The 103,921-nt window shown below is 67.0% G+C and carries 106 protein-coding genes, 2 tRNA genes and 2 pseudogenes; 40 read left to right on the top strand and 70 right to left on the bottom strand.

What is annotated here, in order from left to right:
• Positions 1-683: DsbA family protein (locus tag EYZ64_RS11835; RefSeq protein WP_135459959.1), on the bottom strand; the 683-nt coding region annotated here is incomplete at its 3' end.
• 27 nt (positions 684-710) lie between these two features.
• On the bottom strand, positions 711-1,847 hold the full coding sequence (locus EYZ64_RS11830; RefSeq protein ID WP_167857794.1) for an alpha/beta hydrolase: 1,137 nt from the start codon (positions 1,845-1,847) through the stop codon (positions 711-713).
• A gap of 13 nt (positions 1,848-1,860) precedes the next feature.
• Between EYZ64_RS11830 and EYZ64_RS11825 the strand changes: the two genes are divergently transcribed.
• The 4 genes from EYZ64_RS11825 (at position 1,861) to EYZ64_RS11810 (ending at position 4,678) form a co-directional block, all read left to right on the top strand.
• Entirely contained in the window at positions 1,861-2,688 is an 828-nt protein-coding gene (locus EYZ64_RS11825; protein WP_135459957.1) for an aldo/keto reductase, read from the top strand.
• Between the two features lie 5 nt (positions 2,689-2,693).
• The gene (locus EYZ64_RS11820) at positions 2,694-3,536 is read left to right on the top strand and encodes an aldo/keto reductase (RefSeq protein WP_135453599.1); all 843 of its coding nucleotides are present in this window, start codon (positions 2,694-2,696) and stop codon (positions 3,534-3,536) included.
• Positions 3,537-3,707: 171 nt separating this feature from the next.
• Complete coding sequence (locus EYZ64_RS11815; protein ID WP_135453598.1) at positions 3,708-4,322, top strand: TetR/AcrR family transcriptional regulator; 615 nt, start codon at positions 3,708-3,710, stop codon at positions 4,320-4,322.
• The gene (locus EYZ64_RS11810) at positions 4,319-4,678 is read left to right on the top strand and encodes a DoxX family protein (RefSeq protein WP_135453597.1); all 360 of its coding nucleotides are present in this window, start codon (positions 4,319-4,321) and stop codon (positions 4,676-4,678) included. The genes EYZ64_RS11815 and EYZ64_RS11810 overlap by 4 nt, the downstream gene beginning before the upstream one ends.
• A gap of 20 nt (positions 4,679-4,698) precedes the next feature.
• On the opposite strand, the gene EYZ64_RS11805 is transcribed toward EYZ64_RS11810, so the two are convergent.
• Genes EYZ64_RS11805 through EYZ64_RS11795 form a run of 3 tightly spaced genes read right to left on the bottom strand, consistent with a single transcriptional unit; the run spans position 4,699 to position 9,292 of the window.
• A complete protein-coding gene (locus EYZ64_RS11805) occupies positions 4,699-5,406 on the bottom strand; it encodes an HNH endonuclease family protein (protein WP_135453596.1) in 708 nt (235 codons plus the stop codon).
• Positions 5,403-7,652 (bottom strand): ATP-dependent DNA helicase RecG, encoded by a 2,250-nt coding sequence (gene recG / locus EYZ64_RS11800; protein ID WP_135453595.1) that lies wholly within the window; start codon positions 7,650-7,652, stop codon positions 5,403-5,405. The genes EYZ64_RS11805 and recG overlap by 4 nt, the downstream gene beginning before the upstream one ends.
• Positions 7,652-9,292 (bottom strand): DAK2 domain-containing protein, encoded by a 1,641-nt coding sequence (locus EYZ64_RS11795; RefSeq protein ID WP_135453594.1) that lies wholly within the window; start codon positions 9,290-9,292, stop codon positions 7,652-7,654. Before EYZ64_RS11795 ends, recG begins: the two co-directional genes overlap by 1 nt.
• Positions 9,293-9,554: 262 nt before the next feature.
• On the opposite strand from EYZ64_RS11795, the gene rpmB reads away from it, so the two are divergent.
• Positions 9,555-9,749 (top strand): 50S ribosomal protein L28, encoded by a 195-nt coding sequence (gene rpmB / locus EYZ64_RS11790; RefSeq protein WP_135453593.1) that lies wholly within the window; start codon positions 9,555-9,557, stop codon positions 9,747-9,749.
• A gap of 320 nt (positions 9,750-10,069) precedes the next feature.
• Here rpmB and EYZ64_RS11785 read toward each other — a convergent pair.
• Together EYZ64_RS11785 and EYZ64_RS11780 are read right to left on the bottom strand one after the other, a co-directional pair.
• Positions 10,070-10,774 (bottom strand): annotated as a pseudogene (locus EYZ64_RS11785) (uracil-DNA glycosylase); the annotation flags it as partial.
• 51 nt (positions 10,775-10,825) lie between these two features.
• Complete coding sequence (locus EYZ64_RS11780; RefSeq protein WP_135453592.1) at positions 10,826-11,818, bottom strand: thiamine-phosphate kinase; 993 nt, start codon at positions 11,816-11,818, stop codon at positions 10,826-10,828.
• A gap of 106 nt (positions 11,819-11,924) precedes the next feature.
• Here EYZ64_RS11780 and EYZ64_RS11775 point away from each other — a divergent pair, with 106 nt between their 5' ends.
• Together EYZ64_RS11775 and EYZ64_RS11770 are read left to right on the top strand one after the other, a co-directional pair.
• A complete protein-coding gene (locus tag EYZ64_RS11775; RefSeq protein WP_135453591.1) occupies positions 11,925-12,167 on the top strand; it encodes an Lrp/AsnC ligand binding domain-containing protein in 243 nt (80 codons plus the stop codon).
• Between the two features lie 10 nt (positions 12,168-12,177).
• Positions 12,178-12,756, top strand: a complete 579-nt coding sequence (locus EYZ64_RS11770; protein ID WP_135453590.1) for a DUF3515 domain-containing protein — start codon at positions 12,178-12,180, stop codon at positions 12,754-12,756.
• A 28-nt stretch (positions 12,757-12,784) separates the two neighbouring features.
• Here EYZ64_RS11770 and EYZ64_RS11765 read toward each other — a convergent pair whose 3' ends face one another.
• The 3 genes from EYZ64_RS11765 to EYZ64_RS11755 all read right to left on the bottom strand — a co-directional run bounded on the left by EYZ64_RS11765 (position 12,785) and on the right by EYZ64_RS11755 (position 16,085).
• Positions 12,785-13,906, bottom strand: coding sequence for a D-alanine--D-alanine ligase family protein (locus EYZ64_RS11765; RefSeq protein ID WP_135453589.1), 1,122 nt, complete (start codon positions 13,904-13,906; stop codon positions 12,785-12,787).
• 62 nt (positions 13,907-13,968) lie between these two features.
• Entirely contained in the window at positions 13,969-15,075 is a 1,107-nt protein-coding gene (locus EYZ64_RS11760) for a cystathionine gamma-lyase (protein WP_135453588.1), read from the bottom strand.
• A gap of 29 nt (positions 15,076-15,104) precedes the next feature.
• Positions 15,105-16,085 (bottom strand): NAD(P)H-dependent glycerol-3-phosphate dehydrogenase, encoded by a 981-nt coding sequence (locus tag EYZ64_RS11755; RefSeq protein WP_135459956.1) that lies wholly within the window; start codon positions 16,083-16,085, stop codon positions 15,105-15,107.
• Positions 16,086-16,167: 82 nt separating this feature from the next.
• Here EYZ64_RS11755 and cofC point away from each other — a divergent pair, with 82 nt between their 5' ends.
• The 3 genes from cofC to mutT1 are packed head-to-tail and all read left to right on the top strand — an operon-like array spanning position 16,168 to position 20,047.
• Entirely contained in the window at positions 16,168-16,836 is a 669-nt protein-coding gene (cofC, locus tag EYZ64_RS11750) for a 2-phospho-L-lactate guanylyltransferase (protein ID WP_135453587.1), read from the top strand.
• 22 nt (positions 16,837-16,858) lie between these two features.
• Positions 16,859-19,066, top strand: a complete 2,208-nt coding sequence (locus EYZ64_RS11745; protein ID WP_135453586.1) for an RNA degradosome polyphosphate kinase — start codon at positions 16,859-16,861, stop codon at positions 19,064-19,066.
• 42 nt (positions 19,067-19,108) lie between these two features.
• Positions 19,109-20,047, top strand: coding sequence for an 8-oxo-(d)GTP phosphatase MutT1 (gene mutT1, locus EYZ64_RS11740; protein ID WP_135453585.1), 939 nt, complete (start codon positions 19,109-19,111; stop codon positions 20,045-20,047).
• 62 nt (positions 20,048-20,109) lie between these two features.
• Here mutT1 and EYZ64_RS11735 read toward each other — a convergent pair whose 3' ends face one another.
• The 3 genes from EYZ64_RS11735 to leuC all read right to left on the bottom strand — a co-directional run bounded on the left by EYZ64_RS11735 (position 20,110) and on the right by leuC (position 23,072).
• Positions 20,110-20,787: an HU family DNA-binding protein gene (locus EYZ64_RS11735; protein ID WP_135453584.1), complete on the bottom strand. Its 678-nt coding sequence runs from the start codon at positions 20,785-20,787 to the stop codon at positions 20,110-20,112.
• Positions 20,788-21,002: 215 nt separating this feature from the next.
• Entirely contained in the window at positions 21,003-21,596 is a 594-nt protein-coding gene (gene leuD, locus EYZ64_RS11730) for a 3-isopropylmalate dehydratase small subunit (protein WP_135453583.1), read from the bottom strand.
• A 21-nt stretch (positions 21,597-21,617) separates the two neighbouring features.
• Positions 21,618-23,072, bottom strand: coding sequence for a 3-isopropylmalate dehydratase large subunit (leuC, locus tag EYZ64_RS11725; protein ID WP_135453582.1), 1,455 nt, complete (start codon positions 23,070-23,072; stop codon positions 21,618-21,620).
• A gap of 118 nt (positions 23,073-23,190) precedes the next feature.
• On the opposite strand from leuC, the gene EYZ64_RS11720 reads away from it, so the two are divergent.
• Positions 23,191-23,892 carry an IclR family transcriptional regulator gene (locus tag EYZ64_RS11720; protein WP_135453581.1) on the top strand — a complete coding sequence of 234 codons (702 nt, stop codon included), beginning with the start codon at positions 23,191-23,193 and terminating at the stop codon, positions 23,890-23,892.
• A gap of 191 nt (positions 23,893-24,083) precedes the next feature.
• On the opposite strand, the gene EYZ64_RS11715 is transcribed toward EYZ64_RS11720, so the two are convergent.
• From EYZ64_RS11715 to EYZ64_RS11695, 5 genes are all read right to left on the bottom strand, one after another.
• A tRNA-Glu gene (locus EYZ64_RS11715) sits at positions 24,084-24,156 on the bottom strand.
• A 68-nt stretch (positions 24,157-24,224) separates the two neighbouring features.
• Positions 24,225-24,299: transfer RNA gene (locus tag EYZ64_RS11710), tRNA-Gln, on the bottom strand.
• A gap of 141 nt (positions 24,300-24,440) precedes the next feature.
• Positions 24,441-25,907 carry a glutamate--tRNA ligase gene (gene gltX / locus EYZ64_RS11705; protein WP_135453580.1) on the bottom strand — a complete coding sequence of 489 codons (1,467 nt, stop codon included), beginning with the start codon at positions 25,905-25,907 and terminating at the stop codon, positions 24,441-24,443.
• Between the two features lie 9 nt (positions 25,908-25,916).
• Positions 25,917-26,693 (bottom strand): fumarylacetoacetate hydrolase family protein, encoded by a 777-nt coding sequence (locus EYZ64_RS11700; protein WP_135453579.1) that lies wholly within the window; start codon positions 26,691-26,693, stop codon positions 25,917-25,919.
• Between the two features lie 60 nt (positions 26,694-26,753).
• Complete coding sequence (locus tag EYZ64_RS11695) at positions 26,754-27,899, bottom strand: alpha/beta hydrolase family protein (protein ID WP_135453578.1); 1,146 nt, start codon at positions 27,897-27,899, stop codon at positions 26,754-26,756.
• A gap of 119 nt (positions 27,900-28,018) precedes the next feature.
• Here EYZ64_RS11695 and EYZ64_RS11690 point away from each other — a divergent pair, with 119 nt between their 5' ends.
• Positions 28,019-29,212: an MFS transporter gene (locus EYZ64_RS11690; protein ID WP_167857793.1), complete on the top strand. Its 1,194-nt coding sequence runs from the start codon at positions 28,019-28,021 to the stop codon at positions 29,210-29,212.
• Between the two features lie 70 nt (positions 29,213-29,282).
• On the opposite strand, the gene EYZ64_RS11685 is transcribed toward EYZ64_RS11690, so the two are convergent.
• Complete coding sequence (locus tag EYZ64_RS11685; RefSeq protein WP_135453576.1) at positions 29,283-30,017, bottom strand: lytic murein transglycosylase; 735 nt, start codon at positions 30,015-30,017, stop codon at positions 29,283-29,285.
• Positions 30,018-30,020: 3 nt separating this feature from the next.
• Positions 30,021-31,019, bottom strand: a complete 999-nt coding sequence (locus tag EYZ64_RS11680; protein WP_135453575.1) for a VWA domain-containing protein — start codon at positions 31,017-31,019, stop codon at positions 30,021-30,023.
• A 180-nt stretch (positions 31,020-31,199) separates the two neighbouring features.
• On the opposite strand from EYZ64_RS11680, the gene EYZ64_RS11675 reads away from it, so the two are divergent.
• Positions 31,200-32,159 carry a VWA domain-containing protein gene (locus EYZ64_RS11675; protein ID WP_135453574.1) on the top strand — a complete coding sequence of 320 codons (960 nt, stop codon included), beginning with the start codon at positions 31,200-31,202 and terminating at the stop codon, positions 32,157-32,159.
• An 84-nt stretch (positions 32,160-32,243) separates the two neighbouring features.
• Here the strand turns inward: EYZ64_RS11675 and EYZ64_RS11670 are convergent, their stop codons facing one another.
• Positions 32,244-33,254, bottom strand: a complete 1,011-nt coding sequence (locus tag EYZ64_RS11670; RefSeq protein WP_135453573.1) for a 3-isopropylmalate dehydrogenase — start codon at positions 33,252-33,254, stop codon at positions 32,244-32,246.
• Positions 33,251-34,837: a phosphoglycerate dehydrogenase gene (gene serA / locus EYZ64_RS11665; protein WP_135453572.1), complete on the bottom strand. Its 1,587-nt coding sequence runs from the start codon at positions 34,835-34,837 to the stop codon at positions 33,251-33,253. The genes EYZ64_RS11670 and serA overlap by 4 nt, the downstream gene beginning before the upstream one ends.
• Positions 34,838-34,897: 60 nt before the next feature.
• Between serA and EYZ64_RS11660 the strand changes: the two genes are divergently transcribed.
• From EYZ64_RS11660 to EYZ64_RS11650, 3 genes are read left to right on the top strand one after another with little or no spacing between them, the layout of a single operon-like run.
• Positions 34,898-36,328, top strand: coding sequence for a phytoene desaturase family protein (locus EYZ64_RS11660; RefSeq protein WP_135453571.1), 1,431 nt, complete (start codon positions 34,898-34,900; stop codon positions 36,326-36,328).
• On the top strand, positions 36,325-36,936 hold the full coding sequence (wrbA, locus tag EYZ64_RS11655) for an NAD(P)H:quinone oxidoreductase (protein WP_135453570.1): 612 nt from the start codon (positions 36,325-36,327) through the stop codon (positions 36,934-36,936). Before EYZ64_RS11660 ends, wrbA begins: the two co-directional genes overlap by 4 nt.
• Before the next feature lie 48 nt (positions 36,937-36,984).
• Positions 36,985-37,323 carry a hypothetical protein gene (locus tag EYZ64_RS11650; RefSeq protein WP_135453569.1) on the top strand — a complete coding sequence of 113 codons (339 nt, stop codon included), beginning with the start codon at positions 36,985-36,987 and terminating at the stop codon, positions 37,321-37,323.
• A 71-nt stretch (positions 37,324-37,394) separates the two neighbouring features.
• Here the strand turns inward: EYZ64_RS11650 and ilvC are convergent, their stop codons facing one another.
• From ilvC to EYZ64_RS11635, 3 genes are all read right to left on the bottom strand, one after another.
• Complete coding sequence (ilvC, locus tag EYZ64_RS11645) at positions 37,395-38,396, bottom strand: ketol-acid reductoisomerase (protein ID WP_210115643.1); 1,002 nt, start codon at positions 38,394-38,396, stop codon at positions 37,395-37,397.
• A gap of 67 nt (positions 38,397-38,463) precedes the next feature.
• On the bottom strand, positions 38,464-38,976 hold the full coding sequence (gene ilvN / locus EYZ64_RS11640; protein WP_135453568.1) for an acetolactate synthase small subunit: 513 nt from the start codon (positions 38,974-38,976) through the stop codon (positions 38,464-38,466).
• Complete coding sequence (locus tag EYZ64_RS11635) at positions 38,976-40,838, bottom strand: acetolactate synthase large subunit (RefSeq protein ID WP_135453567.1); 1,863 nt, start codon at positions 40,836-40,838, stop codon at positions 38,976-38,978. The genes ilvN and EYZ64_RS11635 overlap by 1 nt, the downstream gene beginning before the upstream one ends.
• Before the next feature lie 356 nt (positions 40,839-41,194).
• Between EYZ64_RS11635 and EYZ64_RS11630 the strand changes: the two genes are divergently transcribed.
• Entirely contained in the window at positions 41,195-41,536 is a 342-nt protein-coding gene (locus EYZ64_RS11630; protein WP_135459955.1) for a PH domain-containing protein, read from the top strand.
• Positions 41,537-41,549: 13 nt separating this feature from the next.
• Here the strand turns inward: EYZ64_RS11630 and EYZ64_RS11625 are convergent, their stop codons facing one another.
• The gene (locus EYZ64_RS11625) at positions 41,550-42,392 is read right to left on the bottom strand and encodes a DoxX family protein (protein WP_135453566.1); all 843 of its coding nucleotides are present in this window, start codon (positions 42,390-42,392) and stop codon (positions 41,550-41,552) included.
• 136 nt (positions 42,393-42,528) lie between these two features.
• Between EYZ64_RS11625 and EYZ64_RS11620 the strand changes: the two genes are divergently transcribed.
• Together EYZ64_RS11620 and EYZ64_RS11615 are read left to right on the top strand one after the other, a co-directional pair.
• On the top strand, positions 42,529-43,650 hold the full coding sequence (locus tag EYZ64_RS11620; protein WP_167857790.1) for a PQQ-dependent sugar dehydrogenase: 1,122 nt from the start codon (positions 42,529-42,531) through the stop codon (positions 43,648-43,650).
• Positions 43,651-43,751: 101 nt separating this feature from the next.
• The gene (locus EYZ64_RS11615) at positions 43,752-44,411 is read left to right on the top strand and encodes a TetR/AcrR family transcriptional regulator (protein WP_167857789.1); all 660 of its coding nucleotides are present in this window, start codon (positions 43,752-43,754) and stop codon (positions 44,409-44,411) included.
• 7 nt (positions 44,412-44,418) lie between these two features.
• Here the strand turns inward: EYZ64_RS11615 and gatB are convergent, their stop codons facing one another.
• Both gatB and EYZ64_RS11605 read right to left on the bottom strand, forming a co-directional pair.
• The gene (gatB, locus tag EYZ64_RS11610) at positions 44,419-45,930 is read right to left on the bottom strand and encodes an Asp-tRNA(Asn)/Glu-tRNA(Gln) amidotransferase subunit GatB (protein ID WP_135453564.1); all 1,512 of its coding nucleotides are present in this window, start codon (positions 45,928-45,930) and stop codon (positions 44,419-44,421) included.
• A gap of 26 nt (positions 45,931-45,956) precedes the next feature.
• On the bottom strand, positions 45,957-46,430 hold the full coding sequence (locus EYZ64_RS11605; protein ID WP_286174795.1) for a MarR family winged helix-turn-helix transcriptional regulator: 474 nt from the start codon (positions 46,428-46,430) through the stop codon (positions 45,957-45,959).
• A 76-nt stretch (positions 46,431-46,506) separates the two neighbouring features.
• Between EYZ64_RS11605 and EYZ64_RS11600 the strand changes: the two genes are divergently transcribed.
• Positions 46,507-47,199 carry an NAD(P)-dependent oxidoreductase gene (locus EYZ64_RS11600; protein ID WP_135453562.1) on the top strand — a complete coding sequence of 231 codons (693 nt, stop codon included), beginning with the start codon at positions 46,507-46,509 and terminating at the stop codon, positions 47,197-47,199.
• Between the two features lie 9 nt (positions 47,200-47,208).
• On the opposite strand, the gene EYZ64_RS11595 is transcribed toward EYZ64_RS11600, so the two are convergent.
• From EYZ64_RS11595 to gatC, 3 genes are read right to left on the bottom strand one after another with little or no spacing between them, the layout of a single operon-like run.
• Positions 47,209-48,240, bottom strand: coding sequence for an ATP-dependent 6-phosphofructokinase (locus tag EYZ64_RS11595; protein WP_135453561.1), 1,032 nt, complete (start codon positions 48,238-48,240; stop codon positions 47,209-47,211).
• Between the two features lie 49 nt (positions 48,241-48,289).
• Positions 48,290-49,771 (bottom strand): Asp-tRNA(Asn)/Glu-tRNA(Gln) amidotransferase subunit GatA, encoded by a 1,482-nt coding sequence (gene gatA / locus EYZ64_RS11590; protein WP_135453560.1) that lies wholly within the window; start codon positions 49,769-49,771, stop codon positions 48,290-48,292.
• Between the two features lie 5 nt (positions 49,772-49,776).
• Positions 49,777-50,076 (bottom strand): Asp-tRNA(Asn)/Glu-tRNA(Gln) amidotransferase subunit GatC, encoded by a 300-nt coding sequence (gene gatC / locus EYZ64_RS11585; protein WP_044517434.1) that lies wholly within the window; start codon positions 50,074-50,076, stop codon positions 49,777-49,779.
• Between the two features lie 103 nt (positions 50,077-50,179).
• Between gatC and EYZ64_RS11580 the strand changes: the two genes are divergently transcribed.
• A complete protein-coding gene (locus EYZ64_RS11580; protein ID WP_135453559.1) occupies positions 50,180-50,839 on the top strand; it encodes an ACT domain-containing protein in 660 nt (219 codons plus the stop codon).
• A 12-nt stretch (positions 50,840-50,851) separates the two neighbouring features.
• Here the strand turns inward: EYZ64_RS11580 and ligA are convergent, their stop codons facing one another.
• Both ligA and EYZ64_RS11570 read right to left on the bottom strand, forming a co-directional pair.
• Positions 50,852-52,945: an NAD-dependent DNA ligase LigA gene (gene ligA / locus EYZ64_RS11575; RefSeq protein WP_135453558.1), complete on the bottom strand. Its 2,094-nt coding sequence runs from the start codon at positions 52,943-52,945 to the stop codon at positions 50,852-50,854.
• Between the two features lie 34 nt (positions 52,946-52,979).
• Positions 52,980-54,401, bottom strand: a complete 1,422-nt coding sequence (locus EYZ64_RS11570) for a multicopper oxidase family protein (RefSeq protein ID WP_135453557.1) — start codon at positions 54,399-54,401, stop codon at positions 52,980-52,982.
• A gap of 103 nt (positions 54,402-54,504) precedes the next feature.
• Between EYZ64_RS11570 and EYZ64_RS11565 the strand changes: the two genes are divergently transcribed.
• Both EYZ64_RS11565 and EYZ64_RS11560 read left to right on the top strand, forming a co-directional pair.
• A complete protein-coding gene (locus EYZ64_RS11565) occupies positions 54,505-54,906 on the top strand; it encodes an MmcQ/YjbR family DNA-binding protein (protein WP_135453556.1) in 402 nt (133 codons plus the stop codon).
• A gap of 11 nt (positions 54,907-54,917) precedes the next feature.
• Positions 54,918-56,492, top strand: coding sequence for a 4-coumarate--CoA ligase family protein (locus EYZ64_RS11560; protein WP_135453555.1), 1,575 nt, complete (start codon positions 54,918-54,920; stop codon positions 56,490-56,492).
• On the opposite strand, the gene EYZ64_RS11555 is transcribed toward EYZ64_RS11560, so the two are convergent.
• From EYZ64_RS11555 to EYZ64_RS11500, 12 genes are all read right to left on the bottom strand, one after another.
• Positions 56,489-56,812 carry an ArsR/SmtB family transcription factor gene (locus EYZ64_RS11555; protein WP_135453554.1) on the bottom strand — a complete coding sequence of 108 codons (324 nt, stop codon included), beginning with the start codon at positions 56,810-56,812 and terminating at the stop codon, positions 56,489-56,491. The genes EYZ64_RS11560 and EYZ64_RS11555 overlap by 4 nt on opposite strands.
• Positions 56,809-57,303, bottom strand: a complete 495-nt coding sequence (locus tag EYZ64_RS11550) for an SRPBCC family protein (RefSeq protein ID WP_135453553.1) — start codon at positions 57,301-57,303, stop codon at positions 56,809-56,811. Before EYZ64_RS11550 ends, EYZ64_RS11555 begins: the two co-directional genes overlap by 4 nt.
• A 69-nt stretch (positions 57,304-57,372) precedes the next feature.
• Positions 57,373-58,383 (bottom strand): uroporphyrinogen decarboxylase/cobalamine-independent methonine synthase family protein, encoded by a 1,011-nt coding sequence (locus tag EYZ64_RS11545; protein ID WP_135453552.1) that lies wholly within the window; start codon positions 58,381-58,383, stop codon positions 57,373-57,375.
• 10 nt (positions 58,384-58,393) lie between these two features.
• Positions 58,394-59,464 (bottom strand): tRNA 2-thiouridine(34) synthase MnmA, encoded by a 1,071-nt coding sequence (mnmA, locus tag EYZ64_RS11540; RefSeq protein WP_135453551.1) that lies wholly within the window; start codon positions 59,462-59,464, stop codon positions 58,394-58,396.
• Positions 59,461-60,687 carry a cysteine desulfurase family protein gene (locus EYZ64_RS11535; protein WP_167857788.1) on the bottom strand — a complete coding sequence of 409 codons (1,227 nt, stop codon included), beginning with the start codon at positions 60,685-60,687 and terminating at the stop codon, positions 59,461-59,463. The genes mnmA and EYZ64_RS11535 overlap by 4 nt, the downstream gene beginning before the upstream one ends.
• Positions 60,688-60,734: 47 nt before the next feature.
• Positions 60,735-61,577 (bottom strand): lysophospholipid acyltransferase family protein, encoded by an 843-nt coding sequence (locus tag EYZ64_RS11530; RefSeq protein ID WP_135453550.1) that lies wholly within the window; start codon positions 61,575-61,577, stop codon positions 60,735-60,737.
• On the bottom strand, positions 61,574-62,422 hold the full coding sequence (locus EYZ64_RS11525) for a GNAT family N-acetyltransferase (RefSeq protein ID WP_135453549.1): 849 nt from the start codon (positions 62,420-62,422) through the stop codon (positions 61,574-61,576). The genes EYZ64_RS11530 and EYZ64_RS11525 overlap by 4 nt, the downstream gene beginning before the upstream one ends.
• 87 nt (positions 62,423-62,509) lie before the next feature.
• Positions 62,510-63,169 (bottom strand): nitroreductase, encoded by a 660-nt coding sequence (locus tag EYZ64_RS11520; protein ID WP_135453548.1) that lies wholly within the window; start codon positions 63,167-63,169, stop codon positions 62,510-62,512.
• A complete protein-coding gene (locus EYZ64_RS11515) occupies positions 63,169-63,579 on the bottom strand; it encodes a cupin domain-containing protein (RefSeq protein WP_044517420.1) in 411 nt (136 codons plus the stop codon). Before EYZ64_RS11515 ends, EYZ64_RS11520 begins: the two co-directional genes overlap by 1 nt.
• Position 63,580: 1 nt before the next feature.
• Positions 63,581-64,324: an SDR family oxidoreductase gene (locus tag EYZ64_RS11510; protein WP_135453547.1), complete on the bottom strand. Its 744-nt coding sequence runs from the start codon at positions 64,322-64,324 to the stop codon at positions 63,581-63,583.
• A 250-nt stretch (positions 64,325-64,574) separates the two neighbouring features.
• Positions 64,575-65,531: an electron transfer flavoprotein subunit alpha/FixB family protein gene (locus EYZ64_RS11505; protein ID WP_135453546.1), complete on the bottom strand. Its 957-nt coding sequence runs from the start codon at positions 65,529-65,531 to the stop codon at positions 64,575-64,577.
• Between the two features lie 33 nt (positions 65,532-65,564).
• Entirely contained in the window at positions 65,565-66,356 is a 792-nt protein-coding gene (locus EYZ64_RS11500) for an electron transfer flavoprotein subunit beta/FixA family protein (RefSeq protein WP_044517415.1), read from the bottom strand.
• A gap of 217 nt (positions 66,357-66,573) precedes the next feature.
• Between EYZ64_RS11500 and EYZ64_RS11495 the strand changes: the two genes are divergently transcribed.
• The 6 genes from EYZ64_RS11495 to EYZ64_RS11475 all read left to right on the top strand — a co-directional run bounded on the left by EYZ64_RS11495 (position 66,574) and on the right by EYZ64_RS11475 (position 71,309).
• Positions 66,574-67,347, top strand: a complete 774-nt coding sequence (locus EYZ64_RS11495; protein WP_135453545.1) for a class I SAM-dependent methyltransferase — start codon at positions 66,574-66,576, stop codon at positions 67,345-67,347.
• Positions 67,344-68,930: a 1,4-alpha-glucan branching protein domain-containing protein gene (locus tag EYZ64_RS11490; protein WP_135453544.1), complete on the top strand. Its 1,587-nt coding sequence runs from the start codon at positions 67,344-67,346 to the stop codon at positions 68,928-68,930. Before EYZ64_RS11495 ends, EYZ64_RS11490 begins: the two co-directional genes overlap by 4 nt.
• 85 nt (positions 68,931-69,015) lie before the next feature.
• Positions 69,016-70,257, top strand: a complete 1,242-nt coding sequence (locus EYZ64_RS11485) for a glycosyltransferase family 4 protein (RefSeq protein ID WP_135453543.1) — start codon at positions 69,016-69,018, stop codon at positions 70,255-70,257.
• Between the two features lie 40 nt (positions 70,258-70,297).
• Positions 70,298-70,426, top strand: coding sequence for a hypothetical protein (locus tag EYZ64_RS32410; RefSeq protein ID WP_286174791.1), 129 nt, complete (start codon positions 70,298-70,300; stop codon positions 70,424-70,426).
• On the top strand, positions 70,423-70,641 hold the full coding sequence (locus EYZ64_RS32405) for a hypothetical protein (protein ID WP_286174789.1): 219 nt from the start codon (positions 70,423-70,425) through the stop codon (positions 70,639-70,641). The genes EYZ64_RS32410 and EYZ64_RS32405 overlap by 4 nt, the downstream gene beginning before the upstream one ends.
• A gap of 71 nt (positions 70,642-70,712) precedes the next feature.
• A complete protein-coding gene (locus tag EYZ64_RS11475) occupies positions 70,713-71,309 on the top strand; it encodes a hypothetical protein (RefSeq protein ID WP_135459952.1) in 597 nt (198 codons plus the stop codon).
• A 9-nt stretch (positions 71,310-71,318) separates the two neighbouring features.
• Here EYZ64_RS11475 and EYZ64_RS11470 read toward each other — a convergent pair whose 3' ends face one another.
• Entirely contained in the window at positions 71,319-72,062 is a 744-nt protein-coding gene (locus EYZ64_RS11470; protein ID WP_135453542.1) for an acyltransferase, read from the bottom strand.
• Positions 72,063-72,179: 117 nt separating this feature from the next.
• On the opposite strand from EYZ64_RS11470, the gene EYZ64_RS11465 reads away from it, so the two are divergent.
• A complete protein-coding gene (locus tag EYZ64_RS11465) occupies positions 72,180-73,463 on the top strand; it encodes an outer membrane protein assembly factor BamB family protein (RefSeq protein WP_135459951.1) in 1,284 nt (427 codons plus the stop codon).
• A gap of 26 nt (positions 73,464-73,489) precedes the next feature.
• On the opposite strand, the gene EYZ64_RS11460 is transcribed toward EYZ64_RS11465, so the two are convergent.
• The 8 genes from EYZ64_RS11460 to EYZ64_RS32020 all read right to left on the bottom strand — a co-directional run bounded on the left by EYZ64_RS11460 (position 73,490) and on the right by EYZ64_RS32020 (position 79,698).
• Positions 73,490-74,179: an esterase gene (locus EYZ64_RS11460; protein ID WP_135453541.1), complete on the bottom strand. Its 690-nt coding sequence runs from the start codon at positions 74,177-74,179 to the stop codon at positions 73,490-73,492.
• A 75-nt stretch (positions 74,180-74,254) separates the two neighbouring features.
• Entirely contained in the window at positions 74,255-75,427 is a 1,173-nt protein-coding gene (locus tag EYZ64_RS11455; protein WP_450068687.1) for a THUMP-like domain-containing protein, read from the bottom strand.
• On the bottom strand, positions 75,427-76,383 hold the full coding sequence (locus tag EYZ64_RS11450) for a class I SAM-dependent methyltransferase (protein WP_135459949.1): 957 nt from the start codon (positions 76,381-76,383) through the stop codon (positions 75,427-75,429). Before EYZ64_RS11450 ends, EYZ64_RS11455 begins: the two co-directional genes overlap by 1 nt.
• A 91-nt stretch (positions 76,384-76,474) precedes the next feature.
• Positions 76,475-77,155: an enoyl-CoA hydratase gene (locus EYZ64_RS11445; protein ID WP_450069241.1), complete on the bottom strand. Its 681-nt coding sequence runs from the start codon at positions 77,153-77,155 to the stop codon at positions 76,475-76,477.
• Positions 77,143-78,042 (bottom strand): NUDIX hydrolase, encoded by a 900-nt coding sequence (locus EYZ64_RS11440; RefSeq protein ID WP_167857787.1) that lies wholly within the window; start codon positions 78,040-78,042, stop codon positions 77,143-77,145. Before EYZ64_RS11440 ends, EYZ64_RS11445 begins: the two co-directional genes overlap by 13 nt.
• Positions 78,039-78,908 (bottom strand): ABC transporter ATP-binding protein, encoded by an 870-nt coding sequence (locus EYZ64_RS11435; RefSeq protein WP_502702956.1) that lies wholly within the window; start codon positions 78,906-78,908, stop codon positions 78,039-78,041. The genes EYZ64_RS11440 and EYZ64_RS11435 overlap by 4 nt, the downstream gene beginning before the upstream one ends.
• Complete coding sequence (gene yczE, locus EYZ64_RS11430; RefSeq protein WP_135453539.1) at positions 78,839-79,555, bottom strand: membrane protein YczE; 717 nt, start codon at positions 79,553-79,555, stop codon at positions 78,839-78,841. The genes EYZ64_RS11435 and yczE overlap by 70 nt, the downstream gene beginning before the upstream one ends.
• Positions 79,552-79,698, bottom strand: coding sequence for a hypothetical protein (locus tag EYZ64_RS32020; protein ID WP_167857786.1), 147 nt, complete (start codon positions 79,696-79,698; stop codon positions 79,552-79,554). Before EYZ64_RS32020 ends, yczE begins: the two co-directional genes overlap by 4 nt.
• 64 nt (positions 79,699-79,762) lie before the next feature.
• Here EYZ64_RS32020 and yczR point away from each other — a divergent pair, with 64 nt between their 5' ends.
• Complete coding sequence (gene yczR / locus EYZ64_RS11425; RefSeq protein WP_135453538.1) at positions 79,763-81,202, top strand: MocR-like transcription factor YczR; 1,440 nt, start codon at positions 79,763-79,765, stop codon at positions 81,200-81,202.
• A gap of 7 nt (positions 81,203-81,209) precedes the next feature.
• Here the strand turns inward: yczR and EYZ64_RS11420 are convergent, their stop codons facing one another.
• From EYZ64_RS11420 to ctaD, 3 genes are read right to left on the bottom strand one after another with little or no spacing between them, the layout of a single operon-like run.
• Positions 81,210-81,518 carry a hypothetical protein gene (locus EYZ64_RS11420; RefSeq protein WP_036439478.1) on the bottom strand — a complete coding sequence of 103 codons (309 nt, stop codon included), beginning with the start codon at positions 81,516-81,518 and terminating at the stop codon, positions 81,210-81,212.
• Between the two features lie 46 nt (positions 81,519-81,564).
• On the bottom strand, positions 81,565-82,809 hold the full coding sequence (serB, locus tag EYZ64_RS11415; protein WP_135453537.1) for a phosphoserine phosphatase SerB: 1,245 nt from the start codon (positions 82,807-82,809) through the stop codon (positions 81,565-81,567).
• 42 nt (positions 82,810-82,851) lie between these two features.
• Entirely contained in the window at positions 82,852-84,579 is a 1,728-nt protein-coding gene (ctaD, locus tag EYZ64_RS11410; RefSeq protein WP_135453536.1) for an aa3-type cytochrome oxidase subunit I, read from the bottom strand.
• 176 nt (positions 84,580-84,755) lie between these two features.
• Between ctaD and EYZ64_RS11405 the strand changes: the two genes are divergently transcribed.
• Entirely contained in the window at positions 84,756-85,829 is a 1,074-nt protein-coding gene (locus tag EYZ64_RS11405; RefSeq protein ID WP_135453535.1) for an iron-siderophore ABC transporter substrate-binding protein, read from the top strand.
• Here EYZ64_RS11405 and EYZ64_RS11400 read toward each other — a convergent pair.
• Genes EYZ64_RS11400 through EYZ64_RS11365 form a run of 8 tightly spaced genes read right to left on the bottom strand, consistent with a single transcriptional unit; the run spans position 85,822 to position 94,420 of the window.
• Positions 85,822-86,853 (bottom strand): isopenicillin N synthase family dioxygenase, encoded by a 1,032-nt coding sequence (locus tag EYZ64_RS11400; protein ID WP_135459947.1) that lies wholly within the window; start codon positions 86,851-86,853, stop codon positions 85,822-85,824. The two genes, EYZ64_RS11405 and EYZ64_RS11400, sit on opposite strands and share 8 nt — an antisense overlap.
• A gap of 26 nt (positions 86,854-86,879) precedes the next feature.
• Positions 86,880-87,413 carry a hypothetical protein gene (locus tag EYZ64_RS11395; protein ID WP_135453534.1) on the bottom strand — a complete coding sequence of 178 codons (534 nt, stop codon included), beginning with the start codon at positions 87,411-87,413 and terminating at the stop codon, positions 86,880-86,882.
• Complete coding sequence (locus tag EYZ64_RS11390) at positions 87,410-88,267, bottom strand: N-acyl homoserine lactonase family protein (protein ID WP_135453533.1); 858 nt, start codon at positions 88,265-88,267, stop codon at positions 87,410-87,412. Before EYZ64_RS11390 ends, EYZ64_RS11395 begins: the two co-directional genes overlap by 4 nt.
• Positions 88,267-89,847: an ABC transporter substrate-binding protein gene (locus EYZ64_RS11385; RefSeq protein WP_135453532.1), complete on the bottom strand. Its 1,581-nt coding sequence runs from the start codon at positions 89,845-89,847 to the stop codon at positions 88,267-88,269. The genes EYZ64_RS11390 and EYZ64_RS11385 overlap by 1 nt, the downstream gene beginning before the upstream one ends.
• Entirely contained in the window at positions 89,844-90,479 is a 636-nt protein-coding gene (locus tag EYZ64_RS11380; RefSeq protein ID WP_135453531.1) for a cysteine hydrolase family protein, read from the bottom strand. The genes EYZ64_RS11385 and EYZ64_RS11380 overlap by 4 nt, the downstream gene beginning before the upstream one ends.
• A complete protein-coding gene (locus EYZ64_RS11375) occupies positions 90,480-91,484 on the bottom strand; it encodes an ABC transporter permease (RefSeq protein WP_135453530.1) in 1,005 nt (334 codons plus the stop codon).
• A 15-nt stretch (positions 91,485-91,499) separates the two neighbouring features.
• Positions 91,500-92,369 carry an ABC transporter permease gene (locus tag EYZ64_RS11370; RefSeq protein WP_135453529.1) on the bottom strand — a complete coding sequence of 290 codons (870 nt, stop codon included), beginning with the start codon at positions 92,367-92,369 and terminating at the stop codon, positions 91,500-91,502.
• Positions 92,369-94,420, bottom strand: coding sequence for a dipeptide ABC transporter ATP-binding protein (locus tag EYZ64_RS11365; RefSeq protein WP_286174782.1), 2,052 nt, complete (start codon positions 94,418-94,420; stop codon positions 92,369-92,371). The genes EYZ64_RS11370 and EYZ64_RS11365 overlap by 1 nt, the downstream gene beginning before the upstream one ends.
• Positions 94,421-94,643: 223 nt before the next feature.
• Here EYZ64_RS11365 and EYZ64_RS11360 point away from each other — a divergent pair, with 223 nt between their 5' ends.
• The 3 genes from EYZ64_RS11360 to EYZ64_RS11350 all read left to right on the top strand — a co-directional run bounded on the left by EYZ64_RS11360 (position 94,644) and on the right by EYZ64_RS11350 (position 96,817).
• Entirely contained in the window at positions 94,644-95,321 is a 678-nt protein-coding gene (locus EYZ64_RS11360; RefSeq protein WP_135453528.1) for a TetR/AcrR family transcriptional regulator, read from the top strand.
• 10 nt (positions 95,322-95,331) lie between these two features.
• A complete protein-coding gene (locus tag EYZ64_RS11355; RefSeq protein WP_135453527.1) occupies positions 95,332-95,607 on the top strand; it encodes a YciI family protein in 276 nt (91 codons plus the stop codon).
• 160 nt (positions 95,608-95,767) lie between these two features.
• The gene (locus tag EYZ64_RS11350; protein ID WP_135453526.1) at positions 95,768-96,817 is read left to right on the top strand and encodes an NAD(P)-dependent alcohol dehydrogenase; all 1,050 of its coding nucleotides are present in this window, start codon (positions 95,768-95,770) and stop codon (positions 96,815-96,817) included.
• On the opposite strand, the gene EYZ64_RS11345 is transcribed toward EYZ64_RS11350, so the two are convergent.
• Complete coding sequence (locus EYZ64_RS11345) at positions 96,814-97,173, bottom strand: DUF3349 domain-containing protein (RefSeq protein WP_135453525.1); 360 nt, start codon at positions 97,171-97,173, stop codon at positions 96,814-96,816. The two genes, EYZ64_RS11350 and EYZ64_RS11345, sit on opposite strands and share 4 nt — an antisense overlap.
• A gap of 145 nt (positions 97,174-97,318) precedes the next feature.
• On the opposite strand from EYZ64_RS11345, the gene EYZ64_RS11340 reads away from it, so the two are divergent.
• Complete coding sequence (locus EYZ64_RS11340) at positions 97,319-98,770, top strand: LLM class flavin-dependent oxidoreductase (protein WP_135453524.1); 1,452 nt, start codon at positions 97,319-97,321, stop codon at positions 98,768-98,770.
• 1 nt (position 98,771) lies between these two features.
• Here EYZ64_RS11340 and EYZ64_RS11335 read toward each other — a convergent pair whose 3' ends face one another.
• Together EYZ64_RS11335 and EYZ64_RS11330 are read right to left on the bottom strand one after the other, a co-directional pair.
• Positions 98,772-100,151, bottom strand: coding sequence for an alpha/beta hydrolase (locus EYZ64_RS11335; protein WP_135453523.1), 1,380 nt, complete (start codon positions 100,149-100,151; stop codon positions 98,772-98,774).
• A gap of 251 nt (positions 100,152-100,402) precedes the next feature.
• Positions 100,403-100,615, bottom strand: coding sequence for a hemophore-related protein (locus EYZ64_RS11330; protein ID WP_353653676.1), 213 nt, complete (start codon positions 100,613-100,615; stop codon positions 100,403-100,405).
• Between EYZ64_RS11330 and EYZ64_RS32400 the strand changes: the two genes are divergently transcribed.
• From EYZ64_RS32400 to EYZ64_RS11320, 3 genes are all read left to right on the top strand, one after another.
• Complete coding sequence (locus EYZ64_RS32400; RefSeq protein WP_286175363.1) at positions 100,614-100,865, top strand: hypothetical protein; 252 nt, start codon at positions 100,614-100,616, stop codon at positions 100,863-100,865. The two genes, EYZ64_RS11330 and EYZ64_RS32400, sit on opposite strands and share 2 nt — an antisense overlap.
• A 60-nt stretch (positions 100,866-100,925) precedes the next feature.
• Entirely contained in the window at positions 100,926-101,177 is a 252-nt protein-coding gene (locus EYZ64_RS11325; RefSeq protein ID WP_135453521.1) for a hypothetical protein, read from the top strand.
• Positions 101,178-101,442: 265 nt separating this feature from the next.
• Positions 101,443-102,579, top strand: a complete 1,137-nt coding sequence (locus tag EYZ64_RS11320) for a transporter substrate-binding domain-containing protein (protein ID WP_286174781.1) — start codon at positions 101,443-101,445, stop codon at positions 102,577-102,579.
• A 12-nt stretch (positions 102,580-102,591) separates the two neighbouring features.
• On the opposite strand, the gene EYZ64_RS32395 is transcribed toward EYZ64_RS11320, so the two are convergent.
• The gene (locus tag EYZ64_RS32395) at positions 102,592-102,924 is read right to left on the bottom strand and encodes a hypothetical protein (RefSeq protein ID WP_286174780.1); all 333 of its coding nucleotides are present in this window, start codon (positions 102,922-102,924) and stop codon (positions 102,592-102,594) included.
• A 63-nt stretch (positions 102,925-102,987) separates the two neighbouring features.
• Positions 102,988-103,083: pseudogene (locus tag EYZ64_RS32655) on the bottom strand (DUF2510 domain-containing protein); the annotation flags it as partial.
• A 294-nt stretch (positions 103,084-103,377) separates the two neighbouring features.
• On the opposite strand from EYZ64_RS32655, the gene EYZ64_RS11310 reads away from it, so the two are divergent.
• Positions 103,378-103,920, top strand: coding sequence for a hypothetical protein (locus EYZ64_RS11310; protein ID WP_135453520.1), 543 nt, complete (start codon positions 103,378-103,380; stop codon positions 103,918-103,920).
• The last annotated feature ends 1 nt before the right edge of the window (position 103,921 follow it).

Raw genomic sequence — 103,921 nt, 5'->3', positions numbered from 1 at the left:
AGCGCGTCAGGAGTGGTCGGGCTGTATTCCTCGCCGTTGAACCGCATGGTCGGCGTGGAATTGATTCCGGTGGCCGCGGCCATGCCCTGCACCATCTCCACGTAGCGGCTCTTGGTGATGCAGTCGGGCACCTCACCGGCAGCGCCGGCCTGGCGGGCGAGTTCGATGATCCGGGCGTTGTCCGGGTAGACACCGCCGCCCTCCGCAGGCTGGATTCCAGGCGTGAAGAGCGCCGAGTGGAAACGCCGGAACGCCTCGACGGACTCGTCGGCGACGCAGTAGCCAGCGCCGCCGGCCCGCGACGAGTAGCCGTTGCCCATCTTGTCCAGGATCGCCACCATGTGGTAGTCGACGGCCACCGCGCCGGCGTCGATCAGCTTGTTGATCGTCGGGCCGAACTGCTGTTCCAGATGACCGCACGCCGGGCACAGGAAATCCTCGTACATGCTCAGCGTCACCTTGGGCTCAGTGGTGCCCTCTTTGGTGATGACACTGGGCGCAGCGACGTGCACCGCCCTGGCCTCCCCGGAGGCCGGCCGCTTGTGGCCCGTCGTCACGATGTAGAGCACCAGGCCGACGGCGAACAGCACGACAACGGCTGTCAGCCCGATCTGAACGAACAGGTTGCGCTTGCGGTCAGCCGCCTTGAGGTCGTACTTCGCGGTCTTCTTCGGTTTGGCCACGTCGACAAGCGTACCGGCGTCGACAGGTCAACTTTCGGCGTGGCTGAGATGTGCGCGCAGCGCAGAGATCATTGCGCCCGTGGCGGCGGCGCTGCCGCCTCCCAGCGGGAAGAAGTTGGCGAACGCGTGGATCAGCGACCGCTCTTCCCGGAGGTCCACGACCACCCCGGCGTCGCGCATCGCCCCGGCATATCGGTTGCCCTCGTCCCGCAACGGATCGAACCCGGCAGTGACCACCAGCGCGGGCGGCAGGCCGGAGAGATCTTCACTGAGCAACGGTGACACCAGCGGATCCTCGGCCGATACCTCGGCGCCGTCGAGGTAGTGCCCGGCAAACCAGTCCATGTCACGCTTCCCCAGGAAATAGCCGTCGGAGAACAGCGTCTTGGATCGCGTCTCGCTCGACCAGTCGGTGACCGGGTAGAGCAGCAGCTGGAGCGCAGGTAGCGGCAGTTCGGAGTCGCGGGCCTGTTGGGCCACGACGGTGGCCAGGTTGCCGCCCGCGCTGTCTCCCCCGACGACGATGCGCGTGGCCCCCAGGCCGGCGGCGTGGTCGAGTGCCCAGCGGTAGGCCGCGTAGGCGTCGTCGACTGCGGCCGGCGCCTTGTGCTCGGGCGCGAGCCGATAGTCGACGGAGATCACCTGGATTCCGCCGTCCCGGCAGATCAGCCGGCACAGGCTGTCATGGGTGTCGAGGTCACCGATCACGAAGCCGCCGCCGTGGAAGTACAGCAGCAGCGCCGAGATCGCCGGGGACCCGGTGCCGTCGGGGACGTACCGTCGCGCCGGGATCGGCCCGGCCGGCCCGGGAATCGAAATGTCGGTGACATCCGCTCGGATCCGGGCCTTCATCATGGCCGCCGTGGCTCGCAGCGCGGCCCGCGAGACGGCGACACCGGACTCCGGACTGTAATCGGCGACCAGGCCCCCGACTCCGGCCGCGTGTTCTGCCGCCAAGGTGAATTGCAGGGTGGTGTCCAGGGTGTTGCCGTCGACGGTCACCGAACGCCCGCCGAGCAGCAGCCGCTTGGTCCGATCCGAAATCCTGGGAATCGCGGCCAAGGTCAACCCGGTCGCCCGCTCAAGCAGCACGTGTTTGACCGTGTCCCGGCGATGACCGTCAGGTCCGCCTCCGGCTTGTCCGCCTGGCAGACTTTCAGTCATGGCTGCTCCCTCTGTGAGTCCTCGTGTCACGCTCAACGACGGTAATTCGATACCGCAGGTCGGGTTGGGGGTTTGGCAGACCCCTGCCGAGGAGACCGAACGCGCGGTGACCGCAGCCCTGCAGGCCGGGTATCGGCACATCGATACTGCCGCCGCCTACCGCAACGAGGCCGAGACCGGCCGCGGCCTGCTCAACTCCGGGGTCCCCCGCGAAGACGTGTTCCTGGTGACCAAACTGTGGAACAGCGACCAGGGATATGACTCCACCCTGGCTGCGTTCGACGCGAGCCTGGACCGGCTCGGCGTCGACTACCTCGACCTCTACCTCATCCATTGGCCGGTACCGGCCAACAACGCCTACGTCGACACGTTCAAGGCCTTCGCACACCTCCACGATCAGGGCCGGGTCCGCTCGATCGGGGTGAGCAACTTCGCGCCCGAACACCTCACTGTGCTCATCGACGTCACCGGCATCGTGCCTGCGGTCAATCAGATCGAATTGCACCCGCTGTTTCCGCAACGCGAGCTTCGTGAAGTGCACGCCAGATTGGGCATCGCCACCGAGGCATGGAGCCCGCTGGGGCAGGGTTCGCTGCTCACGGATCCGGTGATCACCGGCATCGCCGGACGGCACGGTAAAACCCCCGCACAGGTACTGATTAGGTGGCATATCCATCTGGGTAATATCGTCATCCCCAAGTCGGTGAACCCCGAGCGCATTGTCAGTAATTTCGACGTGTTCGATTTCGATCTGGACGAAACGGACATGGCGGCCATCGCCACGTTGGAGACGGACACCCGCCTGGGACCCGATCCCCGAACCTTCAACTTCACAGGATAGGTGACATGACCTCCTCGGACGGGGCTGCGATTCCCACCGTCACGCTCAACGACGACCGTACGATCCCCGTCGTCGGTCTCGGCGTCGGCGGCCTCTCGGATTCCGAGGCAGAGCGTGTCGTGTCCGCGGCGCTGGAGGCGGGCCACCGGTTGATCGACACGGCGGCGGCCTACGGAAACGAGGCCGGCGTCGGGCGCGCCATCGCGGCATCGGGCATTCCGCGCGAGGAGATCTCGGTCACCACCAAGCTGGCCATCACCGATCAGGGTTTCCAGTCGTCCCAGAACGCCGGGCGGGCCAGCCTGGAGCGGCTGGGCCTGGACTACGTGGACCTCTACCTGATCCATTGGCCCGGCAACGACATCGGCAAGTACGTCGACAGCTGGGGTGGGCTGATGGCACTCAAGCAGGAGGGGCTGGCCCGCTCCACCGGCGTGTCCAACTTCAGCCCCGAGAACCTCTCGACGATCGTGGACCTGACCTTCGTCGCACCCGCGGTCAACCAGATCGAGCTGCACCCCTTGCTCAACCAGAGCGCCTGGCGGGCGGCCAATGCCCAGTACAACGTCACGACCGCGGCCTACAGCCCGCTCGGCGTCGGCAATCTGCTCGACAACCCGGTTGTCACGGCCATCGCCGAGGCACACGGCAGGACCCCGGCACAGGTGCTGATCCGCTGGAGCATCCAGCTGGGCAACATCGTGATCTCCCGGTCGACCAACCCGGAGCGGATCGCGTCCAACCTTGAGGTGTTCGGCTTCGAGCTGACCGCCGAGCAGATGGACAGCCTCAACGGCCTCGACGACGGCACCCGGTTCCGGCCGGACCCGGCGACGTTCACGGGCTAGCCACGTTCGCGGGTAACTCCCCGCGCGAGCAGACGAGAAACCCCCTTTTCCATTGGAAGAGGGGGTTTCTCGTCCGTTCGCGATGGTCGTCGGCACATCTGCAATCGTGCCTGCACCGGTGTATGTCTCCGAGCCCTTGACGTTCGTGCGCGCACACTCCATTATTTGAACATGTTCACTGAACATGTTCAGTCACGCGCCGCCGCCAAGGACGAGACCAGGCGCAAGGTCCTGGTGGCCGCCGAACGGCTGTTTCGCAGACAGGGTTTCGTTGACACGACCATCCGCCAGATCGCTGCGGAGGCGGGCGTCAGCACGGGCACGGTGATGGGCGTCGGCGATAAGGACGGCCTGCTGATCAAGGTGTTCGACGACTGGATCGCCGCAGTGCATGCACACCGACCGGGAGGCGAACGGCAAGAGCCGTTGACCCCCGAAGGCGCGGCCGACGCGGTGATCGATCTGCTCATGCCGTTCTTGCGGTATTTCGCCAAAGATCCGGCCCTGTCCAGGCAGTACTCGTCGATCGTCGTTCGCGGCACCCACGAATCAGCGATCTTCGGCGACCTCGCCGTCGCATTGGTCACCGAATTTCAGGCAGTGCTCGCACGAGCCGCCCTCTGCGATGCCGCCGCCGCGCGCGCAGCCCGAGTCGTCTACTTCGCGTATCTGGGCATCGTCATGACCGGTGGCAATTACGTGTCCGGCGGCGCATCGGTGCCCGACCAACTGCGCGATGCGGTCCGCTCCGTGATCGAGCATCCACAACAAGGAGATGATTTGTGACTGGCGTTCCGCACTACTGGTGGCCTACAGCCCTGTTGGCGCTTGCTCTCTTCGGCGATGCCGTGATGTCAATCCACCCACCACAGTTCATCCGCAAATGTTTGGAGGGAGTGCGCCTTCCGCAGGACTGGTGGTGGGCGTTGGTGGTAGTCAAGTTGTTGGCTGCGGCCGGTCTGGTGGCTGGATTGAGATATCCCGGTATCGGCGTGGCCGCCAACGTCGGCGTGATCGCCTACTTCCTCTGCGCCATCTATGCGCACTATCGTGCCAAGTTCTTGAAACAGGAGTTCTGGCTCAATTGCCTGGGCATGCTTGCGCTCTCGGTCGGAGTCTTCGTGGTGTCATACCTGCTGTGACCACCTCGCGCGGGAGTCACTCAGCCCGTGGGGCAGGTGCCCGCGGCTTCGCGCAGCACCCCGGCCGACGCGGTGTCGACCGGGAGCGCGTAGCCGCGCAGTACCTCGACGAACTGCACCGCGTACTGACACCAGAACGCCCGGTTGGGCGGCATCCAGTGGGCCGGCTCCTGGTCGCCCTTGTCCTGATTGGGTTTGCCGGCGACCGCCAACAGATTGGCCGGGTCGTTGGCGAACCGCAGCCGCAGATCGTCGGGCCAGTCGCGGGCCCCCAGATCCCAGGCCAACGCCAGCGGCACGATGTGGTCGATCTGTACCGATGCGCCGGTCTGATTGCCGCGGACGAACGACACCACCGCATTCGTGTACGGATCGTGCAGCGTGCCGGTCGCCACGGCGTCCGGACACCGCTTGATCGCGACGAACGTCTTGTCGACGAGGTCGCGGTTGAGGATGTCGTTACGGGTGTCGCAGCCGTTGTGGCCACCGGGCGCGCTGTTGTCATCGTCCCAGGACTCACCGAACGCCGCGCGACGATAGTCGTTGCCGCGCACCCGCACCGGAATCTCTGGCACTCCGGCCAACAGGTCCACCCCGGCGGCGATAGTGGGCGGTTGCGCCTGGGCCGCGAACCGCACGGAGTGTTGGGTCGACGTGCTCACCTGGACGGCGACCACCACCGCGAGTGCGACTGCCGCGGTCAGCCACCACACCCGGCGGCGGGTCATGTCTTGTCCAGGTATTCGACGCGGTCGGTGTTCACGAACTGCGCTGCCAGCAGATCCATCCCGGGATCGTGCGGGCTCTGCGAGTAACGCTGCTCGCAGAACGCCCGGGCCTCTTGGATCACTTCGAGGTGATCCCGCAGGGACAGGAAGCGCAGATTGATGGTGCGCCCGGATTGGTTGAGGCCCAGCACATCTCCCTCGCGACGCTCATCGAGATCCAGATCCGCCAGAGCGAAACCGTCGAGCGTTCCGGCCACCGCGGTGATGCGGGCACCGGCCTTGGAGGTCTCGGGCAGCCGGGTGGCAAGCAGGCACAGGCTGGGATGCTGACCACGACCGATCCGGCCGCGCAGCTGGTGCAGCTGGCTGATGCCGAACCGGTCAGCGTCCATCACCACCATCATCGTCGAGTTGGGTACATCGACGCCGACCTCGATGACGGTGGTACACACCAGCACGTCGATCTCGCCGGCCCGGAACGCACCCATCACGGCGTCCTTCTCATCACCGGACAACCGGCCGTGCATGAGCCCGATCCGCAACCCCGACAACGGGCCTGCGCTCAACCGATCGAACAGATCGACCACCGTGATGGGCGGTGGGCCGCCGCGCCCGTCGTTCTTGTCGCCGGGCTTGTCGGATTCGTCGATGCGTGAAGCGACGACGTAGGCCTGCCGGCCCGCGCCCACCTCCTCCCGGATGCGGGCCCAGGCCCGGTCCAGCCAGGCCGGCTTCTGCGAGATGAAAATGGTGTTGGTGGTGATGGGTTGACGGCCGCGGGGTAGCTCGCGCAGCGTCGAGGTCTCCAGGTCGCCGTACACCGTGAGCGCCACGGTGCGCGGGATCGGGGTGGCCGTCATCACCAGGAGGTGGGGAGTCAACCCATCACGGGCCTTGGCACGCAATGCATCCCGCTGCTCGACGCCGAACCGGTGCTGTTCGTCGACGACCACCATGCCGAGGTTGTGAAACTCCACCGCATCCTGCAGCAGGGCGTGCGTACCGACGACGATTCCGGCCTGCCCGGACGCCACCTCGCCGCGCACGGCACGCTTCTGCGGCGCCGTCATCGACCCGGTGAGCAGCGCGACACCGGTGGCCGTCTCGGTGCCGCCGAGCTGTCCCGCCATTGCCAGCGGCCCCAGCACGTCACGGATCGAACGCGCATGTTGGGCGGCAAGCACTTCGGTGGGCGCCAGCAATGCGCACTGGTAGCCGGCATCGACCATCTGCAGCATCGCCAGCACCGACACGATGGTCTTGCCCGAACCCACCTCGCCCTGAAGCATCCGGTTCATCGGCCGTGTCGACGCCAACTCTCCCGAGATAACCTCCAGCACTTCGGATTGCCCGGCGGTCAGCTCGAAGGGCAGCCTGCCGCGCATCGCCGCGGCCAACCCGCCGTCGATTCGCGGTGCGGGAGGACCGGATTCGCTCAGCTCGCTGTAGCGCCGCGCCACCAGCCCCCACTGCAGCCCGATGGCTTCGTCGTAGGTCAGACGCTCACTGGCCCGCTCGCGCTGGGTGGAGTTCTCGGCCAGGTGGATCGCCCGTAGTGCCTCGTCCTCGGATACCAGGTTGTGCTGGCGGACAAAGTCCTCCGGAAGCGGATCCGGGATCGGGTCGAGCATGTCGAGGGTCTGCCGCACGCAGGCGTAGATGTCCCAGCTCTGAATCTTGGCCGACGCCGGGTAGATCGGGAAGAAGTCCCGCTCGAACTCAGCCAGCATGTCCTCGCCGCTGGCCCCCGACGCCGACGCGATGGTGGTCAACGACTTGGTGCCGATCTGCTTTCCGGGTGGCGGATTGAGCACCAGGAACGCCGGGTGGTTCAACTGCAGGGTGTTGCGGAAGTACTTGACCTCGCCGGAGAGCATCAGGCGGGTGCCCTCCTCCACCTTGTCAACCATCCACCCGGCATTGAAGAACGTGGCCGTCACCGCGGGCCGATGATCGCCCAGGGCCACCCGCAGGTATTTGGCCCGCCTGGTCCCGCCGGATTTCGTTCGGACGGTCGACTTCATCTCACCGACCTCGGCTTTGGTCACCACGTCGATGAAGGTGACGTGTTCACCTTCTTCCAGGTCGAGCGCCTCACCCTCCTCACGCACCGTCATACCGTCGCTGTATTTGCGCGGGTAGTGCCGCAGCAGATCGTTGACCGTGCGCAGGCCGAAATTCGCATTCAGCTTGTCCGCGTTCTTCTTTCCGACCACGAACTCGAGGCGGTCGCTGAGACTGACCACTACTCCACCCCGATCAGCAGGGCGTCACCGCGGTGGCCGGTGTGATAAGTCACCAACTCGGCGCCGAGGTGCTCGCGATGGACATGGGCCTGCAGCGCCTCCCCCACCGCGCCGTCAACACCATCCCCGGTCAGCACCGTGATCAGCTCTCCGCCCGCCACCAGCATCAGATCGATCAATCCGGCGGCCGCGGTGGTGATGTCGGGCCCCACGATCAGCACCTCATCGCCTGCGATGCCCAGCCCGTCGCCCGGCTTACAGGTACCCGCCCACGTCAACGCCTCTTCGGTGGCGATCCGCACGGCTCCGTGCCGCGCCCCTGCCGCTGCTCGCGCCATGGTGTACCCGTCATCGACCGCTTGTCTGCTCTCGTCGTGGACCGCCAACGCGGCCAGCCCCTGCACCATCGAGCCGGCCGGCACCGGCACGACATCGATGCCCCGCCCGATCGCCGCCGTGCAGCCCGCCACCAACTCCTCGGCGGCGACGTACCCATTGGGCAGCACCATGACCTGGGCAGCGCCCACGTCGATCAGGGCACGCAACAACTGCTGGGCGTTGATGGGCTGGCCTCCGTCGGGCCGTAATACGTGCGCGCCCTCACCGGCGAACAGTTCGACGCCGCCGTCCCCGTCGACGACGGCCAGCACCGCACGCTCGCGGGCCCAGGCCCCGGCAGACCGCAGGCCCGGGGCCCCGGTCAGGGCGGTGATCTGGATGCGGTTCAGCGCGCCGACCGCGAGCCCGGCCTCGACCGCAGCCCCGGCGTCGTCGACGTGGACGTGAACCGAGTACTGATCACTTCCCGAAGCGGCGATCGCCACCGACTCGCCCATCTGCTCGAGCGCGGCCCGCAACCCCTCGACGGCGGGTGCGCCGCATCCGGTGAGCAGGTACATGACCTCGAACTGCGGCGCGGCCTCTGCGGCGGCAAGGGCCGTGACCGCGAGTGCGGCCTGCGGTGAGGCCGGGGTGTACACCGGCCGCCGCGGCGCATGCCCGACCAGGGTCGCTGTCATCGCGTCGAGCAGGACCAACAGACCGCGGCCACCGGAATCGACCACGCCGGCCCTGGCAAGCACGTCGAGTTGCTGTGGTGTGCGATCCAGGGCTGCTGATGCGGCATCGCCGGCGGCGGTAGCCGCATCGGCGACGTCACCTCCCCCGGCCGCGCAGTGTTCGGCAGCCTCGGCCGCGGCCTCCAGCACCGACACGATCGTGCCCGGCACGGGCTCACCCATCGAGGTGACAGCCAGGGCTGCCGCATGGCGCAGCGCCGCACCGAACAGCGCGGCGTCCACAACGGCAAGGTCGCCGTCACGCTGGGCCGCCGCGGTGGTGACCACCTCGGCCAGGCCGAGCAGAATTTGCGACAGGATCACCCCGGAGTTGCCGCGGGCCCCCTGCAACGCCCCGGCCGCCAACGCGCCGGCCACCGACGGGATGTCCCCGCCTACCGGTTCTGCATCGGCATGCGCCCATGCCGAACGCATCGTGAACAGCATGTTTGTCCCAGTGTCCGCGTCGGCCACCGGGAACACGTTGAGCCGGTTGATCTCGTCGGTATGGGTGATCAGGTCATCAACGGCAGCGTGGGCCCATGCCCGCAGAGCAGGGGCGTCCAGCCGCCGAGCCGACATCGGACCTCCCAATCCCCATCAGATCCCACAGAATCCCGCGGCCGTCCCCCGCAGTCACCGCCGTGGGCGCCAGCCTATCGACTGACGGCGACAATCTTGATCAGAGCACCGCCGGCTGTGGACAACCTGGGGTGGTGTTCACGGGCCGTTTTGGCGATCTTCCGGCCTCCCGGTATTCTGATCAGGTTGTCGGGTTGAGCCCCGCCGTTTTGCGGCGAGCGGGCCCAGACCCCCCAAGTACTGATTTCAAGGAGTTGTTGATATGGCTGCCGTGTGCGATATCTGCGGAAAGGCCCCAGGCTTCGGCAAGTCGGTGTCGCACTCGCATCGGCGGACCAGCCGGCGCTGGGATCCGAACATCCAGTCGGTGCGTACCGTTGCGCGTCCGGGTGGCAACAAGCAGCGCGTGAACGCCTGCACCTCCTGCATCAAGGCCGGCAAGGTCTCGCGCGGCTGACGTCGCACGCCTGATCGGGTGCGCGACCATCTTGTTTAGCTGAGGTCACGGCGGGGTAATTCCTGCCGTCATGACCTTATGCCCTGCATCACATAAATCGCTTTATGCGTTTGCTGCCGCCATCGCGGTCGGCTCGATGCTGACCGCGTGTGGCGGTACCGCCTCCGACGACAACAAGACCACTTCGGAGACCCCTTCGACGACCGAGGCTCCGGTGACCCACACCGAGACCACCGTCGTCGAAACCCCGGTATCGCCCGGCCCGGCATCGCCGTCGGCGGAGATGCCCGGCCCCGCGACCGGAGGCGGTGGGGACATGACAACCGCCAGTCGATCGGGTCGGCGCCTTTCTGCTGCAGCAGTTCGTTGGCCCGGCTGAACGGACGCGACCCGAAGAATCCGCGCGACGCCGACAACGGCGAGGGATGCGGTGATTCGATCGTCGCGCAGTCGCCTTCGGCCAGTAGCGGTTTCAGCGTCGACGCATCACGGCCCCACAGCACCGCCACCATAGGTTGCTCGCGCGCCACCAGCGCCCGGATCGCGCACTCCGTCACCGCTTCCCAGCCCTTGCCGCGGTGCGAGGCCGGAGTGCCCGGGGAAACCGTCAGCACCCTGTTGAGCAGCATCACGCCTTGTTGTGCCCACGGCGTGAGATCGCCGTTGGCCGGCTTCGGATGGCCGAGATCCTCGGAGTACTCGGTGAAGATGTTCGACAGACTGCGCGGCAGCGGACGCACGTCGGCACCGACCGAGAAACTGAGGCCGACGGCATGCCCCGGCGTCGGGTACGGGTCCTGACCGACGATCAGCACGCGCACCCGCTCGAACGGGAACGTGAAGGCGCGCAGAACATTCTGGCCTGCCGGCAGATAGCGCCTGCCCGCGGCCAGTTCGTCGCGGAGGAACTGCCCCATCTGCGCGACGTGCGCTCCCACCGGCTCCAGCGCGCGGGCCCAGCCGTCCTCGAGAAGTTCATTCAGGGGGCGTGCACCTGTTGAATCGCTCGTCGCATCCGCCCCCACCGTCTCGCTCCTCGCGTCCGCAGTCACGGAAAGCCAACTTAGCGTGAGCGCTCAGTCAAACGATTGCCATCCCGCATTACCCGCCCACGGCGCGCCGTCGACGAGCACCACGGCCGGGCCTTCGAGCACCCGCCCGATGGCCCGCCAGCCAGGCGGAAGTGCACCCGGGAAGGTCGCTGCCAGCGCGTGGTCCTCACCTCCGCCGAGCACCCATTCCCACGGATCCGCACCCACTGCCGCGGCGGCCTCGGCGACCTCCTGCCGATCGCCGTCGAGAAGGCTGCGGTCCACGTCGATGCCGACCGCGGAGGCCGTCGCGATGTGTCCCAGATCGGCAAGGAGGCCGTCGGACACATCGGTCATCGAGGTGGCACCGGCGTCGGCCGCCCGTGCTCCCTGCCCGTAAGGGGGCTGCGGGGTCAGGTGCCGCTGCCGCAATTCGGAGAACCCGGCCTGCCCTTCTATGCCACGGTGCAGGAGTGCATATCCGGCCGCGGAGCGACCCAGTTCGCCTGCCACCGCCACGGTGTCGCCGACCCGGGCACCGCTGCGACACACCGGTTCCCGGCCGCCGAGATCCCCGAGAACCGTGACCGATATCACCCACTGCGGTGCCCTCACCAGGTCTCCCCCGGCGATGCTGGCGCCCAGCCGGCGCGCCTCGTCCCACAGACCGTCGGCCAATTCCGCGGCGGCGGTGACGGAGGTGTCCGACGGTGCGCCGAACGCCACCACGAAGGCGGTGCTCCGGCCGCCCATGGCTTCGATATCGGCGGCGTTCTGGGCGATCGCCTTGCGGCCGATGTCGTGCGGCGTCGACCAATCCAGCCGGAAATGGCGGTCCTGCACCAGCATGTCGGTGGACACCACGGTGCGGCCGTCGGCCACTGCCACCACGGCCGCGTCATCACCCGGGCCCAGCGTCACCGAGTCGGCTTGCGTACGTCCGGCCACCAAGCGGTCGATGACGACGAATTCCCCGGCTCCTGCCAGGGTGTCGTCGTTGGCGTCACCGGAATCGTCGCCGATCGTCTCGTCGGTCATATGGCCTCCTGCCGGTCGGCTGCCGCGTCCTGAACCCGAACCCGACCTGCGGTACGTTTGGTGCCTGCGGCCAGCAGTTTATGCAGCGAGATGGAGGAGACAGCCGGTGGTGGAGGCTTACGTGCTGATCCAGACCGAGGTGGGCCGCGCCGAAGTCGTCGCCAAACAGCTCGCCGGCCTGCCGGGCGTGGTGTCCGCGGAGTATGTAACCGGGCCCTACGACGTGGTGTTGCGCATCAGTGCCGACACCTTGGCGCTGCTCCAGTCCGATGTGGTGCCCGCCGTGCAGCAGGTACCCGGAATCACCCGGACCTTGACCTGCCCGATCGCCAACGCCGGCCGGCCATAGAGTTGGTGGTGTGACCGACTCGCACGCCGCCGATGGACCGCCCCGCGCCTTACTCATCGCGGCGGTCGTCGTCGCAGTCTCGGTGCTGATCACCGTCCTCGGGATCGCGGCGTCACGGCAGCAATCCCCCGACCAGCAACCCGTCGCCATCCCGGCGATACCGGCACCCCAGGCCGACAGCCAGCAGTGCCACGACCTGCTGAACGCGCTGCCCGAGCAGCTCGGTGATTTCCGGCGCGCCCCGACCGTCGATCCGACGCCTCCTGCCACCGCGGCCTGGCGCGCCGAGCCGGACACCGAGCCGGTCGTCCTGCGGTGCGGGCTCGAACGCCCGACTGATTTCGTCGTGGGCACGCCACTGCAGGTGGTCGACGAGGTCCAGTGGTTCCGGGTTACAGACACGGGCGTGGCGGGCCCGGCGAACGAGGCCGACGATCAGGGCCGCAGCACCTGGTACGCGGTCGACCGCCCGGTGTACGTCGCGTTGACCCTGCCGGCCGGCTCGGGACCGACCCCCATTCAGCAGATCTCCGGACAGGTCGCCCGCACGATGCCGGCTCAGGAGCCGGCACCGGGTGCGGTGCGCTGAAGCGTTTTTCGCTCCTCGCGTGCGCGGCTCAGCGCAGGCCGGTGCCGCGCGCGAGCGCGGTCTCGACCATCGCCGTCAGCAAGGTCGGGTAGTCGACGCCGCTGGCCGCCCACATCCGCGGGAACATCGAGATGGTGGTGAACCCCGGCATGGTGTTGATCTCGTTGATCACGGGCCCGTCGTCGGTGAGGAAGAAGTCGACGCGAGCCAGCCCCTGGCAGTCGATCGCGGCGAAGGCGCGCACGGCCAGCCGGCGGACCTCCTCGGAGACGTCATCGTCGACCTTGGCGGGCACATCCAACTCGGCTGCATCGACAAGGTATTTGGTGGCGAAGTCGTAGAAGCCGTCCTCGCGTCCGCGCACTCCGGCCACCCGGATCTCGCCGACCGTGCTGGCTTCGATGCTGCCGTCGGGGAACTCGAGCACACCGCATTCCAGTTCGCGCCCCGGGACTGCGGCCTCGACGATGACCTTCGGGTCGTGGCGGCGCGCGAGCTCGATCGCCGCGGGCAGCTCGTCCCACGCCGCGACCCGGCTCACGCCGATCGAGGAGCCACCGCGGGCGGGCTTGACGAACACCGGCAGGCCGAGGCGTTCCCGCTGCTCCAGATCGAGGGTGGGGTCGTTGGCACGCAGCACCACGAAGTCACCGATCGGCAGGCCCTCGGCGACGAGCAGCTTCTTGGTGAACTCCTTGTCCATGCCGGCAGCGCTGGACAGCACACCTGAGCCCACGTAGGGAATCCCGGCCAGCTCCAGCAGTCCCTGGATGGTGCCGTCCTCGCCGTAGGGGCCGTGCAGCACCGGGAAGACCACGTCGACGGCGGCCAGCAGCTCACCGGGTCCGTTGCTCAGCGCCAGCAGCTGGCCGCTGCGGTTGGGGGCGGCAGGCAGCGCCAGCTCGGTACCGGACGTCTCGGTGACCTCGGGCAGCTGACCGTCCGTGATCGCGAGCGTCTCGGGGCGTCCGTCGGTCAACATCCAGGAGCCGTCGTGGGTGATCCCGACGGCGACCACCTCGAACCGCTCTGGGTCGAGATTGCGCAGAATGCTGCCTGCCGATACGCACGAGATCGCGTGCTCCGAGCTACGCCCGCCGTAGACGACGGCGACGCGGGTGCGGGATCCGGTCTGATTGCGGCCTGTCACAACCTAGAGAGGCTACCGTCCCGGTCGGTCCCTGCCTTCCGGCGCATCCCGACCTGGGGCTTTCACCCCGGTAACGCCTGCTCCACGTCGGAGATCAGGTCTTCGGTGTCCTCGATCCCGGCCGAGATGCGGGCGAACCCGGCAGGTACCGGGTCACCCCAGCGGGCCCGGCGGTCGACCGAGGTGTGAATGCCGCCGAAGCTGGTCGACGCGATGAGCAGGGCGCTGCGTTCCACCAGGGCATGGACTGCGGCAGCGTCGGCCAGCTCGATCGACACCAATCCGCCGAACCGCTTCATCTGGGTGGCCGCCAGCTCGTGGGCCGGATCTTCGGGCAGCCCTGGGTACCGGACCGAGCGCACCGCCGAATGGTTGCGCAGCATCATCGCCAGGGCTGCGGCGTTCTGGCACTGCCGCTCGAAGCGCAGGCCGGCACTGCCGAGGCTGCGTAACACCAGCCAGGCCTCGAACGCGCCCAGGATCGGCCCGGCCAGCAGCCGGTCCCGCTCTACCGCCGCCATCAGCTCGGGCTGGCTGCCCGCGACGTAGCCGGCCACCAGATCGCTGTGTCCCGAAAGTGATTTGGTGGCGCTGGCCACCACGAGGTCGGCACCGAGCGAAAGCGGTTGTTGGCCCAGCGGTGTGGCGGTGGTGTTGTCGACGACGAGAGTGGCGCCGCGGGCACGGCAGGTCATCGCCAGCCGGTGCAGGTCGACGACGTCGAGCCCGGGGTTGGCCGGAGTCTCGGCAAGCACCACGTCAGCGCGAGCGGCCGCCTCGCAGATTTCGGCGACATTCGCCTCGATCACGGTGATCCCTTGCGGGGCAAGATATTCTGCCGCGTACCGGCGGACCTGGTAGTAGCCGTCGGCCGGCACGACCAGCGTGGTTCCGGGTTTGGCGAGCACCCGCAGAGCCGAGGTGATCGCGGCCATGCCGGACCCGAACGTGAGCGCGGCGCCGGCCCCTTCCAGTTCGGCGAGTGCTGATTCCAGTTGTCGCCATGACGGGTTGGAACTGCGCCCGTAGCTGTCCAGCGGTTCGGTTTCGTCGGGCGAGAGATGGTACGTCGATGCCGGTACCGGGATCGGGGCCACCGGTTGTCCCGGAATCGATTCCAGACCAACGGCTTTGACGCTCCGGGTGGAATCCCCGTACAAGCCGTCCATACCTGTTACCTCCTCGCGTCCGGAGGCCGTTACTCCGGTTTGGTACTGCGCCCCAACAAGCCTGCGACTGCCTCGTGAACCGACAATCCCTTGTGACACACCCTATGAACGGCGTCGGTCAACGGCATCTCGACGCCGTAGCTGGATGCCAGTGCCAACACCGATTCACACGAGGTCACTCCCTCGGCCACATGTCCACCTGCCGCGATCAGCGCTGATTCCATGGTGCCGCCCTTGCCGAGTCGCTCGCCGAAGGTGCGGTTGCGGGAATGTCCGGAGGTACACGTAGCTACCAGGTCGCCTACGCCGGCCAGCCCGGCCAGCGTGGCGGGGGTGGCGCCCAGCGCGATGCCCAGCCGCATGACCTCGGCCAGGCCGCGGGTGATGATGGCGGCCACGGTGTTCTCCCCCAAGCCGACTCCGACCGCCATGCCGCAGGCGAGCGCGATGACGTTCTTGCAGGCCCCGCCCACCTCGGCGCCCACCACGTCGGCGTTGGTATAGGGCCGGAAGTATCCGGTGGCCAGTGCGCGCTGGAGCGTGACCGCGCGTCCGGAGTCGCTGCATGCGACAACGGTGGCTGCGGGCTGCTCGTCGGCGATCTCGCTGGCCAGGTTCGGCCCGGTCACCACTGCGACCCGGGACGGATCGGCGCCGGTCACCTGGACGATGACCTGGCTCATCCGCATGAGCGTGCCGAGCTCGATGCCCTTGGCCAGGCTCACCAGCGTCACGTCGTCACCGATCAGATGCTTCCAACCTTCGAGGTTCGCCCGCAGCTGCTGCGCCGGAACTCCGAGCAGCACCGTGCAGGCCCCGGTCAATGCCTCGGCCGGATCGGTGGTGGCCCGGATCGTCGAGGGCAGCACGACGTCGCCGAGGTACCGACTGTTGCGATGGTCGGTGTTGATCTCGTCGGCAACCTCGGGTCGCCGGGCCCACATCGTCACCGGATTGCCCGCGTCCGCCAGCACCTTGGCCAGCGCCGTCCCCCACGCACCGGCACCCATCACCGCAGCCTCTACCACCCGCTCACCCTATCCCGGCGGCTGCACCACTCACCGACACCAGCGGGGCTGGCAGGATGAACCCATGAGCGGCTCCCGAAGCGACAACGCCGCAGCAGCACCGCAGGCCGCTGACGTCACCCTCGTGATCGCGGTGAAGCGGCTGTCGGCCGCCAAAACCCGGCTGGCGCCCATCTTCTCCGCGGCTACCCGCGAGGCCGTGGTGCTGGCGATGCTCGTCGACACCATCACCGCCGCGTCCTCCATCGCCCCGGTAACAGTCGTCACCCCCGACGACACCGCGGCCGACGCGGCCAGGCAGCTCGGGGCCGGGGTGTTGATGGACCCGACACCGCCCGGTCATCGTGACCCACTCAACAACGCCATCACCGCGGCCGAGGCCGAACTTCGCTCCACCGCCCCGAATATCGTTGTTCTCCAAGGAGATCTGCCTGCCCTGCAGCCCCAGGAGTTGGCCGAGGCCCTGGCCATGGCCCGCGGTTATCAACGCAGCTTCGTCGGTGACCGGCACGGCACCGGTACCTCGGCGCTGTTCGCGTTCGGCACTTCGCTGGCTCCGCGCTTCGGATCCGATTCAGCTGCGCGCCATCGACACTCCGGCGCGATCGAACTCACCGGCGCGTGGCCCGGTCTGCGCTGCGACATCGACACACCCGACGATCTTCAGACCGCGCGACGCCTCGGCGTCGGTACCGCAACCACGCACACCCTCGGTAGGCATGCCAGCAGGTAGCCGCGACCCCACCAGATAGGGAATGATCGGACGAATGAGCGAAGCCACCGAAGCCGAGCCTGCGACCCGGGCGGAGCACTCCCATCGGGATAACACCGCAGCCGCATCGGGGCAGTCCGTCGAGTCAGCAACACCGGAAGTCCCACCGGCTGCGACCTGGCCGGCAGTGGACAACGCACTGCCCGAAGACCGGTACCTCAACCGCGAGCTGAGCTGGCTGGACTTCAACGCCCGGGTACTGGCGCTGGCGGCCGACCCGTCACTGCCGTTGCTCGAGCGGGCGAAGTTCCTGGCGATCTTCGCGTCCAATCTCGACGAGTTCTACATGGTGCGGGTGGCCGGGCTGAAACGGCGCGACGAGATGGGGCTTTCGGTGCGCTCGGCCGATGGTCTGTCCCCGCGTGAACAGCTGCGCCGTATCAACGAACGCACCCAGCAGATCGCCAACCGGCACGCCAACGTGTTCCTCAGCTCGGTCCGCCCGGCGCTCGCCGAAGAGGGCATCATCATCGTCAACTGGGCCCAGCTCGACGAAACCGAACGCGCCAAGCTCTCCACCTACTTCCACGAGCAGGTGTTCCCGGTGCTCACCCCGCTCGCGGTGGACCCGGCCCACCCGTTCCCGTTCGTGAGCGGGCTGAGCCTGAACCTGGCAATTACCGTCAAGCATCCCGAGGACGGCGGGCAACACTTCGCCAGGATCAAGGTGCCCGACAACGTCGGCCGCTTCGTGGAACTGAGCGCCCCCACCGATGGATCGACCGTGGTGCGGTTCCTGCCCATGGAGGAACTCATCGCGGCGTTCCTGCCGGTGTTGTTCCCCGGCCTGGAGATCGTCGAGCACCACGCGTTCCGGATCACTCGCAACGCCGACTTCGAAGTCGAAGAGGATCGCGACGAGGATCTGCTGCAGGCGCTCGAACGCGAGCTGGCGCGCCGCAGATTCGGCTCGCCGGTGCGGTTGGAAGTGTCCGACGACATGACCGAGAGCATGCTCGAACTGCTGTTGCGGGAACTGGATGTGGCGCCCGGCGACGTTATCGAGGTGCCCGGGCTGCTGGATCTGTCCGCGCTGTGGCAGATCTATGCCGTGGACCGGCCCGCGCTCAAGGACCGGCCGTTCGTGCCCGCCACCCCACCGGCATTCGGCGAACGTGAGACGCCCAAGAGCATTTTCTCGACGCTGCGCGACGGGGATGTGCTGGTACATCATCCCTATGACTCGTTCTCCACCACCGTGCAACGCTTCATCGAGCAGGCTGCCGCCGACCCCAACGTGCTGGCGATCAAACAGACGCTCTACCGCACATCCGGTGACTCGCCGATCGTCAACGCACTGATCGACGCCGCCGAGGCAGGCAAGCAGGTGGTCGCGCTCGTCGAGATCAAGGCGCGCTTCGACGAACAGGCCAACATCAAGTGGGCCAGAGCACTCGAACAAGCCGGAGTGCACGTGGTCTACGGGTTGATCGGCCTCAAGACCCACTGCAAGACCTGCCTTGTGGTGCGCCGTGAGGGGTCGACCATCCGGCGCTACTGCCACATCGGCACCGGCAACTACAACCCGAAAACCGCGCGGCTGTATGAAGACGTCGGGTTGCTCACCGCCGATCCCGACATCGGCGCCGACCTGACCGATCTGTTCAATTCACTGACCGGCTACTCACGCAAAGACGCCTACCGCAACCTGCTGGTGGCTCCGCGCGGTGTGCGCAAGGGCATCATCGAACGCATCGACCGTGAGATCGCCGCCCATCATGAGGGAGCCACGACCGGAATCCGGTTGAAGGCAAACGCACTGGTCGACGAGCAGGTGATCGATGCGCTGTACCGGGCGTCGCAGGCCGGGATCCCGGTCGAGATCGTGGTGCGGGGCATCTGCGCCCTACGCCCAGGCGTGCCCGGGTACTCCGACAACATCAGGGTGCGCTCGATCCTGGGGCGCTTCCTCGAGCACTCGCGGATTATTCACTTCCGCGCCATCAATGAGTTCTGGATCGGCAGTGCCGACATGATGCATCGTAATCTCGACCGCCGTGTCGAAGTGATGGCTCAGGTCAAGGATCCGAGGCTGACGGCGCAACTCAACGAGGTGTTCGAGTCCGCGATGGATCCGGCCACCCGGTGCTGGGAGTTACGACACGATGGTCACTGGACGGCGCTGCCCCAGGAGGGGCAGACAGTTCGCGACCACCAGGTGTCACTGATGGAACGTCACCGGCACCCCTGATCCCACCTGGCCCGGGCCGGTGAATGACCTGCAGGAGTTGAGGTGTCGAACGACAGCACGACAGCAGCGCAGCCGGGCAACAAGCTGGTGCCCGCAGCAGGCGCCGTGTTGTGGCGCAGCGGCGAGGACGCCGCGGGCACTGCCGTGCCCGAGGTGGCCGTCATCCACCGTCCACGGTACGACGATTGGTCCCTGCCCAAGGGAAAGGTCGAGTTCAACGAAACCGATCCGGTGGCCGCGGTGCGCGAGGTTCACGAGGAGACCGGCTACACCGCGCAGCTCGGGCGCCGGCTCGGCTCGATCTCGTATGACATTCCGCAGGGAACCAAACGGGTTTGGTACTGGGCTGCGCGCGCGACCGGCGGCGACTTCACCCCCAACGATGAGGTGGACAAGCTCATCTGGCTGCCGGTGGAATCCGCGATGGATCAGCTGATCTACCCGCATGACCGAAAAGTATTGCGCCGCTTTGCAAAACAGCCGCCGGATACCAAGACGGTACTCATCGTGCGGCACGGTGTGGCCGGCCGGCGATCCCGATTCAAGGGCGACGACCGCAAGCGTCCGCTGGACAAGAAGGGGCGGGCACAGGCCGAAGCCCTGGTCGCCCAACTACTGGCATTCGGTGCCACAACGCTTTACGCGGCTGATCGGCTGCGCTGCCACCAGACCCTGGAGCCGTTGGCCCAGGAACTCGGGGTGGATATTCACAATGAGCCGACGCTGACCGAGGAAGCGTACAACTCCGACCACAAGGCCGGCCGCAATCGTGTGCTCGAACTCGCGACCCGGGCCGGGACCCCGGTGATCTGCACACAGGGCAAGGTGATTCCCGATCTCATCTCGTGGTGGTGCTCGCGCTCACAGGTGCGCCCGCAGACCACCGGAAACCGCAAGGGCAGCACCTGGGTGCTGTCGATGACGGACGGCCGACTGGTCGCTGCAGACCACCTCGGCAGTCCCCTGCCCGCCGGCGGCTAGTTACACACGAGAAAAGACACGTCGTGAGCTCACCTACGGCTCACGACGTGCCTTTACCGTAATTACTTGCGGCCCTTCTTGGCCGGTGCCTTCTTGGCAGCCACCTTCTTGGCGGGTGCCTTGGTCGCGGCCTTCTTGGCGGGTGCCTTGGTCGCGGCCTTCTTGGCGGGTGCCTTGGTCGCAGCCTTCTTGGCGGGTGCCTTGGTCGCAGCCTTCTTGGCGGGTGCCTTGGTCGCAGCCTTCTTGGCGGGTGCCTTGGTCGCAGCCTTCTTGGCGGGTGCCTTCTTGACAGCGGCCTTGGTCGCAGCCTTCTTGACAACGGCCTTGACCGCAGCCTTCTTGACTGCCTTGGTGGCGGCCTTCTTGGCCACTGCCCTGGTGGCCACCTTCTTGGCGGCGGCGCGCTTGACCGGGCCTGCGGTGACGCCACGCTTGACCGCCGGACCTTCAGACGGGAGGCGCTGTGCCCCAGAGACAACCGCCTTGAACTGAGCGCCCGGACGGAAAGCCGGCACCGAGGTGGGCTTGACCTTCACCGTCTCGCCGGTGCGCGGGTTGCGCGCCACACGGGCAGCGCGGCGGCGCTGCTCGAAGACACCGAAGCCGGTGATCGTGACGCTGTCGCCCTTGTGCACCGCGCGGACGATGGTGTCCACAACGTTCTCCACCGCGGCGGTAGCCTGCCGACGATCGGTGCCCAGTTTGGTTGTGAGTACGTCGATGAGCTCCGCTTTGTTCATCCAAAACCTCCGAAACCAGTGGTCCTCCTTGGACCGACTAGAGGACACGGTAAACCCTGTAACCACTGATTTCCAAGAGCCACGCGCAATTTCAGGCGTAGCTAGCGAACAATCCGGCAATCCGCTTGCCCCACTTGGACTCCCCCAGGTTGGGTCCAGAACCGGTTTGGCACGCGGCGAATTCGGGCTCCGATGCACCCGTACGAGGCCCCCGATCAGGCGGGCAGAGTGCGCGGCTTCCAGGCCGGCCGGTGCTTCTCGTAATCCTCGATCGAAGAGAGTTTCCGCAGCGTAAGGCCTATATCGTCGAGTCCCTCGAGCAGTCGCCAAGCCGTGTAGTCGTCAATTCTGAACGGCAGCACAACCGTTCCGGCGACGATATTTCGATCTTGAAGATTCACAGTGATTTCCAGCCCCGGATTCTGCTCGATGAGCTTCCATAAGAGCTCGACATCGTCTTGGGCGACTTCGGCGGCCAATAGCCCGGCCTTGCCGGCGTTGCCGCGGAAAATATCGGCGAAACGGGATGAGATAACCACCCGGAAGCCATAGTCCATGAGCGCCCAGACGGCATGTTCGCGTGACGATCCGGTGCCGAAATCGGGTCCGGCGACCAACACCGAGCCTTTGTCGAATGGCGGAAGATTCAGAATGAACGACGGATCAGCGCGCCAGGCGGCGAACAATCCGTCCTCGAAACCCGTTCGGGTTACCCGCTTCAAATAGACGGCGGGGATGATCTGGTCGGTGTCGACATTGGACCGCCGCAGCGGGACGCCGATGCCGGTGTGAGTGCTAAAAGCCTCCATCAGGCTTCTCCTTCTGGTTTCTTAGCGGGTCGCGGCGGGCAGATCGGCAGGGGACGCCAGCTTTCCGCGTACGGCGGTGGCTGCGGCAACGGCCGGCGAGACCAGGTGCGTGCGGCCCCCCTTGCCCTGTCGGCCTTCGAAATTCCGGTTGGACGTCGAGGCACAGCGCTGCCCCGGGGACAGTTGATCGGGGTTCATGCCCAGACACATCGAGCAGCCGGCTTGCCGCCATTCGGCGCCCGCGGCGGTGAATATCCGGTCGAGACCTTCCGATTCGGCCTGGGCCCGGACCCGCATCGAGCCCGGCACGACGAGCATCCGCACCCCGTCGGCGACCTTGCGATCGCGCAGCACGTCGGCGACCACCCGCAGGTCCTCGATCCTGCCGTTGGTGCAGGACCCGACGAAAACGGTGTCCACGGCGATGTCACGCATGGCCATCCCGGGTCGAAGATCCATGTAGGCCAAGGCCTTCTCCGCCGACTGACGCTCGCCGTCGTCGCCGATCAACTCCGGATCGGGCACCGACGCGGACAGCGGGACGCCCTGTCCCGGGTTGGTTCCCCATGTCACGAACGGGCTCAGCGTGGCGGCGTCCAGGTAGACCTCGGTGTCGAATTCGGCGCCCTCGTCGGTACGCAACTCGCTCCAGGCGGCCACCGCGGCGTCCCAGTCGGCCCCCTTCGGAGCGTTCGGGCGGCCCTTGAGGAATTCGAAGGTGGTCTCGTCAGGAGCGACCATGCCGGCCCGGGCCCCGGCCTCGATGCTCATGTTGCAGATCGTCATCCGGCCTTCCATGGACAACGCCTCGATGGCGCTGCCCCGGTACTCGATGACGTGGCCCTGGCCGCCGCCGGTACCGATCTTGGCGATCACGGCCAGGATGACGTCCTTGGCGCTCACGCCGGGCGGCAGCACGCCGTCGACGTTGACCGCCATGGTCTTGAACGGCTTGAGCGGCAGTGTCTGCGTGGCCATCACGTGTTCGACCTCGGAGGTGCCGATACCCATCGCGATGGCGCCGAATGCACCGTGGGTCGAGGTATGGCTGTCCCCGCACACGACCGTCATGCCCGGCTGCGTCAGCCCCAGCTGCGGTCCGATGATGTGCACGATGCCCTGTTCGGCATCGCCCATCGGGTGCAACCGGATGCCGAATTCCTCGCAGTTGCGCCGCAGTGTCTCGACCTGGGTGCGCGAAACCGGATCCGCGATCGGCTTGTCGATGTCGACCGTGGGCACGTTGTGGTCCTCGGTGGCGATCGTGAGGTCCGGTCGTCGCACCGGCCGGCCCGCCAATCGCAGGCCGTCGAACGCCTGCGGGCTGGTGACCTCGTGGACGAGATGCAGGTCGATGTAAATCAGGTCGGGCTCTCTGGCCGCGCCCTCTCCCTCACCGCGCGCCACGACGTGGTCGTCCCAAACCTTTTCGGCCAGGGTGCGCGGCTTCACGGATGTCTGTGTCGATTGGTCCATCGCTACTTCTCGATTCGATTAACGGCAACGCGGGCTTGCATCAAGAGTCCGCCAGGGCTGGGAGTTACTGTCGCCATCTCATCTGTCATCTCACAATGCGAGACGCTAGTATCTCTCTGTGAGAAATGATAGCGGCATCGGCGTTCTCGACAAAGCCGTGGGTGTGCTGCACACCGTGGCCGAGTCACCTTGCGGGCTGGCCGAACTCTGCGAGCGGACCGGGCTCCCGCGGGCGACCGCGCACCGGCTGGCCGCCGGGCTCGAAACCCACCGGCTGCTGGCCCGCGACGGCGACGGACGCTGGCGCCTCGGCCCGGCATTGACCGAATTGGCCTCCCACGTCAACGATCCGCTCCTGGCGGCCGGCGCCGCGGTCCTGCCCCGCCTGCGTGAGATCACCGGTGAGAGCGTGCAGCTGTACCGGCGCGAAGGGCAATCCCGGGTCTGTGTGGTGGCGCTGGAACCTCCGGCCGGGCTGCGCGACACCGTGCCGGTGGGCACCCACCTCCCGATGACGGCCGGCTCGGGCGCCAAAGTGCTACTGGCCTATGCCGACCCGGCCACCCAGCAGGCCGTGCTGCCGGCCGCCAAGTTCACCGACCGCACCCTGGCCGAGGTCCGCAAGCGCGGCTGGGCGCAGAGCGCCGCCGAACGTGAGCCGGGTGTGGCCAGCGTCTCGGCACCGGTGCGTGACGGCCGTGGCGCGGTGATCGCCGCGGTGTCCGTGTCCGGGCCGATCGACCGCATGGGCCGGCGACCCGGGGCCCGCTGGGCCGCCGATCTGCTTGCCGCCTCCGACGCGCTCACCCGCCGACTGTGAGACGAATCTCAACACGCGGCTGACGCGCCCGGCGTGGCGGGACGTCGCCGGCCCCGAATCCGACCAGCCTCACGACGGAGTGACGTTCACCACCCGGGGCCATTCTGGCGTGACGATGGGGCGCGGGCGGGCGCCGTGTCCGCATAACGCAAAAGCGCCCAGTTCGTGAGAACTGGGCGCTTTTACTTCTGTACCCCCGATGGGATTCGAACCCACGCTACCGCCGTGAGAGGGCGGCGTCCTAGGCCGCTAGACGACGGGGGCTAGAACTTCCGGATGGTCAGCTTAGCTTAGGCGGTCGTGCTCACCTAATCCGGCTGATCCTCTCCGGATGGCTGGGGTACCAGGACTCGAACCTAGAATGGCGGTACCAGAAACCGCTGTGTTGCCAATTACACCATACCCCAATAATTGCCCATCACCGCAGGTCACAGGCAATTTCGATCCGATCGGCTCAGCGGGGGCTTCCCCGTTTTGCTTTTCGGGCCGACGAGCAGACTACCAAAGATTTTCGGCTCTCTTTACCAACCCCCGGCACGCCTGGGCGTTCACAGCCGGCCCCGGGCGGCCCGCAACCGCGCCAGGCTGCGGTCGGCACCCAACAGCTCCATCGACTCGAACAGTGGCGGGCTGATCGTCGCGCCCGTGACGGCGACGCGGATCGGCCCGAACGCCTTACGGGGCTTGAGCTCCAGACCGTCCAGAAGCGCCGCCTTGAGCGCCGCCTCGATGTTGGGGGTGTTCCACTCCCCGACGCCCTCCAAGGCGCTCAGCGCGGCGTCCAGGACCGGTGCGGCCTCCTCACGCAGTTCCTTGCCGGCCGCCTTCTCGTCGATCTCGTAGGAGTCGTCGTCGAAGAACTTCAGCAGCCCCCACGCATCGCCGAGGACGACGATGCGGGTCTGGATCAGCGCGGCGGCTTCGGCGAATGCGGCGTCATCCAAACCGGTGTCGTGACCGTGGGCGTCGAGATAGGCGCGCAGCCGGGCCGTGAAATCCTCTGGCGTCAGCAGCCGGATGTGCTCGGCATTGATCGCGTCGGCCTTCTTCTGGTCGAACCGCGCCGGGTTGGAGTTGACGTTGGCCACGTCGAATGCGGCCACCATCTCGTCGAGGCTGAACACGTCGTGGTCGTCGGCGATGCCCCAGCCCAGCAGCGCCAGGTAGTTCAGTAGCCCCTCCGGCAGGAAGCCGCGGTCCCGGTGCAGGAACAGATTCGACTGCGGATCACGCTTGGACAACTTCTTGTTGCCCTCGCCGAGAACACTTGGCAAATGAGCGAATTCAGGTACCCGCTCAGCCACGCCGATCCGCATCAGCGCCCGGTACAGCGCGATCTGCCGCGGTGTCGAGGGCATGATGTCCTCGCCGCGCAGCACGTGGGTGATCTTCATCATCGCGTCGTCGACCGGATTGACCAAGGTGTACAACGGATCTCCGTTGGCACGCGTGATCGCGAAATCCGGCACCGAGCCCGCTGGGAAGCTCACCGGGCCGCGCACCAGATCGGTCCAGCCGAGGTCCTCGTCAGGCATACGCAAGCGCAGCACGGGCTTACGGCCCTCGTCGGCAAACGCCTTGCGCTGCTCGTCAGTGAGGTCGCGGTCGTAATTGTCGTATCCGAGTTTGGGATTTCGCCCGGCCGCGACATGCCGCGCCTCGACCTCTTCGGGCGTCGAATAGGCCTCGTAGACCTCGCCGGCCTCGAGCAGACGGGAGATCACATCGCGGTAGATCTCGCTGCGCTGTGACTGCCGGTACGGCTCGTACGGGCCGCCGACCTCGGGGCCCTCATCCCAGTCCAGGCCCAACCACCGCAGGGCGTCGAGAATCGCGGCGTAGCTCTCGTCGCTGTCGCGCGCGGCATCGGTGTCCTCGATACGGAAGACGAAGGTTCCGCCGGTATGCCGGGCATAGGCCCAGTTGAACAGCGCGGTGCGCACCAACCCGACGTGCGGGGTCCCGGTCGGCGACGGGCAGAACCGCACCCTGACATGACCAGAGGGAGATGTCATCACTTACCTCTACTTCTGCTTGCGTACAACGGGATTGGTAAGGGTGCCGATGCCCTCGACGGTGACGCTCACGGTGTCCCCGTCTTCGATGGGGCCGACACCTTCGGGGGTTCCGGTGAGGATCAGGTCGCCAGGAAGCAGCGTCATCACCGCCGAGGCCCACTCGACGATGGCACCGATGTCATGGATCATCAGCGAGGTCCGGCTGCGCTGGCGCACTTCTCCGTTCACCTCGGTGCGGATCTCCAGGTCCGAGGGATCGAGATCGTTGACGATCCACGGGCCCACGGGACAGAAGGTGTCGTGGCCCTTGGCCCGCATCCACTGGCCGTCCTTGGCCTGCTGGTCGCGCGCCGAGATGTCGTTGGCGATGGTGTAGCCCAGAATGTTCTCGGCCGCACGTGCGGCGGGCACGTCCTTGCAGGGCCGCCCGATGACGATGGCCAGCTCACCCTCGTGGTGAACGGGATTGGCGTCGGCCGGCAACTGGATCGGCACGTTGGGCCCGATGATCGCGGTGTTGGGTTTGAGGAAGATCACCGGATCCTCGGGAGCTACCCCACCCATCTCCGCTGCGTGGGCCTCGTAGTTCTTGCCCATACAGATGACCTTGCTGGCCAGGATGGGCGCCAGCAGGCGGACGTCGGCCAGCGGCCAACTCCGCCCGGTGAAGTTGGGATTGCCGAACGGATGCTCGGCGATCTCTTTGCAGACGGCATCGGCGCCGTCGCCTTCGACACTGACGAAAGCGACGCCGTCGGGACTGGCGATTCGACCTAAGCGCATTTTGACCAGGGTAGTGCGCAGCGTCCGACCACCAGCGCGGACGCCTCCGGTCGGATTCCGTCAGTCGGCCGCGAATGCCGCGGCCAGGAACGGCGTGGAATCCGGGACCGAGGCCAGCACGGTGCCCGAGTGATCTTCGTCGGGATAGACCTTGAGTGTGACGTCCTGTCCGTTCGCCCGCAGCTGCTCATCGAGTTGCAGTGACATGTTCGGCGGGACATCGCGGTCCAGGAGTCCGACGCCGAGGAAGATCGGCCGGTCGTAACCGCTGGTCGGCGTGCCCAGGTAGGCGTCGAGAGCCTCCGAGGCGCCGGGCAGGGTGTCCAGCGGCGCGCGGAAGAACGCCGTCGGCGTCATCCCGGTGAGCTGCTGATCGAGTTGCGGCTTACACAGCGTCTCCGCCTTGTCCACGGCATCCAGCCCGGCCGGGGTGAGGACACTGTTGACGTCGATGTCGGGACGAGCTTCCCGGAACCCGGCCAGGATGTAGCCGGTATAGCTGTTGGCCGCCGGTCCCAGATTCGGCGGCAGCGCCATATCGGGGCCCGCCTGCTTCACGATGCCCTCGACATTGAACGGCGTCCCGGTGGCCACCACGCCGCGATAGTCCAGGCCGGTCCCCCGGCTGAATTCGGTGGCCCAGCGTGCGCTGTTGACCGCGGCCCCGCCGCCCTGAGACTGACCCACGATGGCCCATTTCGGCGACAACGGCAGATCCATGTGGTGCATCGCGATCACCGAGTCGACGACGCTGTGGGCGGTGGCCACGGTGTTGAGGTAGCTCATCAGCCCCGGGGTGCCCAGCCCGGCGTAATCGGAGCCGACGACGGCGTAGCCCTGGTCAAGCCAGTGCGTCAGATACTCGACATCCCTTGCGGTGCGCGGCTGTGCCGACGGTGCGCAATCGTCACCCAGTCCGACCGTGCCGTGTGCCCATGCGATCGTGGGCCAGCCACCCTCGGGCGCCTGGCCGTGCGGGATGAACACCACGGCGGTACTCAGCGCCGGCGAATCATGTTGATCGACAGTCGAGTAGAGGATGCGGTAGGCACTCGCCGCACCCGGTACCGACAGTGCGGGATCCAACGGGACCGCCTCGATCAGGGTTCCGGCCACGGGAATGGGCGCGTCGTAGTGACGGGCATCGAGGCCCGACCAGTTCGGCACGGCCGCCGCCGCGGTCGGTGCCGCCACAAGTCCACACATCAGCAAAACGGTTGCCGTCAACCACAACTTCACCGGCACAGCTTAGGTCAGCTTTTCATCGGTCTCATATATTGGGACACAGGTTCAATATTTTGAGATATCCGTGGAACGATGCACGCATGGCTGTTTCGTCGATCAGCACGTTTCGCCGTTGGTCGATGTTGGCGATCGCACTCACCGCGACCACATGCGCCAACGTGTTCATCAACGGCGCCGCGTTCCTCATCCCCACCCTGCACGCCGAGCGTGGCCTGGATCTGGCCAAGGCCGGTCTGCTGTCGTCGATGCCGAGCTTCGGACTGGTGCTCACCCTGATCGCCTGGGGGTACATCGTTGACCGGGTAGGCGAACGGATCGTGCTGACGGTGGGCTCGGCCCTGACCGCCGCGGCGGCCTTCGGGGCGGCTGCGGCGGATTCCCTGATGTCCGTCGGACTGTTCCTGCTGCTGGGTGGAATGGCTGCGGCCAGTAGTAATTCGGCGAGCGGGCGGGTCGTGGTGGGCTGGTTCCCACCTGAACAGCGTGGGCTGGCGATGGGAATCCGGCAGACGGCAACACCTTTGGGTGTCGGCTCGGGCGCGTTGGTGATTCCGCGCCTGGCCGAAAGCCACGGCACCGCGACGGCACTGCTGTTCCCTGCGGTGGTGTGTGTGCTCTCGGCGGTGATCTGCGCTGTGGGCGTGCTGGATCCGCCCCGGCCGGCCCGCCACGAGGCACCGGCCGAACACCTGGCCAACCCGTACCGCCGCTCAAACGTGTTGTGGCGCATCCACGCGGTGTCGGTACTGCTGGTGATCCCCCAGGGCGTGGTGTGGACCTTCACCCTGGTGTGGTTGATGAGCGACCGGGGTTGGTCTGCGGCATCGGCGGGCACACTGGTGACCGTCGCTCAATTGCTGGGCGCGGCAGGGCGGATCGCGGCGGGCCGATGGTCCGATGTCGTCGGGCAGCGGCTGCGGCCTATCCGGACGATTGCGTTGGCCGCAGCAGCGACGATGGGGCTGCTGGCGCTCACCGATTGGCTGGGTTCACCGATCAGTGTCGCGCTGATCGTGATCGCCTCGGTGATCACGGTGTCCGACAACGGTTTGGCGTTCACGGCGATCGCCGAGATCGCCGGTCCGTTCTGGAGCGGACGCGCACTGGGTACACAGAACACCAGCCAGCACCTGGCGACCGCCAGCTCGGCACCGTTGTTCGGTGCGCTGATCGGTGTGGCGGGCTACCCGGCGGCTTTTGCGGTGTGTGCGTTGTTGCCGTTGTTGGCGGTCCCCCTCGTGCCGGCCGATGAGCGCTTGCGCGAAGAGCAATAGGGCACGATGAGCGCTTGCGCGAAGAGCAATAGTCCGTGAGCGCTTGTCCGAAGGCACAGATCGACGCCGGTCACGCCCACAACGAATGCCCTGCCGCGTAAGCCGTCGCCCAGTCTCGGACCGTACGCACATACAGTCCGGAGTCGTTGTAGGCCAAGAGCGCATCCAGCCATCCCAGCCGGGTGGACAGATCGCCGCCGCGGTAACACAGGTATCCCGCCGCGGCCAGCGCCGCATCATCGATGTTGTCGACATTGACCACCCCGTCGTTGTGGGCATCGACACCGTAGAGTCGCCACGTCTCCGGGATGAACTGCATGGGCCCCATGGCCTGCGCGTACTCGGCTTGGTCGGTGCCGGCCTCTTCGATGATGCGGAGATTGCCGTTGGTGCCATCGAGTCTCACACCACGGATGGGCGGGGCAACATCGCCGTTGGGTGCGATCGTGGCTCCCCGGTAGGTGCCATTGCGACTTTCCACGGTGCCGATTCCGGCCAAGGTGGTCCAGCCGATATGGCACCCCGGATTCACCACCTCCGCAACCTTGGCCGCGTACGCGTACGCCTCCAGCGCGGCGGCCGGGAGGCCCATCGCGGCGGCGCGAGGTGCAGCCCATGCTGCGAGTTGGTCGGCGGGCCGGCCCCGGGCCGAGATGTCGATATCGGGCACCGGATCACCCGGTGGCGGCGGGATCCCTTCCGGGATGGGCGAAGCGAAGTGGCCGCTGCAGCTTGAGGCGAGCAGGATAGCGGTGGCGGCGATGACCGCGACCGGTTGTCGCCAACGTTGGCGCGCCACATCCATGTCCTACAACGGTAGCCGCCGATTGACGAGAATGCCCGTAGTCACCGCGGCTGTCATCACCAAGAGCGACAACCCGATCCAACCGGCGCTGGCGTCCCCGCGCACCGTCTCATACCCGACCTGCTGCTCCAATTCTGAGTAGACCGAATTGAGTTCATCGAGACTGCCCGCGTGATAGGCCTGACCGTGGCTGATCTCGACGATCTTCTGCAGGGTGCTGTCATCGACGGGAACCGGTATCTGCTGGTCGTCCATATTCACAGTGCCGTAAGGGGTTCCGAACGAAATCGTCGAGATCGGCACGTCCTGGTCGCGTGCGGCTCGTGCCGCAGAGAACGCGCCGCGCGGATCGTCCGGATTCCCGGGCACCGTCTCCTTGCCATCAGACTCCAGAACGATCCTGGCCGGCGGTGGGCCATCGCCTCCGCCCATTACCGCCCCGGCCGTAGCGATGGCCTGCAGTGCGGTGAAGATCCCCTCGCCGGTCGCGGTGCGTGGCTCGGGTTGCAGCGTGGCGACCGCGCGCTTGACGGCATCGTGATCCGCTGTCGGGGCCACCAGCATCACAGCGCTCGAAGAGAATTTGACCAGTCCGAGGTTGATCCCCGGGGTGAGTTGGTCGGCGAAGTGCGTCGCCGCATCGCGGGCTGCCTCGATCCGGCTCGGCGGCACGTCTGTGGCGGCCATCGATTCGGATACGTCGATGACCAACATGACCACCGCGCGATTCCGCGGGACACGGATGTCGTCAGTCGGGCCGGCCATCGCGGTGGTCATCAAGGCCAGTGCAGAAACGAGCAGCGCGGCGGGCAGGTGACGCCAACGACTTGGCGTCTGTGCGGCAGCGACTTGCTCGAGCACCTCCATGTTGGCGAACCGCAACACGCGCTTCCGCCGGGTTCGCTGCACCCACAGGTAGGCGACAGCAATCGCCACGACGGCGAGCAGGCACAGGAAGTACAAAGGATGGGCAAATCCGGAAAGGCTCAGGTCGTTCAGCATGAGATTCCGGCCTTTCGATGCATCCCATCACGATCAAACGCTTGCTTGAGTATATAACTGAACCTGAAGTACACCCGGTGGCTCGACTGGGCGCAGCGAAACGGAACGGATGGTGTCAACGGTGAGATTCGACTCGGCCGATAGTTCCGTTCGCCTGGCCCGGACAAGGAGGCGCTGCTGATGAGGGCGCTGTCTGAACCGGGTTGGCTGGCGCTGCTGGCGGTGCCGGTTGCGCTGCTGGTGCTCTATGTCGTCGCCCAGATCCGCAGACAACGTCTGTTTCGTCGGTTCACCGGCCACACCGCGCCGCGCCGGTGGAAACGTCATCTACCGGTGGCACTCGGGCTGTGCTCACTGGTCCTGCTCACCGTGGCGCTGGCGGGGCCGACGCGCGAGATCCGCATCCCTCGCAACCGTGCGGTGATCATGCTCGTCATCGACGAGTCCCGGTCGATGGGCGCCACCGATGTCACCCCCACACGGCTGGCGGCAGCCCAGGACGCCGCCAAACAGTTCGCCGAACAGCTCACACCCGGGGTGAACCTGGGCCTGGTGGCTTTCGCGGGTAACGCTGCCCTACTGGTATCACCGACGCCGGATCACGAAGCCACGGTGCAGGCCCTCGACCACCTGAGTCTCAACGACGCGACAGCCACAGGTGAAGCAATATTCACTGCACTGCAATCGATTTCATCTGTCGGCCAGGTACTCGCGGCCGATAACTCCGATGCTCCGCCCGCGCGGATCGTGCTCGAGTCCGATGGCGCGGCAAACAAACCCGCCAATCCCGACAACCCGCGTGGCGCCTACACCGCCGCACGAGCCGCGAAAGACCAGGGCGTACCGGTGTCCACAATTGCGTTCGGCACCAAGGACGGCTGGGTCGCGCTCGAGAACAATCAGGTGCCGGTACCCGTCGACGACGAGATGCTCAAGCGCATCGCCACGTTGTCCGGTGGTGAGCCCTACACCGCCACTGACATCGATGAGCTGAACCGCAACTATCAAGCGATCCAGCAGCAGATCGGATATCAGACGATCAGCGGCCCCGATCGCGGATGGTGGCTGCGGGCCGGCGCATTGGCCGCACTCGCCGCCGCCGGGTGCGCGTTGCTGGTCAACCGCAGACTGCCGGTGTAGCGACGCCGCCGATACCGCGAGCAGACGTAAAAGTGCCCCAAATCAAGCGATCTGGGGCACTTTGCGTCTGCTCGGCAGAGATCTTTACAGCAGCGACAGGATGCGCTCGCCGACCTCGCTGGTCGAGAGCTTGGCGTCACCACGGGTGGCCAGGTGCTCGCTGACAGCCTTGTCGACCCGCGCCGCCGCGTCGGTTTCCCCGAGGTGGGTCAGCAGCAGCGCCACGCTCATCACCGCAGCGGTCGGATCGGCAAGACCCTGCCCGGCGATATCCGGAGCACTGCCGTGCACCGGTTCGAACATCGACGGGTTGGTGCCCGTCGCATCGATGTTGCCCGATGCGGCCAGGCCGATACCGCCGGACACCGCGGCCGCCAGGTCGGTGATGATGTCGCCGAACAGGTTGTCGGTGACGATCACGTCGAAGCGGCCCGGGTCGGTGACCATGTGGATGGTTGCGGCATCGATGTGCTGGTAAGCCGTCTCGACGTCCGGGTATTCCGCACCGATCTCATCGACGGTGCGCTTCCACAGAGAGCCGGCAAACGCCAGCACGTTGTTCTTGTGCACCAGAGTGAGGTGTTTGCGCCGCGCGCGGGCTTTCTCGAACGCGTAGCGCACCACGCGCTCCACACCGAACCGGGTGTTGGTGGACACCTCGGTGGCAACCTCGTGCGGGGTGCCCACCCGGATCGCGCCGCCGGTTCCGGTGTAGGGACCCTCGGTGCCCTCGCGCACCACCACGAAGTCGATCTCCGGGTTGCCCGCCAGCGGGCTGGAAACCCCGGCGAACAACCGCGACGGGCGCAGGTTCACGTGGTGGTCCAACGCAAACCGCATGTTCAGCAGCAGTCCGCGCTCGAGCACACCACTGGGCACAGAGGGATCACCAATGGCGCCCAACAGGATTGCGTCGTAGCCCTTGAGCTCGTCGACGAAGCCCTCGGGCAGGGTCTCCCCGGTCGCGTGGTAGCGCCGCGCACCCAGGTCGTATTCCGTCCGGTCCACACCGGGCAGTACCGCGTCGAGCACCTTCAGTGCCTCGGCGATGACCTCCGGACCGATGCCGTCGCCGGCGATTACAGCGAGTTTCATGACAGGTCGACCACTTCCAGCGTCGTGGCGTCAACCGCAGCGGCGATCGCGGAACGCACATCCTCGGGCACATCGGTATCCAGCCGCAGCATCACGATGGCGCTGTCGCCCTCGACATCCTGGCTCAGCTGCGCGGCCAGGATGTTGACGTTGGCGCCACCGAGCAGGGTGCCGATCTTGCCGAGCGCGCCCGGCTGATCGTTGTAGTGGACGATGAGGTTGTAGCCCTCGGCCCGCAGGTCGAAGTTGCGTCCGTTGATCTGGACGATCTTCTCGACCAGCTGCGGCCCGGACAGGGTGCCCGCCACGTTCAGCGCGCTGCCGTCAGCGTGCACGACACGTACATCGACCACGCTGCGGTGGTTAGGGCTCTCGGTGGCGGTGCTGATCTCGGAGGCCACGCCACGGTCGGCGGCCAGTGTCGGCGCGTTGACGAACGTCACCTGCTCGTCGACCACCGCGGAGAACAACCCACGCAGCGCCGACAGCTTCAGGATCTCAACGTCTTCGGAAGCCAGCTCGCCACGCGCCTGCACGGACAGCGACACCGGGGCCGCGTCAGACAGGGCACCGGCCAGCAGACCGAGCTTGCGCACCAGGTCCAGCCAGGGCGCGACCTCTTCGCCGACGGATCCGCCGCCGACGTTGACCGCGTCCGGCACGAACTCGCCGGCCAGCGCCAGCTTCACGCTGGCGGCCACATCGGTACCGGCCCGGTCCTGCGCCTCAGAGGTCGAGGCGCCCAGGTGCGGGGTCACGACAACCTGGGGCAGCTCGAACAGCGGGCTGTCGGTGCACGGTTCGGTCGAGAAGACGTCGAGGCCGGCGGCGCGCACATGGCCGCTGGTGATGGCGTCGGCCAGGGCCTGCTCATCGATCAGGCCGCCGCGGGCGGCGTTGACGATGATGACGCCCGGCTTGGTCTTGGCCAGGTTCTCCTTGCCGAGCAGGCCTGCGGTCTCCTTGGTCTTGGGCAGGTGCACCGAGATGAAGTCGGCGCGGCCGAGAAGCTCGTCCAGCGGCAGCAACTCGATGCCGAGCTGGGCGGCGCGGGCCTGCGAGACGTAGGGGTCGTACGCCACGATGTGCGCGCCGAAGGCGGCGAGGCGCTGGGCGACGAGCTGCCCGATGCGGCCCAGGCCAACGACGCCGACGGTCTTGTCGAAGATCTCGACGCCCGAGAACGACGACCGCTTCCAGGTGTGATCGCGCAGGGTCGCGTCAGCGGCGGGGATCTGCCGGGCCGTGGACAGCAGCAAGGCCAGGGCGTGCTCGGCGGCGCTGTGGATGTTGGAGGTCGGCGCGTTGACCACGAGCACCCCGCGGGCGGTCGCGGCGTCGACGTCGACGTTGTCCAGGCCGACGCCGGCGCGGGCGACGATCTTGAGCTTGGGAGCCGCGGCAATGACCTCGGCGTCCACCGTGGTGGCGGAACGCACCAGAAGCGCGTCGGCTTCCGGCACGGCAGCGAGCAGCTTCTCGCGGTCCGGACCGTCGACCCACCTGACCTCTACCTGGTCGCCGAGGGCGGCGACGGTCGATTCCGCGAGCTTGTCGGCAATCAAAACAACGGGAAGACTCACGCGGACAGCCTAATGTGTGGGCCCTACCACAGCCGAACCGCGTGCGGTGTACTGATGGGCGTGGACGTCACAATCGTCGGTAGCGGCCCCAACGGCTTGTCCGCCGCGGTCATCTGCGCCCGAGCCGGACTGTCGGTACGCGTGATCGAAGCGCAGCCGACCCCGGGTGGCGGCGCCCGCACCGTGAGCGACCCCGAGTTTTCGGGCATCAGCCACGACATCTGTTCGGCAGTACATCCGCTGGCGCTGGCGTCGCCGTTCTTCGCCGCCTACGACCTGCAGGCCCGCGGGGTGCGCCTGGCCGTCCCCGAGATCTCCTATGCCAGCCCGCTGACCGACCGGCCCGCCGCGGTCGGCTACCGCGACATCGAGCGCACCTGCGCCGAATTGGACTCGGGAGATTCCTGGCGACGGCTACTCGGCCCACTGGCCGCCGATTGCGATGGCGTGGTGGGCCTCATCCTCGGTGACAAACGGTCGATACCCCCGTCTCTGGGCGCGGCGGTGCGCGTCGCACCCCGACTCCTGGCCCAAGGCACCCCGCTGTGGCGGTCACTCAGAGGCGAGGATGGCCGCGCACTGTTCAGTGGTGTTGCCGCACACACGATCTCAACAATGCCGTCCTTGGTTTCGGGAGGCGCCGGGTTGATGCTGGCGACACTGGGACACGCGGTGGGATGGCCCATCCCGCTCGGCGGATCCCAGGCCATCCCCGATGCGCTGATCGCCGATCTCACCGCACACGGCGGCGAACTGGTCCTCGGACATGAGGTCACCGAACCGCCGTCGGGAGTGGTCCTCTACGACACCGCACCGACCGCGCTGCTGTCGATCTACGGCCAGACCCTGCCGCCTCGCTACGCCCGGGCGTTGCGCCGTTACACCTACGGGCCGGGGGTAGCGAAGGTCGATTTCGTGCTGAGCGGCGAGATACCTTGGCGTGACCCACGTCTGGTCCTGGCACCGACGCTGCACCTGGGCGGCAGCCGCGCCCAGATGGCGCTGGCCGAGTCCGAGATCGCCGCAGGCCGCCACGCCGAGTGGCCCATGGTGCTGGCCGCACTCCCCCATATCGCCGACCCCTCCCGCATCGATGACGCCGGCCGCCGCCCGTTGTGGACCTACGTCCACGTACCCAACAACTCCACGCTGGACATGGCCGAGACCGTGACCGGGATCTTCGAACGGTTCGCCCCGGGCTTTCGCGATGTCGTGGTCGCCGTACGCAGCGTGCCGGCGTCGCGGATGGACGAACACAACGCCAATCTGGTCGGCGGCGATATCGGGGTCGGCGGCAACAACATGGCCAGCGCTCTGCTGGGACCCACTCCGCGGTTCGATCCCTGGACCACACCGATCCCCAAGGTCTACCTGTGCTCGTCGGCCACCCCGCCCGGCGGTGGCGTGCACGGGATGGCCGGGTTCTACGCGGCCCGCACCGTCTTGAAACGCGAGTTCGGCATCCAGGATCTGCCTAAGCTGGCGCCATGACCACCACCAAGCCCAAGGTCGCCGTCATCTACTACTCCGCGACCGGCCACGGCACCACGATGGCCCGACGCGTCACCGCCACTGCGGAAGCCGCGGGTGCCGAGGTGCGGCTGCGCCCTGTTGCCGAAACCGCCGCCCCGGAATCCTTCGCCCACAATCCGGCCTGGACCGCCAATTACGAAGCCACCAAAGATCAACCGAGGGCCACCGGTGACGACATCGTGTGGGCGGACGCGGTGATCTTCGGCTCCCCCACCCGATTCGGTTCTGTCGCTTCGCAATTGCGGGGATTTCTGGACTCGCTCGGCGGCCTCTGGTCGCAGGGCAAGCTCGCCGACAAGGTCTACGCCGGGTTCACCTCGACCAACACCGCCCATGGCGGGCAGGAGACCACGCTGCTGACGCTGTACGTCACGTTGATGCACTGGGGTGGGATCATCGTGCCGCCGGGCTACACGGACCCGCTGAAATTCGTCGACGGCAACCCGTACGGCGCGAGCCTGATCGCCAACCACGACAACATCAGCGAATTCGACGACGCCACCTACGACGCGCTGGATCACCTGGCCCGTCGTGTGGTCAGCGTGGCTGCGCGCCTGAGCTCCTGACGAGAACTGCTGCGCCGCAGACCTGCCGGGACCGCTTAGATTTGAACGGTGAACACGGGCTTCGCGCGGTTGGTGGGAACCGTCCCCCACACGGATCCGATCATGACGTTGTTCGCGGTGGGCGACCTGGAGCTCTATCACGTGAGTCCGCCGTTGCACGGCTACAACGTCGTGGCCGCTTCACAACAGCTGTGGGCCATGCGCGCGCAGTGCATCTACCCGGATGGTCGGATCGAGCCGGCCGAGCCTGACGATCCGGTGTCGACCGAGCTCTACGGCGTGGTCGGTGAAGGTCTGCAGATCGACGGTACCGGGAAGCTGCCCGGAAGCGCCGACGGCAGGAACGTGTCCCGCACGCTGGCCGCGCTCGACTACCGAATTGTCTAGAACGCGAAAGGCCAGTTATTGCACGCGCTTTCAATGCTTGCGTGCAATAACTGGCCAGTCAGCGTGAAAAATTAGGCCGTTTCGGTGATCGGCCGGTCGACCCAGCTCATCAGGTCGCGCAGCTGCTTGCCGGTGACCTCGATCGGGTGCTCGGCGTTGGCCTTGCGCAGCGCCTCGAGCTCCTTGTTGCCGCCCTCCACGTTGGCGACCAGACGCTTGACGAAGGTGCCGTCCTGGATGTCGGTCAGGATGTCCCGCATACGCTGCTTGGTGTCGGCATCGATGACGCGCGGACCCGACAGGTAGCCGCCGAACTCCGCGGTGTCGCTCACCGAGTAGTTCATGCGGGCGATGCCACCCTCGTACATCAGGTCGACGATGAGCTTGAGCTCGTGCAGCACCTCGAAGTAGGCCATCTCCGGGGCATAGCCCGCCTCAACCATGACCTCGAAGCCGGCCTTGACCAGCTCTTCGGTGCCGCCGCAGAGCACGGCCTGCTCACCGAAGAGGTCGGTCTCGGTCTCTTCCTTGAAGGTGGTCTTGATGACGCCGGCGCGGGCACCACCGATCGCGGCGGCGTAGGACAGCGCCAGGGCCTGGCCCTCGCCCTTGGGGTCCTGGTCGACGGCGATCAGGCAGGGCACGCCCTTGCCGTCGACGAACTGGCGACGCACCAGGTGGCCGGGGCCCTTGGGGGCGACCATGCCGACGGTGACGTTGGCCGGGGCCTTGATCAGACCGAAGTGGATGTTGAGGCCGTGGCCGAAGAACAGCGCGTTGCCGTCCTCCAGGTTGGGCTCGATGTCGTTCTTGAAGATCTCGGCCTGCGCGGTATCGGGTGCGAGCACCATGATCACGTCGGCCCACTTGGCCACCTCGGCCGGGGTGTCGACCTCGAGGCCCTGCTCCTCGACCTTGACGCGGGACTTCGAGCCCTCTTTCAGACCGACCTTGACCTGCACGCCCGAGTCGCGCAGCGAAAGCGAATGCGCGTGCCCCTGGCTGCCGTAGCCGATGACGGCGACCTTACGACCCTGGATGATCGACAGGTCCGCGTCGGCGTCGTAAAACATCTCAACTGCCATGCGAAATATTCCTTCTCTTTCTAGCTCTACAGCCGATTAACGCTACTTGACGTGCTTACTTCACTGCGCTGATACCACGGGGTCCGCGCGAGACCGACACCATGCCGGACTGTGCGATCTCGCGGATACCGTAGGGCTCCAGGACCCGCAGCAGGGCCTCCAGCTTCTCCGCCGTACCGGTCGCCTCGACCGTCAGGGACTCGGTCGAAACATCAACGACCTTGGCGCGGAACAGGTTCACTGCTTCGATGACCTGGCCGCGGTTGGTCGCATCGGCCCGCACCTTGATCAGGGCGAGTTCGCGCGAGACGGAATTGTCGTCCTCCTGCTCGACGATCTTGATCACGTTGATCAGCTTGTTGAGCTGCTTGGTGATCTGCTCCAGCGGCGATTCCTCGACGCTGACCACGATCGTCATCCGCGACAGGTGCTTCTGCTCGGTGGCACCCACAGCCAGGGACTGGATGTTGTAGCCGCGACGGGAGAACAGCGTGGCCACCCGGGCGAGCACGCCGGGCTTGTCCTCGACCAACACCGACAGGGTGTGGGTGGGGGTGGAGTTGCTCATCAGGCATGCCCCTCTTCATCGTTCTCGTCGAACAGCGGCCGGATATCGCGGGCCGCCATGATCTCGTCGTTGCTGGTACCGGCGGCGACCATCGGCCACACCTGCGCGTCGGCACCGACGATGAAGTCGATGACCACCGGGCGGTCGTTGATGGCCCGGGCCTGGTTGATGACGTCCTCGACGTCTTCGGCCCGCTCGCAGCGCAGTCCGACGCAACCCAGCGCCTCGGCCAGCTTGACGAAGTCGGGGATCCGGCGTGAGTGCGTAGCCAAATCGGTCTGGCTGTAGCGCTGGTCGTAGAACAGCGTCTGCCACTGCCGCACCATGCCGAGGTTGCCGTTGTTGATCAACGCCACCTTGATCGGTGCACCTTCGATGGCGCAGGTAGCCAGTTCCTGGTTGGTCATCTGGAAGCAGCCGTCGCCGTCGATGGCCCACACCTCGGCCTCGGGACGGGCGAACTTGGCGCCCATGGCCGCGGGGACGGAGAAGCCCATGGTGCCCAGCCCGCCGGAGTTCAGCCAAGTCTTCGGGTTCTCGTACTTGACGAACTGCGCGGCCCACATCTGGTGCTGACCCACACCCGCGACGTAGATCGCTTCCGGTCCGGCGATCTGGCCCAGCTTCTCGATGACGTACTCGGGGCTGAGGCTGCCGTCGCTCTGCGGACCGTAGCTCAGCGGGTACGTCGACTTGAGGCCCGACAGATACTCCCACCAGCTGTCCATTTTCAGTGCGGCACTGGTGGTTCCGTCGCGGCGCAGCACCTCGATGAGATCGGTGATGACAGCCTTCACGTCACCCACGATCGGCACGTCGGCGTGCCGGTTCTTGCCGATCTCCGCGGGGTCGATGTCGGCGTGGATCACCTTCGCCTCAGGGGCGAACGAGGACAGCTGGCCGGTGACCCGGTCGTCGAACCGGGTGCCCAGGGCGATCAGCAGGTCGCTCTTCTGCAATGCACCCACGGCGGCCACGGTGCCGTGCATGCCCGGCATCCCCAGGTGCTGCGGGTGGCTGTCCGGGAACGCGCCACGGGCCATCAGCGTGGTGACGACCGGGATACCGGTCAGCTCGGCCAGTTCGAGCAGCTCGGTACTGGCCTCACCGCGGATGACACCACCGCCGACGTAGAGCACCGGCTTGCGGGCCGCGGCGATCAGCTTGGCGGCTTCGCGCACCTGACGGCTGTGCGGTTTGGTGTTCGGCTTGTAGCCGGGCAGATCCATCTGCGGCGGCCACGCGAAGGTGCACTGGCCCTGCAGGATGTCCTTGGGGATGTCGACGAGCACCGCACCCGGGCGCCCAGAACTGGCGATGTGGAAGGCCTCGGCCATCACCTGGGCGATGTCGTCACCGTTGCGCACCAGGAAGTTGTGCTTGGTGATCGGCATGGTGATGCCGGAGATGTCGGCTTCCTGGAAGGCGTCGGTGCCGATCAGGCCGCGACCCACCTGCCCGGTGATGGCCACCACAGGGATGGAGTCCATCTGGGCATCGGCCAGCGGGGTGACCAGGTTGGTCGCGCCGGGGCCCGACGTCGCCATCATCACGCCGACCTTGCCGGTGGCGTGCGCGTAGCCGCTGGCCGCGTGGCCGGCCCCCTGCTCGTGGCGGACCAGCACGTGGCGCAGCTTCTGCGAGTCGAACAGCGGATCGTAAACCGGCAGCACGGCGCCGCCGGGGATGCCGAAGACGACGTCGACGCCGAGCTCTTCCAGCGACCGGACGACCGCCTGGGCACCGGTGAGCTGCTGCGGAGCAACCCGATTGGGCTGCCCGGATTCTGATTTGGCCTTGGCTGCGCCGTTGGCAGGCGCTGATCCCGACCGGGCCGGCGGTCGCGTTGTCGGTGCGCTCACGATGTCCTCTTCACGGTCTGCGTCACATTCCTGTTCAGGAAGTTTTAATTTTCCAATGATTCCGGTGCGCTTGTGGGCAAACAAAAAACCCCCGTCAGCTGGCAGCTGTACGAGGGTGGCGCGTCGATGCGTTTTGCTATGCCCGGCAGAGGGCCAGCGCGGCATCAACGCGCCAACCAATTACTACGAGCAATCCGGGGGTCTGCATAGCACCCGACGGTAGCTGCCGTACAGGTTAAAGGTCAAATTGCCGCCGGAGACGGGGTGATGGGCGAGGACCGCCCTTCGGCTGGTGCAAGGATGAACCCGTGAGCGCACGTTCGGCAACCGCCCCTGTCGTCATCCGGATATCGCCCATGGCGCACCTGGCAGTCGGCTTCCTGACGCTCGGCCTACTGACCCTGGTGCTGAGCAATCCGACTTCATTCTCGGTGCTGCTGGTGATCCCGATTGCCTTGTCCACGGCCATCGTCCGGTACCGCACCGTTGTCGATGCCGACACCGTCACCGCACGTTCTCTGACGCGCAGCCGCACGGTGCCGTGGGGCGAGATCAAGGGACTGCGGTTCGACCGGTCGTCATGGGCGATTGCCGAGTTGAACGACGGAACCGACCTGCGCCTGCCCGCCGTGACGTTCGCCACGCTGCCGTTGCTTACCGAGGTGAGCGGCGGCCGAGTACCGAATCCCTACGCCTGACGGCTCAGCTCTGTCAGGCGAGCGGGTTGCCGCCGTTGAGCAGCACCCAGATGGCGATGCCGCCGGCCACGCCGAGCAACAGGGCCACGAAGGATCCGACGAAGGGCCGCCGGGCCCAGCCTCGACCGGCGTCGAATCCGTAGCGACCCGGGCCGGTCAGGATGATCGCGGCCGCGGCCACGACGACGATCATCCGGTATTCGGTGCCGTCGGTGATGACTTCCGAGAGCCGGGCCTGCTCATGGGCCGCCATCGCCGTGGCGAGCAACCCGTTGATCAGGTAGGCCAGTGCGCCGGCAGCCGCGATCGGCGTGAACAGCCCGAGAACCAGTAGGACACCGGCGGCGATCTGGCCTCCGGTGGCCGCATAGGTCAGGATGTCGGCGTTCTTGAAGCCCATCTCGCCCAGCGAGGCGTTGAATCCGTCCAGTCCCGGGCCGCCCCACCAGCCGAACGCCTTCTGCAGGCCGTGGATGATCATCAACCCGCCGAGAGCCACGCGCAGGATCAGTAGACCCAGGTCCTGGGTGCCCCGCCGCCCGGCGGCCTTGATGCGGTCGTCGACGAATTCGTCGCGCTCGATCTCGGCCGGTTCAGCCGAGAAGGGTCCGATCGGGGCTGGTCCGCCCGGTTGCACATACGGCAGTGGCTCAGGGTCGGCGACCAGGCTGAACGCCGACTGGTCGCCCGATTTGGAGTCGTAGCGCGGAATCGCGGTGGTTTCGAAGTCCCCGCCGTACGCCGCCGACGGCAGGTCGTCCTCCGGGTCGACCAGGCTGGCTCCAGCCGGCCTGGCGGAATCGTCCGAGTAACCCGGTCGTTGCCAGGCTTGCGGGTCCTGCGAGTGACTGGTCACAGCTGCCAGGGTAAGTGCAAGGTCGGTCCGATCCTGGTATTTACCCCGGCGCTTCTGCCTGGTATCAGGCTGCTATGGACGCGGCACAAGGTGCCGACGTGGCGCGCACTGCCGAGGCATCCGTAATCTGGCGGGCATGAAATCGCGCCGGCGGATGACGGGGGTGGCCGCCGTTCTGTGTGCCGCGATGCTGGTCGGTTCGGGCTGTGCCCGTTTCGACGCGGCCCAGTCCGAGCCTTTCACCACTGCACCGAAGATGGAGCCGGGGCCGACCACGACGCCACCGCCTCCGCCACCACTGCCGGCCAAGCCGTTCCCCAAGGAATGCAAGGCAACGGGCGTGATGCAGGGCTGCCTGGACAGCACCAGCGGTTTGATCATGCTCCCCGACAGCCAGTCCGCCCTGGTCGGCGAGCGGCTCACCGGCGCGGTCAAGCAGGTGTCGGTGAAGGCCGAACCGAAGGTCAAGGTGACGATCCCGGTCGATCCGTCCGGTGACGGCGGCCTGATGGACATCGTGTTGTCGCCGACCTACGGCCAGGACCGGTTGATGTACGCGTACGTCAGCACGCCGACCGACAACCGGGTGATACGCATTGCCGACGGCGACGTGCCGAAGCCGATTCTCACCGGCATCCCGAAGGGCGCCAGCGGCAATATGGGGTCGCTGACCTTCACCAGCAAGACCACCCTGCTGGTGCAGACGGGTGATGCGGGCGATCCGGCACTGGGCGCCGATCCTGGATCACTGGCCGGCAAGGTGCTGCGCATCGAGCAGCCCACCACGGTCAACCAGGCCCCGGTCACCACGGCGCTCAGCGGTCTGGGCGCCGCAGGGGCCATGTGTGTCGATTCGTCGGACGGCTCGCTCTACGTCACCGACCGCACTCCGAGCGCAGATCGGCTGCAGCGGATCACCAAGGATTCCAAGGTGTCCACGGTGTGGACCTGGCCGGACCGACCGGGAGTCGCCGGGTGCGCCGCCCTGGAGGGCACGGTGTTGGTCAACCTGGTCAACTCCAAGAAGACCGTCGCCGTGCGGCTGGCGCCCGACACCGGCGCGGTCACCGGCGACCCGGAGGTGGTCCGGGAGAACGTGCGCGGTCACGCCTGGGCGTTGCAGCTCTCCCCCGACGGCAACGTGTGGGGCGCGACGGTGAACCGAACTGCCGGAGATGCCGAGAGCTTCGATGACGTCGTCTTCCCGCTCTTCCCGCAGGGCGGCGGCTTCCCGCGCAGCAATGCCGACAACACCTGAGGCACAAGACATTTCGTCATAGATCGACCCTCGGGGCCTGACCGGGACCGGCTGAGTCAACGGGTCGAGATGAATACAACGTGCGTGATGCGCTCTTAGAAATGGTTCGCCTATCACGTACCATTGTCCGGGTGCCTGACCGCCAGCGCCGCAGATATGCACCGCGGCTACCGCGTGAAGAACGGCGCGAGCAACTGCTGGACGCGGCGATGACCGTGCTCCACGACTGCCCCTTGCACGAGCTGAGGATGGAGGCGGTCGCCGAGGCCGGCGGAGTCGGCAAACCTGTCCTCTACACCGCGTTCCGGACGCGCACCGAGCTGGTGACCGCCTTGCTCATCCGCGAACACCAGAACGGGCTGAGCCAGGTACTGAGCGCCCTGCCCAAGAAACTGTCCGTCGCGGGCCCGACGGACGCCTACACCGCGACCGTCACCGGGTTCCTGCGTTGCGTGTTGGAGAACCCGACGCGCTGGCGGCTCATCCTCACCGTGCCCGACAGCACTCCGCGGGACTACCGCGCGGCGGTCCGCAACGCCCGCAACCAGATCCTCACGCAGCTCGAGCAGATGGCGAAAGCCGGCATCGCGGTGGACCCCCGGCTTTCCGCGCTGGACCCCGAGCTGCTCGGCCACACCCTGCTCTCATTCGCCGAGATGCTGGGCCGACTGGCCGTACACGATCCGGACAACTACCCGCGCGAGCGACTGGAGCAATATGCCGCCGCGGCGATGACGATGTTCGCCGGTCCGGTGCGCTGACGGGCGATTACCCGCTCTGGCCGCACGCGGCCAGGACCAGCTCACGAACCCGGGCGGCGTCGGCCGAACCCTTGGTCGCCTTCATCACCGCACCGACGATCGCACCGGCGGCCTGGATCTTGCCGCCGCGGATCTTCTCCGCGACGTCCGGGTTGGCGGCCAGCGCCTCGTCCACAGCGGTCTGGATCACCGAGTCATCACGCACGAGCGCCAACCCGCGGTCGGTCATCACCTGCTCGGGTTCTCCCTCGCCGGCCAGCACGCCCTCGATCACCTGGCGGGCCAGTTTGTTGGACAGCTTCCCTTCGTCGACGAGCTTGACGACGGCGGCCACCTGGGCCGGGGTGATCGGCAGCGCGTCGAGCTCGATCTGGGACTCGTTGGCCTTCTGCACCAGGAAGTTGCCCCACCAGGCGCGGGCGGCCTCGCTGGAGGCGCCGTGTGAGACGGTGGCTGCCACCAGCTCGACCGCACCGGCGTTGACCAGATCGCGCATCACCTCGTCGGAGATGCCCCAGTCCTCCTGAATCCGCTTGCGCGCCAACCACGGCAGCTCAGGGATGGTCTGGCGCAACCGCTCGACCAACTCGGCGCTGGGAGCGACCGGTTCCAGGTCGGGCTCGGGGAAGTAGCGGTAATCCTCCGCGGTCTCCTTGCTGCGCCCCGGCGAGGTGTAGCCGTCCTCGTGGAAATGCCTGGTCTCCTGGGTGATGGTGCCGCCGGAATTGAGAACTGCTGCCTGACGGCGCATTTCGTACCGGACCGCAACCTCGACGCTCTTGAGCGAGTTCACGTTCTTGGTCTCGGTGCGGGTGCCGAACTCGGCGGCGCCGATCGGCTTGAGAGACAGGTTCGAGTCACATCGCATCGATCCCTGGTCCATCCGCACATCCGATACGTCCAAGCCGCGCAGCAGATCCCGCAGGGCAGTGACGTAGGCGCGGGCGATTTCCGGCGCACGCGCCCCGGTCCCCTCGATGGGTCTGCTGACGATCTCGATCAGCGGCACGCCGGCGCGGTTGAAGTCGGCCAACGACGTGGTCGCGCCCGCGATGCGGCCGGTGTCGCTGCCCAGGTGGGTCAGCTTGCCGGTGTCCTCCTCCATGTGCGCACGCTCGATCTCGACGCGGAAGGTGGTGCCGTCATCTAGCGGCACGTCGAGGTATCCGTTGATCGCGATCGGCTCGTCGTATTGCGAGATCTGGTAGTTCTTCGGCTGGTCCGGGTAGAAGTAGTTCTTCCTGGCGAACCGGCCCCACGGTGCGATGTCGCAGTTGAGCGCCAGACCGATGCGGATGGCCGCCTCCACGGCGGACTCGTTGAGCACCGGCAGGGAGCCGGGCAGGCCGAGGCAGACCGGGCAGACCAGCGTGTTGGGCTCGGCACCGAACTGATTGGCGCAGCCGCAGAACATCTTGGTGGCCGTGGACAGCTCGACGTGCACCTCCATGCCCATCACGGGCTCGTAGGCAGCGATGACGTCGTCGTAGTCGACGAGTTCAGCGGTAGCGACAGACATGGTGTCGATCCTAGTTGGGCAGCTTTTCAGGCCAGTCCGGGGTGGACGCCGGGGATCAGACCGGCCGCGGCCGACAGCCGCCGCAGAACGTGTCGCAGCGCGGCACGTTCCTCATCCGACAACGACGCCGTCACCTCGTCCTCGAGTGCACGACCCGTGGCGTCCAGCGCCGGGATCAGCTCGCGCGCCCGCTCGGTCAGCGACACGGCGAATGCCCGCCGGTCGTCGGGGTGCTGCCGGCGTTCGACGAGCCCTTCGGCTTCCAATGTGTCGATCAGCGTGACCATGACGTTGCGGTGCAGACCGAGGCGTTCGTACAGCTCGCGCTGCGACTGCCCGTCGGCCGCGGCCAGCGCCAGCAGGACTGCGGTGGCCCGGGGATGCAGGCCCAGCGGTTCGAGGCGGGCCTTGAACCCCTCGGCCACATACGCGCCGAGTTGGGACAGCAGAAACGGTATGCGCTGGTCGAGCGCGGACACACCGATCGGTTCCTCAGCCACGCTGCGGACACTAGCACTGCCGATGATTGTCATCTACAGTGATTGTCACTGTTAGTGACTATATGGGAGAGTTCACATGCGAATCGTCATCTTCGGCGCCAACGGTGCAACCGGACGTCTGCTCACCCGCCGAGCCCTCGACGCCGGCCACACCGTCGTGGCGGTCACGCGCCACCCCGAACAGTTCCCGCTCACCGACGCCGCACTCACAGTGGCCGAAGCCGACGTACGCGACGCAGCAGCGGTCAGCGCCGTAGTCGAAGGCGCCGACGCGGTGCTGTCCACCCTGGGTGTCACGTTCACCATGGATCCGGTCGACACCTACTCGGTCGGCGTCGGCAACATCGTCACCGCGATGCGCGCCACCAGAGTCGACCGATTGGCCGTCGTGAGCTCCACCGCGATCGCCGACTACCCCGGCCGAACCGATACGCCGCTCGCGCTGCGCGTGGTCCAGCCCGTGATCAGCCGCATCTTCGGCAAGACGCTCTACGCCGACATGCGCAGGATGGAGGACATCGTTACCGGCAGCGGACTGAACTGGACGATCGTGCGGCCGTCCGGGCTGTTCGACCTGCCCGACGTCACCGAATACATCGCCGGCCGGCGCGACCCGGTCGGCGCGTTCACGTCGCGCACCGATCTCGCCGACTACTTGCTGAAGGTGGCTGAATCACCCGAAACCGGTGCGACCGTGACGATTTCGACGACGGTTGACACCCCGTCCATGTGGCAGCTGCTACGCCGCGAAGCGCTCAAGAGCGCGTGATCTCCTGGCCTAGCCGAAGAACTCGGCGGCGTCGTCGTAACGAGACTGCGGTACCAGTTTGAGGTGGCGGGTCGCATCGGCCAGTGATACCCGGCCGATGTCCTGCCCCTGCAACGACACCATCATCCCGAACTCGCCGGCATGCGCGGCGTCGGCGGCGTTCACTCCGAACCGGGTGGCCAGCACCCGGTCATACGCCGTCGGGGTGCCGCCGCGCTGGACGTGCCCCAGCACCGTGACCCGGACGTCCTTCTTGATCCGCTTCTCCACCTCGAGCGCCAATTGCTGTGCCACACCGGTGAATTTCTCGTGTCCGAACTCATCCATGCCGCCCTGGCGCAGCTGCATGGTGCCCTCGGCCGGCTTCGCACCCTCGGCCACCACGCAGATGAAGTGTGACGATCCGTGCTGGAACCGCTTCTTCACCAGGCGGCACACTTCCTCGACGTCGAAGGGTTGCTCGGGGATCAGCGTCATGTGCGCGCCAGAGGCGATCCCGGCGTTCAGCGCGATCCAGCCGGCGTGCCGGCCCATCACCTCGACCAGCATGACGCGCTGGTGCGATTCGGCGGTGCTGTGCAGCCGGTCGATGGCCTCGGTCGCCACCTGCAGGGCCGTGTCGTGGCCGAAAGTCACGTCCGTGCAGTCGATGTCGTTGTCGATGGTCTTGGGTACCCCGACCACCGGGACATTCTCCTCGGACAACCAGTGTGCGGCGGTCAACGTGCCTTCACCGCCGATCGGGATCAACACGTCGATCCCGTTGTCCTCGAGCGTCTGCTTGATCTGGTCCAGGCCCGCCCGCAGCTTGTCCGGGTTGACCCGCGCGGTGCCCAACACGGTGCCGCCCTTGGCCAGCAGCCGGTCATTGCGATCGTCGTTGGCCAGCTGGATGCGGCGATCCTCCAACAGACCTCGCCAGCCGTCGAGGAATCCGACCACCGACGAGCCGTAGCGCTGGTCGCAGGTACGCACCACCGCCCGGATCACCGCGTTCAGGCCAGGACAGTCACCGCCGCCGGTGAGAACTCCGATCCGCATGGGCACCATCTTGCCCCGCGCCGGCCGTTTCAGTAGACCGAGCGGGGAATTACAGCGCGCTGGGCAACGGACCGCGGGCGGCCTCGTAGGCCGCGCCGACGCGGTACAGCCGGTCATCGGCCAGGGCGGGCGCCATGATCTGCAGACCGACCGGCAGGCCGTCGTCGGGCGACAGACCCGACGGCACCGACATACCGCAGTGCCCGGCCAGGTTCAGCGGCAGCGTGCACAGGTCGAACAGGTACATCGCCAGCGGATCGTCGACCTTCTCCCCCAACCGGAACGCCGTCGTCGGCGTCGCCGGGGACACCAGCACATCGACGCTCCGGTAGGCGTGCTCGAGATCGCGGGCGATCAGCGTCCGCACCTTCTGCGCCTGGTTGTAATAGGCGTCGTAGTAGCCCGCCGACAGCGCATAGGTGCCGATCATGATCCGGCGCTTGACCTCCGGCCCGAATCCGGCGGCCCGGGTCAACGCCATGACCTCCTCGGCGCTGTGGGTGCCGTCATCGCCGACGCGCAGCCCGAACCGCATCGCGTCGAAACGTGCCAGGTTGCTGGACACCTCCGACGGCAGGATCAGGTAGTAGGCGTCCATCGCATGATCGAAGTGCGGGCAGTCGACCTCGGTGACCTCAGCGCCGAGCGCAGTCAGCTGGGCGACGGCGGCATTGAACGACTCCAGCACGCCGGGCTGATAGCCCTCACCGCGCAACTGCTTGACCACGCCGACCCGCACGCCCTTGAGATCGCCTGCCGCACCGGCCCGGGCCGCACCGACGACATCGGGCACCGGGGCGTCGACGGAGGTGGAGTCGCGCGGGTCATGACCGGCGATCACCTGGTGCAGCAGCGCGGTGTCGAGCACCGTGCGGGCACAGGGGCCACCCTGGTCCAGTGAGGACGCGCAGGCGATCAACCCATACCGCGAGACCGTGCCGTAGGTCGGCTTGACGCCGACGGTGGCAGTCAGCGCGGCGGGCTGACGGATCGAGCCGCCGGTGTCCGTGCCGATGGCCAGCGGAGCTTGATACGCGGCGAGAGCCGCGGCGCTGCCGCCGCCTGACCCGCCGGGCACCCGCTCGGTGTTCCACGGGTTACGCGTCGGACCGTAGGCCGAATTCTCGGTCGACGATCCCATGGCGAATTCGTCCATGTTCGTCTTGCCGAGGATCGGGATGCCCGCGGCGCGCAGTTTCGCGGTGACGGTCGCGTCGTACGGCGCACGCCATCCTTCGAGGATTTTCGAACCCGCGGTGGTGGGCATGTCGGTGGCGGTGAAGACGTCCTTGAGCGCCAGCGGCACCCCGGCAAGCGGCGAGGGTAGCGTCTCACCGGCGGCCACGGCGGCGTCGATCCGGGCCGCGGTGGCCAGTGCGGAATCGGCCGCCACATGCAGGAAGGCGTTGAAGCGGTCGTCGGTCTCCGCAATCTGGTCGAGGTGGGCCTGAGTCACCTCGGTCGAGGAGACCTCCTTGGCCGCGATCTGGGCACCCAGGGTCGCCGCATCGCGACGGGTCAGCTCACTCATGCTCGTCATTCACCCTCTCCGAGAATCCGCGGCACGGCGAAGCGCCCGTCTTCGGCGCGCGGCGCGGCGGCCAGCGCTTCTTCCTGCGTCAGGCATGGCTCGACAACGTCAGGCCGGCTGACGTTGACGTCCTTGAGTGGGTTGTCCGTCGCTTCCACGCCGGTGACGTCGACGGACTGGATCTGGCTGACGTGGCCGAGGATGGCATCCAGCTGGCCGGCGTAACTGTCCAGTTCGTCGTCGGTCAGCGCCAAGCGCGCCAGACGCGCCAGATGGGCAACCTCGTCTCGGGAGATCTTCGACACGACAATGCAGCCTAGTCAAGCCGCCAAATCGGGCTCCCGTCGGCAGTACAACCGACGATGCGCCGGCATGCCCCGGCACGCGCCCTGTGCAACAGTGATGCGCGTGCCTTCGTATCTGCTGCGGGTCCAGCTAGAGGACCGACCAGGCAGCCTCGGCTCACTCGCCGTGGCTCTGGGCTCGGTCGGTGCCGACATCCTGTCGCTCGACGTCGTCGAGCGCGGAGCCGGCTACGCGATCGACGATCTGGTCGTCGACCTGCCGCAGGGCTCCATGCCGGACACCTTGATCACTGCCGCCGAGAACCTGTCGGGCGTCTTTGTCGACAGCATCCGCCCGCATACCGGGCTGCTGGAGGCACACCGCGAACTTGAATTGATCGACCACGTCGCCGCCGCGCATTCAAAGGCCGGCCGGCTGAAGGTGCTCGCCGAAGAAGCACCCCGGGTCCTGCGCGTCAGCTGGTGTGTCGTGGTCCGGTCCACCGCAACCGGCGTCGAACGCATCGCCGGGAGTCACGGCGCTCCCGAGACGCAGGCCCAGTCGGCTCCATGGTTGCCGTTGCAGCACGCCGCCGCACTCGACGGCACCGAGGATTGGGTGCCGCGGGTGTGGCGCGACATGGACACCACCCTGGCCGCCGCGCCCTTGGGTGACCCGAACACCGCGGTAGTGCTGGGCCGTCCCGGCGGTCCGGGGTTCCGGCCCTCGGAGGTGGCCCGGTTGGGTTATCTGGCCGGGATCGTCGCCACGATCCTGCGCTGAAACGCCCTGCGACTAGCTCTCCTCGGACGTTTCCCCATCAGGTGCCGCTTGCGGGCCGACCGCCAGCAAGGTGCGGAAGCCGTCCTCATCGAGGATGGGGACCCCGAGCTCCACGGCCTTGTCGTACTTGGATCCGGGCGCGTCCCCGGCCACCACGTAGGCGGTCTTCTTGGAGACCGAGCTGGCGGCCTTGCCGCCGCGGCTGATGATGGCCTCCTTGGCCTGGTCACGGGAGAACCCAGGCAGGGACCCGGTCACCACGATCGACAGACCTTCCAGCGTGCGCTCGATGCTGGCGTCGCGTTCGTCGGCCATCCGGACCCCGGCGGCGCGCCACTTGTCGACGATCGCGCGGTGCCAGTCGACCGTGAACCAGTCGATGACCGCGGCGGCGATCGTCGGGCCGACCCCTTCGACCGCGGCCAGCTGTTCCTCGCTGGCCGCGATGATGGCGTCCAGGCTGGCGAATTCGGTGGCCAGCGCCCGCGCCGCGGTGGGACCCACGTGGCGGATCGACAACGCCACCAGCACCCGCCACAGCGGCTGGGCCCTGGCCTTGTCCAGATTGGCCAGCAACCGCTTGCCATTGGCCGACAGCTCCCCGGCCTTGGTGGTGAACAGTTCGGTGCGCAGTAACTGGTCGGCGGTCAAGGTGAACAGATCACCCTCGTCGGCGATCACCCCGGCCTGCAGCAGCGCGGTGGCCGCCTCATAGCCGAGCCCCTCGATGTCGAACGCGCCGCGGCCCGCGACGTGAAACACCCTCTCCCGCAACTGCGCCGGGCAACTACGGGTATTCGGGCAGCGGATGTCGGCGTCGCCCTCCTTGGCCGGCGCCAGCTCGGTGCCACATTCGGGACAGTTGGTCGGCATGACGAACGCATGCTCGGATCCGTCGCGCAGGTCGACCACCGGGCCGAGCACCTCGGGGATCACGTCGCCGGCCTTGCGGATCACCACGGTGTCGCCGATCAGCACCCCCTTGCGCTGAACTTCCGTCGCGTTGTGCAGTGTGGCCAGGCCGACGGTCGAGCCCGCCACCTTGACCGGCTCCATGTAGGCGAACGGCGTGACCCGGCCGGTCCGCCCCACGCTCACCCGGATGTCGAGCAGCTTCGTGGTCGCCTCTTCAGGTGGGTATTTGTAGGCCACCGCCCAGCGGGGCGCGCGTGAGGTCGAGCCGAGCCGACGCTGCAGCGCCACCTCGTCCACCTTGACGACCAGGCCGTCGATCTCATGGTCGACATCGTGGCGGTGCTCACCCCAGTAGGCGATCCGCTCGGCGACCGCGGCGACGCCGGAAACCTTTGCGGTGTGCGCGGATACCGGCAGCCCCCACGCACCCAGCGCCCGGTAGGCGTCATGCAACGACGGCGGGTTGAAACCCTCGGTGTACCCGAGCCCGTGGCAGATCATCCGCAACCGGCGGCGCGCGGTGACCGCTGGGTTCTTCTGACGCAGCGAGCCCGCTGCGCTGTTGCGGGGGTTGGCGAACGGCGGCTTGCCCTCGGCTACCAACCCGGCGTTGAGCTCCTCGAAGTCGGCGACGCGGAAGAACACCTCACCGCGCACCTCCAGCACGTCGGGCACCGGAAACTCGTCGGAGGCCGTCAGTTGCTCAGGGATGTCGGTGATGGTGCGGGCGTTGAGCGTCACGTCCTCACCGCTGCGCCCGTCACCCCGGGTGGCGGCCCGCACCAGGCGGCCGTTGCGGTAGACGAGCGCCAATGCGACGCCGTCGATCTTCAGCTCGCACAGAAAGTGCGCGGCGTCGCCCGTCTCCCCGCTGATCCGGGCCGCCCACGCCGAGAGCTCATCGGAATCGAACACGTTGTCCAGGGACAGCATCCGTTCCAGATGCTCGGCGGGCGCGAATTCGGTGGCGAACCCGGCGCCGCCGACGAGTTGCGTCGGGGAATCCGGGGTCCGCAGCTCGGGGTGCGCCTCCTCGAGCGCCTGCAACTGCCGCAGCAGCACGTCGAAATCGGCGTCGGAGATGACCGGTGCGTCTTTGACGTAGTACCGGAACTGATGGCCCCGCACCTCTTCTGCGAGTTCCTGCCAACGTCGTCGCAGGTCAGCGTCTCCAGTGTCGTTCGAGGTCACCCCCGCAGGTTAGTCGAATGCGCCGACAAGCCGATCAGCCGCTGTAGGAGAAGAATGTCGCCATTCCGCCGTCGAGGTGGTAGTCGTTGTGACAATGGACAATCCATTTGCCGGGATTGTCGGTGTCGAAGTCCACCTCCACGGTCTGTTTGGGCGGCACCAGAACGGTGTCTTTGCGGGCCGCCGGACCGCTGCGCCCGACCACCTGGAACGTGTGGCCGTGCAGGTGCATCGGATGGAACATCATCGATTCACTGAGAAACCGGATGCGGACCCGCTTGTCTTTCGCCAGGACGATGCCGTTGTCGGGCGGGTCGTAGAGCTTCCCGTTGATCGGCCAGGTGTAGCCGGCCATCGGTCCGGCCAGCCGTAGATCCACGGTGATATCCGGATTGCGTTGCGGCAGAAGGACAGCCGCGGTGGGCCTGAGTGTCGCGGTGTTCAGTGGGGCCCGCGCACGCAGCGTCTTGACGAATGCCTCCACGTCGAGCGTTGACGGCAACGTGTCGACCCGCATGCTCAGACGCGCATAACCGTCCTTGCCCTCGGCCGCGGCGATCACCGGAACCGAGGACCCCAGCGTGACGATGGCGTCGGCGCGTTCGCCCATGCCGAGGATCACGGATTCAGTGCGCTGCGGCTGCACCGGATACCCGTCGGCATGGGTGACGTTCAGCTCGGTACCGGGCACCGCGACCCGGAACGCGGTATCGGCGCCCGCGTTGATGATCCGCAGCCGAATACGTTGCCCGGACCGGTAATCGACCGTCTGCGGGTCCTTGATGGTGCGCCCGTTCGCCAGGAAGTACGGATAGGTGACATCACCCCCGTCCGCGCCGAGCGGCGTCGTCGGGCTGAGCATCGGTCCCGCACCGGACATCGGCTTCATGCCCTTGCTCTTGAGATTTTCGGCCACCTGATCCGGATCGGTGCCGGTGCCGTCGATCCAGTCATCGAGCACGACAACGAGTTCGTCGTCGTAGTCCTTGCCGTCCGCAGGGTCCTCCACGATCAGCGGTCCGTACATGCCGCGGTCGAGCTGGGTCCCGACGTGGGAGTGCAGATAGTAGGTGCCCGCGTCGGGGACGGCGAACTCGTAGGTGAAGTTCCCGCCCGGAGCGATCGCCGGCTGGGTCAGCACCGGAACACCGTCCATCGCATTGGGAATCGCCAGGCCGTGCCAGTGCACGCTGGTCTCCTGCGGCAGCTTGTTGGTCACCGGTACGCGCAGCGTCTGGCCTTTTCGCAACCGGATCTCGGTGGCGGGGACCGTGCCGGTGTACGTCCAGGTGCGCACCGCGACGCCACCGAGGTCGACGTCGGATTCGGCCGCGGTGAACGCGACTTCGACGGGTTTGCCAGAAAGGTCGGCCGACGGCGTCCGTGACGTGCAGGCGCCGAGCGCCGCAGCGGCGCCTGCCGCGGACAACACCAGAAATCCGCGCCGATCGATCATCGATTCAGCGTGACACCACAGGATTGCCCAAGGCGCAGAACGGCCGAATCGCCTGCTGGGTTGCGCCCGCAGGCGGGACCGGGCGTCCCATTAATCTAGGTGCATGCCGCACCCGATCATGTTCAGCGACGACGACGTGGGCCTGGCCGAACTCCGCACCGTCGCCCTGGGGTTTCCCGAGGCCTACGAGAAGATCTCGTGGGGCCGGCCGGTGTTCTGTGCGCCGAAGATGTTCGCCATGTACGGCGGCAACGTCAAACCCGAGGGTCGCGGCGAGATGGTGCCGTATCCGCATTCACTGCTGATCAAGGTCGACGAAAGCGACCGCCGGGCACTAGAGCAGGACAACCGCTTCTTTTTCCCGGCCTACATGGGCCCGTTCGGCTGGCTCGGTCTGGACTTCACTGCGGCGAAGGTGGATTGGGGCGAGGTCCGCGAACTCATCGACGCCTCGTTCCGCCTGGTCGCCGCGCGCCGGCTCATCAAACAACTCGACGAGAACTGATCGGAAGCGCCATGAGTTTCGCCAGCCCATTCCCCGACGTCGACCTGCCTGCCGTCAGCGTCTACGACTACCTGTTCGCCGGCATGTCAGCGGCCGATGCCGGCCGGATCGCCATGGTGGACGCCAAGTCCGGTACCGAGACCAGCTACGGCGACCTGGTGAACCGGATCGACGCGTTCGCCGGCGGGCTGGCGGCGCGCGGCATCGGCGTCGGCGACGTGGTGGCACTGCTGTCCCCCAACAGTTCGGGTTTCGCGATCGCGTTCCACGGGATCCTGCGCGCGGGCGCCACCGCCACCACCGTCAACGCGCTGTTCACCGCGCGTGACATCGCCAAGCAGCTCAAGGATTCGAAGGCGCGCCTGTTGGTCACGGTGAGCGCGTTGCTGCCGCAGGCCACCGAGGGCGCGGCCGCCGCGGGTCTGGCCCCCGACCAGGTGGTGGTGCTCGACGGCGACGGCCTCGGTGCGCAGGGCCCGGCACCCGACGTGAGCTTCGATCCGGCCACGCATCTGGCCGCACTCCCCTACAGCTCGGGCACCACGGCGAACCCCAAGGGCGTCATGCTCACCCACGCCAACCTGACCGCCAACGTGGCACAGATCCGCCCGCTGCAGGGCATGACCGCCGATGACCGGCTGCTGGCAGTGCTGCCGTTCTTCCACATCTACGGCATGACGGTGCTGCTCAACGCCGCCCTGCACGCGCGCGCCCAACTCGTCATCATGCCGTCGTTCGACCTCACTGAATTCCTGGACAACATCGCGACCCACCGGTGCACGTTCGTCTACATCGCCCCACCGGTGGCCGTCGCCCTGGCCAAGCACCCACTGGTCGATTCCTATGACCTGTCCTCACTGCGCGCGGTCCTGTCCGGTGCGGCCTCGCTCGATGCCGACCTTGGTCGCGCCGTGGCAGATCGATTGAGCTGCACGGTGTCTCAGGGCTATGGCATGAGCGAGCTGAGCCCGGTCAGCCACATCACCCCGCATGACGGTGGACTGGCGTCGGTCGGCACGATCGCACCGCTGGACTCGTGCGGATGGACCGTTCCCAACGGTGTGAGCAAGCTGGTCGACCCCGACACCGGCAAGGAAATCGAGATCCCGGCAGAGGGTTTGAGCGAGACCGGCGAGCTGTGGTTCAAGGGGCCCAACGTGATGGCCGGCTACCTCGGCAATGAGGCGGCGACCCGGGAGACCATCGACGCCGACGGCTTCCTGCACACCGGGGATCTGGCCCAGGTCGATTCCGACGGCTGCGTCTACGTCGTCGACCGGCTGAAGGAGCTCATCAAGTACAAGGGCTACCAGGTCCCGCCCGCCGAACTGGAGGCTGTGCTGCTGGGCCATCCCGGCATCGCCGATGCCGCGGTGATCGGTGTGCAGGACAAGGAATCCGGCGAGGAAGTGCCGAAAGCCTTTGTGGTCAAACAGCCCTCATCCGAGTTGAGCGCCGATGAAGTGATGGCGTTCGTGGCCGGCCTGGTGGCGCCCTACAAGAAGGTGCGGCAGGTCGAGTTCATCGAGGCGATCCCCAAGTCGTCCGCCGGCAAGATCCTGCGCCGGGAGCTGCGCGACAACTAGTCCTCGACGTAGGCCCGCAGGCGGTCGATCGCGCTGTCCCAGCGCCGCGACAGCGCCGTCAGGTAGTCACTGGCCTGCACCAGAGGTTCGGGCTGGATCCGCCAGATCCGTTCGCGGCCTTTGCGATCACTGGTCACCAGACCCACCGCCTCCAGTAACAGCAAGTGCTTGGTCGCGGCCTGACGTGTCACCGGAATCACCTGCGTCAGTTGCACCGTCGAACACGGACCAGCCTCACAGAGCCGGGTGACGATCCGTAACCGGTTGGGATCGCCGAGCGCGTCGAAAAGTGGTGCGCGCTCGGCGACTGTGGCCGTCACACCGGCTCACCGAGCGCGAGGTACTTGCGCACCAGTTCGGCCTGGATGGCCCACCCCTCGCTGTTGGACTCGAACGCCGCGCTCCGACGGTGGGCCGGGATCGCGTCGAATCCGGACTCGACGATCCGGAGCAGCACCCCGTCCTCAGCCTCGGTCAAGGTGAACTCCACCAACGTGGTCGGTTCGGCCGAGTAGTCGGTGTCGGCATCCACGGCGTAGGGATGCCAGCGGTAGGCCATTCGGTGCGGCGGTTCCAATGCGACGATGTGCCACTTGGCCGCCTCGCCCGCGTACGGCTCCTGGGACACCGCCACGTCCGGATCGACCTCGGTCGGCGTCATCACCCCGTTGACCGATTCCCCGGCGACGAACGGCCCGTCGAACCGGACCCCGAACCAGCGACCGAATTCCTCGGCATCGCTGATGGCCCGCCACACCCGGTCCAGGGACGCCTTGAGCAGAACTTCTTTCTCGATCCGATCAGTACTCATATGCAACCTTTCAGTTGCTTTTCAGCCTAAGTCCATCGCCAATAACGCGCAACCTTTTGGTTGCTTTAACTAGATGGCCTCGGGATCTTCGGCGAACGCGTCGGCGGCCTTCTGCGTGAGTTCCACCGCAGTGCGCGCCCATTGGGAGGTGGCGCCGGCCAGCCCACAGGACGGCGTGATGCCGATGCGGTCACGCAGCACGGCCCGGGCGAACCCGAGTCGATCGGTCAGCGCGACCGCCGCCTTGGCGACCTCTTCGACCGACGGCCTGCCCTCGGGCGCGGTCGAGGGCACCACGCCGAGCAGCACAGTGCGCCCCGAATCGACGAACTCCCCCACACCGTCCAGATCCGCGGGCGTCAGAGTCGAGACGTCGACCGACACAGCGTGAACAGCGCTGCGCAACAACGCCTTCCACGGCATCTCGGGAGCGCAGCAGTGCAATGCGACATCGGAGCCAGCCGCTGCCACACAGGCCTCGATCAGGTTGATCGCCAACGGTTCGTCCACGGGATGCACCGGGGTGAAACTGGTGACCCCGGACAGCCGGCCCGCCAGCGCGGCGGGCAGCGACGGTTCATCGATCTGGACCACCACCGGGGTCTCCAACCGCCGGGCCACCTCGGCACGGTGGATCGCCAGCCCCTCGGCCAGGGAAGCCGAAAGATCCCGCAACGCACCATGATCAGTGATGGCCCGATGTCCGTTGGGTAGTTCCAGCTGGGCGGCCAGCGTGATCGGTCCGGGCGCCTGCACCTTGACGGCGCGCCCGCTGCCCCGCAGCCCCGCGCGCTCCCAGGCTTCTTCCAGCGCATCGATGTCCTCGCCGAGCAGGCTCACCGCCCGCCGCAGCGCAGCACTGCGGCCACCGGCGATGCGGTACCCGCGCGGCACGGTGTCGATGGCGATGTCGACCAACAGGGCCCCGGCCCGACCGATGAGGTCGGCGCCGATTCCCCGCGCAGGCAGTTCCACGAGGTGCGACAGGGTGTGCAGTTCACCGACGACAACTTCTGCGGCAGCCCGCGGCTGGGTGCCCGGCCAGGAACCGATACCGGTTGCCGCTGCGAAGAGACTCATGCGAACGCGCTCATACGCGCGCGATGGTGGCGCTGGCGATGACCTCGTCACCGTCGGTGTCGGGCCGGTACAGCACCATGGTCTGGCCCGGGGCCACCCCGCGCAGCGGTGCCCGCAGGGATACCGCCAGCCGACCGTCGCGCAGCTCGGCCACCGCGTCGGTGATCCCGCCGTGCGCCCGCACCTGAATCTGGCATTCCACCGGCCCCTGCAACGCGGCCCCGCTGGTGAACACGGGCTTGTCGCCGACCAGTTCCCAGATTTCGAGGTCTTCGGCCGGTCCGACGCGCACTGTGCCCGTATCGGCGTCGATCGCCGTGACGTAGCGAGGCCGGCCGTCGGCACCCGGTCCCGCGATACCCAAACCCTTGCGCTGTCCGATGGTGAAACCGTGCACGCCTTCGTGTTCGGCGAGCACCGTGCCCTCGTTGTCGATCACCGAGCCGCGGCGGACCCCGATCCGCGCACCGAGGAACGCCTGGGTGTCTCCGGAGGGAATGAAGCAGATGTCGTGGCTGTCAGGCTTTTTCGCGACGGCCAGGCCACGCTCGGCGGCCTCGGCCCGGATCTGCGACTTGGGCGTGTCACCGATCGGGAAGAGCGCATGTGACAGTTGTTCGGCGGTCAGCACACCCAGGACGTAGGACTGGTCCTTGTCGGCGTCTACCGCGCGGCGCAGCCGGCCGTCGGACAGCCGTGCGTAGTGACCGGTGGCCACCGCGTCGAAACCGAGCGCCAGCGCCCGCGCCGCCAGCGCAGAGAACTTGATCCGCTCATTGCACCGCACACAGGGGTTCGGGGTCTCGCCGCGGGCGTACGACTCGACGAAATCGTCGATCACGTCGTCCTTGAACCGGTCGGCGAAATCCCATACGTAGAACGGGATGTCAAGAATGTCGGCCACCCGGCGGGCATCGCCGGCGTCCTCCTTGGAGCAGCAACCCCGGGATCCCGTGCGCAGCGTCCCCGGCGCCGAGGACAGCGCCATGTGCACTCCGACGACATCGTGGCCGGCATCGACCATCCGTGCGGCGGCCACCGAGGAATCCACGCCGCCGCTCATCGCGACAAGGACTCTCATGAGAACGTCCTCCCCGCGCTGGCCAGCGCTGCCTGCCGGGCCCGCTCGACCGCCGCGGGCAGCACCTGCAGCACAGCGTCGACGTCGGCGTCGGTGCTGGTGTGCCCCAACGAGAATCGCAGTGATCCCCGCGCGGTGGCCGGGTCGGCGCCCATGGCGATCAGGACGTGCGACGGCTGCGCCACGCCGGCGGTGCACGCCGAGCCGGTGGAACATTCGATGCCCTTGGCGTCGAGCAGCATCAGAAGCGAATCGCCTTCGCAGCCACGGAATGTGAAATGGGTGTTGGCCGGAAGCCGGTCGGCTCCACGCGGCCCGTTGACGTAGGTGTCCTCGATCGTGGACAGCACACCTTCGATCAGCCGGTCCCGCAGCGCCTGCACCCTGGCACTGTGTTCGGCGAGCCCGCCGATGGCCACCTCCGCGGCCGCGGCCATCGCCACGGTGCCGGCCACGTCGGGTGTCCCGGACCGGACGTCGCGCTCCTGCCCGCCGCCGTGCAGCAGGGGCACACACGCGGTGTCCCGACGCAGGACCAGCGCGCCGATTCCCATCGGACCGCCGAACTTGTGCGCGGCGACGCTCATCGCCGCCAGCCCGGTGGCGGTGAAATCGACCGGGATCTGTCCGACGGCCTGGATGGCGTCGCTGTGCATCGGGACCTCGAACTCGGCCGCGATGGCGGCCAGCTCGGCGATCGGCATGATCGTGCCGACCTCGTTGTTGGCCCACATGATGCTGATCAGGGCCACGTCAGCGGGTCCGTCGCCCGCCTCCAGCGCCGAGCGCAGCGACTCGGGTGCGACGGCGCCCTCGGCGTCGACCGGCAGCCAGGTCACCTCGGCACCCTCGTGGTCGACCAGCCACTGCACGGCGTCCAGAACGGCGTGATGCTCGACGGCGGTGGTGATGATCCGGCGCCGCGCCGGCTCGGCATCGCGGCGGGCCCAGTAGATGCCCTTCACGGCGAGGTTGTCGCTCTCGGTGCCACCGGCGGTGAAGATCACTTCCGAGGGGCGACAGCCCAGCAGGCGGGCCAGCGTCTCGCGGGCCTCCTCCATCCGGCGACGCGCCATCCGGCCGGAACCGTGCAGCGACGACGCGTTGCCGACGGTGGCCAATGCAGAGGTCATCGCCTCGATGGCAGTGGCGTGCATCGGGGTGGTGGCGGCGTGATCGAGATAGACCGGCCGGCCTGAGGTGGAGGTCAGGATGGAGGCCATAACCCTCCTAGGATAGCCGCTGGCAGGCGACCGTCCCTCCAGCCGCCTCAGGCCACCAGGACGTGCGCGGGTGCGCCGGGGAGCTCCTGGTGGCCGCGCACCACCGCCTCGCAGCGGCCCGCCAGTGCCCGCCGGTCGTCTCCCGGCAGCTGCAGCGACCCCACATGGACATGGCACACCGTGCGACGTGCGGTGATGACCCGCCGCACCGATCGCAACAGGGTGTCCTCCCCCACAAAGGCCGGAATCGTCGACGGCCGGCCGTCGCGGTGGCGGTAGACCAGCCGCAGCGGCTGCACCGGCCGGGCCGCGTCGATCGCGGCCTGGAACATCGCCGGCCGGAACGGCCCGTAGGCCAGGCCGCACCAGGTGGTGCCCTCCGGGAAGGCCACCACCGTGTGCCCCGCGCGCAGGCGCTCGGCCACGGTGTGTACCACCGCGGGCAGCCGGCGCAGGCTGCCCCGGTCGATCGGGATCACCTTCATCACCCGGGCCAGCCGGCCCACCGCCGGCCACTCGACCAGATCGGCACGGGCCACGAACGAGCCGGGCAGCACCGCACCGACCGTGAAGATATCCAGCCAAGACACGTGGCCGCTGACCACGAGCACGCCCTTCAGGTTACGAATAGGTCCGCCCGACAAGGCGATTCGTACCCCCAAGCAGCGCAGCATCAACCGGCAGTAGAAGCGCTGCACGTGTGAGCGGCCCGGCATCGGCACCGCCAGCAGCGGCACCCCGGGCGCCAGAAGAACGGCCATGACCACCCGCACCGTGGTGCGGGTCCAGACCACGATCCGACGGCCGGCATCGGCGCCGCCGGCATGCACGCAACTGCCGTCGCACGAGGCCTTGGGCAGCCAGGAATGTTCACTCGTGGCGGTGCTCATGACGCGCCCCCGGCCGTCCCGTCGGCCATGTCGGCTGCGGCCGAGACGGAGCGCAGGCGTTTGAGGTAGCGGACATCGGCGCGGCGTTTGTCCAGCAGAGCCGGGAAGTCCCCGACCCCGAAGTCTGGGTCGTGGGCGGGTTCCCCGCACACCTGGGCGCCCAGGCGCAGGTAGCCCCGCATCAGCGGAGGCACCGTGGTCCGCGACGGCGGGTCGATTTCGTCGAGCCCTCTGCCGTCCAGGACGACCGGCCGGTACGGGTACACCGTGTGTTCGGCGGGCGCGGCGTGGCGACGCCGCACGAAGTCACGTACCCCGCGGATCTGGGTTCCAGGTGGGCCGTCGGCGTTCCCGGCGACCGGCACCGAAACGCAGCCCGTCACGTAGTCGTACCCGGAGCGGTCGAGGTAGGCCAGGATGCCCGCCCACATGAGCAGGACGACGGCGCCGTTGCGGTGGTCGGTCCGCACCACCGCACGGCCCATTTCGACCAGGGACGGCCGTAGTGCGTCGAGACCGCGGACATCGAATTCGGTGGCGGTGTAGAGCCCGCCCGCGGCGATGGCGCCGGGTGGGGGCAGCATCCGGTAGCAGCCCACCAACTCGCCGGTGCGGTCCTCACGTACCAGCAGGTGGTCGCAGTGCTCGTCGAATCGATCGGCGTCCCGTCCATCGGCAGCCCCGGTGAGGGCGAATCCGGGTTCGGAGGTGAACACGTCGTGACGGAGCCGCTGGGCGGCTTCGATGAGCTCGGGATCGGCGGACAACAACAGGGTGTAGCGCGGCGCATCGGGCGCGGCGCTGTCGGCGTGGTCAGCGGCGATGAGTACAGATGCAGTGCTCATAACCAGCACGGTCGCCCAGCCGGGTCTCCATACGGCATCGCCTGTGTGACATGTCTGTGAGCGCCAGGTGACTTTTTGGGCTGCCGGTCAGTCCTGCAGGAACACCACGTTCTCGCCGATCGGGTTGCGCGGTGTGTCCAGGTGATTCGCCGCAAATTGGGGGTCGGCATAGCCGATCGACAGCCCACTCAGGATCGTCAGATCGTCGGGAACGTCCAGTTGTTCGCGCAGTACGTCCGGATAGAACGAGATGGACACCTGCACGCAACTGCCGAGTCCCCGTTCGTTCAACGCCAACAGCAGGGTCTGCAGGAACATCCCGACCCCCATCGCGTCGACGTTGGTGAAATCCCGGTGCATACAGACCACCCCGGCGACGGGCGCGTGGAAGAACTCCCAGTTGCGCTTCTGGGCCGCCCAGCGTCCCTCGGCGTCGTCGCGGGCGATCCCCATTGCCCCGTAGACCAGGGCGCCGCTCTCGCGGCGCAGGTAAGCGAACCGCGGCGGAAGGCCCGCGGAGCCGACCGCCGGCGGTGCCGCCTCGACCGCGGCGAGCAGCGCGTCCACCAATCGGATGCGCCGCTCGCCGGTCGCGAAGAAGACGTGCCAGGGTTGCGTGTTCGAGTTCGACGGCGCCCGCACGGCCAACGCGAGCGCCTCGTCCAGGAGCTCACGCGGAACAGGCTTGTCCGGCAGAAACATTCGCGACGAACGACGCGACCGGACGACGTCTCCGAACTCGGCCATCAGCGAACTCGCCGGTCCTTGCGGGCCTCGAGCTCCTCGTCTTCGACGATGACGAGCATGGGTTCACCTGGCACACACAGCATGTTGACGAGGAACTTCAGCGGAATGTCGTCACGGTTGTTGGCATCCGAGTAGTGGATGACGTCACCGCCGGGCTCCCAGAAGGCCTCCCCCGCCTTCACCACCCGCGGCGCCTCGCCCTCCAGCTCGAAAAGCATCTCGCCCTCCAGCACATAGCCGAAGGCGGGTCCGGCCGGATGCCGGTGTGGCGGCGCCCCTGGGGATCCCGCGGGCCACTCGATGATCGTCGTCATCACCTCGGCATTCGGCGGGATGAACGGCGGTGTCGCGGTGGCGATCACAGTCATCGCATCGTGGAGGGCTTTTTCCTGCTCCGCTGTGACAGGCATGTCAGTGAGCCCCGGTCCATGCGACCCAACGAGTTTCACCGAGGATCCCGTCGTCGCCGGTCACCAGGCTGTCGTCGTCGACGGCGGTGCCGAAATACGTTGCCTGCGGATCGATCACGACCGGCTTGTCGTCGCCCTGCTTGGCCAGCACGGCGCGTGCCATGTCGGCGAACGAGATCTTGTCGGGCCCGCCGATGTTGACGATGCCTCCCAGCGGCGCGCCCTGGGCGACCTTGGCCACCTCGGCGGCGACGTCGTCGACGGAGATCAGCTGGATCCGGGCATCGGGGACGCGTACCTCGCCGCCCACCACCAGCGTCCCGGTGATGGCCTCGGCGAATTCCTGGAACTGCGTGGCCCGCACGATCGTGTACGGCAGCCCGGACTCGGTGATGACCTTCTCCTGGGCCACCTTGGCCCGCATATAGCCGCTGTCCGGCAGGCCGTCGGTGCCCACGATCGACAGCGCGACGTAGTGCCCGACACCGGTCTCCTTCGCGGCGGCCGTCAGGTTGCGTGCGGACGTGGTGAAGAAGTCCATCACGGCGCCGTCTTCGAACGAGGGCGAGTTGACCACGTCGACCAGCACCTCAGCGCCGTTGAGCGCGTCCGCCAGGCCCTCGCCGGTCAGGACGTTGGCACCCGACGACAGGGAGGCGGCCACCACGTCGTGCCCGGCTTCGGTGAGCAACCGCACGACCCGCGAACCGATCTGGCCACTGGCACCTATGACTGTGATTTTCATTGTGCGAATCCCTTTCTCGACGTGCTGGCAGAACCAACACTGGCACCGCAGGCCGAGATCCAAACCCTGGAAAGTCCGTAGTCGAGACGGCAGACCGTGCCGCCGCCCTGTCACGCGAGAGTGGCTCTCGGGCTCGAGCGCCACTTCAAGCGTGACACCCGGTGCGCGTTGTGTGCGCCCGTTTGCCCCACACAGCACAAAACCCCGGCGCACCAGGTGCACCGGGGTTCTGCGTTGACGCGTTGGGGATCTATCCCTTGCGGGCCTTGACCGCCTCGGTCAGCTGCGGGCTGACCTTGAACAGGTCACCGACGATGCCGAGGTCGGCGATCTCGAAGATCGGAGCTTCCTCGTCCTTGTTCACCGCGATGATCGTCTTCGACGTCTGCATGCCGGCGCGGTGCTGGATCGCGCCGGAGATACCGAGGGCGATGTACAGCTGCGGCGACACGGTCTTACCGGTCTGGCCGACCTGGAACTGGCCCGGGTAGTAGCCCGAGTCGACCGCGGCGCGGGAGGCACCGACGGCGCCGCCCAGCGAGTCGGCCAGCTCCTCGACGACCGAGAAGCTCTCGGCGCTGCCGACACCACGGCCACCGGCGACCACGACGCTGGCCTCGGTGAGCTCGGGGCGGTCACCGGCAACGGCGGGCTCGCGCTTGGTGATCTTGGTCGCGTTCTCGGCCTGGGCCGGGACCTCGACGTTGACGACCTCGCCGGCACCGTCGGCCGGGGCGGCCTCGATGGCACCCGGACGGACCGTGATCACCGGGGTGTCACTGGTGACCTGGGCCTCGACGGTGAAGGCACCACCGAAGATGGAGTGGACGCCCACTGCACCCTCGCGGACCTCGACCACGTCGACCAGCAGGCCCGAGCCGATACGCGCAGCCAGGCGGGCGGCGATTTCCTTGCCGTCAGCGGTGGCGGCGACGATCACGCCGGCAGGGGCGGCCGTCTCGGCCAGTCCGGCCAGCACGTCGACGACGGGGGTGACCAGGTAGCTCTCCGCGTCGTCGGACTCGGCGACGTAGATCTTGGCCGCGCCGGCGGCCTTCAGGCCGTCGACCAGCGGGGCGGCGGTGCCCGGCTTGCCCACCACAACAGCGGCAGGCTCGCCCAGCACGCGGGCGGCGGTAATGAGCTCGGCGCTGACCTTCTTCAATGCGCCTTCGGAGTGCTCAACGAGCACAAGTACTTCAGCCATGAGTTCTCGTTACGTCTTTCGGAAGTGGGTGGGCTAGATCAGCTTTTGGGCAACCAGGTACTCGGCGATCTTCGTGCCGCCGTCACCTTCGTCGGTCACCTTCTCGCCGGCGGTCTTCGGCGGCTTCGGGGTCGAAGACAGCACCTTGGAACCGGCATTGGCAACACCGACCTCATCGGCTTCCACGCCGATCTCGGCGAGGGTGAGCACGGTGACTTCCTTCTTCTTGGCGGCCATGATGCCCTTGAAGGAGGGGAAGCGGGGCTCGTTGATCTTCTCGTTGACGCTGACCACAGCCGGCAGCGAGGCCTCGAGGCTGAACACGCCCTCGTCGGTCTCACGCTCGGCGGTGACCTTGCCGCCCTCGACGGTCAGCTTGCGCACGTGGGTGAGCTGCGGCAGGCCCAGGTACTCGGCGATCACGGCCGGGACTGCGCCGCCCACACCGTCGGTGGCCTCGTTACCGGCGATGACCAGCTCGGTGCCCTCGATGGTGCCCAGCGCGCGGGCCAGTGCCCACCCGGTCTGGATCACGTCGGAGCCGTGCAGGCCGTCGTCCTTGAGGTGTACAGCCTTGTCGGCACCCATGGACAGCGCCTTGCGGATCGCCTCGGTGGCGCGCTCCGGGCCGGCGGTCAGCACGGTGACCGTGCTGTCTCCGCCCTCACGCTCCTTGATCAACAGCGCCTCTTCCACGGCGCGCTCGTTGATCTCGTCGAGCACGGCGTCGGCAGCCTCGCGGTCGAGGGTGAAATCGCCGTCGGACAGCTTGCGCTCCGACCAAGTGTCTGGGACCTGTTTGATCAGGACCACGATGTTCGTCATGACTCTGGTTCGTCCTCCTCGATGAGACCGGTGGCCCGGGCTCATATCACGTTCTAGGCAACTAGCACCATGTTACCGGTCGGTAACTTTTGATGGTTCGCAGGAACACCATAGCTGGTCGGAGTTTGTATTCCGGCCTCCCCTACCACACCTCTGAGGTAAGGGAACCGTTCGCGGATAGTCCACCACCGCTTCGCCTGGGTTAGCCTGCCTTCCAATGAGCGCATTCGTTGGCGACCCGGATAACGCCCTACCCCTGACCGGCGAGCGGACCATCCCCGGCCTGGCCGAGGAGAATTACTGGTTTCGCCGTCATGAGGTGGTGTATCAGCGATTGGCCGGCCGGTGCGTCGATCGCGAGGTCCTGGAGGCCGGCTGCGGTGAAGGCTACGGCGCCGACCTGATCGCCGACGTGGCGCGCCGCGTCGTCGCACTGGACTACGACGAGGCCACGGTGGCACACGTGCGGGCCCGCTACCCCCGGGTGGACATCCGGCACGGCAACCTGGCCGAGCTGCCCCTCGCGGACGAGTCCGTCGACGTCGTGGTGAATTTCCAGGTCATCGAGCACCTGTGGGATCAGGGTCAATTCGTCTCCGAGTGTTTCCGCGTGCTGCGGCCAGGTGGCGTATTCCTGGTCTCCACCCCCAACCGCATCACCTTCTCCCCCGGTCGCGACACCCCGCTCAACCCGTTCCACACCCGTGAGCTCAATGCCGCGGAGCTGACCGAACTGCTGCACGACGCCGGTTTCACCGTCGAGTCGATGCTCGGGGTGTTTCACGGCGCCGGGCTGGCCGAACTCGACGCGCGGCACGGCGGCTCGATCATCGAGGCACAGGTGCAGCGGGCCGTGGCCGACGCTCCGTGGCCCGAACAGCTGCTCGCCGACGTGGCCGCCGTCAGCATCGATGACTTCGATCTCACGTCCGCGAACGAACGCAACATTGACGACAGCCTGGACCTGGTCGCGATCGCGGTGCGGCCGTGACACATCCCGCTGCCGACCCCGAACCCGAACCTGTACCCCGGCCCGATGTCGCCGGCGATCCGGTTCCGGGGTTGTTCACGCTCGTCCTGCACACCCATCTGCCCTGGCTGGCCCATCACGGCCGATGGCCGGTCGGCGAGGAGTGGCTCTACCAGTCCTGGGCCGCGGCCTACCTGCCGTTGATGCGGGTGCTGCGCGGTCTGGCCGCAGAGGACCGCAGCCATCTGATCACGCTCGGCATGACGCCGGTGGTCACCGCGCAGCTCGATGACCCCTACTGCCTCACAGGCATGCATCACTGGCTGGCCAACTGGCAGCTGCGCGCCCAGGAGGCGACGACGCTGCGCGGTCAAGAAGCCTTGCAGCAGTTCGGGGTTCGCGAGTACGCCGAGGCCGGCGCGGCCATCGAGCAATTCACCACCCTTTGGCGGCACGGCGCCAGCGGGCTACTGCGCGAGCTGATCGATGCCGAGACCATCGAGCTGCTCGGCGGTCCCCTGTCGCACCCGTTCCAGCCCCTGCTCAACCCGCGACTGCGCGAGTTCGCACTGCGCGAAGGCCTGGCCGATGCGCAGCAGCGGTTCGGGCACACCCCGGTCGGAATCTGGGCGCCCGAATGCGCGTACGCGCCGGGCATGGAGACCGGATATGCCGCGGCCGGTGTCGGTCATTTCATGGTGGACGGCCCGTCGCTACACGGCGACACCTCCCTCGGCCGCCCGGTCGGTGACTCCGACGTGGTGGCCTTCGGGCGCGACCTGCAGGTCAGCTACCGCGTGTGGTCGCCGAAGTCCGGCTACCCCGGTCATGCCGCATACCGGGATTTCCACACCTACGACCACACCACGGGCCTCAAGCCGGCCCGGGTCACCGGCCGCAACGTCCCGTCCGAGGAGAAGGCTCCCTACGATCCGCAGCGCGCCGACCGTGCGATCGACGAGCACGTCGCCGACTTCGTCGAAGTGGTCCGCCGCCGGCTGGTCAGCGAGAGCGAGCGGATCGGCCGCCCGGCACATGTGGTGGCCGCGTTCGACACCGAACTGTTCGGGCACTGGTGGTACGAGGGCCCCGAGTGGCTGGGCCGGGTACTGCGGGCACTGCCGGCAGCCGGCGTGCAGGTGGGCACGCTGGCGGATGCCAAGGCCGGTGGATTCGTCGGCGACCCGGTCGAATTGCCGCCCAGTTCATGGGGTTCGGGCAAGAACTGGCAGGTCTGGAACGGCGAGAAGGTCACCGATCTGGTGCGGCTGAACAGCGAAGTGGTCGACGGTGCGCTGAGCACTGTGGACAAGGCGCTCACCCAGCATGCCGCGGTCGGTGCACCGACCCCGCGCGACCGGGTGGCCGATCAGATCCTGCGGGAGACGTTGCTGACCGTGTCCAGCGACTGGCCGTTCATGGTGAGCAAGGATTCGGCCGCCGATTACGCGCGCTACCGCGCCCATCTGCACGCCCACGCGACGCGCGAGATCTCCGATGCACTGGCCTCTGGCCGTCGCGACCACGCCGAGCGCCTCGCCGACGGATGGAACAAGGCGGACGGACTGTTCGGTGCCCTCGACGCCCGGCGTCTGCCAAAATGACCATCAACGCGAGCTTGCGTGTCTGCCGCCCGACACGCCACCAACCCTCAGCACTTTCCGCACACCGGCACGAAGGCACGCAGTCATGAAGATCCTGATGGTGTCATGGGAGTACCCGCCCGTAGTCGTCGGCGGTCTGGGCCGACACGTGCACCACCTGGCCACCGCGCTGGCCGAAGCCGGACACGAGATCGTGGTGCTCAGCCGCAGGCCCACCGACACCGATCCCAGCACGCACCCGTCCACCGACGAGGTCAGCGAGGGAGTACGGGTGGTGGCCGCCGCCCAGGATCCGCATGAGTTCGTGTTCGGCACGGACATGATGGCCTGGACCCTGGCCATGGGCCACGCCATGGTGCGCACCGGCCTTGCCGTCAAAGACAATTCGGGCGACCGCTGGGTGCCCGACCTCGTTCACGCCCACGACTGGCTGGTGGCCCATCCCGCCATCGCCCTGGCCGAATTCTTCGATGTGCCACTGGTTTCCACCATCCACGCCACCGAGGCGGGTCGGCACTCCGGCTGGGTTTCCGGCCCGATCAGCCGCCAGGTGCATGCCGTGGAATCCTGGCTGGTGCGCGAATCCGATTCGCTGATCACGTGTTCGGCCTCGATGAGCGATGAGATCACCGAGCTGTTCGGACCCGAGCTGTCCGAGATCAGGGTGATCCGGAATGGGATCGATGCCGATCTCTGGCCGTTCGCGCCGCGACGTCCCCGGCAGGGTCCACCCGAGTTGCTCTATCTCGGTCGTCTGGAATACGAGAAGGGTGTGCACGACGCGATCGCGGCCCTGCCCCGTATCCGGCGCGCACATCCCGGCACCACCCTGACCATCGCCGGCGATGGAACCCAGCAGCAGTGGCTTGTCGAGCAGGCCCGGAAGCACAAGGTGCTCAAGGCGACCCGGTTCGTCGGACGGCTCGGGCACGAGGAACTGCTGCAGGCCCTGCAGGCCGCCGACGCCGCGGTGCTGCCCAGCCACTACGAGCCGTTCGGCATCGTGGCACTGGAAGCCGCGGCCACCGGAACCCCGCTGGTGACCTCGAACGTCGGCGGCCTGGGCGAAGCGGTGATCGACGGCCAGACCGGAATGTCCTTTGCACCACGGGATGTGGTCGGGCTGGCCGCGGCGGTCCGCGCTGTGCTCGACGATCCCGAGGCCGCGCAGCGGCGGGCGATCGCCGCGCGCGAGCGGCTCAGCGCCGACTTCGACTGGCACACCGTGGCCGCCGAGACCAGCCAGGTCTATCTGGCCGCCAAACGTGCCGAGCGGGAGCCACATCCGCGCCGGCCGATCGTCGAGCACGCCCTGCCCGACCGCTGATTCGACCGGCGTCGAACCATTCCGCACCTAGCGTGCGGTTATGGCACCACAACGCTCGCCCATCCTCACGCTGATCGCCGCCTACCTCGGGCTGTTCGTCGGCCTGGTCGACGCGAACGCCGTCAACCTGGCGCTCCCCGCGATCGGCAGTGACCCGGCGGCGGGGTGACCGGTGCGCAATGGACCATCGACGCCTACAACGTCACGTTCGCGGCGTTTCTGCTGACCGCAGGATCGCTCGGTGACCGGTTCAGCCGGCGCCGGATGCTGCGGATCGGGTTGGTGGCACGGGCGGTTCAGGGACTGGGTGCGGCGATGATGCTGGCGCAGGGTCTGGCCATCGCCGCCCTGAGCGCCCGCTTCGGCATCGACTGGGCGGGTTGACGCGCGCGTTCGAGAATCGTCGATCCGCTGTCGGCGCCGCACTGACCAAGCACAATCGAGGCGTGGTCCAGATCCCCCGACATCTACGTACGGTCTGCGCTGCTTTCGTCGGCGCAACGCTCACACTCGGCCTGGCCGCACCGGCGACCGCCGAGCCCAACGGCACCGCGCCCTCACTGCCGGCGTTCGTGCCCCAACCCTCGGACTGGTCACCGAACTACACGGTGTTCCCCTACAACCTGTGGCAGGTGCGCGTCACTCCCGGGCAGATCGACGCCCAGCGCGAGTCCTGCCAGTGGTTCAACGCCCAATACGGCACGTTGATGAGTCAGATCGTGGGTTTCCAGAATTTCCTGGGCGGGCAGCACGACTATTGGACCGCACCCGGCGTGCAGGCCGCGGGCAACGCCGTGAAAGCCAACGTCGATCAGTCGGCGGCGTTCCTCGATCCCCGAGCTCACACCCTGTACATCACCAATTACCCCGACCAGAGCCAGTATTCACCGCTGTACAACGGTGATTCGATCTATCACCTGTGGTATCAGCTGACCCAGATCAGCGACAAGATCCAGAAACAGCAGCCGGCCGGGGTGATCAACGCCAACATCGCCACCGCGAATGTCTACGGGAACGTGATCCGCGATTCCGGAGTATGCAACGGGGCCTGAGCGGCCCGGTCAGTTGCTGTTGGCCGCCTTCTTGCGCTCGATGTCGGCCAGTGCCGCGGCGAGCTCGGCGCGCTCGGCGGCCGACGTCTCCCAGTCCAGCTTGCGGTTCTTGACCACCCTGGCCGGCGCCCCGACGGCAATCGAGAAATCGGGGATCTCACCCTTGACCACAGCGTGGGCGCCCAACACGCAGCCGCGGCCGATCGAGGTGTTGCGCAGGATGGTGACCTTGGCGGCGATCCAGGTGTCCGGGCCGATGCGCACCGGGCCCTTGATGATCCCCTGGTCCTTGATGGGCATGTCGATGTTGTCCATCTTGTGGTCGAAGTCGCACACGTAGCACCAGTCGGCCATCAGCGCGGAGTCGCCGAGCTCGATGTCGAGGTAGGTGTTGATGACGTTGTCGCGGCCCAGCACCACCTTGTCGCCGATACGCAGCGAGCCCTCGTGGCAGCGGATGGTGTTCTTGTCGCCGATGTGAACCCAGCGACCGATCTCCATCTGCGCCAGCTCCGGCGTGCACTGGATCTCCACACCCTTGCCGAGGAAGACCATGCCGCGAGTGATGATGTGCGGGTTGGCCAGCTTGAACTTCAACAGCCGCCAGTACCGCACCAGGTACCACGGGGTGTAGGCACGGTTGTCGATCACCCATTTCAGCGACGCCTTGGTCAGGAAGTCGGCCTGGCGCGGATCACGTAGCCGGGAGCCCCGCCAGCGTTTGTGAATCGGGGCGCCCCACATCGTCGTCATGGCCGGACAGCCTACGCGAGGCCAACAGGCGCGTTACCAGGTCCTGCCGCGCGGCCGGGTACCCTCACCTGGGCCACTCATACCTGCCCCATGCGTGTTCGGCGACGAAAGGACATCGTGTTCCGGCGATACCTTGCACTGGCGGTCGCGGTGCTGTTCACAGGCCTGCTCGCCGGTTGCGAGAACACCGATTCCTGGGTGGAAGCGCACGCCGCACAGGGCTGGTCAGCGCAGTACGGAGACGCCGCCAACAGCAGCTACATCCGATCCCGCGGCCCCGAGGCGCTCCGCCTGGAGTGGAGCCGGTCGGTCAAGGGTGAGCTGGGTGCCCAGGTGGCACTGAGCACGGATAATCGCCTGGCGGTCAACGCGCAGACCGCCGGGGGCTGTTCGTTGATGGTGTGGGAGGCCGACAACAACGCCCGCCAGCGCTGGTGCACGCGATTGGTGCTGGGCGGTGGCTGGTCCAGTCCCCTGTTCGACGGCTTCGACAACGTCTATGTCGGGCAGCCCGGCACCATCCTGTCCTTCCCGCCGACACAGTGGATCCGCTGGCGTCAACCGGTGATCGGCATGCCGACCACGCCCCGGCTCCTCGATGACGGCCAACTGCTGGTGGTCACCCATCTGGGCCAGGTGCTGGTGTTCGACGGGCACCGCGGCACGGTCGAGGGAACACCGCTGGATCTGGTTTCCGGTGTGGACCCGACCGATTCGCAGCGTGGTCTGGGCGACTGCCAGCCGGCCCGGTCGCGGTGCCCGGTGGCGGCCGCACCGGCCTTCTCCCATCAGGCCGGCCTCGTGGTGCTCAGTGTGTGGCAGCCCGGGGCCGAGGCGCCCGTGCTGATGGGGCTGCGCTACCACCCCGGCCAGGCCACTCTTCTGACCCAGGAATGGACCAGCAACGCCGTGGGCCGCGGACCGCTGGCCAGCCCGGTACTGTCCGCCGACGGTTCGACGGTGTACGTCAACGGCCGTGACCAGAAGCTGTGGGCACTCAACTCTGCCGACGGCTCGCCGAAATGGTCGGTGCCACTGAACTATCTGGCCCAGACCCCGCCATCCGTGTCGCCGGAAGGGCTGATCGTGGCCGGGGGCGGACCGGAGGCCAAGCTGACCGCGGTGCGCGATGCCGGAGACCACGGCGAGGTGGCCTGGACCCGGGACGATGTGGTCCCGCTGACCACATCGAGTCGCGCGGACGGTGTCGGCTACACGGTTGCCCGCGAGGGCGGACACGGCCAGACCCTGTTGGTGTTCGACACCTCCGACGGGCACACCCTCAATGCCTATCCCGTTCCGGAGGCCACCGGCTGGCCCGTCGGGGTATCGATCGGGAACGACCATCGGATCGTCACCGCGACCAGTGACGGCCAGGTGTACGGGTTCGCGCCGGCCTGATCACGCGTCAGGCGCGATCTCGCGCGTCAGGCCAGGAGTGCCGCCACGGCTGACCGCGGGACGTTGGCCTGGCTGGCTCCGGCGGCCTCCGGCAGCAGTTCGCCCTGCCCGAAGTAGAAGATCACCGAGTCGTCGGTGATCGCGAAGTTCTGGTAGTGCACCGGGTCCAGTCCGACGGTCGACGGGATCGCCAGTTCGACGCCGGACTGTTTCTGCAATTCGCGGTGGACGATCGGGAAGATCACGTCCAACGGCTTGGAGCCCGGCTTGAACAGGGTGTCGAAGGTGATCGGTGCCCGCGTGGCCACGTTGTAGTTGAACGTCTTGTACCAAGTCTGCGGGTGGGCGCCACCGACGTTCTGATACACCTCGAACACCAGGCTCTGGGTGCGGGCAGGCGTCCCGGAGCTGTAGGCGGTGCCCTTGGCGTCCAGGACGTAGGGCTGATCGCGTGAGCCGGGCATTCCCGACACGTTGACGAAGCCGTCGCGGGTCTGGATCAGGTAACCGGCAACAGCCTGCTGATCGGGGTACCCGAGCGGGAACGTGTAATCCAGTGTGTAGGTGGCATTCGCGGTGTGCACCTGACATATCTCGTCGCCGTCGACGGTTCCGCCGAGGTCGGCGCAGGCCGACTGCGCAGCTGCCACCGATATGCCGAGCCAGCCGAGCAGCGCACCGGCTGCCAGCAGCGCTGTCACAGGGGGAATTCGCATCGTCAGTCGTCCTCGCAGGCGATCAACTCACACCGGTTGAACCACCGGCGTGTTTGGGACCAGGTTACTTGGCGGTTATCGCGACGGGCGACAAATGAATGCCGTTGCCCGGCTGGCCGCCCCGGAACCGAGCCGCGCGATCACCACCGCCAGGTGCTCGGTGCCACGCAGCCGCATCCGGGCCCGCAACGCATCGGGATCCACGTCCAGGCCGCGAACCAGAATCTCCAGCGCCCCTACCGACCGGGCCGCCAGTGCGGCGCGCAACCGCCGCTCCTGGAAATGCAGCTGCTCGAGGACCTCGAAACCGCGCACCCCGGCGGGCAACTCGTCACCGGACAGGTAGGCGATATCGGGGTCGAGCTGCCACAGGCCGTGCCGCGCCGCATAGTGGCGCACCAACCCGGCACGCACCACCGCACCGTCGGGGTCGACGATCCAGCGCCCCGCCGGGGCCACGGAGCAGTCGTCGGGTTCGGCGTCGCTGATCTCTTCACGGGTTTCGAGCATGCTGGCCCGCCGGCGTACACCGGGTTCGGTCAGACCGGGCGACCACAGGCAGGCTTCGCGCACGCTGCCCCCGACCGAAGTCACCTCGATCTCACCGCCGAAACCCATCTCGGTGAGCGCGTCGAAATCGATTCCCGGAGCGCACTTCACCACGAGGTCCCGGTCGCGGTAGACGTCCAGGACCGCGTCGAGCGCCGGGGTATAGGCCCGTGGGTCGAAGCGGCGCCGTCCGCCCGACCGGCGGGCCGGATCGATGATCACCACCGTGTCGCGGGTGACCGGCGCCAGCGCGTCGGCACGGCACAGTGGGACAGCGGGACCGCCGTCATCAAGATTGTTTGCGGCCATCGCCAGCCGCACCGGATCGAGGTCGCTGCCGACCAGCTGTGCTGCGCAATCACGCAGTGCCACAAGCTCACTGCCGATCGAGCAGGTGGCATCGTGCACCCGGGCCCCGGCCAGCCGGCGGGCCCGATGCGCGGCCACCGGCGCGGCCGTGGCCTGTTGCAGCGCCTCGTCGGTGAACAGCCACTGCCCCGGGTCGTCGAACTTGGCCGCGGCCCGACGCCTCAGCTGTACGGTCTCCACCAGAATTCCGGCGTGATCACCGAATTGTGTTCGGACAGCGGCGATGTCGCTGACCAGGCTGGCCCCGGTGAGGCGGCGCCCGGCCACCTCATCCAGGGCCTGCGCTCCCGCCTGCGACCGCAGATATGCGACGTCGGCGGGATCGAACACTATGACGGCTTGACCCCGGTGACCATCACGTTGTAGAACCAGCCCTTGGGCACCACGCGGCGCCACACGTTGGAGTCGACCCAGCTCAGCGTGGTCCAGCTGTTGAACGCGAACTTGGCCCAGCCCCAGCCCAGACGCCCCGGCGGCACCGCGGCCTCGAAGGTGCGGACCGGCCAGCCGAGCATCGCCGCGGTGAATTCCTCGCTGGCGGTGCGCACTTCGACCGCACCGGCGTTGGTGGCCATCCGCTCCAGATCGGCCGGATCGAAGGTGTGCAGGTCGACGACGGCTTCCAGCGCCGCGGCGCGGGAGGACTCGTCGAGTTCGGCCTGGGGACGGCGCCAGCCGCTCAGCCAGGGCAGCTTGGTCAGGTTGGTGGTGGCGTGCCAAGTCAGGGTGGACAGCTCCCGGGCGTACTTGTTGCCGACCGTGGTGGGCTCACCGGCGAAGACGAAACGGCCGCCGGGCTTGAGCACCCGGACCACCTCACGCAGCGAGAGTTCGACGTCGGGGATGTGGTGCAGCACGGCGTGCCCGACCACCAGATCGAACGTGTTGTCCTCGTAGGGGATGCCCTCGGCGTCGGCGACCCGCCCGTCGATGTCCAGGCCGAGCGACTGACCGTTGCGGGTGGCGACCTTGACCATGCCCGGGGACAGATCGGTCACCGAACCGCGCCGCGCCACACCGGACTGGACCAGGTTGAGCAGGAAGAACCCGGTACCGCAGCCCAGCTCGAGGGCCCGGTCGTACGGCAGCTCGCGCTGCTCGGATTCGGGGACGATCGCGTCGAACCGGCCGCGGGCGTAGTCGATACACCGCTGGTCGTAGGAGATCGACCACTTCTCGTCGTAGGTCTCGGCTTCCCAGTCGTGGTAGAGCACCTGCGCGAGCTTGCTGTCGTGCATCGCGGCCTCGACCTGTTCGGCCGTGGCGTGCGGGTTAGGAGTCGGCATGCCAGCTACATCGACCGCCGCGTCAACGTCGGCGCCGGAATCCTTGATGTCAGTCATGCAGGGCAGCCTAACGGCCCGGGTGGGGTGGGCGTCAGGGCCGGTCCACCACTCCGTCGACGGCGGCCTTCGCCGCGGCCAACACGTCCACCGGATGGTCGACGAATCGCCGTGCCCAGGCCAGTGCCTCGTCATAGACGTGATCGGGTGCCACCATCTGGTCGATCAGCCCGAGTTCCAGCGCCTCCTCGGCGCCGACGAACCGGCCGCTGAACACGAGTTCCTTGGCCTTGCTGGCCCCGACGACCTTGGCCAGCCGCGCACCGCCGCCGGCGCGGGGCGCCAGACCGGCCAGGATCTCCGTTGCACCGAATTTGACGTTGTCGCCGCTGACCCGCCAATCGGCGGCCATCGCCAGGCTCAGCCCGCTGCCCAGCGCGTAGCCGGTGATCGCGGCCACCGTGGGCTTGGGGATGGCGGCCACGGCCTCGATGCACTGGCGTAGCGCAGCGTCGGCGGCGGCGGCCTCACCCGTGTTCAGCGTGCGCAGTTCGGGAACGTCATCGCCGGCGCAGAAGATCTCATGCCCGCCGAACAGGATCACCACCGAGATGTCGGTGCGCTCACCCAGCTCGTGGGCCGCCGCGATGATCTCGCGGTACATCTGCCGGGTCAGGGCATTGGTGGGTGGCCGCGACAGCATCAGGGTGCCGATACGGTCCTGCTCCGGCGCCGCCCCGGTGATCGCGTTGACGAACTCGTTCACTGAACCGATTCCCCGGCAGCTTCGCTGCTGCCCGCCGAACCCGATCCCTCGGCCGCCCCGCCGCGGCCCAGCGGGGCCCGGTGGTTCCTGGCCGCGTTGTACCGGCCGCTGTCGAAGAACTCGATCTGCCAGCTCCCCTCGCCGAGGGAGAGGTTGGGTTCGGTGGCGACGATCTTGCGTTCGGTCGCCAGCACGTCGGCGACCGAACGGCCGTGGAGGGAGTTGAGCTGGGTCCAGGTCGGCGGCAGCAGGAACGAGTTGCCCTGCTCGAAGTCGTCGAGACCGGCTTGCGGGGTGCTCCAGAACGCCCGGTCGGTCTCGGTGTTCTCGCCGTCGGCCCGCTGGCCCTCGGGCAGGGCACCGACGAAGAAGAACGTGTCGTAGCGGCGGGTGCGTTCCTCTTTGGGAGTGATCCAGTTGTCCCATGGCCGCAGCAGGTCGGCGCGCAGCACGAGTTTCTCGTCCCGCAGAAAATCGGCGAAGGACAGTGAGTGGTTGGCCAGGGCGGCCCGCGCCTCGCCGTACACAGAGGCGTCGGACACGATGCCCGGGTCGCCTGGTCCGCTGTGCGGCCCGGCGAACAACACGCCGGATTCCTCGAAGGTCTCGCGGGCCGCGGCGCATACCAGCGCCTCGGCCAGCCCGGTGTCCACGCCGAGCCGCTGTGCCCACCAGTCCGGTTCGGGTCCGAACCAGGCGATGTCGGCATTGCGGTCGCGGTCGTCGACTCCCCCGCCCGGGAACACCATCACCCCGGCGACGAACTCCATCGCCGCATGCCTACGCATCATGAAGACTTCGATATCCGGCGCACCTCCGCAATGCACATCGCGGACCAGCATCACCGTGGCCGCCGGCCGGGGCACCAGTGGATCGTCGGGGGTACTGCTGCTCATTCACGCCTCCTGTGCGCCGCTCGGGTCCTGGTTCGCCGGGCGAAGTAGCGCCCGTCGATCGTGTCCAGGGCGATCGACTGACCGAACGCCTTGGAGAGGTTCTCAGCAGTCAACACCTCGGTCAGCAGACCCGAGGCCACCGCCTTGCCCTCCGACAGGATCAGCGCGTGGCTGAACCCGACCGGAATCTCCTCGACATGATGGGTGACCAACACCATGGCCGGCGCATCGGGGTCGGCAGCCAGATCGGTCAACCGGGCTACCAGCTCCTCGCGGCCGCCCAGGTCGAGCCCGGCCGCCGGCTCGTCGAGCAGCAGAAGTTCGGGGTCGGTCATCAGTGACCGGGCGATCAGGACCCGTTTGCGTTCACCTTCCGACAGGGTCCCGTAGGTCCGTTCGGCAAGATGTTCGGCACCGACGCTTTCCAGCATGTCGATGGCCTGCGCGTAGTCGACGTCCTCGTAATCCTCGCGCCAGCGGCCCAGAACGGCGTAGCCCGCCGACACCACCAGGTCGCGCACCACCTCGGTGTCGGGGATCCGCTGGGACAGCGCCGAGCTGCTCAGGCCGACCCGGGCCCGCAGCTCGGACATGTCGGTGCGCCCGAGCCGTTCACCGAGCACGTAGGCGGTGCCTGATGACGGATGTTCGGTGGCGGCGGCGATCCGCAGCAGCGAGGTCTTGCCCGCCCCGTTGGGGCCGATCACCACCCAGCGTTCGTCGAGTTCGACGGCCCAGGTGATGGGCCCGACGAGGGTGTTGCCGCCACGCCGCAGGCTCACCCTGGCGAAGTCGATCAAGAGGTCGGGGTCGGTTCCGTCTTCGTCGTCGCCGATTGTCGAGTCGGTACGTTCCCCTGAGGCCACTCGCTCATCGTAGTGACCGGTTCCCGATCCGCCCGGGCACGTCCGCCGCTGAAATCGTGGAACAACAATGACCGTGGCATCAGCCGCAGGAACAGCTGCACGAGCGGCCCGATCCCGAACGCGTAGATGACGGTGCCGATCCCGACGGTGCCGCCCATCAGCCAGCCCACCGCCAGCACGGTCGCCTCAATTCCGGTGCGCACCAGACGCACCGACAACCCGGTGCGGGCGACGAGTCCGGTCATCAGGCCGTCCCGGGGTCCGGGGCCTAGGCCGGCGCCGATGTAGAGCACGGTGCTGATGGCGTTGAGCACGACGGCGCCGATCATCATCGCGATGCGCACCGGCATCGCCGACGGCGCGGGCAGGATGGCCAGCGTCGCGTCCACCATGACGGCGATGACGATGACGTTGGCGACGGTCCCGATCCCGGGCCGGTTCCGCAGCGGGATCCAGGCCAGCAGGACGACGACGCCGACGACGGCCGAGGCCATTCCGAGGGACAGCGGGGTGTGCCGGGTCAGGCCCTGGTGGAAGACGTCCCACGGATCGAGGCCGAGCCCGGCACGCACCATCATCGCCATCGACGCGCCGTAGCCGCACAGGCCGATCATGAGCAGGGCACCGCGTTTGAATGCGGTCCTCATGCGTGGTCAGGGAATCGGACGCGGATCGCGTCGAGCTCGCTGCGCACCCGGCGGGCGTCCACGTCGCGGTCTCCGGGGTAGTTGCCGGGGTCGTACATACGGCGGAGATTCTCCGCCAGTCGGGAAATCCAGTTCCGGGCCATGCACCCATGATCTCGACCATCTGGCTTGCCCTTCAATATCCAGTTGGCACATACTGGCCTCATTATGTCGATGGACATGGCGGCTAGAGCCCTCGACGTGGACCTGTTGGCCCGAGAACTGGGCAACTGGCGCACCTCCAGCCAAAGTGGCCCCGCCTATCTCGGCCTGGCCGACGCCATCCGGCTGCTCATCGTGGACGGCCGGGTCCCGGTCGGGTCACGCATTCCCAGCGAACGGGCGCTGGCCGAGTCGTTGCGGGTGTCGCGCACGACGGTCACCGCCGCCTTCGCCCAGTTGCGCGACGACGGCTACCTGCACGCCCGCCGCGGGGCCCGCAGCATCACCGCCCTGCCGGCCGCCGGCCACATCGGGCCCGACGCCACCACACCCACGGTCAGCCTGGCCGCCGCCGCCCTGTCCGCGCCCGGCACCGCTGTACTGGAGGCGTTCGCCGAAGCCGCTCGCGATATCGCACCGTATCTGCGCGAGCCCGGTCACGAACTGATGGGTGTCGGACCGCTTCGCGCGGCGATCGCCGAAAGATATTGCGCCCGAGGACTACCCACCGAACCGAGCCAGATCATGGTGACCAGCGGAGCCCAGCACGCGATCGGGCTGATCCTGGCCAGCCACACCCAGCCCGGCGACCGGGTACTCGTCGAGCAACCCACCTATCACGGCGCGCTGTCGGCGATCTCGACCGCGGGAGCGCGGGCGGTGCCGGTCGCACTCACCGGGGACGGCTGGGAGCTCGATGCCGTACAGGCCGCGCTGCGGCAGCTCGCCCCGAGCCTGGCTTACCTGGTTCCCGACAGTCACAACCCGACCGGTTTCACCATGCCCGCAGCGGAGCGAAAGCGGTTGGGGCAGATCATTTCCGACACGCGCACCCGCACCATCGTCGACGAATCGATCATCGACATGTGGATTGACGAGGCGCCTCCCGAACCGCTGGCGGCCTCGGTCCCCCGCAACGATCTGATGCTGACCGTCGGCTCGATGTCGAAATCGTTCTGGGGCGGTCTGCGGGTCGGCTGGATTCGCGCCGAGCGCGGCACACTGGCCACCATCGCCGCCATCCGGCCTTCGGTGGACCTCGGTACCCCGATCCTCGAACAACTCGCCGCGGCAAAGCTGCTCGAGATGCACGCCGAGGTACTACCGGAACGGCGCGAGATCCTGCGCGTCCGTCGGGAGTTCCTGGTGGCGCTGCTGGCCCGTGAGCTTCCGGACTGGCAGCCCGGGCACGGCCGCGGCGGGATGTCGCTGTGGGTGAAGCTGCCCGCGCCGATGAGCACCGCGTTGTCGGCCGCCGCGATGCGGCTGGGCCTGGATGTGCCCGCCGGCCCGCGGTTCGGGGTGGACGGCACGCTGGAACGGTTCATCCGGCTGCCCTATGCGCTCCCGGAATCCGAACTGGAAGACGCGGTGCACCTGCTGGTGCGGGCCTGGCACAGCATCACCGGCACGCTCAGCGCGCAACCGCAGACGCTGGTGGTCTAGTCAGCGATCAAGGCTGCTGCGACATCGCGTAGCACGTGCTGTAGTGCTCGATGGTGCACGGAATCCCATTCACCGTCGGCAGCTGGCCCGGCTGGTTCGTGATGTTGGTTCCCCCGGCGCTGGGCGCCATCACCGGCGGTGCCACTGCACCCATCCCGCCGCCGGACGAACCGGCCACGCACACACCCTCGAACTTTGTCTGCACCGTTCCCGACGGGCACCGCTTGGCCTCCGCCGGGGCCGCGACCGCCAACTGTCCCAGGACTGCCGCAACGGCGAACGCGCCAACCACGACCGTGTGCTTCAGGTTCGCCATGCCCACACCCTACTTCAGGGTGCCTGCCGGTTCACCCTTCCCGACGTCAGTCCTCGGGGATCTCGACGCGACGCAGCATGCCGTCCTGGGCGTCGGCGGCCTCGATCTCACCGCGGGTGACGCCGAGGATGAACAGCACGGTGTCCAGGTAGGGATGGCTCAGCGACGCGTCGGCGACCTCACGCAACGCAGGTTTGGCGTTGAAGGCGACGCCGAGGCCGGCTGCCGCCAGCATGTCGATGTCATTGGCCCCGTCCCCCACGGCCACGGTCTGTTCCATGGGCACGCCGACCTGCTGGGCGAAATCGCGCAGTGCCTTGGCTTTACCCGGTCGGTCGATGACCTGGCCGATGACCCGTCCGGTCAGCTTGCCGTCGACGACCTCCAGTTCGTTGGCCGCCACGTAGTCCAGCATGAGTTCGTGCGCCAGTGGCTCGATGACCTGGCGGAAACCGCCCGACACCACGCCGCAGTGAAAGCCGAGCCGCCGCAGGGTCCGGATGGTTGTCCGGGCGCCGGGCGTCAACTCCACCTGTTCGGCGACATCGTCGAGCACCGAGGCCGGCAAACCGGCCAGGGTCGCGACCCGGCGGTGCAGCGATTCGGCAAAATCCAGTTCGCCGCGCATCGCGGCTTCCGTCACGGCGGCCACCTGGGCTTCCATGCCGGCCCGGGCGGCCAGCATCTCGATGACCTCGCCCTGGATCAGCGTGGAGTCGACGTCGAAGACGATGAGCCGCTTGGCCCGCCGTGCCAGGCTGTAATCCTCGAGCGCGATGTCGACACCTTCGTCGACCGCCACCTGGGCCAACGCCGTTTGCAGCTGGCTGTAAGCGGCCCCCGCAGGCACCGACACACGGAGTTCCAGGCCCGTCACCGGGTAGTCGGACACCCCGCGGATCGTGTCGATGTTGACGCCCAGACCTGCGACCGCACGGGCCACCACGCTGAACGACTCGGCAGTGATCGGACGGCCCAGCACCACGATCGTGTGGGTCGACGGCTCGCGCATGACAGGCATGTCGTCACTGCGCTCGATCGTGACGTCCAGGCCGAGCCGGTGGATCGCCGTCTCGACGTCACTGCGCAGCGCATCGCCGTCGACCAACTCGACCGGTGCCGCGACCAGCACACCCAAGGTGAGCCGGCCGCGGACCACGACCTGTTCGACGTTGCGGAGATCCACCTGATGGCGGGCGAGCACCTCGAACAGCGCCGATGTGACACCGGGCTGATCGACTCCGGTGACGGTGATCAGTACTGACGAGCGCTCTCGTGGAGCACCGGTCATCGAAACATCCTCGACGTGCTCACCCCCGGATGCTGCCACCCGTCAGCTGGAGCGGTCCGCAGACTCGAGCTCTGGGTGATGTGCGCGGCCCACGTGGGCCTCGGCGCGCATCCGCTCGACCATGTGCGGGTAGTGCAGCTCGAACGCCGGTCGCTCCGAACGGATTCGGGGCAGCTCGGTGAAGTTGTGCCGCGGCGGCGGGCAGGAGGTCGCCCACTCCAGCGAGTTGCCGTAACCCCAGGGGTCATCGACCGTCACCGGCTCGCCGTAGCGCCAGCTCTTGAACACGTTCCACACGAACGGCAGGGTCGAGATGCCCAGGACGAAGGCACCGATCGTGGAGACGACGTTGAGCGTGGTGAAGCCGTCGCTGGGCAGGTAGTCGGCGTAGCGGCGCGGCATGCCCTCGTTACCGACCCAGTGCTGCACCAGGAAGGTGAGGTGGAAGCCGATGAAGGTCAGCCAGAAGTGCAGCTTGCCCAGGCGCTCGTCGAGCAGACGTCCGGTCATCTTCGGGAACCAGAAGTAGATGCCCGCGTAGGTGGCGAAGACGATGGTGCCGAAGAGCACGTAGTGGAAGTGCGCGATGACGAAGTAGCTGTCGGTGACGTGGAAGTCGATCGGCGGGCTGGCCAGCAGCACGCCCGACAGGCCGCCCAGCAGGAAGGTGATCAGGAAGCCGACCGAGAACAGCATCGGCGTCTCGAACGTCAACTGGCCCTTCCACATTGTTCCGATCCAGTTGAAGAACTTGATGCCGGTCGGGACCGCGATCAGGAACGTCATGAAGGAGAAGAACGGCAGCAGGACCGCGCCGGTGGCGTACATGTGGTGAGCCCACACCGCGATCGACAGGGCCGCAATGCTGATGGTCGCGTAGATCAGCGTGGTGTAACCGAAGATCGGCTTGCGGCTGAACACCGGGAAGATCTCGGACACGATGCCGAAGAACGGCAGCGCGATGATGTACACCTCGGGGTGACCGAAGAACCAGAACAGGTGCTGCCACAACAGGACACCACCGTTGGACGGGTCGTAGATGTGTGCGCCCAGGTGGCGGTCGGCGGCCAGACCGAACAGCGCGGCGGTCAGGATCGGGAACGCGATCAGCACCAGGATCGAGGTCACCAGGATGTTCCAGGTGAACACCGGCATGCGGAACATCGTCATACCGGGCGCACGCATGCAGACCACGGTGGTGATCATGTTGACGCCACCGAGGATGGTGCCCAGACCACCGACGGCCAGACCCAGGATCCACAGGTCACCGCCGGCACCCGGCGAGTGGATGGCGTCGGTCAGCGGCGAGTAGGCCGTCCAACCGAAGTCCGCGGCACCGCCCGGCGTGATGAAGCCGCCCAGGGCGATCAGCGCGCCGAACAGGAACAGCCAGAACGACAGCGCGTTCAGTCGCGGGAACGCCACGTCGGGCGCGCCGATCTGCAGCGGGAGCACCAGGTTGGCGAACCCGAACACGATCGGGGTGGCATAGAACAGCAGCATCACCGTGCCGTGCATGGTGAACAGCTGGTTGAACTGCTCATTGCTCAGGAACTGCAACCCAGGCATCGCCAGCTCGGTACGCATGAACAGCGCCATCAGACCGCCGATGAAGAAGAAGGCGAAGCAGACGACGCAGTACATGATGCCGATCAACTTGTGATCGGTCGTCGTGATGAGCTTGTAGATCAGGTTGCCCTTGGGGCCCATCCGTTCCGGAAAAGGACGACGTGCCTCGAGTTCTCCGATTGGGGGCGCTTCGGCTACCAAGAGATCCTCCAAAGATTCGTCGGGAAATCCCGCATATCGACCTGAATCCTAACGCTCCCGGCGGCCTGTGCGCCCGTGGGTCCTACAAACCGTCGTACTGAGTCGCTCCCTGGAGTCGCGACTTTCAGCCGCGAGGCCCTGACCAGCGATAAGACGATGAATGCTACCGTCGCCCGGTGCTGACCAACCGACCCCGCGCCACCGTCGCGGTGATCGCCGCGGCCGCGACACTCGCCAGTGGGTGCGGCTCTGCCGAGCAGACGCAACAGGCGCAGACGTCGATGACCACCAGTGTCACCAAGATCGCCGACGCCGGCGTGCTGGGTAATCAGCGCCGCCCCGACGAATCCTGCGCGGCCGAGCCGGCCGCCGCCGATCAGTCGGCACGAGAGGTCCGCAACGCGCGCGCCGAAGGTGCCGATATTCCGGAGTCCACCGAGGTGCGTGGCGACCCGCAGCGCATCGTCGCGCTGTCCGGGGACCAACTGGATGCGCTGTGCGCGCTGGGCCTGCAGTCGCGCATCGTCGCGGCGGCACTTCCGGATGGTTCGTCCGAGCAGCCCTCCTATCTGGGGGCCGTCGTGCACGGGGTCGCCCCGGCAGGTTCCCGGAACGCGCCGGACCTCGAGGCCATCAAGTCGGCCAACCCGGAGCTGATCCTCGGTTCCGCGAGCCTCACCCCTGCATCGTTCGGCGCGCTGTCGGCGATTGCCCCGACCGTGTTCACCGGGGCGCCCGGGGCCGCCTGGCGCGACACACTGCGCGCGGTGGGTGAGGCGACAGGTCGCCGGGACGCCGCGGCCGACCTGATCGCGAAGTTCGACGACGCCGCCCGCGATACCGGCGCGCAGAACGACGCCGGGCATTTCCAGGCGTCGGTGGTGCAACTGACCGAGAACAGTGTCCGGGTGTATGGCGCCGACACCTTCGCTGGCAGCGTACTGGCCGCGGTGGGATTGGATCGCCCTGCCGCGCAACGGTTTACCGACAAACCCTACGAGGAGCTCGGCACCGCCGACGCCGATTACCGCAGCGCCGATGCGGATATCGTCTACGTCTCGTTCGCGTCCGCGGCAGCCAAGGACAACGCACCCAAGATCCTGGAAAGCCCGGCCTGGCGGGCCCTGTCGGCGGCCAAGGACAACCGGGTGTTCGTGGTGAACAACGAGGTCTGGCAGACCGGGCAGAACATCGTGGCCGCCCGCGGCATCCTTGATGACCTGCGCTGGGTGAACGCCCCGATCAACTGATCCGGCCGTCGACTCCGTACACGGCCTGTTGGCCGAATTGGCCGGTGGCCAGCGACCCGTCGGGTAGCACCAGTTCCCCGGCCTGCATGCGGCGGCGCAGATACGTGAAGGTCTGCGCGGTCTGGGCGAACAGATGCTCACCGGCTCGCAGCGCCGGACGCCGCGAGCCGTCGCCCGTGACGAACCGGGGCAGCGGTTTCACCTCGGTGTGATAGTCGACGTTGAAGAACAGCGGGAACGAATAGCGCTCCTGCGCGACTCGGCGCACCCGGTGACTGGTCGCCACGAATGTTCCGTTGGTCCACAGTTCGAGCAGATCGCCGATGTTGACGACGAACGTCCCGTCCAGCGGCGGCACATCGATCCACTCGCCGGCGCCATTGAGCACCTCCAGGCCGGGCGCGGTGGGTTTGAGCAGCGTGAAGCACTCGTAGTCCGTATGCGCGCCGATGCCCTGTCCGTCCTGCGCGTCCGCGTTGTACGGGTAGTGCATCAACCGCAGTTGGCTGGGCGTTTTCGTGGTGTGCCGGGAGAACACCTCGGGGTCCTCCCCCAGCGCCACCGCGAACGCCCACAACAGTTGCCGGCCAACATCGATCGCAGCCTGGTAGTACGCCGTCACCGCTTCGGCGAATCCGGGGAGTTCGGGCCAGGTGTTCGGTCCGAGCATCGGGTTGCCCGCCAGATGGTCGGGGTCGTCGGCCGGCAGGTCCAGTGCGGTGTCGAAGGCTTCCTTCAGGTCGGGCGGGCTGTCGGATTCGAGACCTTCCTCCCCTACCGGGACGTAACCGCGGTGACACTGGGACAGCCCGATGTAGCTGCGCATCTTCTCCTCCATCGGCAGGGCGAAGAACTGCTTGGTGACAGCGAGCATCCGGTCGAATACCGCTTCCTCGATGCCGGATCCGCTGATGTAGAAGAAGCCGACCTCTCGGGCCGCCGTGCCGATCTCGGCCGCGACCCGTTCCCGCTCGTCACGCCGCGCCGAACGCAGCCCACTGATGTCGACGATCGGCACGGACATGAACGCCGCCAACGATGATGTGCCACTCACAGATTCACTGTCCCTTCAGTTCGTTCCACGACCCAGCGCACGCCGTTGGCCTGAATCTGCTGACCTTCCAAGTCGATCGCGAGTGCGGCCCATCGCGGCCCGCCCACCGTGTCGATCACCACCTCACCGGCGCCCAGCCACGCGAAGATCGGGCCGACCCGCACCAGGATGGCCTGGCCTCCGTCGGGCGCCCGCAGGAAGAACCCGCCGCGCGGAGTCGTCGGACCGAGCTCCCGCACCCAGTGCTCGACGTAGTCCTCATGCACCCCGGTCTCGATCAGAGTGTCTCCTTCCCAACGCATCTCACCCTCGTCGGGAGCCGGGCCCGACGGCACCAGCTCGACATCACGGCGCCAGGAGAAGACGGTGCCGCGCTGGACCAGCTCACCGCCGAAGCCCCGAGAGTCGACGTAGGCGCTGCCGGCCTGCAACCACGCGATGTCTGTCCCGGTGTCACGTGATCCGTCGGCCTCGATCAGCAAGGTGCGCCGCCACAGTCCGGCACACTCCGCGGCCATCACCGGCTTCATGAGAATTCCTGTTCCAGCCCGTGGGAAACCGGACCGAAGCGCTCGTGAAAGTGCTCGGTCAGCCCGGGCCACACCTCCGGGTCATGGCCGGGAATCAACTGATATCCCTTGTCGCGCGCCAGCTTCTTGAGCTTGCGGATCGGTTCGACCGTTTCCTCGGGATCGACGTCGATGAACCCGCCGATCGGGAGTTCGTGCTCGATGTTCTCCGTGAGATCTGCGGCATCGAACGCGAATACGAACCCGCCGCCGCCGACTGACTCATCGAGCTCCACCGCGAAACTCTGATGCCCCGGCGTGTGTCCGTACGTCGGGATCGCGGTGACGCCGGGTGCGATCGTGGCCTCGCCGTCGGCCAGCCGCCAGTCGATGTTCGGATCGTCGAAGTCCACCCGGACGATCGCATTGCGTTCCGGCTCAGGGTGGTTGGACAGACCGTATTCGAGCTCACGGCGTTGGGCGTGCACCGGGACCTTGCCGGCGAACAGCTTGAGCCCACCGGCATGGTCGTGGTGCAGATGGCTCACCGCGACGGTGTGGATGTCGTCGAAGTCGACTCCGACCTCGGCGAGCCGTTGCTCGATCGGCTCGCCGGGCCCCGGGAGCACCGGTCGGTACTCCACGGTCGGGAAGAACCGGCGATACAACGCGGGGTCACGCACGAGTGCGGTGTTGAACCCCGTGTCGAGCAGCACCCAGCCGCCATCGGTCTGAAGCAGCACGCCCGGAACGGGTTCACGCATGCGCTCCGCGGCCGGCGCTCCGTACACCGACACCGATTTCGGCAGTTCCTCCCAACCCAGGGTGAGCAGAATGATGTGGCGGACTCCGCTCCTGCGGACCAGCGTCGCCATCAGCCCACCGACAGCGCGGCGAGCCGCAACGAATTGGGGTTGGTAACCACGTGGGACTGTTCGACACCCTTGAGCCAGGGCTGGGCCACCATGAAGTCGTTGACGTCGGCGATGTTGAGCCAGCAGCCGGTCTTCACCGCTTCCAGCCCGGCCCGTGAGAACACCGCGGAGTCACCGGTGGGCAGGCCACCGGCCAACGCCTCGGTGACCGGCGGTGCCGAGCAGCCCAGATAATTCAGGCCGCCGTCGGCATCCCACGTGATGTGTCCCCAGGTGTACGGCGACGGGGCGTCGGGCCACGCCAGCGCGGTGAAGATCTCCGGAGCCGATTGACCGTCGGTGCCGACCCAGCCGTAGATTTCTGACGTCGGGTAGGCCTGTACCTTGGCGGTCAATCCTGCAGCGGCAAGTTGTGTCTGAAGCAGATTGCTGACCAGTTGATTGTCTGGATTGCTCGAGTCGTAGCCGATCGTGATCGCTTTCTGGTCGGCGGGCAGTGCCCCTGCGATGCCGCTGAGCACCGACGGATCGTGAGCCACGGCCTGATTGGCGAAGTCCGAGGCCATCATGTTGGGCGGATAGATCTGTCCGGCCACATCACCGCGCCCGAAGTACGTCTGCTTGACCAGCTCGTCGACGTTGATCGCCTGCAGCACCGCAGTGCGGTTCTTGGCGTCGGCCATCATGCCCTTGTGCGGGTTCACGTAAAGGTAGTTGGACATCATGGTCGGCAGCGAGTAATTGGCGAACGCCTTGTTGTCCAGGTACGACTGGACCGCTGACGAGGGCAGGTCATGCAGGATCGCGGCGAGCTGCCCGTTGTTGAACTGGAGTTGTTGGGCCGAAACGTCGGTGATCACCGGCATCTCGACCTTCTCGAAGTACGGCTTGGCACCCCAGTACTCCGGAAATGACGCCAGTGCATAGCGTGATCCGACCTCCGCCGCGGTGAGCGTGTACGGGCCGGTCCCCAGATCGTGATTCGTCAGATAGCTCTGTGCGTGATCGGAGCCCGCGTTCTGCTGCAGGCCCTGAGGACTCAGCATCCTGGGCCCGTAGGCGCACGCCAGGTAGTCGAGGAAGGCCGCGTTGGGCGCCTTCAGCGTGATGGTGACGTCGTAATCACCGTGTGGGGTAACCGATTCCACGTCCTTGACCATGTAGGCCGGCCCCTGATTGACCGCCAGCCTGCGATCGAACGACGCCTTGACAGCCTCCGCGGTGAACGGGGTGCCGTCATGGAACTTGACGCCCTGGCGCAGCTTGAAATCGAACACTCTGTTGTCCGGCGATGCTTTCCACTCGGTGGCCAGCAGAGGTTCCAATACGGGCTTGTCGGTTCCCGCCTGGTACTGCAGCAGCCCCTCGTAGATATTGGTGGTCAGCAGCAGGCCCTGGCCGGCGTAGTAGATGTCAGGGTCGGGTGGCTGACCGGGGTCCTGCAGGAACGAAAGGTGCAGCACCTTGTCGGTCGGTGCCGCGCTGGGTGTGCCGCTCCCGGAATCCGAACCGCCACAGGCGCTCAGCATCAACGCCGCCACCGCACTCACGGCGGCCATGGTCGTCCATCGGTTGATCATCGTGCGGCTCCTTCGAGAACGGGCTGGGACGTGGCGAATTCTGTGAAGGCGGCCAGGATCTCGTCGGAGGTTCGTAGCGCACCGGTCTGCAGGTACTCCATGGCGTCGAGCGCGGCATCGTGCCGGTACTGCGACGACCCGCCCACGCAGTCGGTGACGACGCGCACGTAGAAGTCACGCTGGTGGGCGTCGGCGAAGGTGTAGTGCACACACACGTCGGTGAGTCCGCCGATGAGGATGAGCGTCGACGCCTTGAGACCGGACAGGACGATCTCGAAATCCGTTCCGATGAACCCGGAGTAGCGCCGCTTCACGATGTGGAACTCGTCGGGCAGTGGCCGCAGGGTCGGTTCCAGGTCGGTGCCGGGCTGGCCCTCGACGCAGTGGACGCCCTCGGTGCCGTCTAGCTCGCGGCCGAAGTCGATGCCGCTGGGCCGGTGGACCTCCTGGAAGAACACCACCGGCACATCAGCCGAACGCGCTGCGGCGAGCAGCTTCTCGGCGACGGTGACGCGCTCGGCATGACCGGGCATCACCGGAATCCCGGCGTCCTGGGCCGACATTCCACCGCCCTCCTGTATGTCGACCACGACAAGTACTGGATTACCCACGATGAGTGGCTGTTTGGGCACCTAACCTCCTATTACTGCGATACGGGGATCGGCTGCCGCCTGGAGCAGGTCCACGGCGGTGTTGATGACTACATAGAGCGCACCCAACATCAAGGTGACGCCCGCGATGGCCGGGAAGTCGGCAACCGGGATGCTCTGGGCGATGTACTGGCCGATTCCCGGCCACCCGAAGACCTGCTCGACGACGAGCACGCCCGAGAACATCAGGCCCACTTGAAGACCCGTCATCGACAACGCAGACCCGACGGAGTTGCGCAGCACGTGCCGCGTCATGATCTGGCCCTCCGACAGCCCCTTGGCCCGGGCGGTCCGTGCGTAGTCGCTGTCGATGTCGGTCATCAGGCTGCTGCGCAGTACCCGCCCGATCGCCACGGCCGGGCCGATCGCGATCACGAGGGCCGGCAACATCAGGTGCTGTACGGCATCGGCCACCACGTCGAACCGGCCGTGCAGGAGGCCGTCGACGGTGAGCAGGCCCGTCGGCCCGGTAGGTGGATTCGACACCGCGATGCGCCCATTGGCCGGAACCCAGCCCAACTCCTGGTAGAACACGATCAGCCCGAGGATGCCGAGCAGGAACATCGGCGCCGCGGCACCGGTGAACAGCACCGCCCGAAGCACCTGGGCACCCGGCCATTTCAGCGTGGTGCTGAAGGCCAGCAGGGCCGCCAGCACCAGCGCGATGGCGATCCCGAAGATCGCGAGTTCCAAGGTGGCCGGCAGGAAGCTGCCGAGGTCCGACAACACCGGGTGACGGGTGCGGTAGGAGGTTCCGAGATCACCGGTCACCGCATTGGTCAGGTAGTGCCAGAACTGCACGAGCACCGGCTGGTTCAAGCCGAGTTCCTCGCGTCTGGCGGCGACCGCCTGGGCCGAGGCCTGTGCACCCAACTGCGCCTTCACGGGGTCCAGCGGCGAGACGTGCTGGAGCACGAACATCACTCCGGTAAGGGCGATCAGGATGGCGATCATCGCACCCAGCCGGGAAGCCACGAAAGTCTTCATTCGAATCCTCCTCACTCACCGGTTCTTCATCAGGTTGCGCAGACAGTCCCCGGCGATGTTTCCGACGAGCGCCAGAACCAGGACACCGAGACCCGGCATCACCGGAATCCACCACTGCTGCAGGAAATAACTGAGGTTGCGGGCCGAGTCGGCACCCAGTTCGGGTGCCGGCGCGGCCTGCCCGAGCCCGAGGAACGACAGTGCCGCCACGGTGAGGATCAGGGTGCCCAGATCCAGGCTGGCGGCGACGAGGGCGCTCGGCACCGCACCCGGAAGCAGGTGCCGCGTCGCAAGCCGGAATCGGCTCACCCCAGCGAGTTTGGCGGCCTCGACGTGTGGACGGGCAGCCAGGCGAGCAATCTCGCCGCGTACCAACCTGGCGTAGAACGGCCACCAGACGATCGACACCGCGAACAGGGTGTGCACGAAACTCGGTCCGAGCGCGGCGACTACGGCGATCGCAAGCACCGGGGCGGGCAGGGACAGGAACCCGTCGGTGATGCGCATCAACACCGAGTCGATCCAACCTCCGGACGCGCCGGCGATCAGGCCGATCAACCCGCCGATCGCGAGTCCGGCAGCGACCACGACCAGCGCGGCGAACCAGCTGGAACGGGCGCCGTAGAGAACTCGGGACAGGATGTCGCGGCCGACGCTGTCGGTGCCGAGCAGAAACCCGTTCTTGCCAGGCGCTTGCAGCGGCATGCCCACCGGTGTGAGCGGGTCGTGCGGGGCGATCAGCGGCACCGCGATGACGAGCATCGTCAGCACGATCACCATCGAGAATCCGGCCCAGTTGAGCACCGTGGACCGTGGCCACGACCGCGACAACCACGGGCGTGCACGCCCGCTCGCCAACGTGGGGAACGCAACGGCTATCGCCATCAGACCGCCCGCCTTTCGATACACGCAACGTGATGGGGGTTGCCCGGTGTGCCCTCCAACCGGACGTCGAGTTCGCTACCGCCGCACGCCGGTATCGAGATCGGACATCTCGGGTGGAACGCGCAGCCATCCGGCGGTGACAGTGGGCTGGCGGGCTCGCCTGCCAGTACGCGTGATTCGCGGCCCAGGTCGGGGATCGCGTCGACGAGTGCCCGGGTGTACGGATGGGCCGGGTCGCCGATCACCTGATCTGCGGGTCCGATCTCGACGATGCGACCCAGATACATCACGGCGATCCGGTCGGCCACCACCCGGGCGACGGACAGGTCGTGGGTGACGAAGACGACGGACATGTCCAGACTGCGGCGCAGATCCCCGATCAGGTTGAGGACCGAAGCCGCCAGCGACACGTCGAGCGCGCTGGTCGGCTCGTCGCACAGCAGAACCGACGGTGGCACGACGGTGGCCCGCGCCAGCGAAACCCGTTGGCGCTGCCCGCCGGACAGCTCCCCTGAACGCGCTTTGGCCACCTCGGCCGGCAGACCGACCCGTTCGAGTACCTCCGCCACGGCGGTGCGGCGCTGAGCCGCCGGCATCTTGGTGCCGCGCAACCGCTCGGCGATCAACTCACCGACCGACAGCCATGGTGTCAGTGAGGCGCCCGCGTCCTGGAAGACCATCTGTGGTCGTTGACCGCCGGCCACCTGGACGGATCCCGAGGTCGGACTCTCCAGCCCGGCGATGATTCGCAACAGTGTGGACTTGCCTGAGCCGCTCTCCCCGACCAGGGCCACGGACTCGCCCTGGCGCACACGCATGGTCACGCCGCGCAGCGCGTGCAGCTTTCCGTGATTGTCGGCCGAACGATCCAGCCATCGTCGCGACACCGCGAACGTCTTGGCGACATTGGCCAGCGCCACGGCCGGTGGCTGCTCGGCGCTGTCCGCCACCTTGGCCGGGAACAAATCTGCGGCCTTCGCTGTCGAGGGCCCTACCACGCCGGCGATGTCCGCCATCGGCCGGACACACGCACTGACTCGTTGGGGCGCAACGACAACGGGCTCCGGTAGCGACGTTGAACAGCCCCCGGAGGCCACGGCACACCGCGGCTCGAAGGCACATCCGGGCAACGGCGAGGCCGGGCTGGGCACCGAGCCGGGCAGCGCGGCGAGCTTCCGGTTACGTGCGGTATCCAGGGTGAGCCGGCTGCCGAGCAGTCCTTTGGTGTAGGGATGGGCCGGGTTGGCCAGCACCTCGGCGGCGGGGCCGATCTCGGCTATGCGCCCCGCGTAGAGCACCGCGATGCGATCCGAGATCTGCGCAGCAACGCCCAGGTCGTGGGTGATCAGCACGATGCTGCAACCGATCTCGTCCCGCAGCCGCTGCAGCAGCCGCAACACCTGGGCTTGAACGGTGACATCGAGCGCTGTGGTCGGTTCGTCGGCGATGACGAGTTCGGGGTCCCCCGCGACCGCCATCGCAATCATCACGCGCTGACGCAGCCCGCCGGAGAGTTCGTGCGGATATGCCCGCATCCGGCGCTTGGGCTCCGGAATACCGACCGCGGTGAGCAGGCGCAGCGCCTCTTGCTCGCTGCCGGCCGCCTCGGCCACCTGCTTGCCGATACGCATGGTCGGGTTGAGCGAGGTCATCGGATCCTGGAACACCGCGCCCAGGTCGAGGCGGCGCACCTTGCGCAACGCCTTGGTTCCGCCGTTCACCATGTCGGAGTTCACCACCCGGACCGACCCGCCGATCTTGGCGCTCTTGGCCAGCAGGCCGAGCATCGTGAACCCCAGAACGGTTTTGCCGGAACCGGATTCACCGACCAGACCAACGATCTCCCCCGGGGCGATGGTGAGGGAGACTCCGCGCAGCGCGTGGATGTCGCGGCCATTGCGACGAAAGGTGACGTGTAGGTCGTCGATGGTGGCAACCGGCTGTGGCGGTGAGAGTGACGTCGGCTCAGCGTGTATCGCCGAGTCGTCAGTCGCGGGGTCATCTGCGCCGAGATCCGCGGGGAAGGTCATGTCGATCGTGACCTCAGCCATCGTGGGCCTCCCAGAAGCGATTTGGCTGTTCCGCGTCACCACCCTGTGCCGCAGCCTGTCGAGCGACAGTTTTCCCCGGCGGCGGCGTCACTGGGTGTCACAGGCGTTAATGAGGTGTAAAGGAATTGACGGGCCCGGTAACCGTCACGTGTCGCGCGTTTCTATCGAGTGACCGATACCCCCTGCGCTGGCTGTTCGCGGCTGAAGAGCCAACCATGGCCCTATGGCAGGAAGACCACGGGTACACGCCCAGCGTCGGCAGGGGCACACCGCTCGTGACGAAATCCTCGACGCCGCAGGGGAATTGTTCACCGCAACCGGCTACGCGGGTACTTCGACGCGGGCGATCGCCGAGGCGGTCGGTGTCCGCCAGGCATCCCTGTACCACTACTTCAAGACCAAGGACGACATCTTGTGCGCACTGCTCGAGCAGACCGTTGCGCCGACCCTCGAGTTCATCCCGAGCCTGCTGGGCACCGAACCCGCTTTGACCGCCGATGAACATCTGCACGCATTGGCGGCGTTCGACGGCGCGCAACTGATGTCCGGGAGGTGGAACCTCGGTGCGCTCTACCTGCTGCCCGAATTGCGTGAAGCCAAGCTCGAACCGTTCTGGTCGGACCGGGAGCGGTTACGGCTGCACTATCTGTCTGTGAGTCGCGCACTGAGCCGGCGGACCGGCGTTCACGAAGCAGCCGCCGACCTCCCGTTCCGGCTCGTCGAATCGTTGGTCAACGTGTGGTCGATGCCGCCCGGTCCGAAACGTTCCGATATGCCGTTCCACGTGGCGGATGCCTGCATGCGCGTCCTGGGCATTCCTGACGATGCGGCCGCAGCCCTGCGTTCTCGTAGCCACCGGGAGATCGACAGGCATAACAGGAACAGCGCATCCGACCCGTAGTCTGCATTGCATGTTCCACGTCCTCACCACGACTTACGTGCAACCCATCGACGTCGTCGACCAGACCCGCCCCGCGCACGTCGCGTGGCTCAAGGAGGAAGTGGCCGCGGGCCGCATCCTGTTGGCCGGACGTCTGGAATCAGCGACCGGCGCGGTCCTGGTCACTGGGGACCTCAGCGAAGAGGAGGTAGAGGACGTCATCGCCCGCGACCCCTACAGCCTGGCCGGGCTCATTCGCTGCGAGCGCGTGTCCTTCAACGGGTCGGTCCGCGCACCCGGGTTGTGACCCGCGCCCGGCTTCGATCGGGGAGATTTGTCACACCGGCGGCGGGACTATCGCCGCTGCCTGCGTCGTTGCATCTACGAGCCTGCCGCTCAGGCAGTATTCAGTTAACCGGACTAACCTTTTCCGGGATACGCACAGACGACGAGCAAAGAGGGCTTTGATGAGCACTGTTTATGCCTATGCCGCCAATTCGGCGACCGAACCGCTGGCCAAGACCACCATCACCCGCCGTGAAGTAGGGCCTCATGACGTGGCCTTCGACATCCATTTCGCAGGCATCTGTCACTCCGACATCCACACCGTGAAGGGCGAGTGGGGCACCCCCAACTACCCCGTGGTGGCCGGTCATGAGATCGCCGGCGTGGTGACCGCCGTGGGCTCGGAGGTCACCAAGTACAAGGTCGGCGACCATGTCGGTGTCGGCTGCTTCGTCGACTCCTGTCGGGAGTGCGACAACTGCAAGGCCGGGCTGGAGCAGTACTGCACCGGCGGCGGCATGATCGGCACCTACAACGCGACCGGGCGCGACGGCACCCCGACCTACGGCGGCTACAGCGGCGCGATCGTCGTCGACGAGAACTACGTCCTGCGCATCCCCGATTCGATTCCTCTGGACAAGGCCGCTCCCCTGCTGTGCGCCGGCGTCACGCTGTTCTCACCGCTGCGCCACTGGAACGCCGGGCCAGGCAAGAAGATCGCCGTGATCGGCCTCGGCGGCCTGGGCCACATGGGAGTCAAGCTCGCACACGCGATGGGCGCGCACGTCACCGTGCTGTCACAGTCGCTGAAGAAGATGGAAGACGGCCTGCGACTGGGCGCCGACGAGTACTACGCGACCAGCGACCCGGACACCTTCCGCAAGCTGGCCGGCAGCTTCGACCTCATCCTCAACACCGTGTCGGCCAATCTCGACCTCGGCGCCTACCTGGGCCTGCTCAAGACCGACGGCACGCTGGTGGAGCTCGGAGCGCCGGAGAAGCCGCTGGTGGTGCCGTTCTTCCCGCTCGGCGCCTACCGCCGCAGCCTGTCCGGTTCGATGATCGGCGGCATCCCGGAGACCCAGGAGATGCTCGACTTCTGCGCCGAGCACAACGTGACCCCCGAGATCGAGGTCATCCAGCCCGATTACATCAACGAGGCCTACGAGCGGGTGCTGGCCAGTGATGTGCGGTACCGCTTCGTGATCGACACCGCCTCGCTGCGCGGCTAGTCAGTACCAGGAGCTGCGCCGTCGTGGCCGGCGTCGGACACCAGGTCGACGCCGGCGAGCGGCCAGCCCGCAGCGGCCAGTTTGGCCGCCACCCGCTGAATGTTCTCCGGACCGGCGTCGTGGTCGGTGACTTCGGCGATGAATTCCGCGATGTCGTCGCGGTCGATGGGATGGTCGACGTCGGCAGGTGCCGCAGCCTCAGCGAGGTTGCGCACCACCTCGGCCACCTGTTCCTCGGTCAGCGGGGTGGCCCGCAGCAGCGCGAGCAGAGGCACGCGATCGGTGCCCGGCACGCCTTCCGGGTAGCCGGCGCGCAGCCAGTTCAGGACCGAGATCAGCAGCGACTTTGTTGACACCCGACTAAGTTTCGCGGTTGCGAGGCCGACCCACCACTGGAGGAGCCGACAGTTGGGCGGCCATTCATTCGTGGTTCACCGCCAAATACAATCCCGCTGAGCGCAACCGGTGACCGTCCACCGCTGTCCCGGCATTCTCGGCGCAGTGACCCGTGTGATCCGTTTCAACGCTTTTGACATGAACTGCGTCGCCCACCAGTCGCCGGGCTTGTGGCGTCATCCAGACGATCAGTCCTGGCGCTACAAAGACATCACCTACTGGACCGAGCTGGCGAAGTTGTTGGAACGCGGGCGTTTTGACGGCCTGTTCATCGCGGACGTGCTGGGCACCTACGACGTGTACGGGGCCAGCGACGAAGCGGCGATCCGTCAGGCCGCCCAGATCCCGGTCGGCGACCCGATGCTGCTGGTATCGGCGATGGCGCTGGTCACCGAGAATCTGGGGTTCGGAATCACCACCGGTACCGGATTCGAGCATCCGTATCCGTTCGCCCGGCGGATGTCGACGCTCGACCATCTGACCAACGGCCGGGTCGGCTGGAACATCGTCACCGGGTATCTTCCTGCGGCAGCACGCAATATGGGCCAGACCGACCAACCGGCGCACGATGCCCGCTACGACCATGCCGACGAGTACCTCGAGGTGCTCTACAAGTTGTGGGAGGGCTCCTGGGAGGACGACGCGGTGGTGCGCGACGCCGAACGCGGAGTCTTCACCGACCCGGCCAAGGTGCACCATATCGGTCATTCCGGCACTCATTTCAGCGTCCCCGGGGTGCATCTGGCCGAACCGTCGCTGCAGCGCACGCCGGTCATCTACCAGGCCGGTTCCTCGCCGCGCGGGGTCCGCTTCGCCGCGGAGAACGCCGAGGCGATCTTCACCGCCGCTCCCACCAAAGCCCTTCTGCGCGAAACAGTTTCCACGATACGGGCCGAGCTTGAGTTGGCGGGCCGGGATCCGTACTCGGCCAAGATATTCAACCTCACGACCATCATCACCGGCGAGACCGACGAAGAAGCCCACGCCAGGCACGCCGAGTATCTGGCCTACGGCGATCCCGAGGGCGCACTGGTGTTCATGTCCGGGTGGATGGGCGTGGATCTGGCCCGTTACGGCCTCGACGAACCGATCGGCAATGTCGATTCCAACGCAATCCTGTCCGCGGTCAAGGCATTTCAGTCCGCTTCGGACAAGGGCGGTGAGTGGAATGTGCGGGATATCGCCGAGTGGGGTGAAATCGGCGGCATGGGGCCGCGCATCGTCGGGTCGGGTGTGCACGTCGCCGATACCCTGCAGGAGTGGGTCGAGGAGACCGACGTCGACGGCTTCAACCTGGCCTATGCGATCACGCCGGGATCCTTCTCGGAATTCATCGAGCACGTCGTTCCGGTCCTCACCGAGCGCGGTGCCTACCAGCCGGCATACGCGCCGGGCAGTCTGCGCAACAAGCTGCTGGGGCACGGCGATCGCCTGGCCGATGAGCATCGCGGTGCCAGTTACCGCGTGGGAGGGCAGAATTCGACCATCATCGAACGCCCGTCGACTCTGCCGTCCTCGTCAGCATCGACGGCTGCCCAGCCCGCGCGGGGCCGCTGACTCAGCGCGGCGCGGCCTGGACGTTGGTGGGCTGCGACCCCAACGTCGACGGTGGCAGTTCGGTCTGTTCCACGCCGGGGGTGCCAAGCTGACCGGCCAGCCACGGTAGGGCGGCGCCAAACGCGTTGGCGGCGAATGCCCAGTCGTGGCGGCCCGGCGCGGTCTGCACCGAGCACGTGATGGCGTCCGCGCGGGCCGCGCCGCACAGCGTGCTCGCGGCGACGTCCTGAGCCTCGGGATTCGCCGTGGGATCGTGCGTGTTCGCACCACGCTGCGAGATCGGCACCTCGAACCACGCCGTGACATCGGAGTACGGGCCGTGGCGGCGCATGATGGTGACCGGGTCGTAGGCCGCCCACGCGTCGGCGTCCCCACCGAAGAGCCGGTTGATCGTCTGCGTCTTGTCGCCGGTGTTGGGTCGCAGGTCCCCAGCGATGTCGATGAATGACCTGAACATATCCGGGTGCATCAGGGTCAGGTCCACCGCGCAGGTACCACCCATCGACCAGCCTGCGATCCCCCACCCGTCACGATCGGGGCGCACACCGAAGTTCGAGATGAGATACGGAACAACGTCTTTGGTCAGGTGGTCGGCGGCATTGCCCCGGACGCCGTTGACGCACTCGGTGTCGTTGGTGAATGAGCCGGTGGCATCGACGAATACGAACACCGGCGCGTTGCCGTCGTGGGCGGCCGCGAAGCCGTCGAGGATGCCCAGCACGTTACCTGCGCGTAGCCAGTCGGCTGGGGTGTTCAGTTGCGAGCCGATCATCATCACGGCCGGAAGTTGCGGCGGCGGATTGCCGGCGAACCAGGCCGGCGGCAGGTAGACGAGTTCACCGCGGTGGCTGAACCCCGAATCCGTCGAGTCGATGGTGACCGGGACCAGAACGCCGCTTGTCGGCCGGAAGTGGGCGAGCTGCATCTTCGTCACGGTCAACCGGTCCGTCTGCCCCGGCAGTGGGCTCGAGGTGAGCTGCTTCCACGCGGCGTCCACAGTCGGGAAATATCCGACCCAGATGTTCAGTGTCAGCACACAGGCCAGCCCGCAAACCCCGACCGCCGCGACCGACGCGGTCCGTCGCCACCATCGGGCACTCACCCAACCCAGCAACGCAACCCCGGCGGCCAGCGCGGTCAATGCGATCCAGACCCACAGCTCCGGTGGCCCGGCGTTGCCCGCTACCCCGATCGAGTCGATATACCAGTAGGTCACGGCCGCCAGCACCGCCGCCGTGACCACGAGCGCCGGCAGCAACCTACGGCGCCAGCGCGGCGAGCGCCAGCCCACCGCGGCTCCCAGCAGCAGGGCCGCGATCGCCTGCACGGCAAATGGGAACCAGCCGTGGATCAGCGAGATCTGTGCAATGAGCTGGTACATCAGCTCATTTCCTATCAACGCCAGCTGTCAACTCGCTGAGTGGTTTCTGCATGGGCAGGTGCACGCCACGACGTCGTCATCGCCCGCCGTCCCGGCCGGAACCGCCGGTGCGGTGGGTATTTCTGATCCAATCACGTTGCGACGCAACCAAATCCAACAACGCGTCCCGGGGGGCCGTGGTCGGTAGGACCGCGCACCTCCACGCCTGGGAGCCTCTGCAGGCTCCGGTACTACCAGCGAAAGTGTGACTCTCAGATCACGCCGGATATCTCGGCTTCCAGCGGGATGTTGCAGCGATTGCGCAGGTCCAGCGCCGGCGCCCGGATCGCGTCGAGCTCGGCGCGTACCTGCGGATTCTGGTTGAGGTAGTCCTTCGTCTGCGCGGCTGTCGCCGACTTGCTCTGCCCCTGCAGCCCGGTGAAGAACGCGTTGACGTCCGGGTGGGTGAACAAGTAGCCGGTCATGTTTGTCGAAACACTTGCCATCACGGCGGTCACGTCAGCAGTTGTGCAGTTCGGCGCCTCGGCGGAGGCGGTTGCCGACGCGCTCAGGATTACCGCCGCCGTTCCCAGTGCCGCCGCGGTGGCACGGCCAAGCGATTGCATTGCAGGCTTCATGCGACTCCATCAATCATCGGTTCCGGTTTACGAGCTGCGGTTAATGTTTGCATGCAACCATATCGTGCGTGACAATCAGGTGCACGGATCGAGATAACCAGCGGGTCAGCAGGTGTCGTGGATGTGGTTCGCGCCAAAACGGAAGGTGTCGTCGCAAATGCCGCATGTTCGTAAGGTTCTGATTGGGAGTGCTGCGGTGGTCGGTGCGGCTGTTGCACTGCTGGGCGCGCCGAACGCCGGCGCCGATCCCTCACTGCTGCCGCAATGCCAGGTGACCGGTGGCAGCTCGGTAGCTGGTGGGCAGACCACCGAGTGCGCATCCGAAGGCAATACCCAAATCGACGCCACCCCAGGGGTGTACCCCGGCGAGGATGAGTTCTACGGCTTCCCCGGTTTCGGCTTCATCTGATCGCGAATCGCCAACTGTTCAACCTTGTTGTACCGCAGCGTGTTTACACGACTGCCCTGGTTGATGGTCGCACGTGAGCCGGTTCGGCGGTGAAAGCCCGCCCCACCCGAGAAACAGCTGAACCGGCACGGGTCGAGTGTTACGCAGCGTCAGCGCCTGGCATGGTGAAAGACGCTCTGGTGGCACCGTCACGCTTCGTGTGGTTGTAACACTTGCCATGCGGGCAGGAAGTGTAGGTAGTGTGCTGATACGTCGATGCTTGGGGTTGGCGGCTCTCGCGATCGCCTCGTCGTTGCTTGCGATGGGACCCGCTGTTGCAGCGCGGGCCGCTGCCGAGCCGGTGCCCCCCAAAGACCCAGGAACAACGGCGGAGACGGTCAGCGTTGCCGTCCATCAACTAGAGCCGTTTGTGATGCGAACCAGCAGCGGGGAACTCACTGGGTTCAGCATCGATCTGTGGGACGAAGTTGCCAAACGTGTGGGATGGACAACCGACTACCTGACCACTGATGATGTCCGCGGGCAGCTGGCGGCGGTGACTGCCCGACGTGCTGATGTCGCGGTCGGCGGAATTTCACTGACGGCGCAGCGCGAACAGTCGTTCGACTTCACCCAACCGACCCTGGACGCGGGATTGCAGATCATCGTCCCGGTGCAGGACACCCGGCCTTCGGTGCCTGGGTTGGGCGGCTATCTTGACCTGCTGCTGTCGCGCACGATGCTGGTCTGGCTCGCTGCCGCGGTGGTGGTCAGTGTTGTTCCCGCCCATGTTTTCTGGCTGGTGGAGCGGCGACGCACTGAACGGCCCGTGGTGTCGCGGTCGTACTTCCCGGGCATTTTTCAGGCGTTCGGCTGGGGAATGGGTTCGCTGGTCGGACGCCAGAGCGTCTCGGCCACCCAAACGATCACCAAAGCGCTGGCGATCCTGTGGGGTTTTGCCGCAATCGTGTTCGTTTCGTTTTACTCGGCCAACCTCAGCGCGACCCTGACCGTGGCAAAGCTGGACGCGAAAATCACCGGTCCGGCTGATCTTTACGAGAAATCCGTGGCTACGGTGCACGGGACGACGGCGGCGGACTTCCTTCACTCGATGGGCATTGACGCTACCGAGACATCCACCATCGAGGAGTCGTACCACTTACTGCGCGAAGAGGGCTATGACGCTGTCGTTTTCGATGCCCCGGTGCTGCGTTACTACGTCGCTCACCGCGGTGAAGGCGTCGCAGTCACGGCCGGTCCGGTATTCCAAGACGAGAACCAGGGCTTTGTCATCAGCACCAACAGCCCATTGCGTAAACCGATCGATCAGGCCTTGTTTCGCATGCGCGAAGACGGAACCTACAACCTGATCAAAGAGAAGTGGTTCGGCGACGACGTCGCAACCGCCGCCGGCGCCAGCTGAAACCAAATCCGGCTAATTGGCCCAAACAGCCACTCCGAGCACGATCCCCGCGATCATGCCGCCGGCCGCCGCGGCGATTGCGATAGGCGCGAAGCGTTCCTTCTTCGTGAGGCCGACCGCTCCGAGAATAAGGCCGGCCGGCCCGAACAGGATCGGGCAGAACAGCACGGAGACACCCGCGCATACAAAGGCAATGATCGAGAAGAGATTGGACGACGCGGACCCGTTCGCATATTGAGCTTGTGGCGGTAGCGGATACTGCGCGTGCACATCCGGTTGCGGATACGGCGGCGGCGGCGAATACGACGCGTGAGCGGGTAGCGGCGGATATTGCATCTGTGCCATCGGTGGCGGTGGTTGCAGTGGCGGTGGAGTGGGTTGTGGGTAGGCCGGTTGAGGGTTCGACCCGGATTTCATCCGCTGTTCTGGAGTCCACTGTTGGCCGTCCCAGCGGCGTTCGGAGTTGGGTGACCCGTCCGGGTCGTCATACCAGCCTGGCGGCATGGGCACCGTCATCGATAGGTCCTCCCCGGTTCGGACTGCAGAGATCTCGACGGGAGAATAGCGCGCCCGCCCGTCACCGACGGCCAAGTTGCATCAACCGAATTGGGGCACACGTATACAGCCCACGGCCAAGTCGACACCAGATCCGTCGATCGGGACAAAAGAACGGCGTGATCATCGGTGCGGACGGATCGACCAGATTCGAGAGCACGCCACTTGCGACGGTTGCCGGGCCAGGCACGTTAACGCCCCGGTGTTACTGCGTGCCTCGATGTGACGTCATAAGGTGAACCGATGCGCAGGAGACTTCTGATGGCTTTGGTGAGCGCGGCGGTCGGCGCCGGCCTCTGCATCCCGGGCGTGGCTGCAGCGGACCCGCCCCCGCCTCCGCCCCCACCGCCGCTCAATCTCAATGCGCTTACGCCGGTGAAGCCGTCGGACTTCGCGATGCAGAACGGCGAGTACTACGCATTCGCGGTGCCGGGCGATATCGCGTGCGCCATCAGCCGCAAGTCGGGCAATTACGGTTGCAGTGGCCCGCTGCCCGCAGCACCAGATGGGGCCAACGCGGTCACCGGCGCGCAACAGGGGTTGCCCACGTTCGTCAGCGACAACCGGCCGCTGTTCGTGTTCGACGGGCTGCCGAACCGGCTGCTGCCCGGATCACGCATCAGCTTCCGCAATGTGACGTGTGGGACCGACGGCACGGTGACGATGTGCAGCAACTCGTTTGACGGGGCTGGGTTCGTCCTCAGCCCGGCGAGCAGCCATGTCCTCGATCCGAACAATCCGCTGCTGCTCAACACCGGCGAGGGACGCAACCCGTACGCCAACTAGT

Source organism: Mycobacterium sp. DL99, assembly GCF_004762045.1.
GTDB lineage: Bacteria > Actinomycetota > Actinomycetes > Mycobacteriales > Mycobacteriaceae > Mycobacterium.
The sequence above is the reverse complement of the archived record's forward strand: the minus strand, read 5'-3'. Positions and strand labels throughout refer to the sequence as shown.

What these genes read in the sequence shown, in the direction of transcription:
- EYZ64_RS11685 (WP_135453576.1), bottom strand. Translation starts at nt 30,017, where the DNA reads ATGGATGTGGCGCGCCAACGTTGGCGACAACCGGTCGCGGTCATCGCC.
- EYZ64_RS11535 (WP_167857788.1), bottom strand. Translation starts at nt 60,687, where the DNA reads ATGGCCTCCATCCTGACCTCCACCTCAGGCCGGCCGGTCTATCTCGAT.
- ilvC (WP_210115643.1), bottom strand. Translation starts at nt 38,396, where the DNA reads ATGTTTTACGACGCCGACGCGGACCTGTCGATCATCCAGGGTCGTAAG.
- cofC (WP_135453587.1), top strand. Translation starts at nt 16,168, where the DNA reads ATGAGCGGCTCCCGAAGCGACAACGCCGCAGCAGCACCGCAGGCCGCT.
- EYZ64_RS11360 (WP_135453528.1), top strand. Translation starts at nt 94,644, where the DNA reads ATGGCAGGAAGACCACGGGTACACGCCCAGCGTCGGCAGGGGCACACC.
- EYZ64_RS11420 (WP_036439478.1), bottom strand. Translation starts at nt 81,518, where the DNA reads ATGGCGAACCTGAAGCACACGGTCGTGGTTGGCGCGTTCGCCGTTGCG.
- EYZ64_RS11745 (WP_135453586.1), top strand. Translation starts at nt 16,859, where the DNA reads ATGATCGGACGAATGAGCGAAGCCACCGAAGCCGAGCCTGCGACCCGG.
- gatA (WP_135453560.1), bottom strand. Translation starts at nt 49,771, where the DNA reads ATGAGTGAGCTGACCCGTCGCGATGCGGCGACCCTGGGTGCCCAGATC.
- EYZ64_RS11460 (WP_135453541.1), bottom strand. Translation starts at nt 74,179, where the DNA reads ATGCGAATTCCCCCTGTGACAGCGCTGCTGGCAGCCGGTGCGCTGCTC.
- EYZ64_RS11515 (WP_044517420.1), bottom strand. Translation starts at nt 63,579, where the DNA reads ATGCCTGTCACAGCGGAGCAGGAAAAAGCCCTCCACGATGCGATGACT.
- EYZ64_RS11560 (WP_135453555.1), top strand. Translation starts at nt 54,918, where the DNA reads ATGAGTTTCGCCAGCCCATTCCCCGACGTCGACCTGCCTGCCGTCAGC.
- EYZ64_RS11440 (WP_167857787.1), bottom strand. Translation starts at nt 78,042, where the DNA reads ATGAGCAGCAGTACCCCCGACGATCCACTGGTGCCCCGGCCGGCGGCC.
- gltX (WP_135453580.1), bottom strand. Translation starts at nt 25,907, where the DNA reads ATGACATCTCCCTCTGGTCATGTCAGGGTGCGGTTCTGCCCGTCGCCG.
- EYZ64_RS11330 (WP_353653676.1), bottom strand. Translation starts at nt 100,615, where the DNA reads ATGACCGGCTACTTGTTCACCCACCCGGACGTCAACGCGTTCTTCACC.
- EYZ64_RS11505 (WP_135453546.1), bottom strand. Translation starts at nt 65,531, where the DNA reads ATGGCTGAAGTACTTGTGCTCGTTGAGCACTCCGAAGGCGCATTGAAG.
- EYZ64_RS11675 (WP_135453574.1), top strand. Translation starts at nt 31,200, where the DNA reads ATGAGGGCGCTGTCTGAACCGGGTTGGCTGGCGCTGCTGGCGGTGCCG.
- EYZ64_RS11495 (WP_135453545.1), top strand. Translation starts at nt 66,574, where the DNA reads ATGAGCGCATTCGTTGGCGACCCGGATAACGCCCTACCCCTGACCGGC.
- leuD (WP_135453583.1), bottom strand. Translation starts at nt 21,596, where the DNA reads ATGGAGGCTTTTAGCACTCACACCGGCATCGGCGTCCCGCTGCGGCGG.
- EYZ64_RS11545 (WP_135453552.1), bottom strand. Translation starts at nt 58,383, where the DNA reads ATGAGTCTCTTCGCAGCGGCAACCGGTATCGGTTCCTGGCCGGGCACC.
- EYZ64_RS11350 (WP_135453526.1), top strand. Translation starts at nt 95,768, where the DNA reads ATGAGCACTGTTTATGCCTATGCCGCCAATTCGGCGACCGAACCGCTG.
- yczR (WP_135453538.1), top strand. Translation starts at nt 79,763, where the DNA reads ATGTCGATGGACATGGCGGCTAGAGCCCTCGACGTGGACCTGTTGGCC.
- EYZ64_RS32395 (WP_286174780.1), bottom strand. Translation starts at nt 102,924, where the DNA reads ATGGCACAGATGCAATATCCGCCGCTACCCGCTCACGCGTCGTATTCG.
- EYZ64_RS11335 (WP_135453523.1), bottom strand. Translation starts at nt 100,151, where the DNA reads ATGTACCAGCTCATTGCACAGATCTCGCTGATCCACGGCTGGTTCCCA.
- EYZ64_RS32020 (WP_167857786.1), bottom strand. Translation starts at nt 79,698, where the DNA reads ATGGCCCGGAACTGGATTTCCCGACTGGCGGAGAATCTCCGCCGTATG.
- EYZ64_RS11520 (WP_135453548.1), bottom strand. Translation starts at nt 63,169, where the DNA reads ATGGCCGAGTTCGGAGACGTCGTCCGGTCGCGTCGTTCGTCGCGAATG.
- EYZ64_RS32400 (WP_286175363.1), top strand. Translation starts at nt 100,614, where the DNA reads ATGTTTGTCGAAACACTTGCCATCACGGCGGTCACGTCAGCAGTTGTG.
- EYZ64_RS11820 (WP_135453599.1), top strand. Translation starts at nt 2,694, where the DNA reads ATGACCTCCTCGGACGGGGCTGCGATTCCCACCGTCACGCTCAACGAC.
- EYZ64_RS11690 (WP_167857793.1), top strand. Translation starts at nt 28,019, where the DNA reads ATGGCTGTTTCGTCGATCAGCACGTTTCGCCGTTGGTCGATGTTGGCG.
- EYZ64_RS11325 (WP_135453521.1), top strand. Translation starts at nt 100,926, where the DNA reads ATGCCGCATGTTCGTAAGGTTCTGATTGGGAGTGCTGCGGTGGTCGGT.
- EYZ64_RS11830 (WP_167857794.1), bottom strand. Translation starts at nt 1,847, where the DNA reads ATGACTGAAAGTCTGCCAGGCGGACAAGCCGGAGGCGGACCTGACGGT.
- EYZ64_RS11735 (WP_135453584.1), bottom strand. Translation starts at nt 20,787, where the DNA reads ATGAACAAAGCGGAGCTCATCGACGTACTCACAACCAAACTGGGCACC.
- EYZ64_RS11450 (WP_135459949.1), bottom strand. Translation starts at nt 76,383, where the DNA reads ATGCCGACTCCTAACCCGCACGCCACGGCCGAACAGGTCGAGGCCGCG.
- EYZ64_RS11680 (WP_135453575.1), bottom strand. Translation starts at nt 31,019, where the DNA reads ATGCTGAACGACCTGAGCCTTTCCGGATTTGCCCATCCTTTGTACTTC.
- EYZ64_RS11630 (WP_135459955.1), top strand. Translation starts at nt 41,195, where the DNA reads ATGGCGCACCTGGCAGTCGGCTTCCTGACGCTCGGCCTACTGACCCTG.
- EYZ64_RS11695 (WP_135453578.1), bottom strand. Translation starts at nt 27,899, where the DNA reads ATGTGTGGACTTGTGGCGGCACCGACCGCGGCGGCGGCCGTGCCGAAC.
- EYZ64_RS11385 (WP_135453532.1), bottom strand. Translation starts at nt 89,847, where the DNA reads ATGATCAACCGATGGACGACCATGGCCGCCGTGAGTGCGGTGGCGGCG.
- EYZ64_RS11365 (WP_286174782.1), bottom strand. Translation starts at nt 94,420, where the DNA reads ATGGCTGAGGTCACGATCGACATGACCTTCCCCGCGGATCTCGGCGCA.
- EYZ64_RS11760 (WP_135453588.1), bottom strand. Translation starts at nt 15,075, where the DNA reads ATGGACGGCTTGTACGGGGATTCCACCCGGAGCGTCAAAGCCGTTGGT.
- EYZ64_RS11600 (WP_135453562.1), top strand. Translation starts at nt 46,507, where the DNA reads ATGCGAATCGTCATCTTCGGCGCCAACGGTGCAACCGGACGTCTGCTC.
- EYZ64_RS11700 (WP_135453579.1), bottom strand. Translation starts at nt 26,693, where the DNA reads ATGCGCTTAGGTCGAATCGCCAGTCCCGACGGCGTCGCTTTCGTCAGT.
- EYZ64_RS11500 (WP_044517415.1), bottom strand. Translation starts at nt 66,356, where the DNA reads ATGACGAACATCGTGGTCCTGATCAAACAGGTCCCAGACACTTGGTCG.
- leuC (WP_135453582.1), bottom strand. Translation starts at nt 23,072, where the DNA reads ATGGACCAATCGACACAGACATCCGTGAAGCCGCGCACCCTGGCCGAA.
- EYZ64_RS11510 (WP_135453547.1), bottom strand. Translation starts at nt 64,324, where the DNA reads ATGAAAATCACAGTCATAGGTGCCAGTGGCCAGATCGGTTCGCGGGTC.
- EYZ64_RS11470 (WP_135453542.1), bottom strand. Translation starts at nt 72,062, where the DNA reads ATGACGACGATGTGGGGCGCCCCGATTCACAAACGCTGGCGGGGCTCC.
- rpmB (WP_135453593.1), top strand. Translation starts at nt 9,555, where the DNA reads ATGGCTGCCGTGTGCGATATCTGCGGAAAGGCCCCAGGCTTCGGCAAG.
- EYZ64_RS11310 (WP_135453520.1), top strand. Translation starts at nt 103,378, where the DNA reads ATGCGCAGGAGACTTCTGATGGCTTTGGTGAGCGCGGCGGTCGGCGCC.
- EYZ64_RS11525 (WP_135453549.1), bottom strand. Translation starts at nt 62,422, where the DNA reads ATGAGCACTGCATCTGTACTCATCGCCGCTGACCACGCCGACAGCGCC.
- EYZ64_RS11620 (WP_167857790.1), top strand. Translation starts at nt 42,529, where the DNA reads ATGAAATCGCGCCGGCGGATGACGGGGGTGGCCGCCGTTCTGTGTGCC.
- EYZ64_RS11395 (WP_135453534.1), bottom strand. Translation starts at nt 87,413, where the DNA reads ATGAAGCCGGTGATGGCCGCGGAGTGTGCCGGACTGTGGCGGCGCACC.
- serB (WP_135453537.1), bottom strand. Translation starts at nt 82,809, where the DNA reads ATGACCGGTGCTCCACGAGAGCGCTCGTCAGTACTGATCACCGTCACC.
- EYZ64_RS11805 (WP_135453596.1), bottom strand. Translation starts at nt 5,406, where the DNA reads ATGACCCGCCGCCGGGTGTGGTGGCTGACCGCGGCAGTCGCACTCGCG.
- EYZ64_RS11375 (WP_135453530.1), bottom strand. Translation starts at nt 91,484, where the DNA reads ATGAAGACTTTCGTGGCTTCCCGGCTGGGTGCGATGATCGCCATCCTG.
- gatB (WP_135453564.1), bottom strand. Translation starts at nt 45,930, where the DNA reads ATGTCTGTCGCTACCGCTGAACTCGTCGACTACGACGACGTCATCGCT.
- EYZ64_RS11615 (WP_167857789.1), top strand. Translation starts at nt 43,752, where the DNA reads ATGGTTCGCCTATCACGTACCATTGTCCGGGTGCCTGACCGCCAGCGC.
- mnmA (WP_135453551.1), bottom strand. Translation starts at nt 59,464, where the DNA reads ATGAGAGTCCTTGTCGCGATGAGCGGCGGCGTGGATTCCTCGGTGGCC.
- EYZ64_RS11780 (WP_135453592.1), bottom strand. Translation starts at nt 11,818, where the DNA reads ATGACCGACGAGACGATCGGCGACGATTCCGGTGACGCCAACGACGAC.
- EYZ64_RS11755 (WP_135459956.1), bottom strand. Translation starts at nt 16,085, where the DNA reads ATGGGTGCCGGTGCGTGGGGGACGGCGCTGGCCAAGGTGCTGGCGGAC.
- EYZ64_RS11400 (WP_135459947.1), bottom strand. Translation starts at nt 86,853, where the DNA reads ATGTCCGTGCCGATCGTCGACATCAGTGGGCTGCGTTCGGCGCGGCGT.
- wrbA (WP_135453570.1), top strand. Translation starts at nt 36,325, where the DNA reads ATGACCACCACCAAGCCCAAGGTCGCCGTCATCTACTACTCCGCGACC.
- yczE (WP_135453539.1), bottom strand. Translation starts at nt 79,555, where the DNA reads ATGAGGACCGCATTCAAACGCGGTGCCCTGCTCATGATCGGCCTGTGC.
- EYZ64_RS11390 (WP_135453533.1), bottom strand. Translation starts at nt 88,267, where the DNA reads ATGGCGACGCTGGTCCGCAGGAGCGGAGTCCGCCACATCATTCTGCTC.
- EYZ64_RS11815 (WP_135453598.1), top strand. Translation starts at nt 3,708, where the DNA reads ATGTTCACTGAACATGTTCAGTCACGCGCCGCCGCCAAGGACGAGACC.
- EYZ64_RS11370 (WP_135453529.1), bottom strand. Translation starts at nt 92,369, where the DNA reads ATGGCGATAGCCGTTGCGTTCCCCACGTTGGCGAGCGGGCGTGCACGC.
- EYZ64_RS11595 (WP_135453561.1), bottom strand. Translation starts at nt 48,240, where the DNA reads ATGCGGATCGGAGTTCTCACCGGCGGCGGTGACTGTCCTGGCCTGAAC.
- EYZ64_RS11355 (WP_135453527.1), top strand. Translation starts at nt 95,332, where the DNA reads ATGTTCCACGTCCTCACCACGACTTACGTGCAACCCATCGACGTCGTC.
- EYZ64_RS11550 (WP_135453553.1), bottom strand. Translation starts at nt 57,303, where the DNA reads ATGAGTACTGATCGGATCGAGAAAGAAGTTCTGCTCAAGGCGTCCCTG.
- EYZ64_RS11485 (WP_135453543.1), top strand. Translation starts at nt 69,016, where the DNA reads ATGAAGATCCTGATGGTGTCATGGGAGTACCCGCCCGTAGTCGTCGGC.
- EYZ64_RS11570 (WP_135453557.1), bottom strand. Translation starts at nt 54,401, where the DNA reads ATGATCGATCGGCGCGGATTTCTGGTGTTGTCCGCGGCAGGCGCCGCT.
- EYZ64_RS11795 (WP_135453594.1), bottom strand. Translation starts at nt 9,292, where the DNA reads ATGTCGGCTCGGCGGCTGGACGCCCCTGCTCTGCGGGCATGGGCCCAC.
- EYZ64_RS11530 (WP_135453550.1), bottom strand. Translation starts at nt 61,577, where the DNA reads ATGAGCACCGCCACGAGTGAACATTCCTGGCTGCCCAAGGCCTCGTGC.
- EYZ64_RS11670 (WP_135453573.1), bottom strand. Translation starts at nt 33,254, where the DNA reads ATGAAACTCGCTGTAATCGCCGGCGACGGCATCGGTCCGGAGGTCATC.
- EYZ64_RS32410 (WP_286174791.1), top strand. Translation starts at nt 70,298, where the DNA reads ATGGCACCACAACGCTCGCCCATCCTCACGCTGATCGCCGCCTACCTC.
- EYZ64_RS11565 (WP_135453556.1), top strand. Translation starts at nt 54,505, where the DNA reads ATGCCGCACCCGATCATGTTCAGCGACGACGACGTGGGCCTGGCCGAA.
- ilvN (WP_135453568.1), bottom strand. Translation starts at nt 38,976, where the DNA reads ATGAGCAACTCCACCCCCACCCACACCCTGTCGGTGTTGGTCGAGGAC.